Here is a 111,524-nt window from a genome sequence, read left to right as displayed (position 1 = left end):
GGAAGGGTGAGCCGGTTGCGGACCAAAGCAACGCCGGCGGGCGCGCGGAAGGGGGCAGCCTGGGCAGTTGCAGGGGTGGCGGCCAGTGCGGCAGCGAGGACGGAACCTTTGACGATGGTACGGCGGGAAATGTCAGTCATGGTGCCAGCCTCCCGGCCCCCGGCGCACAGACTGTTTCCCTTCGATGAACGGGCGGTGAGCCAGGGCTGAACAGCTGGACGGGGCACGTCCGCCCGCCCCTCCGGCTCCGGACCTATGGCACCGCGAACTCCCCGATCCGGCCCTCCCGCAGGGCTGCCCCCACAGCGTAGATGGCGCCGTAGTCCGGAAGCAGCACCGACTGCCCGGCGATAAAGCCGTTGCCGGCCGTAGGCAGCGTCATCGTACCGATGGCGTTCACGTCCAGGTTCCGGAGGCTGTATGCGAGGATGGCGGCCTGCACAGGGTCAAAGCCCTTGTTCACCGTCAGGCAGCAGGATGCGAAATCCACCAGGCTCCGGACGGCCGTCACGTCGTTCAGGGCGCCGCCGGCAGTGAGGCGGGCGAGGACGGCGCGGAGCAGGATCTGCTGGTTGCGCACGCGCTGGAAGTCGCCGTCCACGAACGCGTACCGCTCCCGGACAAACTCCAGCGCCGCCTGGCCGTCCAGGTGGTTCACACCCGGCCCGAAGACGTGCCCGGTATCGTGCGTGGACTGGAACGGGACGGGAACGTTCACGTCGATGCCGCCCAGCCCGTCCACCATCAGTTTGAAGCCACCGAAGTCCAGCATCAGGGTGTGGTCGATGGTGATCCCCAACAGCTGCTGCACCGTCCGGGTGGCCATGTCGATCCCGCCGTACTGGAGGCCCGCGTTGATCTTCCCTCCGCCGAAGCCGGGGATATCCACCCACATGTCCCTGTTCATGGACACGATGTACAGGGTCCGGCGGTCGGCCGGGACGTGGACCAGCATCAGGACATCGGCACGTTGGTCCATGGGCTGGCCGGTTGCCTCGGTATGGGCTGCCGCGTCCTTCGCGATGCCCCGCATGTCGCTGCCGATCACCAGGACGTTCATGGCAACGGCAGGGTGTTCCGGAATAGGCGGCGGAGGAGGCGGGGCCGGCGGCGGGGTTTCGGAAGGTGTTGCAGTTGGGGTGGGTGAGGGGATTTCGCTTTGCGTTGCAGCCGGTTGTGCCTCAGCGCCCGTGCGGTTGAGGCTGACGACGGCGACGACGGCAACCGCCACGAGCGCCAGCGCCAGCAGTGCAGCAATCCACCGGCGCCGCCCGAGCGAAGCCAGGACAGGGCCGCGTGGCCGGGGGCTGGAGGGGCTGGTGCCGGGTTCAGAACCGCCAGGCGAACTCATTGTGCCTCACCTCATTGTGGGGATGGTGGGATCAGTGTCCGCCCGACGAGGCCTCCCTGGCTACAGACGTGTCCAAACTGTCATCTCAGGGAAAGGCGACAGGGTTGCCCGAACGCTACAAGGTCCCGGCACGCGTCCCGGGAACGGGAGCGTTAAGGCGTGCATGGCGAAGGATGGACACGATGGCCGGAGCGAGTTCGTCTTCCATCTGCCGGTACACCTCCGGCGCGCGGCGGTAGGGGTCGATGATGTCGTTCTCTGAGGGGTCCGCAGGCAGCGACAGGTGCCGCACGGCCGCTGCGCTCGCCGGCAAGCCCCGCCAGAAGGCATGGTTGACGGCCAGCAGGTCTCCATCGTCGGACAATCCTGCCTGAGGTTCCTTGTCCCCCGAGGCAGCGGCCCGCCCGTCCAGGACGTCAAGCATCCGGGCGAACTCGCGGATGGTGAAGGTCCGTTTAAGGAGGGACGCGTCCAGTTGCAGGACCTCGCCGCGGTGCCCGGAGGTCATGGTCAGCACCAGGTCCACGCCGCGCAGGATCCTGGGCGTCAGTTGGCGGGCAGCGAAGTTGTCAGGGTCGCCGCCGAAGGTGCGCACGATGTCAGCGGAGATGGGCTGCATGGGGTCGCCCACCATGGCCCGGGTCCCGGCGCTGGCAACCTCGAAACCGCCCGGCAGCACCTGGTTGAGCCCTGCCTGCAGCAGCCGTTCGGCCACGGGGGACCGGCAGATGTTGCCCGTGCAGACGGTCAGGATTCTTACTGGTGCGGGTGAGTCCAAGGGAGATTTCTCTTTCCAGCCGGTGCGTCCGTGCTTTTCAACTTACACGCAACCGCCCGACGCCGGCCGCACCTCCCCGCACGCCCTCTCACTTAACACAGGTTTTCCCGGGATCCTCTTCCACACAACGCAGGTTTTCCCGGGATACTCTCTCACTTATCGCACGGTTTCCCTGGATCCTCTCTCACTTTCCTGCAATAGGCACGATGATATGAGTGTGGAAAGCGCTATCGAACGGGACTGCGTCATCGCCGGCGGCGGCCCGGCCGGGATGGTCCTCGGCTACCTGCTCGCCCGCAACGGCCTGCGCGTAACCGTCCTGGAGAAACACGGGGACTTCCTGCGCGACTTCCGCGGCGACACGGTCCATCCCTCCACCGTGACACTGCTCGGCGAAATCGGGCTGCGCGAAAAGTTCCTGGAACTGCCGCTGACGCGTTTGTCCACCCTGGACGCGGTTATCGACGGCCAGCGCATCACCATCGTCGACTTCAGCACCCTGCCGCGTCCGGACAACTTCCTCGTCTTCGCCCCGCAATGGGACTTCCTGAACTTCCTTGCCCGGGAGGCGGCAGCCTTCCCCAACTTCGAACTGCGCATGTCCACCGAAGCCACCGGCCTCATCATTGAGAACGGCCAGGTTTGCGGTGTCCAGGTGGGAACGGCCGACGGCGGACTGGACATCCGTGCGACGCTTACCGTCGCTGCGGACGGCCGTGCTTCGGTTCTGCGCGCCGCTGCCGGGCTCGCTCCCGATGGATACGGCGTGCCCATCGACGTGCTGTGGTTCAACCTGCCAAAACCGCCCAAGCCACCGCCGGCCACCCTTGGATACGTATCCGCCCAGGGAATGGTCCTCACTATCGACCGCGGCGACAGGTACCAGTCTGGGATGGTCATCCCGAAGGGCGGCTTCGACGAACTTCGCGCCGGAGGAATCGACGCCCTTCAGGCACGGATAACCGCTGCTGCTCCTGTTCTTCAGCCCGTGGTGGGCACCCTCTTGGGCTGGGACCAGGTCAAACTCCTGTCAGTCCAGATCAACCGGCTCCGGCGCTGGTACCGGCCAGGATTCATCGCCATCGGCGATGCCGCCCATGCCATGTCCCCGATGTTCGGAGTCGGCGTCAACTTCGCCATCCAGGATGCCGTCGCCCTATTCAACGCCGTCGCGGAGGACCTAGCAAACGGGGCGGCTCCTGAAGAAAAGCTTGCGGGCGTGCAGCGAAGGCGGGAAATACCCGTAAAGATCATGCAAAGGCTGCAGCGGAATGGCCACAAGGCGCTGGCAAGGGCAACTGCCGGCCGCCGCATCGCACCCCGCTGGCTGGTGGTCCTGATCCGGACCGCTTCGCCGCTGCTGCGTCCGGTCACAGCCCGCTTCGTCGGAATAGGAATCCGCCCCGAACACGTCAAGAGCCGCAGTACCTGAAACTTCAGGCGCTAGCTGCACGCAAAGGCCGCGCTCGATCACCTTCGGGCGGCGGGGGAGGCCCCGGCCTATCCGCCGCGCCGCTTCTTGGCCATAATGAAGAACACAGGCAACGACGCCTGCGCCCGCTGGGTGGGGCTGACAATTTAACCGGAGGTGGCTCTGTGGCTGAGCTGAGCGGCCCCTACACGTACTCGAGCGCGTTGGGAGGCAACGAGTGCGCGGCGGGCACCTTCCACGTAGACGTGGAGGGCTGGAAAATTCAATGGTCGGACGGCATGTACCAACTGCACGGGTATGAGCGCGGCGAAGTGGTCCCCACGGTGGAGCTGCTGTTCTCGCACAAGCACCCTGATGACAGGCCCAAGTGTGAAGACATCGTGGCACAGGTTATTAAGACCGGAGGCTACTTTTGCATGTATCACCGGATTATCGACTCCCGCGGAAGGACCCGGCGCGTCCTCACATCCGGGGAAGCCATGATGGGTGAGGCAGGGAAAGTCACCGCCATGGAAGGGGTCATGATCGACCTCACCTCCACCCTCCAGCGTGAAACCGAGGAAAAAACCCGCGAAGCCGTAGCGGGGGCAACCTCCACCCGCAGCGTCATCGACCAGGCGCGGGGAATCCTGATGGGCCAGCTGAAGTTGGGCTCTGACGATGCCTTCCAGGTGCTGGTGAGCACCAGCAGCCACCGCAACGTCAAACTGGTGGTGGTGGCAGCCGAACTGGTCCAGCTGGCAAACTCGGCGGCTACAGGCGGGTACCTCGACGCCGCAGTGAAGGCCATCGCCCATGACAGCAGGTGGCCGGGAAGCGCCGCGCGCCGGGCCGGCTAAAAGTGTCATAGTGCAAAACTTGGAGTGGGAACCGAGCCTCGCTCTGTAGAATGGACCGAAGGTGCGCCGGGAAGTCTGGTCGGCAATAAAATTGCCGAGCCCGGATATAAGGACGCTTTATGAGCCAAATGCCCCCGCCCAACCCCGCCCGCTCCACTATTTTTGGGCGCGGCAGTTATGCCGAATCCCTACGGATTGGGGAGATCCTTCGCAAAGAGACCGTGGGCGGAGCCCTGCTGGTTGCGGCAGCAATCATTGCTCTGGTTTGGGCCAACTCGCCCGCCGCCGACAGCTACTTCGCCCTGCGGGATTACAAAGTAGGGTACGAACCGTGGCACCTTGACCTCAGCCTCGGCGCTTGGGCGGCAGACGGGCTGCTGGCAATCTTCTTCTTCCTGGTGGGACTGGAACTCAAGCGGGAGTTCGTTGCGGGGGACCTGCGGCAAATCAACAAATCGATTGTTCCGGTGGCTGCCGCAGTAGGCGGTGTAGTGGTCCCCGCGTTGATCTACGTCGCATTCAACGTTGCCAGCCCCGAAACCATCCGCGGCTGGGCCATCCCCACGGCCACGGATATCGCATTCGCGGTGGCCGTCCTGGCCATCATCGGATCGCATCTGCCCAGCGCGCTGCGGATTTTCCTCCTGACCCTGGCCGTAGTAGATGACCTGATCGCCATCAGCATCATCGCTTTCTTTTACACCAGCGACCTGCACGTCATGCCGCTGCTCCTGGCCCTCATTCCGCTGGCGCTCTATGCCTTCCTGGCGCACAGATTCCGGTACTTCTTCGGCATGAAGGCGCCCGCGGCCTGGGTCATCCTGCTGCCGCTCGGGGTGGTCACGTGGGCGCTTGTCCATGCCTCCGGCATCCATGCCACGGTGGCCGGAGTACTGCTCGGTTTCGCCGTACCCGTGATCCGCTCACAGGCTGCCGGCGGGCCCGAAGCAGGACCGGGGCTGGCAGAAATTTTCGAACACCGTTTCCGGCCCATCTCCGCAGGCATCGCCGTGCCGATCTTCGCGTTCTTCTCGGCCGGTGTGGCCGTGGGCGGCTGGGAAGGACTGGGCTCGGCGTTGGTTGATCCCGTGGCCGTCGGCATCATCGCGGGCTTGGTTCTCGGAAAGCCGATCGGGATTATGGGCACCACCTGGCTGCTGACCAAAACCAGCCGGGCTGAGCTGGACAAGTCCTTCAAATGGATTGACGTCTTTGGCGTGTCCCTCCTGGCCGGCATTGGGTTCACTGTGTCCCTGCTGGTGGCCGAACTCAGTTTCGGCCAGGGCAGCCTGCACGACGACCACGCCAAAGTAGGGATCCTCACCGCCTCACTGTTGGCGGCGCTGCTGGCCACGGCCGTGCTGCGGACCAGGAACCGCCAGTACCGCGAAGCTGAGGAAGCCGAAAAGGTGGACGCGGACCAGGACGGCATCCCCGACGTGTACCAGGACCGGGCGTAGGGAGCCCAAGCCAGCGGCCGGGCGTCGGGCTGTCACCGCAGCCGGCCGGGAGCACTTAATTGCAACAGGCCCCGGGAAATCCCGGGGCCTGTTGCATGACGTTACGTCGTCCGGCTGCCCACTTTGAATGGGCGCTTAGGCGGTTTTAGCGCCGCACTGAATTCCGGCGGCCTGTGACCGCCTCGGCGGTGCCGATGAGGAGCACCGCGGCGATGACAGCCACGATAAAGCCCAGGAAGTTCAGTTCGAAAATGTCCCCCGTGCCCAGCAGGGACGCCACAACTCCGCCAATAACCGACCCAACGAGGCCCAGCAGGAGAGTGGCAAGCAGGCCAAGGTTCTGCTTGCCCGGCTTAATGAGGCGGGCCAACGCGCCGATGATCAGGCCGGCAACAATGAATCCAATCACGGTGTGCTCCTTCATGGTGGTCACCGGGCTCGGCCCGGACTGCCGCAGGGTGCCGCAATGGCTCTATTGTAAGCATGCTTATTGTTGTCCCGGGAACTAACGCCCTCAGGCCGTAACAACCGGCGCGACCGGTGCCTCGACGTGCCGGATCTCCAGCGCCTCCGGATCCAGCAGCTTCCTCGTGCCGGTCCTGGCGTCCAGGATCCAGAACAGTTCCAGGGCGGGTACGACGTCGGTCACCCGCCCCCGGTGGAAGAGCTTGCCGTTGTGCCACGCCTCGATCTGGTCGCCGATGCGAAGCTGGTCCGTCAGTACTTTGTGTGCCTCCATGAGAGCCTCCTGCTGTTGTATCCCCGTACGCACAGCTTGCCGTGCCCAGATTGCTGGGATGTTTCAACAGCGTGATTTTCCTGGGTCAAGAACGAGCCGCCGGGCTCAGGATGCAGCCTCCCGCCGGGCTGCCGCCACCGCTTCCTCGATGCCGCCAGTCCAGGGTTGGCCGTGCCCGGGAAGAACCAGGGAGGCGCCGGTCCGGGCGAGCTGTGTGAGGGTGTCCAGGTTCTGCCGGCTGTCCATGGTGGCAGCCCCGGCCACGATGCGCGGCCCTGTCCGGCCCGAATAGGGATCAAGGGTCACCAGGGCATCCCCGCTGAACAGCACGTCCCGGTCCCGCAGATATAGCCCGCAGTGCCCGGCGGTGTGGCCAGGGGAGAACACCACCTCAGGGGACCCCGGCACGGGCAGCGTACCGTTCCCGGCGGGAAACAGGGTGAGTTCGTCCACACCCTTCACCCGCAGGGCACCGGCCTTGGTCATGCTGGCCAGGACGGGCAGGCCGCGGGGATGGGAGAGCGAGAAGACGAAGCGGGACTTTTCGTGCTGGTACCTGTAGGGGTGGCGGGCGATGAAGGAGTCGCCGCCGTGAACCCAGACCGGGACCTCGAAACCGGTGTGCAGCCGGTGTGCGAGGCCCAGGTGGTCGAAGTGGGCGTGGGTGAGCACCACGGCCTTAATGTCGCCCACCCCGTGCCCCAGTTCCCGGACCAATTCCTCCAGCGTCTTCCACATCGCAGGCAGCCCGGAGTCCACCAGGGTCAGTCCGTCAGGGCTCTCCACCAGGTAGAAGTTGACGAAGGCTTCTGAGACACAGTGCACGCCGTCCGCCACCGTGGTGAATGAAGCCTTCCCCGAGGTGGCCTGTGTCATTTCCGGCCTGCCCGCACGATCGCACGCACAGCAGCGACGCCACCCAGGCCGGCGAGCACCCAAGGCCCGCCAACCAGGATCGGATCGATCCATTGGTGGTTCACGTCCGCCCGTTTTTTGCCGAAGCGGGAGCTCAGGCCGTGGCGGGAGAACTCGCTGAGCACTCCTGTCTCGGTCACCGGGTTGTCCGGGCGCGGCGTGGCCAACGAGCGCAGGTGGTGCTCCCACGCGTCCACCCGGTCCGCGGCAATGAGCAGCAGCCAGTGCGCCGCCCGGCCCTCACTGAACCGGGCATAGGCGTATTTACGAATGGCCCCGGACGCGCCGGCAGGCGGGGTGGAGGTGCCAAAAACAGGCGTGACAAAGGCATGCTCGATGGATCTCTCTCGCGGCCACTCCTCCTGCTGGCGTTCGGGAAAGTCCCAGTGCGCTCCGGTTTCAATCCCGGGCTGTTCCCGGGGGAACGAAGGCCGGTCGGCGGGATCGAGGTCTGCTCCCCACCCTGGAATGCGCGCCCGCAGGTCCTGCGCGGATTCCTTCAGGCCGGGCTTTCCGGCGGTGTAAGGCGTTGGTATTTCAGCCATGGTGCCGTTCCTTTCAGGCCGGGGTGGAAACGATCAGGGGCTTGATGCAGTCATCGAGCTTGCCGGAGAAGATGTGGTAGCCCTCTGCGATGTGTTCCAGCGGGATGCGGTGGGTGACGATGTCACTGGGCTTGAGGTAGCCGTTCCGGATGTGCTCGAACAACCGGGGCCATTGCCGCTTGACCGGGCATTGGTTCATCCGCAGCGTCAGGCCCTTGTTGACGGCGTCCCCGAACTTCACGGCGCTGAAGATGGGGCCGTACGCGCCCACCACGGACACCGTCCCGCCCTTGCGCACCGCGTCGATGGCCCAGTTCAGCGCCACCGGCGAGCCGCCCTGCAACTTGAACTTGGAGGCGGTGACGTGCTGGAGGAAGTTGCCGTCCGCTTCGGCCCCTACGGCATCGATCACGACGTCGGCGCCCAGGTAGTCGGTCGCTTTCTTCAGGTGCACCACAATGTCGTCGTACTCAACAAAGTTGTACGTTTCGGCGTGGGCGAAGGTGCGTGCTTTTTCCAGTCTGTACTCCAGGTGGTCGATAACGATCACGCGCCCAGCCCCCATCAGCCAGGAGGACTTGGCCGCAAACAAGCCGACGGGCCCGGCTCCGAACACCACCACGGTGTCGCCTTCAACGATGTCGCCCAGCTGCGCACCGAAGTATCCGGTGGGAAGTGCGTCGGTGAGCAGGACGGCGTCCTCCTCGTCCATCCAGTCCGGAATCTTTGAAGGCCCCACGTCCGCGAAGGGAACGCGCACGAATTCTGCCTGGCCGCCGTCGTACCCTCCGCACGTGTGGGAGTAGCCGTAGATGCCGCCCACCGCCGTCGCGTTCGGGTTCACGTTGTGGCAGTTCGAAAACAGGCCGCGGGAGCAGAAATAGCACGATCCGCAGTACACATTGAACGGGACCATCACCCGGTCCCCGACAGCCAGGTTCTGCACCGAGGAGCCCACCTCATGCACCACGCCCACAAACTCGTGCCCGAACGTCATCCCCACCCGGGTATCCGGCATCATGCCGTGATAGAGGTGCAGGTCCGAGCCGCAGATGGCGCCGGTGGTCACGCGGATGATGGCATCATTGGGGTGCTCGATCTTGGGAATGTCTTTTTCTTCGACCCGGATTTTGTACGGGCCGCGATAAACCATTGCTCGCATGTGTGCCGCCTTGGTTGTTGGCTGGCAGTGCGGTTCCGTCTCGTGCAGGAACCACCCCGCTCCTTGAGGCGCACCGCCTGCCCTACGTTTCCACCTCGGGCAGGAGATGGTCAAGGGCCGGAGCGCAGGCACATAAGGGGGAGCACAGAATGCTTAGAGCGTCCGACGGCGGGTAGGGGACAGGGTGACAGGTGCACCGATCAAAGGGGGAGCGGAAGAATGTCACGGGAAACCCGGACCACGCCGGCGAAGGCGGCCGGAGCGCCGGCCAAAGCCCCTGCGATCCTGTTCGGCATGGGCATTGGCGGATTCGTGGACGGCATCGTCCTGCACCAGCTGCTGCAATGGCACCACATGCTCAGCCACACCGAAAGCGGCAACACGAAAACCGTTCCAGGCCTGGAGCTGAACACGTTGGCGGACGGCCTGTTCCACAGTGCCATGTGGGTGCTGGTGGTGGCCGCGGCAGCCCTGACAATCCGCGCCCGGCAGCAGGGGACTCTCTCAGCCCGCTGGAACTTCCACACCGGCCTGGTCCTCGTCGGCTGGGGCGTCTTCAACATCATCGAAGGCCTGATCAACCACCAGGTGCTGCAAATCCACCACGTCCGGGATGATCTGGGCGGACCGCTGGTATGGGACCTCGGATTCCTGGCGGTCAGCGTGCTGTTGGTCCTGGGCGGCTGGCTTCTGTTCAGGGGTAGCCCAGCGTCTGGAAAAACCGGCGGATCTAGCGCAGGATAGTAAGCATGCTGAGTAAATCGGCTGCCGGAACCAGCACGGTTCCAAATACCCGAATGTGAGCTCGAGAGGACATACTCATGGTTTTCTTTCACAAGCAGGAACTTCAATACAAGGCAACCCCGGACAAGCCGGACGCCGTCTACGCCCGTAAGCTCCAGGAGGTGCTGGGCGGCCAATACGGCGAAATCACCGTTGCCATGCAGTACTCGTTCCAGGCTTGGAACGCCCACATGCCTGGTAAATACCGGGACATGCTCTTCGGGATCGGCGCGGAGGAATTCGGCCACGTGGAGATGCTGGCCACCATGATCGCCCAGCTGCTCGAAAAAGCGCCCCTCGGAATCACCGAGGACGCGGTCCAGTCAGACCCCACTGTCGCTGCCATCGTGGGCGGAACCGATGTCCAGTCTGCCATCGTAGCCGGGGCGGGCGTCCGGCCGGTGGACAGCAATGGCAACCCCTGGCAGGGCAGCTATGTCACCGCCAGCGGCAACATGCTCGCTGACTTCTGGGCGAACGCCAACGCGGAGATGCAGGGCCGGCTCCAGGTGGCCCGGCTCTACCACATGACCGATGACCACGGCATCCGGGATATGTTGTCCTTCCTGCTGGCCCGGGACACCATGCACCAAAACCAGTGGATTGCTGCAGCACGCGAGCTGCAGGAGGAAGGCAACGAGAACTTCCCCGTGCCCAGCAACTTCCCCATCAAAAAGGAGATGCGGGACGTCGCCTACCAGTACCGGAACTTCTCCGACGGCCAGGCAGCCGCGGAAGGTTCATGGGCCAAGGGTCCTTCGCCGGACGGCCTCGGTGAGTTCAGCTACGTGGCAGAGCCCCCGGCCGGTGTCCCCATGCCGCCGCCCACGCACCCGGACTCGCGCTTCTACGGCACCACCGAGCTGCCGAACATCATGGAAAAGGCAGCGGGAACCATTCAGGACAAACTCAACAAGGAGTAACCGGCAGCGGAAAGCCCCCTGCCGCCGGCCCCTGAAAAAGGGCCGCGGCAGGGGGCTTCGTTATGGAACGGCTACGTATTGGGGTCCGGGCTCTTGACGTCGCTCGGGCCGATGTCCGCAGCGCCCAGGACGTCGGCAATCGGGTTGTCAGCAGGCGCGTGCTCCCGCACGCTGAGCTCGGGGTGGTGCAGGTCCAGTGCCGGGCGCTCGGACCGGATCCGGGGCAACGAGGTGAAGTTGTGCCGCGGCGGCGGGCAGGACGTGGCCCACTCAAGTGATGCTCCGAAGCCCCAGGGATCGTCTACCGTGACCTTCTTGCCGTGCCGCCAGGTGATGTAGACGTTCCACCAGAAGGGAATCAGGGACGCACCCAGGAGGAAGGAACCCAGGGTGGAAAACTGGTTCATCCAGGTGAAGTTGTCCTCCGGCATGTAGTCGGCGTACCTGCGGGGCATACCCTCCACGCCGAGCCAGTGCTGGATGAGGAAGGTGGCGTGGAAGCCCAGGAAGAGGAGCCAGAAGTGGATCTTGCCCAGGCGCTCGTTCAGCATGGTGCCGGTGAACTTGGGCCACCAGAAGTAGAATCCTGCGAACATCGCAAACACCACGGTGCCGAACACCACGTAGTGGAAATGGGCCACCACGAAATAGGTGTCGGAGACGTGGAAGTCCAGCGGCGGGGACGCCAGGATGATGCCGGTGAGGCCGCCGAAGAGGAACGTGATCAGGAACCCGATGCTCCACAACATGGGGGTTTCGAACGTCAGCGAACCGCCCCACATGGTGCCGATCCAGTTGAAGAACTTCACACCGGTGGGAACCGCGATGAGCATGGTCATGAACGCGAAGAACGGCAGCAGCACCGCGCCGGTGACGTACATGTGGTGGGCCCACACCGTTACGGAGAGGGCCGCGATGGCGATGGTGGCATACACAATGCCCTTGTAGCCGAACAGGGGTTTCCGGCTGAATACCGGGAAGATCTCGGAGACAATGCCGAAGAACGGCAGCGCGATGATGTACACCTCGGGGTGGCCGAAGAACCAGAACAGGTGCTGCCAAAGGATGGCGCCACCGTTGGCGGGGTCGAAGATGTGGGCGCCGAACTTCCTGTCCGCTCCTAAAGCAAACAGGGCCGAGGCCAGCGGCGGGAATGCCATAAGCACCAGGATGGACGTCACCAGGGCGTTCCAGGTGAAGATCGGCATCCGCCACATCGTGAGGCCCGGGGCCCGCATGCAGATGATGGTGGTGATGAAGTTGACCGCACCAAGGATCGTGCCGAAACCTGACAACGCCAGGCCGAAGACCCAGAGATCACCGCCGATGCCCGGGCTGAAGGTGGTGTTGGACAGCGGCGCGTAGGCGAACCACCCGAAGGAGGCAGCCCCCTGCGGGGTGATGAAGCCCGATGTTGCAATCGTGGAGCCGAACAGGAAGAACCAGAAAGCCAGCGCGTTCAACCGGGGAAAGGCAACGTCCGGCGCACCAATCTGCAGCGGCATGATTACGTTCGTAAACCCGGCAAACAGCGGAGTGGCAAACATCAGCAGCATTACGGTGCCGTGCATGGTGAAGAGCTGGTTGTACTGCTCCTTGGTCTGCAGGATCTGCATCCCGGGTTCAAACAATTCGGCACGGATCAACAGCGCCATCACGCCGCCAAGGAGGAAGAAAATAAAGGACGCGATCAGGTACATATACCCGATGGTCTTGTGGTCCGTGGAAGTGATCCAACTGACCACCATGCTGCCCTTGGGGCGTTTGACCACCGAGGGTGCGGCAGTATCCGTTGTAATGCCCGTGTTCTGGCCGATGGCGGTCATTACGGTTCCGTCCTTTGCTGTGCCTGTTCCAGGGCCGGTTGTGCCGGATTCTTGTCATATTTGTCGCCGAGGATGCCGGTGTTGCCCTTTGCCCGGAGATCCGAGATGTGGCTGTTGTATTCCTGCTCGGTCACCACCCGAACCTTAAAGAGCATTTCGGAATGGTATTCACCGCAAAGCTCGGCACACTTGCCGGTGAACTCCCCGGTGCGGTTGGGAATGATGTCGATAAACCTGTTGAACTGGTTTTCGCCCGGGTACATGTCCCGTTTCTGGAGGAACTCCACCACAAAGAAGGAGTGCTGAACATCCCGGGAGTTCAGCTGCAGCTCAACCTTCTTACCCACTGGAAGGTACAGGGTGGGCAGCCTGTCAGGAGCGCCGTACTTACCGTCCAGGTGGGCCTGCACGCCGGGATCCTCGTGGACGTCTTCCTTGACGTAGTTGAAGTCCCAGGACCATTGCTTTCCGCGGACGTCGATGATGACATCCGGGTCCTCGAAGCGGTCGTCTATGGCACGCTGGTCGCGGTCGGTGAACACGAACAGGACCCCAACAATCATCAGCGGCACCGACAGGTAGAAGACTTCCAGCGGGAGGTTGTAGCTCATCTGGCGTGGAAACCCAACGGTGTCCTTCCTGCGGCGGTAGGCGATGATGCACCACAGAATGAGCCCCCACGTGATCACACCAATAATCAGTGCAGCGATCCAGGAGTTAACCCACAGGTCCGTGATCAGAGGCGTGTGGTCCGTGGTGTCCCGCTCGCCGGGCAACCAGCCGCGCTGGACCTCCGCAGAGCAGGAGGTCAAAGCCATCAGGGCCGGAATCGAAAGTAACGCGGCACTCCGCCGCCATTTGAAGGTGTTTCTTCCAGTGCTCACCGCGGTTCCCTCCGGACAGACCCAGAGGCCCAACTTCATGAGCCCAATTACCCATGGCGCTGGCCAGTGGTTTTGTGCCCACACTAGCTTGGGTAGGAGCGCGATGGGAAGAGGCCGCGCTCTTCCTTGACCTCCGCGGCCAAACCCCGGGATCACCAACAACCACGCCGAAGCGGGCGGCCCGGCACCCCGCAGGATGTGACGCCCGACGGCGGGACGAAACTATCGGCGTCGGGCGTCACTTCAGCTTGCCCCGCCGCCGGCCGCATCGGGTGCTTCGCTGATGATTTCCCTGGCCGCCATGGCCAGCAGTTCACGCTGGAGGGCCGGCAGGGAGATCAGTCCCTCCGTGTAGGCCTGGACCTCATACTCGCCGGCAACGCCGCTCATGCTGAAGTACCGGAGCCAGAGCTCGGAGACGCTGATGTCGGCCTCCTGCAGGGCGGCATTGAGTTCGTGGCGTTGCTCCGGTTCGTGCGGTTCAAATCCCATCGCTGTCCCCCAATAGCGTTGTTGCCGTAGGCCTGTGTTGCTGCCTTAGGCGACGTCTGGGTAACTGCGGAGGATGTAATCGGCTGCGGCCGCTCCGGTCATGTGCAATTGGGAGCGGTTGACGTCCACGCCGCAGCGCAACATGCCAGCGCGGAAGGCCTGGTCCGGTTTGGCCCGGAAGCCATGCAGCGAAGCCCAGCTGACATAGAGGCCGTAGAGGCAGTCGGGCCCCAACGGGTGCTCGGCCTCAGGGTCCGGGATTGTGGCCTCATCAAGGAACTGCTGGAAGTACGAGGACGGCATGATGGCTCTATCCGATTCTGCAACAATGCGCCACCGGGTGGCTTCAGCAGCTGCTCGCCCGGCCGATGCAGGAGTGCCGGGGAGGACGGGTACGCCCGTCACGCTTCTGAATCTACTCGCGGGGCAGGGGGGAAGTACAGGGGAAGTACAGCCGTCCGCCGAACCGGCAGAGCACGTCCGGGGCAGCACCAGCACACAGCCGTAACAAAAGACAAGTCTTCCCAACAATTCATAAGCGTGCTTATTATGTTCTTCTTTCGACGGCATGCAGAGCCCGTCAGCACATCTTCCCTGGTGGGCTCCCCGGGAAACAGCTGAAAGGCTTCCATGCATCTGATCCGTTCCGAGTACTCCAACCCCAACCATGTGCTGGTCCACGTGAGCGACCCTCATTTTGTGGAAGAGGGGCTGCTGTACGGCGAGCTGGATCCCCAGACGGGGCTGGTGGAAGTCCTTGATGCCATAGAGGCCAGCGGCCTGAAACCGGAAGCGATCATCTTTTCCGGCGATCTCACGGACAAGGGCAGTGTGGAGGCCTACCGGCGCCTGCGGACCACGTGCCAGGGGTACGCCGGGCGCATGGGGGCTCAGCTTATATGGGCCATGGGCAACCACGACGAACGCAGGAATTTCCAGAAGGTGCTCCTTGACGAGGCGCCGGACACGCTTCCCATCGACCGTACCTATTACTTGGGCAATCTGCGGGTGCTGGTCCTTGATTCCTCCACTCCCGGCCACCACCACGGGGAAATCAGCGCCCATCAGCTGCGTTGGCTGGCCGCGGAACTGGAAACAAGGGCCGACGACGGCACCCTCCTGGTGATCCACCACCCGCCTGTTCCCCCCGTACAGGAACTCGCGGTGCTTTCGGAGCTGCGGAACCAGGACAGCCTGGCGCAGGTACTGGAAGGCAGTGACGTCATAGGCATCCTGTCCGGCCACACACACCACAGCGTGTTTTCCACGTTCGCCAACATCCCCGTTTCGGTGGCCTCCTCCACCAGCTACAACCAGGACCTGGCATTGCCGTCAGGGGCCATGCAGGGCCTGGACGGCGCCCGTTCCTTCAACCTCATCCGCATCCACAACCGGACCTTTGTTTCTGCGGTGGTCCCGGTGGGCGAGTACCCCCGGATGAGTTCCTACGTCACTGCCGAGGAAACCCGCCAGCGGCTCCAGGCCGCGGCCGTCACCATCCCCTCCGCCACCGAGAACGCAGGAGGCACCCCCATCGGCCGCCGCTAGGCCGCCAATCCCCAAGAAAGGACCAGCCATGAATCAGAAACCACCCTCTCCAACCGGCACCCGCCGCCGCAACGTGGCGGTCATCCTGGCCGGAGGCATCGGCGCCCGCATGGGCCTGGACATACCCAAGCAGTTTGTTCCGATCGCCGGCCGCACCAGCCTTGAGCACACGGTGGAGCTGTTCCAGCACTGTGGGCTGGTTGACGAGATCATTGTCATGATGGCCCCCGGGTACCTGCCGCGGGCCGAGGAACTGCTTTTGGGCAACAGGCCCGGGGCCACATCGGATGCGAAAGCAGCCAAGAAATTCGGCAAGCTCACTTCCATCCTGACCGGCGGCGCGGACCGCAGCGAAACCTCACGCCTGGCGCTGGACGCCATCGCGGACAAGGACGCCAACGTCATCTTCCACGACGCCGTCCGGCCCCTGCTCGACGGCGACATCATCATCGCCTGCATCCGCGCACTCGACGTCTATGCCGCAGTGGACACCGCCATCCCCTCAGCGGACACCATCATCGAAGTGGATGATGAGAACTTCATTCGTGCCGTTCCGCCGCGGGCCAAGCTGCGAAGGGGCCAGACGCCGCAGGCGTTCCACATGCCCGTCATCGCAAAGGCGTACGAAAGGGCCGGCCAGGACCCGGACTTTTCCGCCACGGACGACTGTTCCGTTGTCCTTAAGTACTGCCCCGATGTCCCCATTTTTGTGGTGGACGGGGACGAAGCAAACATCAAGATCACCCAGCCCATCGACATCCACCTTGCGGACAAACTCTTCCAGCTCAGGCACAAAACCATGCTCCCCGGCGGTAATACGGACGGGCTCCGCGGTTCCACCGTTCTGGTGTTCGGTGCGAGTTCGGGGATCGGCCTGGAACTTGTCCAGCAACTTGAGGCTGAAGGCGCCCTCGTTGTGGGGCAGAGCCGCACCGGTAACGGAACCTACGTGGAGGACCGCAAGTGCGTAGCGGAGGCGCTCGCCTCAGCTGCTGCCACCCACGGCCGCCTGGACCACGTCATCCTCACAGCCGGCGTCCTCAGTGTGGGGCCGCTTTCCCAGCTGACCGATGAGCAACTGCACCACGACGTTGACGTGAACCTCACGGCGGCTTTTATTGTGGCCCAGGAGTCGCAGAAGTACCTGGCTGAAAGCAAGGGATCATTGACGCTTTTCGCCTCCAGTTCCTACACCCGGGGCCGGGCGAACTACACGGTTTACTCCGCCACCAAGGCCGCGATCGTGAATCTCACCCAGGCGCTCGCGGACGAGTGGAGCGCGGACGGCATCCGGGTGAACTGCATCAGCCCCAGCCGGACCGCCACGCCCATGCGGACCAGGGCTTTTGGGGCAGAGGAGGAAGGATCCCTGCTCCCCGCGGCAGCTGTGGCCTGGGCGAGCGTCCAGGTCCTGGCGTCGGCCATGACCGGGCAGGTGGTGGATGTCCGGCTTCCGTACACGGACCCGTCCAAAGATTCGGAACTGGTGGCGCAGCCATGAGCCAGGACGTCGAGACCCGGGACGACCCGCTGGCTCCCGGGGCTCTGGCTGTTCAGGTGCCGGCCGGGAGCGGCAGCTACAGCCACAGCCTCTGGGCGGACAGGGTGTCACTTACCCTGACAGGACCGCCCATCCCGGCGGGCACAACCCTGTCCATCCGGCTGGGCGACAGGCCCATCTGGAGCGTCCATACGGGCGAGGCTGCCAGGGCCGGTGCCGGCGGCTGCACCATCGACTGGCCGCCGGCCCTGGCCGTCCGCCTGTCCGGCTGGGCGCAGCTCGCGGTGCTGCAAGACGGAAAGCCGTTGTGTCCGACGGCGACGGTCATCTTTGATGACTCACCCCACCAGTTCTCGCTGGAGGAGCCGGGCACCGGGGTGCCCCAGATTATCAACAAGTGGGGGCGGATCGCGCGGAACTTCGAAGGCCAGCGGGCCTACCTGATTGATGAGGCGTTGGACGAGGCCTGCACGCTGGTTGAGTTGCTGCGGAACCGCGGCCACGAATTGTTCGTCACAGGCGGCACGCTCCTGGGGCCTGTCCGGGACGGGCACGTCATGCCCGGTGACGACGACGTGGACCTTGCCTACCTCAGCAGGTACGAAAACCCCTCGGACATCGCTTTGGAGGGCTTCGAGCTGGAACGGGCCCTGCACGCCCAGGGTTACGAAACCGTCCGGCATTCCGCAGGGCACCTGCAGCTGCTCTTTCCCGGAGCGGACGGGACGGACAGGTTTTACCTGGACATCTTCACGTACTTCAACGTGGGCGGCTGGTTCCACGGAACCTTCCATGCCCGCGAGCGCGCCGAGGAAGTAACCATCTTCCCGTTGCGGAACCTCACCATCAACGGCAGGGAACTGCCAATGCCGGCCGAGCCGGAGCAGATGCTTGAGGCGATCTACGGTCCCGGCTGGCACACCCCCGATCCGGCGTTCCGTTTCGTCACGCCACCGCCGGCACGCCGCCGTTATGACACCTGGCTGGGCGGCCTGGACTGGGACCGGGAGAACTGGGAGGACCACCACCGGGCGCTGCTTCAGCGGACAGCCGGGCACGATGCCGGCCAGACACCCTCGGCCTGGGCAGCGGAGCTGGCCCGCGGACTGCCCCCGGGGTCACGCATCCTGGAGCTGGGCTGCGGACTCGGCGCGGACGCGAAGCATTTCGCGGAACAGGGGCACCACGTAGTGGCCGTTGACTACAGCAGGCCGGCGCTCCAATACCTGCAAACGCAGCCGTGCGGGTCCGGGACACTGGAGGCCCGGCGGGTCAACCTCAACTCGCTCCGGCAAACTGCACCACTGGCCAGACTGACCAATGACGGTGCTGGTCCGCTGCATGTGTACTCGCGCCTTTTGCTGAATTCGCTGGACTGGCAGGGCCGGGAGAACACGTTGGGGCTGATCCGGCAGCTTCTGCGGAACCAGGGCCAAACTGCGGCAGCGTTCCTGGAAGTACAGGTGGCGGAGCCGCGGCCGGCCTTCCCGGATTGCCGCTTCTACGGGCCCATCGATGTTGACGACCTGAAAGGCAGCCTCGCTGAACTGGGGCTGCAGGCAGAGGATGTTCCACCAAAACCAGGGGGCCTGGACGATGGCGCCCTTCCCACCCGACGAGTGAAAGTGAGGGCCTTGCCATGAATGATCCACTGATTGACGCCATCCACGAGCACGAGCCCCTGGCCGACCCGCTGGAAGAGGTAAATTTGCGGCTGGCCATCGCCGCAACAGATATTGCTGAGCTGCGCGCCGAGGTTCTCCGGCTGGACCGGGACCTTGACGAGTCCCGGCGGTTAAACCGAAGGGCTGCGGAGCTGCTGGACCTCGTCTACGAGCACCTGGCCGCCAACCCTGGCCGCCCCGCCGCTGGGGCCGGTACCTTTGACCGCGCCGGCACCCGGCCGGGCGGCGCGCAGGCTCCTGCTTTCCAAGGCGAAGGCGCCGGTTTATGAGCGCACTCGAAATTATCGGCGCCTTTGAAAGTACGTACCTCCCGCGCCATGACAAGGACATCTTCGAGTCCACTGCCCACGACGTCCAGTGGAAGCAGGACCTCGAACTGCTGGCCAGCTGCGGAGTTCAAAGGCTGCGGTATCCGGTGCGCTGGCACCGGGTGGAAGCCGAGGAAGGCGTCTTCAGCTGGCAGGACACGGACAGGGTGCTGCACTATCTGCGCGACCACGGTTTCCAGCCCATCGTGGACCTGGTGCACCACACCAGCTATCCCCGGTGGATGGAAGGGGGCTTTGCGGATCCCCGCTTCCATTCCGCCTACCTGCGGTACACGGAGGAGTTTGCCCGGCGCTACCCTTGGGTGGAGGAATACACACTCTTCAATGAGCCCTTCTCCACCCTGTTCCTCACCGGGCATGAGGGCATCTGGCCGCCCTACCAGAAGGGCATGGACAACTTCGTGAGCCAGATCCTCAACGTGCTGCCGGCCGTGGCAGAAGCGAGCCGCGCGTATGCGGACCTGCTGCCCGGCGCCAAGCATGTATGGGTGGACACCTGTGAACACCACACAGGTGAGGGCTCCGGCGGAAGCGCCTACGCTGCCATGGCCAACGAACGCCGGTTCCTGGTGCTGGACAGTTTCCTCGGCAAGGGCTACGACCCGGACGGCCCCGTGGCGGACCTGCTAAGCGAAGCCGGGGGAGAGAGGCTGCAGGACCTGGAGCCGGGACGGGTCGATGTATTGGGGCTGGACTATTACGCGCACTGCCAGTGGCACTTCGATGACATCGGCGGCTCGCCCAACACTCCGCATCCCCTGCCGCTCGCCCAGCAGATCTACCTGTACTGGGACCGCTACCGGCTGCCGTGCCTGCTGACAGAGACCAACATCCGCGGCCGCACATCTGATCGTGCCACCTGGTTCAAGTACGTGCTGGAGCAGTGCGAACGGGCGCAGCAGATGGGAGTTCCCCTTGAAGGCCTGTGCTGGTTCCCGGTGATCGACTCCACGGACTGGAACACGCTCCTGTACCGCAGCGACGGCTCCATCGACCCTGTGGGCGTGTATTGGCTGGACGATGAGCTGGCCCGCCAGCCGTCAGCCATGTCGGAGTCATACGCGAAAGCCGCCGCCGGCACGCCGTCAAGTGAGCTCCCGGCCTTCACGCTGGGCGAACCCGTCGCCACATGGCTGCGCGGTTACGAGCAACAAATGTCGCACTGGAACTGGACAGCTGCCCCTGATGCGGATCAGGGAAACAGCCTGCCCAATACGCAGACCAAGATGGAATTGAGGATAGTCAATGCAGAGTGAACTGATCGTCTTGTCGCATCTTCGCTGGGACTGGGTATGGCAGCGTCCCCAGCACCTCGTGTCCCGGCTGGGCTCCCGCTGTTCCACCTGGTACGTGGAGGAGCCGCTCACGCCCGCGCCCGATTTCGGCGGGCCCAACCGCATGAACCACACGAAAGTGGACGGGCTGAACCGCGCCTGGCTGGAGATTCCGGAGCAGGGCCACCACGTGGGCTTTTTCGACGACGTCCTCCCGGACTACATCGAGCAGTTGCCCGGGCTGGTGGGCCCGCCAGCCGGCGAGCGTGTGGTGTGGATGTACACCCCGCTGTCGCTGGAACTGGCCCTCGCGCTTAACCCCACCACGCTCGTGTATGACGTCATGGACGATCTCGCCGCCTTCAAGGATGCCCCGCCGGAGCTGGTAGTGAGGCAGCGGCAGGCGCTCCGCAGGGCCGACGTCGTCTTTGCCGGCGGCCGCTCGCTGCACAGGTCGATGGTGCGGCAGGGCCGCGCGGACACACTGCTCTTTCCCAGCGGCGTGGAGCCGGAGCACTACCGGACCCCGACGGCGGCACCCCGGGTTCCCGGGCAGCGTCCGGTGGCGGGGTACGTGGGAGTGCTGGACGAACGGCTGGACCTGGACCTCATCGCCGACCTCGCCCGGGCACTGCCGGAATGGGACATCAGGATGTACGGGCCAGTGGCCAAGATCGACCCGGCCACCCTGCCGCAGGCGCCCAACATCAGCTATGAGGGGTACACCAGCTATGCGGACCTGCCGGCAGCGATGGCCGGCCTCGATGTGGCCCTGATGCCGTTCGCGTCGAACGAGGCCACACGCTCCATCAGTCCCACCAAAACTTTGGAGTACCTCGCGGCCGGACTCCCGGTGGTTTCCACGCGGGTTCCGGACGTGGTGGCAGACTTCCCCGGCGTGGTGCACCTGCGCAACGACGGCGCCGGCTTTGCTGCCCTGTGCCGGACGCTCGGCCAGCGGGACCCCTCCCGCGGACCCAAGCCCAACACCCGTGAGCTGCTGAAGAAGTACCACTGGAACGCGATTGCCGCCCGGATGGCGGAGTCCGTTTTTGCCGCAGGACTGCAGGAACCGGAACCGGTTGACGCCGAGGCCACAGCCTGATTGTCTTCTGCCAACCCCCACAAGTTGCCCTGTAAGAGAAGGAGCTGAACAACGATGAACGAAGTACCCCTGCACAGGGAACTGCCGCTGCCGGACTACGACCACCTGCCGGTGGGAACTCTGCCGTCGCGCATCTCCGGCCTGGAAGAGGCGCAAGTGGCGCAGCTGATCACCTACGAGGAGGCCCACGGGAACCGCCTGCCCATCATGCAGATCCTCGAAAAAAGGCTTCATGACCTGCAGGGCGGTACGGTGCCCCGCGGCCCGCAGTCGCCCAGCACCCCGGAGGTCAACACCGGCACGCCGGACACGCCGCAGACCGCCAGTGTTCCCGGACCGCCCATCAATCCGCCGTCGCAAGGTGATCCCACCAACCCTGCCCAGCCCCGGTGAGCCGTGGAGCAGCATCACGGAGTCGAGGACCACGACGGTCCCGACCACGACGGCCCGGAGCGCCCCGCCCCGGATGATGCCGGCGGGGATAACGGCGGCCCGGAAAACCAAAGCGGCGAGGACCTTCACGCGTTCGTCAGGTCCCGCCGGGCCGAGTTGGAGGGCCAGTTGGCTGAGTGGGTGCGCGTGCCCGGCGTGCTGGGTGACCCCGGGCACGTGCAGGACCTGCTCCGCTCCGCCAACTGGCTCGCCGGCGAGTTCCGTCACGTCGGCTTCCCGGTGGTGGAGGTTTTCCCCACCGGGGAGTCCCACGCCGTGTACGCAGAATGGTGTGAGGCACCCGGCGCACCCACGGTCCTGGTTTACAGCCATCACGATGTACGGGTGGCCAAGCCCGGGCAGTGGGACCAGACTGCCCCGTTCGAGCCGGTGGTTCGCGACGGCAGGCTGTACGGGCGGGGCAGTTCGGATGCCAAGGGCCAGGTTCTGGCCCACCTGTGGGGGCTGCGCGCGCACCTGCACCAGCAGTCCACACGCTCTCCCACTTATGACCCCCAAAACCCGGACGCTCTCTCACTTAACGCACCCCAAACCCCAACGCTCCTGCAGTCCCCGGCGCCGGCCCTTAACCTGAAGTTCCTTGTCGAGGGGGAGGAGGAGGGCGGCTCGCCGCACCTGGCTGAGCTGCTCGAGGAGCAGGCGGACCGGTTCAAGGCGGACCTTGTGGTGTTCTCGGACACCTTGCTCTTCCGGGAGGATTATCCGGCGCTGTGCCTGAGCCTGCGCGGGATGCTCAGCGCACATCTGGAAATCACCGGTCCTGAGGTGGACGTGCACAGCGGCGCCGTTTCCGGTGCCGTCCCCAATCCGGCTTTCGAACTGAGCCGGCTCCTTGCCGCCTTCCATGACAAGGATGGCCGGATTGCCATCCCGGGGTTCTACGACGACGTGGCGCCGGTGCCGGAGGAGTACCGGGAAGCGCTCGCACGCCTGCCGTTCACGGACGAGGACTGGCTTGAGCGTTCAAAGATGGGGAGCGTCACGGGCGAAGCGGGTTACTCGGTACCGGAACGCTTGTGGCTCCGCCCGGCGGTGGAGATCACGGCAATGATCGCAGGTGATCCGGCCGGAATTTCCAGCGCCGCCGTCCCGTCTGTGGCGTCCGTGGACCTGAGCCTGCGGACAGTACAGGGCCAGCGGGTGGAGAAGGTGGCTGAGCAGCTCCGGCAATGGGTCCAGGACACGGTGGGGGACAACTACGGCCACACGCTGAGCGTTGACCTGGCGACAGCCCAGGAACCGTACTGGACGCCCGAGCACCCCGCTGTCCCGGCGCTGGAGCGGGCCATGGCTGCAGGCTTCCGCTCATCAGAGGTGGGCAGGATGGGAAACGCCGGCGGCGGACCGGCCACACTGTTGAGCAGGTTATTGGACGCTCCGGTGGTGTTCTTCGGGACCGGCCTGGTGGAGGACCATTGGCACGACAGTGATGAAAGCGCCAACCTTGAGGTCCTGGTGAACGGCGCGGTGACGCTGGCCTGCTTCTGGGATGAGCTGGCGGGCATGGAACTGACAAAGGACGACGGCGATGGACACCTCAGGCATTAACGGCACCCCAGCGGGGGCGGCCGGCGCGAACGGCCGGGGCCCCGGCACGCGGACATTCGGGGTGGAGGAGGAGCTGCTCCTGGTGGACCCCGGCAGCGGGGATGCGGTTCCGGTAGCGGGCGCCCTTCTGGACCTGTACGTCCGCCCGCTGGAGTCCCGCAACGGTCCTGTCCTCACGGCCGAGTTCCAGCAGGAGATGATCGAGGTGGTCACCCCGCCCCAATCGACGTTGGCTGCCCTGGAAGCGGACATTGTTGCCGGGCGGGCCATCGCGCACCAGGCGGCTGAGGACGTGGGGGTCAGGGTGGCAGCGCTGGCCACCTCGCCACTTCCGGCAGATCCCCATCCCGTGCAGCTCCGGCGGTTCAAAGCCATGGCGAAGGAGTATGGGCTGACCGCCCGTGAGCAGCTCACGTGCGGCTGCCACATCCATGTCTCCGTGGAGTCGGCGGAGGAGGGCGTGGCGGTGCTAGACCGGATCCGGAACTGGCTGCCGGTGCTGATCGCCCTGAGCGCCAACTCCCCGTTCTGGCACGGCGAAGACACCGGCTACGCCAGTTACCGCTCCCAAGTGTGGAACCGGTGGCCGTCCGCCGGTCCGCTTGAAGTCCTCCGTACCCCGGAGGCCTACTATCAGCTGGTGCAGGACATGGTGGGCACCGGCGTCGCGCTGGACGAGGGGATGATTTATTTTGACGCCCGGCTTTCCCGGCACTACCCCACCGTGGAGCTACGGCTTGCGGATGTCTGCCTCCGGCCGGAGAACACCGTGCTGCTGGCCGGCATCGCCCGCGGACTGGTGGAGACGGCGGCGCGGGAGTGGCGGCAGGGCGTCGAGCCGGCGGTGGTTCCCACTGCGCTGCTGCGGCTGGCGGGCTGGAAGGCGAGCAGGTGGGGGCTGCGCGGAGAGCTCCTCGATCCGGTGACAAGCCGGCCGGCGCCCGCTCTCGCCGTCGTCAATGCCCTGATGAACCACGTACGCAAGGCCCTGGAAGACATCGGGGACCTGGAACGGGTGGAGGAGCTGATGGACGATCTGCTCAACGCCGGCACGGGCGCAGCCCGGCAGCTTGAGGTCCTGCACCGCACCGGGGACCTGGAGGACGTTGTACGGGACGCGGCCGACTGCACTGTCCGGGTCCCAGCCAAGGAGGACTAGAGAGCAGTGTTGCGCGGGGCGAACATGATCACGGCGACTCCGAGCAGGCAGATGGCGGAACCTGCGATGTCCCATTTGTCCGGCCGGAAGCCGTCAAAGACGATGCCCCAGACAAGGGAGCCCGCCACGAACACGCCCCCGTAGGCGGCGAGGATCCGGCCGAAGTGTGCATCAGGCTGCAGGGTAGCAGCGAAACCGTAGATGCCCAGTGCGATAACGCCCAGGCCGGCCCACCACCACTCCTTGCCTTCCCTGACCGACTGCCAGACCAGCCAGGCGCCGCCGATTTCAGCGGCGGCGGCAAGGATAAACAGCAGAATTGTTTTCGCGATGGTCACAGGGCTATTTTCGCAGCTCTATCCGGCTGCTCAGGGCGGCCACGGTGCGCAGGGCCCCAGTGCCGCCGATTCAGGAGCTGGCTTCGTCGGCCCCGTGCGGCAGGACCACGCGGTCCGCAGCTTGTGCCGCGAGGGGGAACAGGAGGAGCAGTAGGCCCACACCCGCTGCCGCGCCGATGAGCTGGGCGATGATGAAAGCAGGTACCGATGCCGGTGCGATGCCGGCGAACGTGTCGCTGAAGATGCGGCCGATGGTTACTGCCGGGTTGGCGAACGACGTCGAGGACGTGAACCAGTACGCGGCCCCGATATAGGCGCCTACCGCCGGTGCGGCAAGGGCGCCCCGCTGGGTGGCGGCAAGGGCGAAGATCAGCAGGATAAGGCCGGCGGTGGCCACAACTTCGCTGAGCAGATGGCCGCCGGTGGCGCGGTCCTTCCCGGAAAGGGAAGTCCCTACCTCGAACATGGCGTTCGCGATCACGCTGCCGCTGACCGCGCCGAGTGTTTGGGCCGCAACATAGGTGCCCACCTCCGGCAGGGTGAGGCCCGTCCCGCTGCGCCGCCCCAGGAGCCAGTCCACGAGGGAGACCACCGGGTTGAAGTGCGCTCCGCTGACGGGCCCGAACAGAAGGATCAGGACGGTCAGGCCCAGCACCGTCGCGGTGCTGTTCTGCAACAGCTGCAGGCCGACGTCGTTGGGTGAGAGCTGCTGGGCCATAATCCCGGAACCGACAACGATCATGACGAGCAGGCTGGTGCCCAGAAGCTCAGCGACGGCGCGGCGCCACAGCGGTGGCTGGTTGGTAGTCATGGCTTCAAGCTTGACCCACGAAATTATCTCAGTCAAAATTGAGGCAATGAAAACTGAGCTTGCTGACACTTTCCACTTGCGGGTGGCCAAGCATGCTGCCCTCGCTGACCCTGCGCGGTTGCGGATCGTTGATCTGCTCACCCTCGGGGACTTTTCCCCCACGGAACTGCAGGCCGAACTCGGGATGCCGTCCAACCTGCTGTCCCATCACCTGCGCGCCCTGGAAGGAGCGGGGCTGGCAACCCGGCACCGCTCCGAGGCCGATAAGCGCCGCAGCTACATCCGCCTGGCTGCCGGGGCACTCGAAGGGCTGGCGCCCGGCGCTGAACACGGCGCCGCCCGCGTTTTATTTGTCTGCACGCGCAACAGCGCCCGTTCCCAACTGGCGGCCGCCCTCTGGCAGCAGGCCAGCGACATCCCTTCAACCTCTGCCGGCACGCACCCGGCGGACCGTATCGCGCAAGGAGCCATCGACGTCGCCCGCCGCCACGGCGTGGATCTTCCGGAGGTCCGGCCCAGGAAGCTGGGACCGGTGACCGGCGGCGACTTTGTCATCACGGTATGCGATAACGCCCATGAGGAGCTTTCCGGCCTCGGCGGCGTCCACTGGTCGGTTCCGGATCCCCTTCGGACCAACACGGTGGAAGCCTTTGAATACGCCTTCAACGATCTGTCCCACCGCATCAGCGACCTCGCGCCGCGGATGCTCGCGGCCTGAACGTTTGCCGCACCATATTGACAACCATCAATGCACTGTCCCATACTTCCTGCATCGATCAACTTCAATATATGATGCGGGAGGTGCGGTCGCGGCGATAAACCCAGCGTCCCCTAACCCCCAGGAGCAAACTATGAGTACCGAAACCGCCAAGAAGCCCTCCGTCCTGTTTGTCTGCGTCCACAACGCCGGGCGCTCCCAGATGGCCGCCGCCTTCCTCACCAGCCTCGGCAAGGGCGAGATTGAAGTCCGCTCCGCCGGGTCCCAGCCGGCGGAGCAGATCAACCCCGCCGCCGTCGAAGCGATGGCAGAACTGGGCATCGACATGTCCGCCGAGGTGCCGAAGGTCCTGACCACCGAGGCCGTGAAGGAGTCGGACGTCGTCATCACTATGGGCTGCGGCGACGAGTGCCCGTACTTCCCGAGCAAGCGCTACGAGGACTGGGTTCTGGAAGACCCGGCAGGCAAGGGCGTCGACTCCGTCCGGCCCATCCGTGACCAGATCAAAACCCGCATCGAGGGCCTGATCGAGTCCCTTATCCCCGCCGCCAAATAGCCCGTTCCGGACACCAGGAGAGACATCCATGAGCAGCAACAACGTCACAAGCGGACCGGCCAAGGCCGAGCAGCTGATCATTATCGGTTCCGGGCCCGCCGGGTACACGGCCGCAATCTATGCCGCGCGCGCCGGCCTTGAGCCGCTGGTGCTGGCCGGGTCCGTCACTGCGGGCGGTGCATTGATGAACACCACGGAGGTGGAGAACTTCCCCGGTTTCCCGGGCGGTATCCAGGGGCCGGAGCTGATGGACGGGCTGCAGGAGCAGGCGGAGAAGTTCGGCGCGAAGGTGGTGTTCGACGACGTCACTGATGTTGCGCTGAAGGGTCACCTCAAGCGCGTGGTCACCGGCGGCGGCGAGGCTTATGAGGCTCCGGCGGTCATCCTGGCTACCGGTTCGGCCTATAAGGAGCTCGGGCTTCCGGAGGAGAAGAAGTTCAGCGGCCATGGTGTTTCCTGGTGCGCCACCTGCGACGGGTTCTTCTTCCGCGAGCAGGACATCATCGTGGTCGGCGGCGGGGATTCGGCGATGGAAGAGGCCATGTTCCTGACCCGGTTCGGCAAGTCCGTGACCGTCGTCGTCCGCAAGGGCGAGCTGCGCGCCTCCCGGATTATGGCGCAGCGGGCCAAGGACAACCCGAAGATCACCTTCGCGTGGAACTCTGCCGTCACGGCGATCCACGGGGACGGGAAGGTCTCCGGTGTGACGCTGACTGATACGCGCACGGGGGAGTCCCGCCACCAGGACGCCACCGGGATCTTCGTGGCCATCGGGCATGTGCCGCGGACGGAGCTGCTCACTGGACAGGTGGAGCTGGACGAGGACGGCTACATCAAGGTGGACTCACCCACCACCGTCACCAACCTCTCCGGCGTTTTCGCCTGCGGTGACGCCGTGGACCACCGTTACCGCCAGGCGATCACGGCTGCCGGTACCGGATGCGCTGCCGCCCTCGACGCCGAACGCTACCTCGCTGCTTTAGAGGACGCGGACAGCATTGCCACCGCACTCGTCGAGGAACCAACCCACGCCTAAATCCTGACCAGGGGAGGAGGTGAGCGGAATGACGACAGGATGCTGCGGTGACTCCGGTTGCTGCGACGATCAGGACTGTTGCTGACCCCTTCCGCCCGGCCAGGCAGCAGGGCTTCAGGCCTCATAGGGACACTTCACGCTGCCTGGCTGGGCGCCCACCGCCTAAGTAATGAAAGAAGAGGACAGCATGGATGCGACCGCGAGCGGCCTGCCCGTTGCCGTGATCGGCGCCGGGCCCGTCGGGCTGGCCGCCGCGGCCCACTTGCTGGAGCGCGGCCTGGTGCCGGTGGTCTTCGAGTCGGGCACGACGGCGGGTGCCGCTATCGAGCAGTGGCGTCACATCCGGCTGTTCTCACCTTGGCGGTTCAACCTCGACGCCGCTGCCGTGCGTTTGCTCGAGGCTGCCGGCTGGCAATCACCCCGCCCCACCGCACTTCCGTACGGCGGTGAACTTATCGACAACTACCTCGCACCGCTGGCCGCGCTGCCGCAGATCGCCGCCCGGCTGCACACCGGCGCCCACGTTGTGGCCGTCAGCAGGCAGGGCATGGATAAAACCCACACCAGGAACCGGGGGACCACGCCGTTTTTGGTGAGGGTGCAGCACACGGACGGCGAAACCCGCGACCACGTTGTAGCGGCAGTGATCGACGCCTCCGGCACGTGGTCCCGGCGAAACCCGCTTGGTGCTTCCGGGCTGCCTGCCATTGGCGAGGACACCGCGGCGGACCGGATCTCCGCGCCCCTGCCCGACGTCGTCGGCCGGGACCGGGCGGCCTTTGCCGGCCGCCGTGTGCTGGTGGTGGGCGCCGGCCACTCCGCCGCCAACACCCTGATCAGCCTTACTGACCTCGCCAAAGAGGAAGCGGGCACCCGCACCCTCTGGGCCGTCCGCGGTCCTTCCGCCGAGAAGGCCTACGGCGGCGGGGACGCGGACGGACTGCCGGCACGGGGCCAGCTCGGCGGCCGTGTCCGGCGGCTCGTGGAGACCGGAAAAATCGAACTCCACACCGGATTCGGCATCAATTCACTGACGTCCCTCGGCGCGCACGTGACCGTTAAGGCGGTCGATGGCCGCAGCCTCGAGGCCGACGTCGTCATTCCCTGCACCGGCTTCCGCCCGGACCTGGGCATCCTGCGCGAAATCCGGCTCAACCTGGACCCTGCCGTTGAGGCGCCGGTGGAGCTGGGCCCCCTGATTGATCCTGAGTTCCACTCCTGCGGTACCGTCCGGCCCCACGGTGCCAGGTTGCTGGCACACTCGGACAAGGACTTCTACATTGTGGGTATGAAGTCATATGGCCGGGCGCCGACCTTCCTGCTGGCCACCGGCTACGAACAGGTCCGTTCCGTCGCTGCTGCCCTGGCAGGTGACAGGGAGGCCGCGGAGACCGTGCAGCTGGAGCTCCCCAGGACGGGCGTCTGCTCCACCGGCGCAGAACCGGTGCTGGTCGGCATCCCCACCGGCCTGGCCCACGGCCGCTCCGGCTCTTAACTGACCTCTTATTGAAGGGAACATCGGAGGACATGGGGCAGGGGCCACGGAAGAAGCCACAGCGCGGGCTGCGTCGGGCCGGCATCGCGGTGCTCATTGTGCTGGGACTGATACTTGTGTCCACGGTGGTCAACCTGATCATGGAGTCAACAGAGAAGTCGAGCATCACTGCCTACGGCCAGCGCGTCGCCGTGAGCAGCGGCGCGCTGAACGTGTACCGGAACGGGCAGGGGACCGGCCCACCGATCGTTCTTCTCAGCGGCCTGGGAACTCCGGCGCCCGGCCTCGACTTCGCGCCTCTGGTCCGCGAGCTGCACGGCTTCGACGCGATCGTCGTCGAGGGGTTCGGTTACGGCTACAGCGATCTGGAGGCCCCTCCGCGGACCAACGAGAACATCAGCACCGAACTTCACGGCGTACTGGCAAAGCTTGAGGTTCGGCAGCCCTACATCCTGGCCGGTCACTCCATCGCCGGTTTCTACATGCTCGACTACGCCAACCGGTATCCCGCCGAGGTGGCCGCCGTCGTCGGAATCGATGCAACAGTACCCAAACCGGGAGACGGGCCAGTGCCAGGGCCGGAGTCGGGCCTCAACTGGCAGAAGGCCTTGGCCGTTACCGGCATAGTGCGCGCTGTGTCCGCCGCCGCCCCCGACTTTGTCGATCCCGCCAGTGATGCCTACACCGATGACGAGCTGCAGCGCATGCGGATGATGACCAGCTGGAACTACGGCAACCCGGCAGTAACCGATGAAACGGCCCGGATAGCGAACAACGCGGCGGCCCTGAGGGGAATGACCTATCCCGCTGACCTGCCGGTGCTGGCCCTCCTTGCCGATGACGGGTCCGGCTCAACACCCAGGAAAACGACCGCCGCCGAAAACTTGCTGAACAACGTTACACGCCACAAGATCGTCACTTTGGAAGGCCCTCACTACCTGCACTGGACCCAGTCGAGGCGTATTGCGGAGGAGATCCGGGCCTTTGTGAGCAGCAACGCGGGCTGACCCAGTCAGGCTTGGAGCTGCAGCGGCTACAGCGGGTCGGGACGCACGCGCACGGCAGCCAGCGAACGGACAAGCGCGACGGCGGTGATGGCGCCGGCCGCCATGATGGACGCCAGGACCACCACCTGGAACCGTCCGGCCTCCAGGGGGGAGGCGCCGCCGAAGATTGCCCCCACGAACGCGCCCGGCAGGGTCACCAGGCCGGTGGTTTTGGTCTGGTCCGTCGAGGGGATCAGGGCGGCATGAACAGAGTAGCGGGCCTGAGTGAGAGTGGCGCGCCGTGCCGTGGCGCCGAGGGCGAGCCAGCCTTCCACCTGGTCCCACTGCTCGTGGACCGCCTCTTGGAAGCGGTGTCCGGCAAGCACCGCGATGGTCATGCAGTTGCCGATCACTATCCCGCCTACCGCAAGGACGTAGCGCGGCTCGAGGGCCACGGCGCCTGTAGCAAAGACGACGGCGAGAGTTACCAAAATGCCGATGGCCATGGTTGCTGACACCATGGCAAAGCGCCGCCATGACCAGGCCAACCGCCGCGTTGCCGTCACAGCAGCCACGGAGAACATCACCAGCAGCGCCGCCGCCACCCAGAGCGGATCGCTGATGATGCCACCCAGAACCACACTGATGAGCGCCAACTGGGCGGCTCCCCGCAGAATGGCAACGGCCGGTGCAAGGAACGAGGGCGTCCGCGCGCCCCGGAGCACCGCGACGGTTATCAGCATCAGGATGGACACGGCCGCGAAGGTGGGTGCCAAGGCAGCGAGGGAGTCCATCAGTTCAGCCTAGCCGTGAAGCAGGGCGTCTTCAGCGGGGGAGATGCAGTCAGGACTTTGTGGCTGATACCGCGGCGGTTGGCAAGGGGAATTAGACCAGGCTCGGCTGGCTCGAGAGGATGTAATCCACGGCTGCCGGGCCCTTCATGGCCAGTCCGGGCCATTCGTGCCGACCGGTGTTGCACTCCAGCTTCGAATGTCCGTGCTGGTGCATGGCGGTCCATAAGGACTTGGTAGGGCCCGGCCGCTCGGCGTTGAGCAGGCACCAGCTGATGTAGAGCCCGTAAATATCATCCTCCCGAAGGGCAGGCTGCTTTTCTGAGTCCTGCACAAAGCATTCGGAAAGGAAGCGGGTGTAGTTCGGGATGCTCATGAATGGCGTTCCTTCGGGTCGTGGAGCGTGACGAGCGTGTGAGTGGTGCATGTCCAGCCGAAGTGCTTCGGAGCCACGTGCGCGAAGGATGGGTCGGATACCGAAAAAGTTTTAAGCGTGGAAGGGTGCCTCACCCTGCCGGATAGGGGGCCTGGGTGAGTACGCGGGCCAGGTGCACGGCGTTGCGGGCGGCTCCCGCCGTTGCCGCAGCAGTTTTTTCGGGGACGCTGTCGAGGTCCTTGTAGTCCACCGTCTGCATGGCCTCTCCCACCCAGTAGGTGGCGCCTTGGGCAGGGACGGTGAAGCCGACGTCGTTCAGTGCCTGCTGCGTGTCCGCCACGGTCTTGTGGGCGCCGTCTTCGTTGCCCACCACGGCCACAATCGCAACTTTTCCGTACATGATTGGCCGCCCGGCCTCATCCGTTTCGGCCAGCTCGGCATCGAGGCGTTCAATGACCCGCTGGGCGATGCTGCTCGGGTGCCCCATCCAGATGGGGGTGGCGAGGACCAGGATGTCGGCCGCGAGGATCCTCGCGCGAATCCCGGGCCACTCGTCGCCGTCGCCCATGTCGGTTTGGACGCCGGGCATCACGTTGTGATCGACAACCCGCAGTGAGGCTCCTCCCACCCCATGGCCTGCAAGTTCATCCAGCACGTGGCGGGCCAGGAGTTCGCTGCTGGACGGGGCGGGCGAAGGTGTAAGGGAGCAGATAAGGGCAAATGCGCTGAGGTCGGCCATGGTTCATCCTTCTGTCATCGAGTCTTCCTTGGTGCCAGTCTAGGGTTCGTGGCGAACGGGAGGACGGATGGCCCGAAATGCCCTTCCGGCCAGGACGCCTTGCGCGAAAGATAACAAGTGTGCTTAGTATTTAGTTAGTAACCTTACTTACTAATTCACCAGGCTGGCTTTGAAAGTCCAGCTGCCAACCAATGGAAGCGAGTGATGATGACGGAAAACCAGTGGCCTGAGGCTTCTGCCCGAAGCGATCTCGACCAGTACGGAAACGCAGCACCAACGGATCCATCGGCAGAGCCCGAAACCTACGTCACCAAGAAGGATGCAGCCAAGGGAGAGACGTCGAAGATCGCCGGGCAGGCGGCCGGTGCGGCCCACAATGTGGCGCAGACCGCCAAGCTTGAGGCTGGAAACGTCGCGTCCGAGGCAAAGTCCAGCGCAAAGGGGCTCCTGCACGAGGCGAAGTCGGGATTGGGGAACCAGGCCGGAGCGCAGCAGCAGAAGGCCGCGGACGGGATCCGGACCATCTCCAGCCAGCTCCAGGCCATGGCTGATGCACCCGATCAACAGGGCATCGCCAGCGACCTGATCCGGCAGGCTGCCGACCGGGCCACCTCCGTTGCATCGTGGGTGGAAAACAAGGAACCCGGAGCGCTGCTTGAGGACGTTCAATCCTTCGCCCGCCGCAAGCCCGGGGTGTTCCTGCTCCTGGCTGCCGGCGCAGGCGTCCTCGCGGGCCGCCTGGTACGGGGGCTGCAGCCCGCCCCGGCGCCGGAACCTGCCATCCCGCCGCAGCCTGCACAGGCACCCGCGGCAGCAACCGGAACTGCTGCCTGGGGCGAAGAGTCGGTTTACCAGAACCATACAACGGCCCCGGCGACGTACGGCGAAACCATCTACGGCGAACCAGCGCGTCCGGCCTACTCCGGCACCGAAGCAGGCGGAGTTCCGCTCAGGGACCTGGATGATCCGTACAGCGAAATCCGTGGCGCAGAGCGCCAGCCCTAAACGTTCAAAGTCACCGCAAGACAACGGATCCACCAACCAAAGGACCAGTGCCATGAAAAAACTGCTCATCGCTTTTCTGCCCGGCATCATCAGCCGGGTCCTGAACGCCCGCAAGGCAAAGCAGCTTCGCGCAGGCCAGACCCGGCCGCCGCGGAACCGCTTCTAACCGTTGCCAGGCCGGGCAGCCCGGCTCGGTTTTTTAAGCAAAGCCTCGGGGGGTGTGAAAGCTCCCGGAGGCTTTGCGCTGTGCGGCGACCGGGGCCACCCTCAGATCCATGCAGCACACCGCCGCCGCCTCAGGAGGTCAGCCACTTCATCGCCTCATCCCTTGAGGTGAAGTAACGGGTGAGGTGTGCCGGTTTGTGCCGGGCCATGTAGAAGCTGGCAATGGCTTCGTCTACCGGGGATGAGCCAACAATTGCTGCACGGGTGAGCGGCCAGGGTGCCGAGAAGGCATCTTGGGCCCGCTGGCCAATCCACGTCATGCCGGTCATTTCCACCAGCAGCGGAAGGGTGCGCCCTGCACTGAGGACAGCGGCCTGTTCCATGAGCGCTTTCGCATCGCGTTCCGTGACCACGGCGCCGGGAGCCCACCTTAGACAGAGGACCTGCCCGCACAGCTCCACAGTGCCGGTGGTTCCTTCACTTCCTTGCTCTTCCACAGCGCCTCCTGCGTCCTGATTTTACTAAAGGCGCTTGATAACAAGGAGGGTGAGGTCATCCGTCGGGTGCAGTGGCGCGTTAATCAGTGCTCTTACGGCCCCCTTCGTGTCGGCGCCGGGGGCGGTGAGGGCAAGTAGCTCCGTCTGCAGCTGTTCGACGTCGTCATTGGCGAGTTCCAGGATGCCATCGCTGGGGATGATCAGGGAGTCGCCTGGCTCGAGGCGGCGGGTTTCTGTGCCCCAGCGGCAACCGGGAATGATTCCGAGGGGAGGGCCACCAGCCGTAAGTTGGGAGACCTTCCCCTCGGCCGTCGTGTGGTGGGCGATGCCGTGCCCGGCGTCGGAATAGCGGACAATTCCTGTTTCGAAGTCGAGGTCGGCATGAAACGCGGTAACGAACACGTCATCGAGAGCCAGTTCGTCGTGCAGCTGGTTTGAAACCGCGGTCAGGGCCTCGCCTGGCTCGACAGGGCCGGTGGAACGCAACCGGGATTGGACGGTGGCAGCCAAAATGGCAGGGCCGGTTCCCTTGCCCATCACGTCCGCTACAGTGACCCGCAGCAGGTTATCTTCGAGCTGCCAGTCATAAAAGTCACCGGATAAGTCTCCGGCGGCACGGGTGTGGGCGTAAACCTCATAGCCGGGAACACTGGGCGGAGTGGCAGGCCGGTGTGCCCGCTGAATCTTGGCAGCACCCGTCATGTCGGTGCGGACATTGATCTCGCGCTGAACAATAGCTGCGAGATCACGAAGTATCTGCTCTTGCTCTGGAGTAAAAGTCCGTGGCTCCTGGTCGATGAGGCACAGCGTTCCGATGTTCCAGCCGCCGGGTCCCTGCAGCGGCTGCCCGGCGTAAAAGCGGATGTTGGGCTGGCCCAGAACCAGCGGGTTGCTCCGGAACCGATCGTCCTGGCGTGCATCTTCGATAACCAGGGTATTGGGGGTCTTGATGGTGTGGGTACAAAATGCATCTGCCCGGGGGATTACCCGTTCCAGGCTCCCGGCCAGGGATTTGAGATACTGGCGGTCATCCGCAACAAGGGCGACAGTTGCTGTGCTAACTCCAAAAAGTTGCTGGGCCAGCCGGGTGATCCGGTCGAAGCCCTCTTCAGCAGGACTGTCGAGAAGTTCTGTCGCCGCCAACGACGCCAGCCGGTTCTCCTCCTCTTCCGCTGCTGCTTCTGAAGTCTGCTCACCCATTGGCTATCTGCCTCCTTTTGCCGGATACCGACATACCCAACTATGTCATCCTAAATTGCATGAGCCGGACGACGCCTAACTGGCGGTAAAGCTTTCGCTGACAGCGTGGCCGCATGGCTGCCGCCACCCAGGAACCGGAGTCAGTCCCCAATAGGAGCCGGTTTGGGTGCGGCCGGTACCGTCTCTCCAACCCGGGGCCGCCTTCTGATGATGACGTTATTGGTGCAGTGGACTGAAGTGGAAGAGCTGCTTTCCACCATGTTTCGCGGAATCCAATACCCGTCCACAACTTCGAATCGGGACGACAGGGGGTAGAAAGGGTGATCGGGTGTCAGATGCATCTAACTTCCTAATTTGCGGGTGCGCTTTGCCGTAAGACGTTCGTAGTGCTCGCAAGAAAGTATGGGTGCTGCGTTTGGACACTGATTACCCGGCAGGGGAATCTGCAGTCCACTGCCGGGCAATTGGTTGTTTGGTATGGGTGCTGACGCTGTTACTGCCGTGCCGCCAGCGCGTTTTTCAGTGCCTGCGCTGACGAGCTGCTGCTGTTGATGCGCCAGTCCGCTTCCTTGTTGAAATGGAACCAGGTGATGGCGGTGACGTCACCCTGGGCCGCCAGGTAGCTGATCAACGAGGTGTTCCAGTCGGCTTTGGAGCCGCCCTGCTCCGCGGAAGATGTTTCAGCGATCAGAATTTCCTTGCCCGGCGCCAGGGAACGGAGCTCGGAGATGCCCTGGCCGAAGAGCTGTGAGGGCGTCTGCCAGGCGCTCCATGTTGCCGATGTGCCCCAGTTGTAGCCGTCAAGGGCGACGGCGTCCACGTAGGCGGCGCCGGGGTACAGCCCGGCCAGCGGCGTGGATCCCCAGTAGGGGACATTGGGGTTCCATACCCAGGTGATGTTCGCAGCACCGGTGGATTCGACGACGTCGTGGACGTGACGCCAGGCCGCCACGTAATCGCCGGTGGTGTTGCCGTTGATGCCTTCGGCCCAGGGGTACCAGTCGCCGTTCATCTCGTGCCCGAACCGCAGCATGACCGGGTGCCCCCAGGCAGTTAGGGACTGTCCCCAGCTCAGAAGGTGGGTATCAAAATCACCGGCTGCGATCCGGTCCAGGGAGTAGGCGGGCTGGTCCGTGCCGCCGCCCCAGGCCCAGGGTTCCCAGGTTAGCAGCGTTATTGCTCCCCGGGCCCTGACTGCTTCGAGTTCGGTAAGCGGCGGGGCCTGGTTGAAGTCTTTGTAGGAGAGGATGATGGACGGCGCTTCGCCGGCCAGGGCAGCGACTTCGTCCAGCTCCGCGCCCGCCAGCGGGCCGCCGGGGACACCGGCCCCGAAGCGCAGGAGCGCCCTGGTAGGGGCTTCGGCTGCCGGTGCAGGTACCGGAGCGGGAGCTTCCTGGCTGTCTTCCGTTGTGGTGGACGGTGAGCTGTACGTGACGGTGAAGCTGGCCGCGGCTGTGGTCCTGCCCGAGGCTGCCTGGATTACGACGGCGGGATCGTTCGTCACCGGGATCACCAGGTCAACCTTAAAGTAGCCCGACGCGCTGGCCGTAAAAGCAACGGCGGCCGTGCCGCCGGTGACTGTTCCTGCGGCCTTTTTCGGAAAGCCGGTCCCGGTGACCGTCACCGAAGTTCCCGCTGGCCCAGACGTAGGGCTGAGACTGATTGAGGCACCTGCGGCCTGCACGGCCGGGGCCGTACCCGTCACTGTCCAGGCCACAAGCGCCAGGACGCATGCCACAAAACGTAGCGTTTTCATTCCACTCCAAAAACAGTTCCGTCCCCGAACGGAGTCAGGGAGCATGAGGGCACGATCCACCCCCTTCCCTTCAAGTTTTAGGCATTCCGCGCCCTCAGCCCCGCCGTATCAGCGCAGGATTTGCAGAGGATTCTGCAAGCCCGGCTGGCCCCTTGAAGGCACGTCAGACGGACCAATTCCAGGCGCGCGGCTTGCATGACGGATAGGAAGTGTGCTTACTATTTAGGTAGAAAGCATGCTTACTAATGCTTCCAGTTTTGTCCTCACGCAGCATCAAGTTAGTACCAAGAAGGAGATACACATGATCAGCACTGAGAACCTTTCTGCACTGACCACTGCCGGCGGACACGTCGTAGGTTCCGATGGAAGCAAGATCGGCTCCATCGGCCAGATTTACGTGGATGACCAGACTGCCGAGCCCACCTGGGTCACGGTCAAGACCGGGCTTTTTGGCACGCACGAGTCCTTCGCCCCGCTGGAGGCCGCTACGCAGGACGGCAACGATATCGTCCTCGCCCACACCAAGGACAAGGTCAAGGACGCCCCCCGGGTCGCCCCGGACGGGCACCTGGAACCGGCCGAGGAAGACCAGCTCTACACCTACTATGGCCTGGGCACCGGTCAGGGGTTCACGGGCAACGGATACGCCGCCGGCACCGCAGAGGACACCGTGGGCCGCGGAACCGTTGGCCACGACACCTCCGGTCCCACCACCGATGAGGCGATGACCCGCTCGGAGGAACAGCTCCACGTCGGCACGCGCAAGGAAGAAGCCGGCCGGGCACGGCTGCGCAAGTACGTGGTCACCGAGAACGTCACCACCACGGTCCCGGTCCAGCGTGAAGAGGTCCGGATCGAACGCGAACCGATCACCGACGCCAACCGCGGCGACGCCCTGGACGGCCCGGCCATCAGCGAGGAAGAGCACGAAGTCATCCTGCACGAGGAACGCCCGGTAGTGGAGAAGGAAACCGTCCCGGTCGAGCGCGTGCGCCTGGACAAGGAAACGGTCACCAGCGAGCACACCGTCACCGAGGAAGTCCGCAAGGAAAACATCGAACTCGACGACGACGGCATCACCCGCCGCTAAACCACACCGGAATCCTCATCCGATTCCCCACGCACGGCCCGTCCTCCCCCGAGGACGGGCCGTGCTTTTTCTGTGTGCCGGACACTTGTTCCCGGTCCTGCGGGGGCACAGAATAGTAGCTGTTCCCACGTCAGCGGCTCAGCGCTTCTGAGGCACGCGGCGGCAAGCGCTGCGGTGCCTTTCCTCACCGGACACTCTAGACGGCGGTCAAGCTGATGAAATCGCCTGGTTCCGCTGGCTCTGTCCTGTCGCTCACCAAACGGCACCCGGTGGCGGCCTTCGTGGTCATTGCCATCGCGCTGTCATGGACCGTCCAGATCCTTTCCCTCCTGCTGCTGGGAAACATCCTGCCGGGAATCCTTGCCGAACTCCTGATCCTGCTGGGAACGGCAGTCCTCGTAACGGCGGCGGCGGACGGCCGGCCCGCCGTCCGCGAGCTCTTCCGCAGGGCATTCCGCTGGAGGGTGGGGGCGGGGTGGTACGTGGCAGCGCTGCTGGCACTTCCTGCACTGACGGCGCTCATCGCTGCGGTCACCGGGACGATCCACCCGCCGGCCGACGGCTGGTGGCCGTTGACGGGCAATTACCTGCTGAACACTGTGATTATTGGTGCCCTCCTGGGCAACATCTGGGAGGAGCTCGCCTGGACCGGGGTGGTGCAGCACCGGCTTATGGAGCGGCATGGACCCGTAGTTGCTGCCTTGCTGACGGCCATCCCGTTCGCACTCATCCATCTGCCGTTCGCCTTCGCCGAGCGGGGCTTCACCGGCACTCCATGGTCCGACGTCGCGGTCTCCTGGGCAGTCCTTTTCCTTTTCGCACCGTTCTTCCGCCTACTCATGGGGATCGCCTACCTGGGAACGGGCTACAGCCTGCTCATAGTGGGGCTGCTGCACGCCTCCTTCAACGCCTCTGCCTCCACGAAGCTGGACGTGTTCGACGGCGAGTGGCAGCAGATTGCCGCTGTGATCGTCCTGCTGGGAGTGGTGGCCGCCGCCTCCCGGGCTTGGCGCCTGCGGGCTGCACCGGCTGAAGGAGGCCAGGACGCCCGCACAGTCCGGCGCCCCACAAAGGGCTCAAGCGCCAACACCACCGGCGACAGCGACGGACCGCGTTACGCCCGTTGATCGAAAAGAGAAAAGCCGATGGTTCCTCAATTTCGTTCAACCCCCTGGCCTGATACTCCGGAGCGGACAGGCGCCGGGACCGGCCGGCTCCGCCACTGGACAGCCCGTCATGGGTTGCTGGCCTATACGGTGATGGCGTATGGGATTGCCTGGCCTTTGTTGGTCGGAGGATTCTTCGGAACTGAGGCCGGCACCTTGGACCCCGAAGGCGGGCTGGTTGCCGTCATGAACCAGGTGGCCTCCGCGGCCCCGTTGCTTGCTGCCGTGGTGGTCCTGGCCCTCAGCCAGGGTAGGCGTGGCCTGGCCTGGCTGGCGGGGAGCCTCGTCCGGTGGCGGGTCCATCCCTTGTGGTACGCGTTCGTTTTTCTCGCTGTCCCGCTTCTCGGGGTAGCCGCCACCTGGGCGTTCCACCCGGGGGCAACAGTTGCAGCCCTGGGGCAGAACTGGCCGCTGCTCTACACGCAGTTGCCATTGGGTATTTTGAGCATTGCCGTTTTCACCGGTCTGGCTGAGGAACCTGGATGGCGCGGCTACGCCCAGCCAGCTGCCAATCGGCGTTTCCATCCCTTGCTTGCCGCGCTGGTCGTGTCAGTGATCTGGGCACTCTGGCACCTTCCAAACGCCTTGTTTGTGCAAAACCCGGCCGAGACCCTCGCCCATCTGCTGGCCACAGTGGTCAACGGCTTCGTCCTGGCCTGGGCTTACAACTCCACCAGCGGCAGCGTCCTCATCGTGATGCTTCTCCACGGAGCCCAGAATGCTACAGGGGGACTGGTAATTCGACTGTTCGACGGATCCGGGGACGGGCCGACAGCCACCATGTACTACCTGATCTCGGCGTTGGCGTTCGGTGTTTTGATGGCGGTCGTGACGGTCCTGACCCGGGGGCGATTGGGCCTCTCTTTTCCAGGAGGCATGATTCAGGCTGAAACTGGCTCCCGGGGCCAAGCCTGAGAATTCCTGCAACCACCCGCCGTGCTCAAGGCGTGGAGATGGGTTCCTCGAGAAGCCAGTGCAAAGCCTCGGTCCTGTTCGTGAAGAACCGGGTGGGACACGGATGGCTGCCAGGACCGCGAAAGCCGGCAATCACGCGGTCCACCGGATTGGAGCCGAGCAGCGCAATGCGCGAAGCCGCACTGGGAGTTGAGAAAGCGGCACGGGCTGCGTGGCTGACTGTTTCGACGCTGGTCATCTCCACCAGCAGGGGGCGGCTCTTGCCATGGCAGACGTCATTAACCTCCGCCATGGCAGCGTTAATATCCGCTTCTCCCAGGATGGCTTTGGGGGACCAAACCAAGTGGAGGACCCCCTCCGGGCCGAGCGCCAAAGTCCCCTTCCCGCCGTCGATCATTTTCGTCTCCATGACGCACCCCTCCAGTCGGCGCTCGTGCGAAGCTTGCTACCGCCCATCACGGTCAAAGCGTACTTCCAACAACCTGCAGGCCTCTGGCCGACTTCCGTACTTGCCGGCTACAGGGCAGCCAGCAGGTCCTTCATCTCCTGAATTTCGGCTTCCTGCGAGCTGGCGATGTCCTTGCTGAGCTGGACCGCGTCGCTGTTCTTGCCGTCGGTGGTTTCGGTCCTGGCCATCGTGACGGCACCTTCATGGTGGGCGATCATCTGGGTCAGGAACAGCCTGGCCGCCTCGGTGCCCTGGGCGGCCTCGAGCTTTGCCATGTCATCCTCGCCCATCATCCCCGACATGCTGTGCCCGGATGCCTTATGCGTGGGCATCTGGGTGGGCTGGCCCCAGCTTTGAAGCCAACCGGTCATCTTCTCGATCTCGGGGCCCTGGGCGGCCTTGATCCTGGTGGCCAGGTCCGTCACCGGCGCCGGAATGCCTTCCTTGGCAAGGATAAGATCGCTCATCTCCACCGCCTGGGCGTGGTGCGGGATCATCATCTGCGCGAACATGGTGTCCGCATCATTGATCCCGGCCGCCGCTGCGGGGGCCTCGCTTGATGCCGGGGCCGAACCGGATGGTCCTCCGGAGCTGCCGTGGTGCATTCCCGGCATGCTGGTGGTGTCCGAACCGCCCGCCCCGGAACCGGCGGAGCAACCGGCAAGGGCGATTGCTCCGGCGATGGCAACAGTTGAAATCGTCAGTGTCTTCTTCATGGTGATCAAGGTCCTTCCGGTTCTCTCTGCCTCCCGCAGGGGCAAATGGTTATCAGGGTACCGGCGCGTTGGCCTGCCGGTTCACGCTGCCGGGTCACTGCACCTGGGCGGGATTGAGCTTGACCCGCCGCAGCAGTTGGGCGTTCAGTGCCACCACAATCGTGGACGCAGACATCAGCACGGCCCCGGCAGCTGGTGACAGAACCACCCCGGCGAAGGCCAGGACGCCCGCTGCCAGGGGAACTGCCAGGACGTTGTACCCGGTGGCCCAAACGAGGTTTTGCCACATCTTCCGGTAGCTGGCGCGGGACAGGTCCACCATGGACAGGACGGCCCGTGGATCGTTCCCGGCCAGGACAACGCCGGCGGATTCCATGGCCACATCCGTACCGGCACCGATGGCGATGCCAACCTCGGCGCGGGCCAGCGCGGGCGAGTCGTTGACGCCGTCGCCCACCATGGCCACTTTCATGCCGCGGGCCTGCAGTTCGGCAACTTTCTTGTCCTTGTCCGCGGGCAGGACCTCGGCGAACACCTCGTCGATGCCAAGGTCCTCGGCGATCGTCTTGGCCACCTGGCGGGCGTCACCGGTGATCATGGCCACCTTGACGCCGCGGTTCTGCAGTGCGGCTACTGCCTGCCGCGACTCGGGCCGCACTGCATCCTCCAGGCTGACCGCACCCAGGGTGCGTCCGCCGTCGAGCACGTGCAGGACAGCCGCGCCGCGCTCCATCCACCCGCGGGTCGCCTTGGCCAGGGTGGGAGGTTCGACGACGGCGAGCTCGCGCAGGAGCGCGGGCCCGCCTACGTGCAGGGTGCGTCCGTCCACGCTGGCACGGACGCCGCGTCCCGTCAGCGCGGAGAACGAGGTGGCAGCGGGCACCGCAAGATTCCGCTCCTGCGCAGCGCGGAGGATGGCCCGGGCCACGGGATGCTCGCTGTCGGACTCCACCGCGGCAGCAAGTGCCAGCAGCGCGTCGGGGTCCCCGCCGGGCACGGTGGCGATGTCCTTGACCTGCGGTTCGCCCGTGGTGAGCGTGCCGGTCTTGTCGAAAAGGACAACATCAATGGTGCGCATGCGTTCCAGGGCCATCCGGTTCTTGATCAGCACCCCGGCGCGGGCGGCCTGCTCGGTGGAGATGGCGATGACCAGCGGGATGGCCAGGCCCAGGGCGTGCGGGCAGGCGATCACCAGCACTGTGACGGTCCGGGTGACCGCCTCGGGGACGCTGCCGAGCAGGGTCCATGCGATGAGTGTGATGACGCCCGCGCCGGCGGCGAAGTAGAACAGGAAGGCCGCTGCCCGGTCCGCCAATGCCTGGGCTTTGGAAGAGGACGCCTGCGCTTCAGCCACCAGGCGCTGAATCCCGGCCAGGGCAGTGTCGTCACCCACCGCGGTGATCTGGACGCGGACGCTGTTGTCAGTGGCGACGGTCCCGGCCACCACGGGGTCCCCGGGGCCGCGGGGAACGGTTTTGGATTCACCGGTGATCATGGATTCGTCGAATTCCGCCTGCCCCGTGACCACTGTCCCGTCCGCTGGCATCCTGCCGCCGGAGCGGACCAGGACGGTGTCACCTGCGCGCAGCTGGGAAATTGGGACGGTTTCGGTGCCGGTGGCGGTGATGCGTTCGGCCTCGTCGGGGAGGAGCGCGGCGAGGGCATCCAGTGCGCCCTGTGCCGAGCCGAGGGCCCGCATCTCAATCCAGTGGCCCAGCAGCATGATGGCCACCAGCAGCGCGAGTTCCCACCAGAAGTCCAGGTCGAAGCCCCCGATGCCCAGGGTGGTGATCCAGGACGCGGCGAACGCCACCGTGATGGCCATGGATATCAGCAGCATCATCCCGGGCCTGCGGGTTTTCAGTTCCCGCCATCCGCCCTTGAGGAACGGCTGGCCGCCGTACAGGAAGATCACGCTGCCCAGGATGGGCGGGATCCAGGCCGAGCCCGGGAAGGCCGGGGCCGTGTAGCCCAGGATGTGCCCCACCATGGGGCTGAAGTAGACCACCGGCAGGGACAGGGCCAGGCTCAGCCAGAACCTGTTCTTGAACATCGCTGTGCTGTGGCCTGCGTGCTGGCCGGCTGTGTGCACGGCGTGGTCATCGTCGTGGAGGCGGCTGTGTCCGTGGCCTGCGGGGGAGACGGTCACGTGGCCGGAGAGCGCGGCGGCGGGGGACCTTTGCGGTGTGGTGGCAGTCCCGCCTGCATGCACATTTTGGTGGTGCTGGGTCTGGTGTTCCATGTCAGTTTCCATTTCCACTAAGAGGTGATGGGCGCTGGGGTTGAACGGCTGTGAAGGCCGGTTGAACGCACGGCCGGGACATACCACTTCACTGACAACACTTCGAAATATACCCCCCAGGGGTATAAGCGTCAAGAGATTGTGTCAGCCAGGAACTAAAAGTCGCCGTCCACAATGCCCGTCTCGGTCGCCGGTGCGATGGAGCTCGCTGTACCGCTGGTGCCGGTTACGGACGACGTCGGTGTCCACACCATGGCTGCAGGGGTAGCGGAGGTCCGGATGCTGGCAGTCCCGCTCGCCACGCTGCCAAGGGTCACGGTCACCACTGTCCTCGGCACACCCGCTGTGGTAACCGTGGTGGCCGTCATCGTGGCGTTGAACGTGACGGTTTTGCGGTTCTTCACGAAGTTGCCCCGGGTGTTCACACTTCCCAGGTTCACCGTGCTGCCCGGCCGCTGGATGTCCAGCGTGTCTCCGCTGTTGCCCGTGCCGAGGCCCTGGACGTTGCCGTCGCGCAGGCGGACGGTTACGGGGAGGGGAGCGCCGGTCCACCCCGGGGTGACCGACGGAAGGCTTACCTGCTGGCTGTAGGTGAAGCTCACGGTGTCGCCAGCGTCCGGCCTGGCCGCCGCTCCGGTGCCGTTAACCGCCTGGACGTCAGCGCCGCGCAGGGGACTGTTGTCCACACGCCGTCCCGCAACGGTGGCGGAAATGGTTTCCCTGTTGGCGCCGTCAATGAGGATGGCGCGGAAATCGTACAACCCGTCGGGCACCTGCCGGGTGTCCCAAGTGCATGAGTACGGAGCCGCAGCCAGGGTGCAGCGCGTGGTCCAGGTGGACGTCCCTGCCGGTGCCGTTTGGATCCTGATGCTGCCGACGCCGGCTGTCGAGTTGGCTGCGGCGGTGAGGGTTGCGGTACCGGTCAGGTAAGCCCCCGGATCCTCCACCGACACGGAGGCCACGGTATTGTCCACCACCCTGTTGGTGACCGCGGCCGACGTCGTACTGACGCCTGCTGCGTCCGTGGCAATGGCACGGAAACTGTAGGAGGCGTTTGCCAGGACGGTGGTGTCGAACCGGCAGGAATAGGGCGGCTCGGTGACTGTGCAAAGCGATGACCAGGTATTGGTGCCCGTGCGGGCGTACTGGATCTGCACCTGTTCAACGCCGGAGTGTGCATCTGCGGCGGAGGCGGCAAACGTCCTGACGCCCCGCAGCGGTGTGCCCGGATCGGTCATCGTCGCTGTGGGCGCCGCGTTGTCCGCCAGGACATCCGGAATGGTCTCCGAATAGGTGGACGTGGATCCCGAGACGGCGACGGCCCGGAGGTCGTAGAACTCGTTGGCAAACGTGCCAGTGGCCCAGCTGCAGTTGTACGGGGCGAGCAGGTTCAGGCACAGGGTGTTCCACCTGTTGGCCCCCGCAACGGAATACTCGACGCGGACGGTGTAGGCCGTGTTGCCCGGGCTGTGAAGGGTGGTGGAGAGGTTCACGGTGCCGGTCACCACTTCGCCGGGATTGTTCAGGACCACCGAGAATGTATTCGCCACCGTGGTCTGGACGGTGGGCGAGGTGCTGGTGAGCCCGGCATTGTCCGTGGCCACGGCCCGCAGGCCATAAGCGCCATCGGGCGAGTCTTGCGTGTTCCACGGGCACGAATAGGGTGTTGCCGCCGCCGTGCACAGCGTGGTCCAGGCCCCGTTGGGAGGCAGCAGCTGGATGGCCACGTTGCGGATGCCGGTCTCAGCGTCGCTCGCTTCGGCAGTGAGTGTGACCGTGCCCCGTACCGTGGCTCCCGGGCTGGCCATGCTGACCGACGGCGGCGTCCAGTCGGCTGCCGTACCGAACGTGTTGGCGGTGCTCGCGGTGGTAGCGGTGAACGCAGCGGAGGAGAAGGCGGTGGACGTCGCCGTCACCAGCACAGCGAGGGCGGCCATTATCCCGACGGCGGCGCTTGCCTTCCGGCGCCGCGACCGGGCAGCTGGGGGAGCCGGGGCGGGCGGGGGAGTGCCGCCGTCGTCCCTGCCCCTGTCCTCGTGGTCCTCCTCGTCCCATGCCCTGGTGCCGAACACGGCAAGAGCGATGGCGAGCAGTGTCAAAACACTCCACCATGCCAGGGCCGGGAGGTTGCCGCTCTTCAGCCAGAGACCGGGAAGCCCCACCGAGGGGATCAGGAGCCGGGCCTGGCCGGTGATCTGGCCGCGGTCCAACGGCGTGCTGTCCGCCTCGGCATTGGCGTCTCCGGCCGTCACGAAGGTGCCGTCCCTGTTCTCTGCCACGATCCGGTGGAGACGAATTTTCTCTACTCCACCGGGCTCGGCGGAGGCAGGGCTGGTGAACTCCACCACGCCGCCCACCGGCACCTTCTGCTCGGCGCCGAACGGGGCCGCGATGACTGCGTCGCCGGCGCTGATGTGCGGCTCCATGGACCCGCTCTGAACCACAGTGCCATGCCAGCCCAGCAGGACGGGCAGCGCCGCAATCAGGGCAAGGCTCAACAGCACGCCCAGATACAGCCGCGAGAGCGTGGACGCCACCAAAAGCGTCCAGCCGTCAGCTGAAAACAGGGGCCCCCACCAGGAGGGTACCCGGGCGGACCCGGGTTCCTCCCGGTTCACGAGGTCAGGTTTGCCGCTGCCTTCCGGCTACGGCTGCGTGGGGGACTCGTCCGACTGCAGCTCCCAGACCAGGTCGATGCCCACGCGGGCACCCTGCAGTGCGTTGACGTCCTCCTGGCTCATGCCGGTGGTGTCAAAACGCCAGGTTCCGCGGTAGCTCTGCGTTTCGCCGGGGGTTCCGGCGGTCTGCCACGGTGCACCGCCGGTGGCGAAATCGCGGTTGACCGAGGCCAGTGTGGAGAGGGGCAGTTCGGGGACGGTGTTGGCAACGGGAGTGAATCCGGTGCAGTCATTGAACGAACCGCCCGTGCCCTGCTCGAGGTCAAAGTAGATCCGGTTTTCCAGGCCCTTGGAGGTAATGAGGTTCTGGGTGTAGGCCCTGACCTCGCCCGGGACGTTGGAGTTGGACGTGACTACAATGCACTTTTGGCCCGTCTGTCCGGGGACGATGTTTTCCACGGTGAAGGCGGCGGCGCCGAGATCGTCGTCGGTGAGCGTCACATTGCCGGTGCTCCATGAGCTGCCGGAGTTCCTGGTAGATGCCGTGAAGGCGGCCTGGGATCCTTGCCAGACCATGCCGCCGGCAATGAGGACGGCCAGGGGGGCAGCGCCGAACACGGCGATTTTACGGGCGCGAGCAGAGGGATTTTTCATGACTGAGACCTTGTCCTGGAACCGATGAATTGGGTTTATGCCTGGTTAACCAGGCGGACCCTCCCAGGTGTCCGCAAGCCCCCCAAGCGCTGTCAACTTCAATGTACGGGAATTTAATGCTACTTGACAGTAGTTGTCACGAGCTTGTTGCAGGACGGAAGAGAGGTGCTACCTAGGGCTTTCCCAACTTCGCCGACCCCTTCTGTTTTCACCGCGGTTTCAGGAGTAGCTGCGCCCTTGCGGCAACTTTCCGTTGTTTACAGCAGAGGTTGGCCGATTTACAGCCCGGGTACAGGCCCAGCGAACCAAGTAACGGGCGGAAATAGCCCAAGTAAGAAGCGAGTACCCACCACTGTGGTTCACCAAATGTCCCGTCGCTTCAATGGGAACCATTGCACCACCGAACTGCTTTTGGGGGAACCTCTCGTGATTACTTTGGAACTGGCAAATGACACCGGCCATGAAGGCCTTGTGCTTGAAGTCCTGCCGCAGACGCCGGCTCTTCAGATTTCCGTTTTCGGCCCGCTGACCATTCGCCGCGGCGACGTGGAGCTCAGCGCCAACCACCTGGGCGGACCCAAACCCCGCCAGGTGCTGGAAATTCTCCTGATGAACTTCGGCTCTGCGGTCTCCAAGACCCGGCTGATGGACCTGCTGTGGGGCGGCAACCACCCCGCCGCCGCGCTGCCCACACTGGAAAGCTACGTCAGCGTGCTCCGGCGCCACCTGCAGCCCGGAAGTGGTCGGACAGGTCCCTTGAAAACAGTCACCGGCGGCTATGCCATCGACCGGTCCCTGGTGGAACTGGATCTGGACCGGTTCGAGACGCTGACCAAAATGGCCGGCCAGGCGGAGCCGCGCGTGGCGCTCTCCATGCTGACAGGGGCACTTGACCTCGCGTCCGAGCCGCTGCTCGGGGATGAGCTGCTGCCGGCCTGGGCAGAGGAGGAGCGGGCTGCCCACGCAGCGCAAGTTGGCCTTGCCCGGGTCATGGCCGCAGAAACCGCCCTCTCCGTGGGCGAAGCAGGAAAGGCCATCGCCTGGAGCAGTGCCGCCGTCAAGGAAGATCCCCTCAACGAACGGGCCTGGACAGCGCTGATCCAGGGGCTCGAACAGAACGGCGAAACTACTGAAGCTCTGCGGGCCTACGACCGTTGCCGCAGGATCATCGATGAGGAACTGGGCTGCGCCCTGGGGCCGGCGCTCCGGGAAGCGCAGGCACGGCTCCTCAAAAGCACGGCGGCAACATCAGCGCCGTCAGGCATCCGTGGCACCCTTTCGGTGGTCGCCGGCAGCCGGCCCCAGGCCCCTGCGGTGCTTGAACGAAATACGGATCGCCTGCGGATCCTGATTGTTGATGACCACACCACGTTCTCAGACCTGCTGGCCGGGGCGCTGGACCGCGAGCCGGACCTGGAAAGCGTGGGAGCGACGAAGTCCGTGGCAACAGCGGTGACCATGTTCCGGGACCTCGCGCCCGACGTCGTCATCATGGACCTTCACCTTTCTGACGGCAGCGGGCTCACAGCTGCCCAGCGCATCCTCGCGGAGGCGCCGGAAACCCGCATCGTCATGCTGACGGGCAATCCGTCGCAGGAAGCGCTGTGTGAGGCCGCCCGCATCGGGATCTGCGGCTTCCTCCCGAAAGACGGCGCACTGGGAGTCATGCTAGACACACTGAGGCACGCCCACGTTGGAAACATGATCGTGAGTCCGGCGCTGGTGGCTACGTGGGGCGCCGCGGCCTGATCCTTGCCGCGGGCGGATGGTTTGCGGACGACGGCGGCTGGTGCTTGGCTGCCAAGCCGCCCCTACGCGCGGCGCAGTTTAGCCTTCGTTGAGGTCCAGCCCTCACGGTGGAGCCTGTCGAAGCCCTCCAGGAGCAGGTCCAGGGCGAACTCAAACTCGAACTGGTCATCGCACCCGTGGCCCACTACGGAGTCGGGGTCGTGTGGAGTGGCGGTGGCGACGGTCACGATGTTGGGGTACCGCTGCGCCATTTGTGCAAACATCTCCGCCTGCACTTCAGGGGCGGGCTGCGGCGCCGACTCGGTTTTCTCGGCCGCTGAGGAGTCAAACAGTTCCTGGGTGAATCCCCACATCCGACCGCCGAGGGCATGCATGGCATGGTGGGTGAGGTCAGGGGACAAACCGCCGGCGAGGAACAGTCCGGCGAAGGACTCCTGGTAGTCAAGGACAGCCGTAGTGGGTTTGGTGCGGGTCTCGATCGCCGGCCTCGCCCATGCGTGCCGCTGGAGCGTTCGGCGGGCGGACAGTACCCGGTTCCGGATCGCGGTCTTCCAGTCCGCGTGGGTTTCGGGCGGGTCAATTTCACCGATGATGACCTCCACCATCCCGTCCAGAAGGTCTTCCTTGTCCGAGACGTGCTTGTACAGGGCCATGGGAACGACGTGAAGCTCCTGGGCGAGTCTGCGCATGCTGAGCGCCTCGACTCCAATGACGTCCGCGAGTGCTACGGCGGCGAGCAGAACCCGCTCACGGTTCAACCGCACGCGCTCAGCTGTTTTCGCCTGCGTCATCGGGCTCCTTCCGCGGAGTTTGAGGATAAGCCGTTGACAAGTGTACGCGGTACACCTAAAGTCGCAATCAATAGAAGTGTACGCCGTACACCTCAACAGTAAGGGAGACGCATCATGGCCAGTTCGGAACCGGGCACAAAGCTCCGTCCTATGGTTTCTCACCGGAAGACCTCGCTGGCTGCCGGCGTGCTTTACCTCCTCACGTTCGTGTCTATCCCCACCCTATTCCTCTATGGCGAGGTGAAAACCGATCCCGGATACATCGCCGGTCCCGGTCCCGACACCCTTGTTATTGTCGGCGGGCTCCTGGAGGTGGTTGTTGCCCTGGCCTGCATCGGGACCGGTGTGGCGCTGTATCCGGTGGTGAAGCGACAGAATGAAGGGCTCGCGCTCGGGTTCGTGGCTGCGCGGATTCTGGAGGCCGGGGCCATTTTCGCCGGCGTTGTGGCGCTGATGTCCATCGTCACCCTGCGCCAGGCCGGCGTTGGAGAGGACGGGCTCATCACCGGTCAGGCGCTGCTGGCCCAGCATGTCTGGACCACGCTGCTCGGCCAGGGCCTGATGCCCGCGTTCAACGCACTGCTGCTCGGTTCGCTCATGTACAAGTCCCGGTTGCTGCCACGGGTGCTGCCGGTGTTCGGGTTGATCGGGGCGCCGCTGCTGATTGCGGGAGCAGTGGGCACGCTCTTCGGCTTCTGGGGCCCTGTGTCGCCGCTGGCCGGACTCGGTGCGCTGTGCCTGACCGTCTGGGAGTTTGGAATGGGCATCCGTCTGGTCGTGAAGGGCTTCAACCCCGACGCCGTGGCGAAGCTCGCCACAGCCGATGCCTAAGACGCGTGGGTCGAGGCCGGCGGTGAGTGCTGCCGGCATCACCGGCTAAGCACGGGCTCGTTGCTTTATCCAGCCCCCTAGGGCCGTGGCGGCGAACAGCAGCAGGCCGATGAAGGCCAGCCACAGCAGGCCCTCGATAATGAGGCCCAGGATTGACAGGACGAACCAAATAACAAGCAGTGTGATGAGCAGTCCCATGACCGAATACCTGCTTCGGGTCAGACCATCTGCTAGTTACTGTCGGAAACCGCTGAGCTGACGGCAGTTGGGCTGTCGTACTCCTGGTCCGGGATCGCTTCAAGGGCCTGGATGACATTGCTGTCAGCGCCAGAGTCCTTTGCTTTGGACAACAAGGCGTCGCGGTTGGCGGGATATTCCACGCCGCCGAGGAACTTCTGAATCTGGATGGGGTTGGGGGTCTCGGCCATCGTGCCAGTTTCCTTTCTGCTGTCCGGATCTTGTCTCTGCGCTAACTGCCCGGGAAAGAGAGGCCGGGCAGATGTTCATCGTAGGCCGGTACGTCTTAGAAAAGAAGACTGCTTTCCTGCCCTGCGCCGGTAGAGATCGTGCCCCAACCCATGCGGCAGGAAGTGTAGGCAACCTCTTCTCCGGACATGTGGTGACGCGCGGGGCCTGCCACTCGGGAAACTGCCGCGTCGGTTTTCAACCATGTTTGGACGAGGAAGTCCCGGTTTAGTGACAGGGAGACCGGTCAGGACATCCACGAAAGCCCCGTTGCGGCTATAGGCCAGCACGGCAACGTCCGAGGGAGCGGAACCGGAATTACTCTGCCCCACCTGCCGGTATTGCCCCTCATCACCCGCGGGGCTACCTTGTCGCCATGGAACGCATGGCCGTACCCGAGGACATTGATGCCATCTGCAGGGGCCTGCCGGAAGTTGAACTCGGGACTTCCTGGGGTGACCGCCCAACGTACAAAGTTCCACGCGGACCGAAAGGACGAGGTTTCGTGCTGTACCGGGCCCCACATAAAACCGCCGTGGACCCGGAAACCGGCGAGCTATACCAAGACCTGCTCGTCATCGTCGTCCCGGATGACGCCGCCAAGGCAGCACTGGTCGAGGACCCGTCCGTTCCTTTCTTCACCATTCCGCACTTCGACGGCTACAACGCAGTCCTGGTGCAGGAGTCGCGGCTGGGCGAGATCGCGCGCGACGAACTGGCCGAGATCATCGTCGAAGCCTGGGCCGCCCGCGCGCCCAAAAGACTGGTGGCTGCGTTCTTCGCCGGCCGCTGAGCGCGTTAAGTGAGCGAGCGTTGGAGGAAAGGCGGCATTAAGTGAGAGACCGTCCCAATAAAACGGGCATCAAGTGAGAGAGCGTCCGGGAAAAGCGTGCGTTAAGTGAGAGAGCGTCCTGGGGGAGGTGCGTGCTTGACGGTCCGGAGCGCTTTTGGATATCCTGAACGAACGGTCGGTAAATAATTCCGCACGTCCCAGAAGGTCTTTGCATAGGAGCAACCATGGCAGCGCAGAACCTGCAGTCAGTGCCAGCCGAGCTATCCCCGGAGGAGCAGGCGGCCCAGGAGGCGGAAGCCCAGGCCCACTTCGACCGCGTCATGGCTGAGGACTCCCGCATCGAGCCCAAGGACTGGATGCCGGCGGCCTACCGCAAGACCCTGCTGCGCCAGATTTCCCAGCACGCCCACTCCGAAATCATCGGCATGCAGCCCGAAGCAAACTGGATTTCCCGTGCCCCCAGCCTGAAGCGCAAGGCCATCCTCATGGCCAAGGTTCAGGACGAGGCCGGCCACGGGCTTTACCTCTACAGCGCCGCCGAAACCCTTGGCCAAACCAGGGACAAGATGATGGACGACCTCATCGCCGGCAAGGCCCGCTACTCGTCCATCTTCAACTACCCGGCCCTCACCTGGGCGGACATGGGCGCCATCGGCTGGCTGGTGGACGGCGCCGCCATCTGCAACCAGGTCCCGCTGTGCCGCGCCTCCTACGGCCCCTACGGCCGGGCCATGGTCCGGATCTGCAAGGAAGAATCGTTCCACCAACGCCAGGGCTTCGAGATCCTCCTCGAACTCTCCAACGGCACTCCGGAGCAGAAGCAGATGGCCCAGGACGCCGTCAACCGCTGGTACGCCCCGGCCTTGATGATGTTCGGCCCGCCGGATGACGATTCGCCCAACTCCAAGCAGTCCATGGCCTGGAACATCAAGCGCTTCAGCAACGACGAACTCCGCAGCCGCTTCGTGGGCATGATGGTGGAACAGGTCCGGGTCCTCGGCCTCACCCTCCCGGATGACCAGATCCGCTTCAACGAGGACTCCAAAAAGTGGGAGCACGGCCCGCTGGACTGGCACGAGTTCCAGGAAGTCCTCGCCGGCCGCGGCCCCTGCAACGCGCAGCGTTTGGAGCGCCGGAGGGAAGCGCACGACGACGGCGCCTGGGTCCGCGAGGCAGCTGCCGCTTACGCAGTAAAGCAGCAGGTTAGGGAGTCGATGAAGACGAAGGAATACGCAGCATGAGCCCCCACGGCAACCCGGAAGTTCCCGCCAGTTCGGCCGCAGACATCAACACCGACGCGGCGAAGGTCCCGGCCGGCCCGGACACCACGGTCAACACCGCGGCATCGGCTCCGGCGCCTACAGCACCGGTACCGGTATCGGCCACCGAACGGGAATATGCTGCCGCAGCCACGGGCCGCGGCGCCTGGGGTCTGTGGGAGGTTTTCGTCCGGTCCAGCCGCGGTCTCAGCCATGTCCACGCCGGGTCCCTGCACGCTCCGGATGCCGCCATGGCACTGCGCAACGCCCGTGATCTTTACACCCGCCGCAACGAAGGCGTCTCCATCTGGGTTGTCCCGGCTGAAGCCATTGCCGCGAGCGATCCGGATGCCAAGGGTTCGTTCTTTGAGTCGCCGCAGGGCAAGGACTACCGGCACGCCACGTACTACACCAAGAGCGAAGGGGTAAAGCACCTGTGAACACCCCCGCATCGAACACCCAGGAAACATCAGGCCACGGCGACATCTCCACTGGCGTCCAGGCCCCGTCGGGAAGCGGCGACAGCAATGCCAGCGCCACCAGAATCACCCCCGGCAATGCCCTGCGCCCGGAGGACATTGCCCTCGAGGTCCGTACCGGCCTGGCCAAGCCGTCAGAGGATGTTGCCGAGTACGCCCTGCGGCTCGGCGATGACGCGCTGATCCTCGCCCAGCGTTTGGGCCACTGGATTTCCCGTGCCCCGGAGCTGGAGGAGGACGTGGCCCTGGGCAACATCGCCCTGGACCAGCTGGGCCACGCCCGGAGTTTCCTCAGCTACGCCGGCGGTGCACTGTCCAACGAAGACGGCACGGCCAAGTCCGAGGACGATCTTGCGTACTTCCGCCGGGAGCACGAGTTCCGCAGCGTCCAGTTGTTCGAGCAGCCCAACGGCGACTTCGCGGTGACCATCGCCCGCCAGTTCATCGTGAGCTACTACCAGTTCGAGCTCTACCGCCGGCTCACGGAATCAACGGACGCCACCCTGGCCGCCATCGCAGCCAAGGCTGTGAAGGAAGTGGACTACCACCGGGACCACAGTGCCCAGTGGGTCCTCCGCCTGGCTGGCGGCACCGAGGAGTCGCGCCGCAGGATGATTCACGGCCTGCGCCTGATGTGGGCGTACGTCAACGAACTGTTCCAAGACGATGAGCTGACGCAGCGGCTCGCCGAGGCGGGTGCCGCCGTCGCGCCTTCCACCCTGCGGGAGGACTTTGACCGGCTCACCGGTGAGGTCCTTGCAGAAGCAGAGCTCGAGGTGCCGGACGTCCCGGCTGCCCCGGGCGGCGGCCGGCACGGCAGGCACTCGGAGCACCTGGGCTACCTCCTCGCGGAGATGCAGGTCCTCGCCCGCGAGTACCCCGGAGCGAAGTGGTGACCACCCAGGCCATGTACATCTCGGACTTCGAAAGCCGGACGCGCACGCCGCGGCAGAAGGCGTGGGACATCGCCGCCACCGTGTGTGATCCGGAGATCCCCGTGCTCACCATCGAGGACCTGGGCATCCTGCGGAACGTACAGGTGGCAGCCAACAACAGAGTGACCGTCACCATTACCCCCACCTATTCCGGCTGCCCAGCCATGGACGCCATCCGCGATGACCTGCAGGCTGCGTTCACAAAGGAGGGCTACACGGACATCCATGTGGACCTGGTGCTCGCCCCCGCCTGGACCACGGACTGGATGACCGAGGCAGGAAAACAAAAGCTGCAGGAGTACGGCATCGCCCCGCCGTCGGGCATGTCCAACCCAGCAAGGCAAGCCGGCCCCATCCGCCTCCAAATGGCCGTCAAGTGCCCGCAGTGCGCCAGCCTGCACACCAAGGAACTCACCCGCTTCGGCTCCACCTCCTGCAAAGCGCTGTACGTGTGCCAGGACTGCAAGGAACCGTTCGACTACTTCAAAGTGCTGTAAGGAAGCCCCATGCCTGTTGTCCGCCAGACCGCCGCAGAGACGGCGCAGGCCACCGGCCGCCGTCGTCCGTCCTTCCACACCCTGGCCGTGAAGGAGGTGCGCCGGCTCACCGAGGATGCCATCGAGGTGGCCTTCCATGTCCCAGCGGAGCTCGCCGGCCAGTTCGACTACCTGCCCGGCCAGTACGTGGCCCTGCGCACCAAGCTCCCGGACGAGACCGGCGAGCTGCACGAGGTGCGCCGCAGCTACTCCATCTGCGCCGAGCCGCGCAGCTTCGCGGACGGCAGCAGCGAGATCCGGGTGGCGGTGAAGAAGGACCTGGGCGGGCTGTTCTCCACGTGGGCCAACGCCGAACTGAAGGCTGGGGACACCCTGGATGTGATGAGCCCCATGGGCGCGTTTGTGTCCCGGCACGGCCGCGACGGCAAGGCCGTGGAGCAGAACCGGATGAACTCCATGAACAACCCGGAGGAGCTGGCGGGGGACGTCGCCGCCCACGGGGAGGCGAGCTTCGTGGCCATCGCCGCGGGCAGCGGCATCACCCCGGTGATCGCGATCGCCCGGACGCTGCTGGCCAAGAACCCGGAGTCGCGGTTCGACCTGATCTACGCCAACAAGGCTGCGATGGACGTGATGTTCCTGGAGGAGCTGGCGGACCTGAAGGACAAGTACCCGCAGCGTCTGGCCATCCACCACGTGCTGTCCCGCGAGCAGCGGATCGCGCCGCTGCTGTCCGGCAGGATTGACGCCGAGAAGCTCCAGCAGCTGCTGGGCACGGCCATCCACGCGGACGATGTGGACGAGTGGTTCCTGTGCGGGCCGTTCGAGCTGGTGCAGCTGTGCCGGGACACCCTGGCCGAGCGCGGGGTGAAGCCGGAGAACGTCCGGTTCGAGCTGTTCACCTCGGGCAAGCCGGACCGGCCGGAGGGGCACGCCGGCCGGCCAGTGGTGGTGGACGAGTCCAAGGAGACGTACAAGATCACGTTCAAGCTCGACGGCCTGCAGGGCGAGGTGGCCAGTCCCACCCACGCCCGCGAGTCCATCCTGAACGCCGCGCTGCGGGTCCGTCCGGATGTGCCGTTCGCGTGCGCCGGGGGAGTGTGCGGCACGTGCCGGGCCAAGGTCGTCACCGGCAGTGTGACCATGGACGAGAACTACGCGCTGGAGCAGGATGAGCTGGACAAAGGGTACGTGCTGACCTGCCAAAGCCACCCCACCAGCAAGGAAGTCACCGTCGACTTCGACGTCTAAGTCTCTTCAACTTCAAGGAGTTCCATGATTTCCCACTCCATCAACAACGGCGTCGCCGAGGTCGTCCTGGACGCACCGCACAAGCTGAACTCGCTGGATGAGCAGGCGCTCGCGGATTTAACCCGGGCGTACGACGACGCTGCTGCCGCCGCCTCCGGCGGTGAGGTGCGGGCGCTGCTGCTGAGGGGAGAGGGCCGCGCCTTTTGCGCGGGCCGGGACATCCAGAACGTGACGCCGGAAAACGACGACGCCGCCGCGTATCTGGGCGGGCTGGTGGAGCCGCTGCTGAAGAAGATGAGCGCGTTCCCGGCGCCCACGTTCGCTGCGGCCCAAGGCGCTTGCCTCGGTGTGGGGCTGGGGCTGCTGCTGGCCACGGACGTGGTGTACGTGGCGGAGAATGCGAAGTTCGGCTCGCCGTTCGCCAAGCTGGGCGCCACGCTGGATTCGGGCGGGCACTGGTACTTCACTGAGCGGCTGGGCATGCACCGGACGCTTGACCTGATTTATACGGCTGAGCTGATCAGCGGCAGTGAGGCCGTGGCGCAGGGGATGTTCAGCCGTGCTATGCCGGCGGACGAGCTGCTGGAGACCACGCGGGGGATTGTCTTGAAGGTCGCCACAGGGGCGACGGGCGCTTTTGTGGCCAGCAAGGAGCTGGTGGCGCACATCCGCGACCAGCGACTGGGCCTGTGGGAAGCCATGACCGAGGAGAACACCGAACAGGCACGGCTCTGCAAAACCGACGACTACGCCGAGGGTTTCCGGGCGTTCCAGGAGAAGCGCGAACCCCGGTTTATGGGCAGCTGAGGGTCAGGACGGTACGGGTTCTGCGTACGGATCAAGGCCCTCTGAGCTGTTATCTGTGGAAGCTGGCAGATCCGGCACCGTGAGAGGCTGGAACAGCTCACGCAACTGGTTTCCCACCATGTGCGCTTCCATTAGGTGCTCGCTCATGTCACTGGAGCCGAGGACGCCTGCGGCGTAGTCCCTCAGCTCGTTCTGCAGCTCAAGGAGTTCGGCGTGAAGATCGTTGTTGGTCCGCACCCAGCCGCAGTCCTGGGACGCCGCCCTCGTCAAGCCACTCATGACCTGGGCAGCCCGGTTGATTTTCTGTGCCATCTCGGACGTCAGTTCCATAAGCAAGCCCCCCGGGCTGGTCGATGCAGGCGCCACTGAGGCCTACGCCACAATGAAGGATGAATGAATCATATCCGTTTTAGGTCTCCTGCGCCCTACTTTCTTGAGGAAACCTTGAGCTTCAGGATGCCGGAGAATTGCCATGGGTAGTTGCTGATTTGTAAGGTTCAGCTATGACTAAGGGGAAAGCTATAACCAAAGCCGTGATTCCTGCTGCCGGATTGGGAACTCGCTTCCTGCCCGCCACCAAGGCAATGCCGAAGGAAATGTTGCCGGTGGTTGACCGTCCGGCCATCCAGTACGTGGTGGAAGAGGCCGTCAAGTCCGGCCTCGACGACATCCTGATGATCACGGGCCGCAGCAAGCGTGCGCTGGAGGACCACTTCGACCGTGCACCGGGCCTGGAGCGCGTGCTGGAGGAAAAGGGCGACAAGGACCGGCTGGAAGCCATCCACTACGCTTCAGAACTCGGTCCCATCCACTACGTCCGCCAGGGCGAGGCCAAGGGCCTGGGCCACGCGGTGCTGTGCGCCAAGCAGCACGTGGGCAATGAGCCGTTCGCCGTCCTCCTGGGTGACGACCTTATTGATGAGGCGGAGACTCTGCTTGAGACCATGATGGAGGTGCAGCAGAAGACCGGCGGTTCCGTGATTGCCTTGATCGAGGTGGACCCGTCCCAGATCAGTGCTTACGGTTGCGCGGACATCACCCCTGTGGACGGCGAGGATTACGTCCGCGTCAACAGCCTGGTTGAGAAGCCGGCTGTGGCTGAGGCTCCGTCAAACCTGGCCGTGATAGGTCGCTACGTGCTGCACCCGACCGTGTTCGGCGTCCTGGAAAACACTGCTCCGGGCCGCGGCAACGAGATCCAGCTGACTGATGCGCTGCAGACCTTGGCTGCTGGTGAGGGCGAAGGCTCCGGCGTGTACGGCGTAGTGTTCAAGGGCCGCCGCTTCGACACCGGTGACAAGCTCAGCTACCTCAAGGCTGTCATCACCTTGGCGTCTGAGCGCGTGGAGTTCGGCGAGGACCTGAAGACGTGGCTGAAAGGCTTCGTAGGCTAGATTGCCCTGTACTAACTTTTTTAGAGGTCCGCTGCCGGGAGGCGGCGGGCCTCTAGTTTTTTTAGCGCAAGCGCGGCGAGTAGGGCGCCTATGACGGCGCCTGACAAGTTTGTCACAAGGTCCGTTGGGCTTGCAAAGCGATTGTGTAGAAACAGGAGCTGGCCCAGTTCCATGCTGCAGGAGATGAGTAGACCGAATATTCCTATTTGCCACCAACGCTTTTTGGCAAAAGCAAGCTTGCTTATAATTCCGATGGGGATAAAAAGAGCGACGTTCGCGGATGCTTCAATAAACTTGTAATTGATCCGGCGGGGCAGGCCATGGCTGTGAAGGAATTTCAGGATGGCTGCGAGTTGGCCTTGTACGGGCTGGTCTATGGGGCTCGGCCAAAATGCGATCAATGCCAGGGGAACCAGCATGGCAATCAGGACCAATCGCCACAGCCGATAGTTCTTGAGCTGTTTCACGCAGTCCTCAGGCGGTCCGCAGAAGGGCTGGCGCTGCGGCGGCCAGGGCAGCGACGGCTAGCAGGGCCAGCAGAACGTAGGGAAACGCTTGGCGTCCGGGGAGGGGTACTTCCGCGGTGTGCGCTGCCAATGTCTCCCCATAGGTCTATAGATACCACAACCCTTACGGCGGCTTGACCGGTCCGTATGCTGAATCATTAGACGAAGAAGGCGGGTGTTCTCCGTTCCGGAGTACACCCGCCTTTTCGTGGTTATCGTGTCATGCTGTTATGCAGCGACCTCAGACTTGGCGCGGCGGCGAACAACAACTACTGACGTTGCACCTGCAGCCAGGGCGCCTGCACCAACCAGGGTCCAGAGGACCAGACCGGAGTCAGCGCCGGTGTTGGCCAGGCCTGTTCCGGTGCCCGTGTTGGCCAAGGGAGCACCTGCGGTGTTGCCGCCGGTGCTGGCCAGAGAAGCTGCAACGGTAACCGTAACGGGACCGACGGTAACGCCTGATTCCTGACCGGTTGCAGTGATGGAGTAGGTGCCTGCCTCGCTGATAGTGATGGGGAGGGAAACTGCACCCTGGGCGTCAGCGGTTGCCTGCAGGGTCTGTGCCTCGGCAACAACGTTGATGCGTGCGGCCACCGAGCGGCCTCCGGCGATGTTGGCGCCATTAGAAGCGGGAGCCTGTCCCGGGGTTACGCGAATAATAAGAGGTTCGCCGGCGCGGAAGCCCTGGCCGCGGAAGACGAAGGTTTCGCCCGGGCCGACCACACCGTCGGAAACTGCAGCCTGAGGTGGAAGCGCGGGATATGTAATAGTGGTGGCCATGGCAGGAGCTGAGCCGATTAGAGCGATGGAGCCAGCAAGCGCGAGTGCTGCAAGAGTTTTCTTCATGAGTGTCCCCCCGGAGACGTTTAAGTTTTGATGTACCCGATCTTGGGGAGTATTCCCCTCCGCACGAGACCCTGTGCAGACTTACGGATAATTATCCCAAGAAAGACGGTACCACCTGTTTTCCACGGTGAGCAATCTCTATCCACTCGGTTTACATAGTGTTAACGTGACGTCCGCCTTCCGCTAGTCACATTTAGCGTTTTCTGTGGGCAGAGTCACATCCTTGACGGCCTGTACGGTTGGTGTGACATTGACGTTAGGTTCGGAATGCTGAACAATTTTTCCAAACGTAAATTCAACAGTTTGGCTCTCTCCGGGCGCTAGCCGGATGGCCATTACCCCTACGGGCCTGTTGCTGTGGATATGCGGTGCAAAATCTGTCTTGTGCCCGTCTAGCTTCGCGATTTCCACATGTGCCTGAGCGGGACCATAAGCGACGATGTTGGTCTGTACGGATCCTGGCGGGACACCAAAGCTCCCTCCGCCCGTGACATAGGCCGGTAGGGAAGTAGCCGCGTCTGCGGGTGCATTGTTTGTGCTGGTGACTCGGAGAGTGGCCAGCTCATAGCCGTCCTTGGGGCACTGGCGGACTAACTGAACTGTGCGTTTGACGTAGTAGTCCATCTTCGCTCCAGTTCCGTCGTTGAAGTAAACACCAAACTGAGCCGGGGCGACGCTTGGTCCTGATATGGACCCGCTGATGGGATATTGCGCAAGCATGGCTTGCTCACTTGCGACACCGGACCAGATGAGAACGCGGCCTTCCCGACTCCCGCGAGTGATACCTTCGAAAAGAGCCGTGGTATCCGCGGTACCCGCTGACAGAGCCGCGAAGATCTTCTGTGCTACACCAGCAAAATACGCGTCCTGAAGCTCCGGCTGCTTTATCTCTTTGTACGCCTTGGACAACAAGGTCTCAACAACATTCCCTCCATTGAGCTCGCGAGGAAGTCCAGTTCCGGCTAGGAAGTCCGAATCCATACTGTCGATTCGCACTGGACCAGTGGCATCCAATATGTAGCCGAGCGCAACTGGATCGATGGAAATGACTCCTGCAACTCGCTGTCCCGTTTTTTGCTCCCACATCGATTGCGCCGTCTTGGCTGCAGTGGGGAAATCTGGCGTGAGGTTCACATCTTGCATGAACTTGCCAAGTCGACTCGAATAGATGTTTTTTTGTTCGGCATCGACATTAACGTTGGGTGATGCTGGACCTAGTTTGGTGGCACTGCTTTGTGATGTCAGAGTGAGAGTACCTGCTGACGCATCGAGGACAGCTAACGCACCAGGAATTCCGCCCGAAGCACGCGATTCAGCGTTGTTTTGGATCATCAAGAGGTACTGCCGGGGCGCCTTCGACCCGAGCATATCGGGAATCAGCTGCGATGCAGCGGCAGCCGCATCCAGGGTACCGGTTACGCTTCGCAGCTGCTCCCTAGATTCGGCCAACGGTTCCCGTACTGCCGGCAAGAGGACCGTGGCATCGATCTGATCGAGACGATCGGCGGATGCCCGGACAGCGTGGGCGGCGGCTGTGACACTGGGAGCCGCGTCTTCTAAAGGAACCAAATTAGTTCCCGTGCTGCTTGGAAGTAGGTCATCCCAATTGAGCGAGTCATAAACTCTAGCGAGCGGCGACAACCCAAGATTTGTCACGTCGTCGGCGGAACGAGCAATTTCAGCAACGGCACTGAGGTTTGCGCCCAGCCAAGGAATGGTTGAAGCAATAGTCCATATTGGTTCGCCCGCGGCTTCCTTAGCTGCTGACGTGTGAGCTTTGAGTTGCGCTACCGTAGCGGCCGCTTCTTCTGGATCGTCATTAGAAATAGCTGCTCGGAGTGTCGGGACCAGGGCATTCGCTGCGCTTAATTCATCTCTAATGAGCGTAGCCTTTGCGCTGAGCCAGACGAGCCCAGTGCCTAGTAGCAACACCAAGGACATTCCCCAAATCAGGGCAGGTGCGGCCCGTTTTTGACGAGGAACCCGCTGCCTTTGGCGCGTTTGCTCTTGAGCATAGTTTGCCTGCTGCATACCTACGGACGCCCCAGTCCGCGGAATGTCCAACCAGCCGCCCGCCACTTAGCGGAATCCAGGACATTGCGTCCATCCAGGATGCGGGGGGATGACACTGTGTTGGACAGCTCGTAGGGGTCTAGGTCTCGGTACTCTTGCCATTCCGTAAGCAACAGTAGAGCGTCAGCCTTCTGCATGGCCTCCTGTGAGTTGGCTTCGTAATGCAATTCGGGGAATCGCCTTGCAGCATTCGCCAGCGCCTTAGGGTCGGTGACCGTTACCACAGCGCCTTGGAGTTGAAGTTGAGCGGCGATGCTCAAAGCGGGCGAGTCCCTGACGTCATCGCTTTCCGGTTTGAACGCTGCGCCGAGAACAGTAATCCGCTTACCCAGCAATGAGTCGCTACAAAGTTCCCGAGTTAGCTCGACTACGCGGGTCCTGCGCCGCATATTGATAGCGTCCACCTCACGCAAGAATGTCAGGGCCTGGTCAGCACCCAGTTCCCCAGCCCTGGCCATGAACGCCCGAATGTCCTTTGGCAGGCAACCTCCTCCGAATCCGATACCGGCGTTGAGAAATTTGCGGCCAATACGATCGTCCATCCCGATGGCATCGGCTAGTCGCGTTACGTCAGCACCAGCAGACTCACAAAGTTCAGCCATAGCGTTAATGAAAGAAATCTTCGTTGCCAAGAACGAGTTAGCGGCAGTTTTTACGAGTTCTGCCGTTTGGTGATCCATTACAAGACGCGGTGTACCCCTTGAAAGAGAGATGGCATATACCTCGTCGAGAAGTACTACAGCCGGATGATCTTCAGAGCCGTCCACGACACCGTAGACGAATCTGTCCGGGTGAAGCGTGTCCGAAACTGCATGCCCTTCACGCAGGAACTCCGGGTTCCACACTAGATGAACCTCCGGTTGTTCGGCCTGGACCAGGTCATTGAGTCGAGATGCTGTCCCCACGGGAACTGTGGACTTGCCTACTACTACATCGCCAGCTGAAAGGTAGGGAAGGAGTCCGCCGATAGCAGCGTCAACGTGTGTCATGTCGGCGCCGTTCTCTCCCTTTTTTTGGGGGGTACCAACACAGACAAAATGTACTGCGCTTCCGCTTGCGGCCGCCATATCCGTTGTGAACGACAGTCGTCCGGTGTCCTGGACTTCTTTCAACAAGTCCTCGAGACCAGGTTCGTAGAACGGTGCCCGTGCTGCGGACAATTCCTCCACTTTCCGTTCATCCACGTCGATACCAACAACTTCATGACCCAGTTTGGCCATGCATGCAGCGTGTACGGCCCCCAAGTAACCGCAGCCAATAACTGAAATGCGCATTGTGTTTTTCCTTCCCCCGGAGGGCAATTGTGCAGTACTGAAATTCAGTAGGCGCCTGTACTGCGGAAGACAGCCCTAACAGTCCGAAGCAGAATGACGAGGTCACCCGTAAGCGACCAGTTTTCTACGTAGTACAGGTCAAGCCGCACAGAATCTTGCCACGAGAGGTTAGATCGGCCGCTAACCTGCCAGAGGCCAGTTAGACCGGGCCTAACCAATAACCGGCGCCGTACGTCGTGCTCATATGCGGCCACCTCTGTTGGAAGGGGTGGCCTCGGCCCAACGAGGCTCATCGAGCCTTCAAAAATATTGAAAAGCTGCGGAAGCTCGTCAATACTGTACTTTCGTAAGACGCGACCGATCCGAGTTACACGTGGATCGTCCTTCATCTTGAAGAGAACGCCACTGCCCTCATTGCTGGCCGCGAGCTCGTGAAGTTGGTGCTCGGCGTCGACGACCATCGACCTGAACTTCAGCATGCGAAAAGTCGTCCCTTCTATGCCTACTCGTTCTTGACGAAAAAGAATTGGTCCTTTGCTGTCCAGTCGAACTGATAGAGCAACGAACAGCAGGATGGGGGCGACGAATACGATGAGTAGGCCGGAAATGACAACGTCGAAAAGACGCTTTGCTACGCGCTGTCCTCCCTCCAGCGTGGGAGTCGTGACGTGAATCAAAGGGAGCCCGGCCACTTGTTGCGTATGAATTCTGGGCCCTGCAACATCTGTTAGTGCCGGAGCCATGATGAGGCCAATATTTCTCGACGCAAGCTCCCAGCCTAGGTGTCTGAGCGACTGAGGGTGCAACTGCACGCCTGCGGAAACAGCAACGGCGTCAGCATCACATTCCTCTATTGCCTGAAGTATGTGCTTTGGATCGGCGCTGTGTCCTAGCACGGGAAGCCCCGACAGAGGTTCTACAGGGGGGTGCTCCTGAGATCCCGGGGAATAGGCAGCCACGGGCATGTAGCCCGCTTGTTTTGAGCGGGACAGCGACTCTGCCAAGTGTGCTACAGCACCAGGCCCGCCAAGAATTAGTAGTTTGTGCATACTGCGGCCTCGTTGACGGTCGACACTGAGGTGTTGCCGCACTAGCCAGCGGGCAAGCAGGAGCCCCCCGAGACCGACGGGGAGAGCTACGCCAACGTATCCTCGTGCGGTATCTATCCGGAATACGTACGAAAAGATGGCGATTGCACCAAATAGCCAGAGTGAAGCAGCCGCGACCCTCTTGTATTCGTCGGCGCCACTTCCGAGTATCCGATACTGTCTGCTGGACCACGCACCAAGCATTAGCCACCATACGACCACCAAACCAGCGGAAATCCAGCCATACGCCGCGTCTTGTCCGGCATCGACGCTTGGATCCATACCGAAACGGAACACAAATGCCCCGACGACTGCCCAAACAACAACAACGGCATCTATAACGCCCAGCAAACGGGATGTGCGTATCCGCCAATCCGCCTCATGACCCAAGGTGGTCCCCCATTTTTAGTTCTGGCTGAGGCAAGTTTTACGGGTACGGCATCCCCAAGTTGAGCGCCCTCGCCGCATGGATAAGTCACATAAACTAGGCTCGAGCGCCCGACCGTCCGACGACAGATACTGTCTCGCTCCGCCTATCGTCGCCGATATGACCTTCGAGCGCAAATGTGTCCACTGCCCCCACTACTAACACAACTTTCTGTGAGAATAGAAACTTCGTCTGGTCACGTAGGCAGAGTGCGACTCATGCTTAGCCTGCAGTTAGCATGTTGTTTCATGACTGGATAATATTGGTCCTATGTGCCTGCGAGCCGAAATTGACTAGTCCTATCCCTTCCGTGATCCATGTCACTGAGAGTTTTGGTGGTGGTGTTGCCGCTGCGATCCGCGATTACTGCCGTAATTCTCCGGACGCTGAGCATCATCTAGTCTTTGCACCGCGAGATGATGCTCCTGTTGATCCCAGCGATATGGGAAGGCTTGCATCCGTTACTGAACTGCGGGCAGGGCATTTTCGCCGCATGCGTGACCTTCGACGATATGTGCGGAAGCACCCCAACGCCGTGATTCATGCCCACTCGAGCTTCGCTGGTGCGTACGTTCGCGCAGCCATCATGAAGAGCGAAAGTCGACCAATAATCTACACTCCACACTGCTACGGATTTGAGCGAAGAGACGTTGGCGCGTCGAAGCGTGCGTTGTTTTGGCTCCTCGAATGGATCTTTTCGTTCAATACCTCAGCATTCGCAGCCTGTTCAAAGCGTGAGCAGAAAATTTCAAACTGGCCTCTGGCGCCCGCTCGCAGTGTTCATGTGCCAAATGTTGTGTCTGGTGATGTTGTAAGCACAAGCAGGCTGATTGAAATAGGTCGTGTACGAAACGTAGTAGGTGCTGGTCGTTTGGGGCCGCAAAAGGACCCCCTGTTCTTTCGCGACTGCATTCTTGCACTACGCGATGCTGGATATGAGGTCGAGGCCACGTGGATTGGCGGAGGCGACCCCGATACCGAGCTCATGCTCGCTAAAGCCGGTATTAATATTACTGGCTGGCTATCGAGACGGGAAGTGCTGAAAAGGCTTAAGGCTGCCGATGTCTACATCCACTCCGCCAAATGGGAGGGATTTCCGATCGCAGTCCTTGAGGCCTCACTGATGGGAATTCCCATCGTTGCTCGTGATATTGCGGCGTTCACTGGGATCCAGATGCCTCTCCTAATTGATACCCCCGAGGAGCTTGCGGAATCTTGGCCAGCCCTGGAATCGGCAGAAGTAAGGCGCCATATGGTTAACTCCGCATCGAAAGCTTTGGCAGATTGCAATGACGCCGCCCAAGCGGAAGCACTACGGAACATATATCAGCTTGATGTAAACCGAGCTAAGCAGAAAGCCATATACGAGCGGTAGATGCTGGCCGGGTATGCTCCTGTTGACGCAGCTCGCTTCGTCTAGCAACCCAGGCGCAGGTCCTAGCAAGCAGGCTAATGGATTACCGGTCCGATTTGTGCTGGCATTTCAACAAGCACCGGCGAGTTACAGCAGAAGCTATGACGACGCCGGGAAAGAAAACGGCTTTATGGTGAGAAGGCCTCACATCGCGCACAAGCCAGAGCGGTCCCGGGCAGTGGCACCCAGGACCGCTCCAAAACTCTAGCTAAAATGTGCAGATTGCACGGTCAAAGTCGTCGCGACGTTCGTAATGAGGTCTACTTACGCTCAAACTGGTTGTCCGAGCTGCCAAAGACGAGCTCATCGAATTCGCCAGACGATGAGGATTCCCTTGCAGGCTGGCCCCCCCGAAGGCCTTTCTTTGGGTTGGGCTGGGCGCTCTCGTAGGAGGTATATGTGTAGGTGTAGGCATCCTGGCCTTTGGAAGGCAATTTGTTGAGTACCACGCCAAGTAAAGCAGCATCGACCATCTCAAGTGCAGACAGCGATTTTTCCACGTCGGCTGTTTTAACTGCTTGGCTGCCGACGACCAATACAACTCCGGATACTCGCTGTGCTAGAACAGCAGCGTCAGTAACAGGAAGAAGTGGGGGCGCGTCGATGACCACGGCGTCAAATTGCCGTTCAAGTTCCTCGATAAGCTCCGCCATGGTCTGGGAGCCCAACAGTTCGCTTGGATTGGGAGGAACCTGCCCGGATGTAAGCACGTATAGCTGATCCTTGCCCCAGGGGTGAAGCAGTTCTTCAGCGGAAGAACTGCCGATAAGCACAGTGGTCAAACCGGCATTACGATCCAGGCCAAGGTACTCGCCTACCATTGGCCGGCGAAGATCGGCATCGACTAGTGCAACAGATTTACCTGCTTGAGCCAGTGCGAGCGCCATGTTGACCGCAGTTGTGGTTTTGCCCTCGCCGGGGAGGGATGAAGTGATGAGAACGGTCTTGGATTTGTGTGCCACTTGCGCAAACTGAAGGTTAGTACGAATCTGCCGGAAGGCCTCGGCTCTGGCGCTTTGCGGGGCAAACTGCGTGAGTAGGGGCTTTTTAGCGGCATCGGAGTCGTAGGCGATTCCACCCAAGATAGGGGCATCTGTAATTCTGCGGAGATCAACCTCGCCCTTAACCTTCGTATTCAAAACATTCCTAAGCACGACTGCTCCCAAGCCAACGACGAACCCGAGGAGCGCCCCAATGACGAGATTAAGTCGTGTATTGGGAGCCGAAGGAGTACTTGGAGCCGTTGCAGGAGTAACGACGGAAAGCCGCACTGGAGGAGTTCCACCGGCCGAGGGACTTTCAAGCTGATCGATCACCTTTATGAGACTTTCACTCACAGCTTGTGCTATGGCAGCCGCCTGAACCGGAGAAGGATTGGTTGCCCGGATCGTCAATAGGACAGTGTTCACCCCAGCGTTGGCCGTTATTCTGCCGGCCAACTGGCCAGGAGATGTCTCCAAGCCGAGACTCTCGATCGCTGGCTGAAGTACTGCCGGCGTGGTGACGATCTGTGCATATGACTGAACCCGGTCCTGGCCAAAGTTGTTGACTTGTTGTAGTTCCTGCACGGACCCAGAGTTCTGTGTCGCCAAAAACAGTTTCGTTTCAGCGGTATAAGTAGGTTGTATGGCAAGGGAAATAGCTCCCCCAGTAAGCAGTCCGGCCAAGGTTATCGAAACCAGCAGTATCCAACCGCGCCGAAGAATTCTTAGGTAGTCAGTCAGCTCCAAGTGATTATCTCTCCGGTGTTAATTAGGGTTGATGTGTAACAGTCAGTAAGCCGACAGTGTCCGTCGAGCAGAGTCCATCTGACGGTAGCCCTAAGCATAACTGGTCCGTTGACACATCGATCTGCGCCTGTTTCGACATATACGTCATGACTAGGCGCCTTGCAGACAATGTGTACGCCTCATCAGGAACCGGCTATGGCTGTGGCCGTGCGTCGCTGGCTTTTCAGTACTGGTAGGGTAACCGTCACATTTCGACTCGCAAGATGTCACACAGTCCGTCTGTGACCCGCCCAAATTGGGCCACCTTCAGTGTGGCGGCGGGGTGCTGCCGCATCTACTGGATTGGAACAGCGTCAAAAACATCTGTACTCTAAGCCTCAGTAAGGCGCAGTTGGCGCCGGCCCAATGGTGTGGCAAGCAAAATCGCACTGCTGTTGTCGCGCACTGAATTGGAGCGCATATTCGAACTGTGGCATCAAAGGAACCGGTCGACTGGGGGACGCGTAGCCTCCAAGAGCCGTCCTTATTCGGGCGACAGCTCCTTGTCAACCCGAATAGTTAGGATCGGTCCATGCGCCAGGTTTCAAGGCTGAGGCTGGGAGGACTTCCGGGGCAAGTCCATCGCTCACTTTTTTGCAGTGCAAAAGCGATCACGGCATCACACGGTCAGGTGCGCGGTGGAATATGTCCGACGTCATCGTTGATAGTCGGCTCGGGGGAACGGCAGATGTCGAAAGCTGTCTTTACCCTGACTAGGTTGTTCGCAGTGCTAGATGCGAATGGGGATATCCCGGTCGAATCGATAAGTCGGGTAATGCAAATAAGAGCTGTAAATTTCCCATGCAGTTCTCAACTGCTAGAAAGTGGCGTCTAACGATGACGAGAGTCTTAGTTTCAGGGCGAGTGATCGACAAACAGGTTGGTGGTAACACACGCTATGCAAGAAAGATCTATGAAGATATTTCGACATACGGCATCACTCATCAGATTGCACGCCCTGCTAGCCAAAGCCCTCGCTACCGGTCAGCGAAGTATGCCGTAACGGAAAGTGTCACTATGCCGCTTTTCGGTTGCCGGGACTTCGATGTCCTCCACTTCCCTGCTGACACGGGAGCGGTATCGACAGGGCGCCGTCCGATTGTAGGCACAATTCACGGTCTCGCTACTCTTCATGTACCTAACGTTCGAAAGGGACTTCAGGATAAATTGTGGAGGACCCGTGTCGGGCGTCTGGCGGACGTCAGCTCACGGATCATTACGGTGTCAGAGTCATCAGCACGGGACATAGCTACACTTTTCCCTGGCACTTCCTCGAAGATCGTCCCGATCCTGCATGGAATAGATCACGCAAAATTCAATGTCCACGCTGGCCGCGATCAGGACGCCGAAGCGCTCGCGGAACTTGGAGTCGTCGGTCCCTACTTTCTTTACTTGGGAAACTTGGACCCGCGAAAGAACATCATCGAACTCGTTCGCGCAGCGGCCAAGGTCTTCGAACAGACGGGCATTCCTCTTCTCATTGCCGGCGGTCGTGCCTGGGACAGCGATCCTATCCTTAGCTGCATCGAGGAATCGCCTGGCGTCATCTACGTCGGTCGAGTTGAGGAGCGGTTCCTTGTGCCTCTCATGCGTCAGGCCATGGCATTTTGCTTCCCTTCCAAGTATGAAGGCTTCGGTTTTCCAGTTTTAGAAGCCATGGCCTGCGGGACGCCGGTCATTTGTAGCAATCGCGGTTCGTTGGCAGAGGTCGCGGGTGATGCTGCTGTGATCCTAAAAAACATTGACCATCAGTCCATCAAGGGCGCGATGCTGGAGATGGCGACTAATTCTAGTCTTAGGGATGACCTACGTACTCGCGGGCTAACTAACTGTCTACGATTCAACTGGACTAATTCTGTCGAACAGCATGCTCAAGTCTTTCACGAGGTGGCAAATTGAAAGCATTAATCATTCACGCCTATAGTTCGACGAACTCAGGTGATGGATTGTTGGTGGATGAGGCTCTGAACATCCTTGAGGCATCATTCCCAAACGTGTCGGTGTCGCTAGTTGCGCTCGATCCGGAGAGTTTTCACTCTCGTGAATTCGAGTCAATTCTGCATCCGCTGTCGGGTGGCTTCCACAGCATCAGCAAAATCGAGACCGTCAAGTTGGGGCTAATCAGACTCATCCGTCGCGACCGACCTGACGCCATCGAGCGGCTCGTAACCGAAGCCGATCTGGTCGTTGGAGTGGGCGGCGGCTATCTTCGGGCAAAGGGCTCGATTGAGGCCCTCAAGATGGCCCTAACAAATTTCGTACAGCTTCCCTATTCAGGTGAAGCCACGCCCTTCGTGTACTTGCCTCAGAGTATCGGTCCTTTCTCGTTTGGGGTCGGAGGTTTGACATCTCGTCGCTTGGCCCACGCTACCGCTGTAATGGGCCGCGATGACCGCACAATCGCTCAACTAGGTAGCCCTGTTGACGCCATTCGGCTTCCGGACATGGCCATTCTTGGCCTTCCGGAGGTTTGGCAGGGGGCGGTCTCTGTTGCCCCTGAGAATCGGGGGAGGGTCGGGCTGGTTGCGCGTGAACTGGGAAGAGGACGCAGAGCAGCAGCCTATAGGAGGAATCTCCTGGACCTTCAGGAACGGACTGATGGCGAGTGGCTAACTCAGGCCAGCGCGAGGGGCAACAACGATCCTGACTTTTACCGTGCGCTGGGCCACTCGGGCGCACTTCGCACCCTCAAGGACGTAGTAGAAGGTGAACAGGCCGTTCCACCTGTTATCGTCTCGGTACGGCTCCACGGAGCCATTCAAGCCATTCGGGCCGGTGTTCCTAGCGTCCATCTAAGCTATGAACGTAAGGGCTGGGGGGCGTACGAAGACCTGGGCTTGAGTGCCTATGTGCACAATGCTTTTGATTTCGATGTGGACCTAGTCGTGCGCCAAGCTCGGGACTTGGCGAATGACGCAGGCGATTATTGGTTGGCGGTGGAGAACGCAATGCCTGATATCAAAGCAAAGCGGCAGCGTCTGGTGGATTATCTTCGGTCTGCCGTAGCGGTAAGTCGAGTATGACCATGTGGGACGTTGTATTCGCTAGCCACACTGCTCAGACTGGTGTCTTTCGGGTCGGAAGCCACCACTATGCTCGAGAACTCGCTGAAGCCGGGTGCGACGTGACCCATGTCTCGACAGGGCTCACACCTCTTCATCTTTCGAAGATTCGCGGTACAGATGTACGAAGTCGGCTGCAGATGGCGCTAAATTCCCCGGTGACAGACGCCCAAGGCGTAAAGCACGTTGTTCCGCTTCTCGGTTTCCCGACAGGTCGCTTACCAGAGTCGGCGGCGCATGCCGTGATGCGCCTTCCTATGCGGTCTTGGTCCGCAGCGTTGGGAAGAGATCGCAACAAATCTCCAGATTTTCTGATCGTCGATCAACCACTTCTCGGAGGGCTGATAGAAATATTGAAGCCAAAGCGGATCATTTATCGACCGACAGATGCTCATTTTGATACCCGCACACGCCAAGCGGAAATGCGCGTGGTAGCCATGGCGAATGGCGTCGTGGCGACGTCTAAGAGCGTCTTGGATGAGGTGCTTGCAGGGGCACCACGGGCCATACCAACGGAAGTCCTTGAGAATGGCGTCGAGTTTGAACGCTTCAGCGAAGCGCCGAAATCTGGACCACGAGCAGGAGCCGTCTATGTCGGTGCATTGGACAAGCGTTTTGACTGGCGGGCTCTACAGATACTCGCGCAGGCCTTCCCAATGGAGCCATTTAGCGTCGCCGGCCCTGTACCCTCTTCGAAGCCGCTTGAGCTTCCCTCAAACGTGCGCTTTCTCGGGCCGGTGCCCTACGCGGAGATACCGCAGCTATTGAAAGCAGCCAAAGTCGGCCTGTTGCCGATGAGCAATGATCCGTCTAATAATGGGCGAAGCCCCATGAAGTACTACGAGTATCTCGCGGCGGGGCTGAACATTGTTGCTACGCGAACGGAGACATTGGCCGAGCGTTCAGGGCCCGGCGTCTACCTGTACGAGCGCTACAGCGATCCAGTGCCTGCCATGCTTTCTGCTTTGTCAAGTTACAACGGCAACAACTCTGGGATAGCTTACGCAAGTGAATATTCATGGAGAAAAAGAAGTCAGCGCCTTATGAAGTTCATGCAGGAGACCGGTGACTAAGGGAACAGCAGCTCCGACCGCTAACTTCGAGATTGACAAGGAACCAGGCCCGCGAGGGATTACTTTTGCATGGCCTTGGTGGATGCATCCGGGCTCGGCCCTGCTCATTCTCGCTGGCACAACTGCTACATTCTCCGTCCTGCTTCCGGCAGAGGCTTATGCCACATGGAGGGTGCTGAAGTACCTCGATCTTGAACAGTCGTCACTTCTTGTTATCGGGATGGTCGCCATGCTTGCCGGCATAGCCGCCTCTTCACTGCGGGCCTGGCAGAGTGGCCCCGTCGAAATTCATTTTGACGATGACCAACTGCATTTTCTACGTCGATCCTACAAGGTCTTGTTGACGCTAACTCTACTGGGATACGCATTTTGGATGATCAGCGCCGCGCAGCAAGGGGTTGGCCTAACAGATTTGGCGAGAGTATTGCAGCGCGAAACAAGCGCGATTGGTGAGCTAAAGAGCAATAGCCGCCCGGTGGCCGGGCTTACAACGCTCACGCAATTTGGTCCGGTTGCCGTTACCGTCGCCGTTTTACTCAAGCGGATGGGCGATCGCAATGTCAGCTTTTTAGTTGTCATTGCCTTAGCAGCATTTAGGGCGTATTTTTACGCGGAGCGACTAGCAATTATCGAAGTTCTTATACCTACGCTGGTAATTTACGCCGTGACGGTAACTCCTCGGTCACCCCTTAAGTGGGTTGTCCGATGGGGTCCGCTCTTAGGAGCGCCAGCCGTGTGGGCAATTTTTGCAGTATCGGAATATTCACGAAGTTGGGTCTACTATCAGCAAGTCGTGCAGGTGTCCTTCCCAGAGTGGGTTACTACACGGCTTCTCGGTTATTATGTAACGTCTTACAATAACAGCGCGCTATTCAATCTAGCGTGGCCTGATAGTGGGGCGGTGCCGTACTATTCGGTTGTTGGATTCTGGAGTGCTCCAATTGTGGAAAACATTCTCAAGCATCCAGGTGTAGATGGTGTCCCAATTACTACTTGGTGGTCATCCGTACTCATCCGCCAAGCTAACTATGATTTCACAAACAGCGGCTCCTTTCTGCTCACTAACGCCGAATTTGGAACTACGGGGATGATCCTTGTCTGGATTGCGTTTGGAGTTATCTTGGGGTCGATTTATTCCTCCTTGCGTAGAGGACACCTTCCTGCATTAATAGCGTATTCATCCGTTTTTGTAGGAATTTTGGAGATACCTCGTTTTATCTATTGGACGAACGGACGCTCATTTCCTATCCTAGTAGCAGTTATTGCTATCGCCATGCTCTACCCAAAGAAGGAAGTTGTAAGAGAATTTTCTTCCGCAGCAGTAGCGAGTTCGTCGCGGCGACTTAGTGGCCATTCGCACGCGAGAAAGCCGAGCCGGTGAAGTTATCGACTGGTGTAGGAAGTGCGGCTTCACGTAAGCGCATCGTAGGAAGTGCTACTTGGGCCACTTTGCAGCAGATTGTTAGCATGGCTGCGACAGCGGCTAGTGGCGTCATTCTGGCGCGAGTTCTGGGTGTGGTTGAATTTGGCGTATTTAGTTACGCGACAAATTTGGCTAACATTGGCATGTCGATTGTGACCGCTGGCTTGGCGGGTTTGGCTATCAAGTCTTTGGTCGAGCGTCCAGAACATCAGCGGATGACAATGACATCCCTCATCGTCATCAGGGAGTTCTTTGCCCTGCTCGCGTATGCACTGTTGTTGTCTGTGTCTTTGAGCGCCGGGCAATCCGCCGTCTTTGAGGCGACGATGATTTCACTCTTGGTCTTGGTATCTCGGGGCTTTGATGCAACCGAGTACTGGTTTCAGGCTCGGGTCGAAAGTCGCAAGAGCGCTTTAGTACGAATTTCCATAGTCCTAGTTTTCCTTGCCGCACGCGTAGGAGCTGGGTTCATCGGGGTGGATTTATGGTTCTTCCTATGGATGTACGTTGCGGAGTCGGTGTTGATTTCCGGTGGGTTGCTCCTGCGCTTCTATATGGACAAGCAGGCTGTTGGTTTAGGGCGGATAAGATTTTCTAGCATACGTCAGCTCTTAGGCAAGTCTTGGGTCCTCCTACTGTCCGGGATCGCTCAGCAGATCAACAGCCGCGGGGACATCCTTATCATCCAAGCCTTGGTTGGAAGTGCTGGTGTTGGCATCTATGCCGCAGCGGCAAGATTCTCGGAAATGTTCTACTTCTTGCCGGTTGTGTTCATGACTGCTACGTTCCCAGGTCTGATTCGCATACGAAAAAAGTACGGGGGCACAAGCCACGAGTACCGAAGATCTCTCCAGCGTTCTTATGATCTGGCCTGCTGGACCGGAGTTGCCATCGCCACGGCTGCATACTTGCTTGGGCCCACTCTCCTCACGCTGTTGTATGGGGAGGAATATGCCGTATCGGGACAGGTTCTGCAGATTCATGTCTTGGCGCTACCTTTCGTATTCATGGGTGCTGTCTTCAGCAAGTGGATCATCGTCGAAGACCTGCTGTTCGCCTCGCTGATCCGCCACTTCCTTGGAGCTGCCCTCAACATCGGTCTCAATTTTCTACTGATCCCAAATATGGGTTTGGCGGGAGCAGCCCTGTCGACCTTAATCTCTTATGTCGTTGCATCCTTTTTGTCGTGCTTCATCGGAGCTTCAACCAGGCCCGCAGGCCTCCAGATGGCGCTTGCCTTAGTGGCGCCAGTAAGATATCTCATTGCTTTTATGGGCGGAAAAGGAGTGAAAATGAAACTTTCACCAGACGTAAGGAAGTCGTTAGGCCGTCGCCGGCAAAAACTTATTCAGAGCTTGCGTAGCGGAAGCAGGATCCATCGGCTGGTTTATTATTCCTTAATTAGCGATGCATTCAAGCGCGAAGAGTTTGTTGTATCGAAGGGCCATCAGGCATTTTCGAAAAAATATGCAGACGGGAAACAGGAATTCCTGCTGCGGCGCAATATTCACATGTTGGAGAAGGGGCTAACAATGGTCCCACGTCGAGAGACATTTGGGGTCGACTACATAGCTGAGACCATCACCCTGTTGCGGTCGGCCGCTGAACACCATCCCGGGTTCATCAGCGACGAGGTACTCGACTGGGCGCGTGAAGTTTTGCGCCGGTACTTTGACGCTACGAAATCAAGCCACAGCCCCGTCATCCGTCGGGCGCAGTCAGCCTTCGAGTCTCTAGAATGGGAATCCGATGGCAGTCCTGAAACCGGGCCGCATGCTCCGTACACTGATGAGCCTCCTGTTGACATCGAAACGCTGACGCAGTTGGCAGTACGCCGGAAGTCTGTGCGATGGTTCGAAGCTCGACCAGTTCCCCGTGAAGTCGTTGATCGCGCCATGAATGTCGCACGCGAGGCTCCTTCTGCTTGCAATCGCCAGCCCTTTAGCTTCCGAATTTTCGATGATCCGGAAATGATCCGTCAGGTTGCCGCTGTGCCTATGGGTACTGCTGGATATGGGCATGCGTTGCCAGGGTTGGCAGTTATTGTTGGAGATCTATCGGCCTTTTCCGATGAGCGCGACCGGCATCTTATTTACACCGACGGTTGCTTGGCAGCTATGTCCTTTATTCTTGGCTTAGAGGCGCAAAACGTTGCCTCTGTGTGCATAAACTGGCCGGACATTTTAGAACGGGACAAACGAATGAGCAAGCTCTTGGGACTCAACAGTCACGAACGGGTGGTAATGCTCATCGGCTTTGGCTTTGCGGACTCATCTAGCCTGACTCCATATTCTGCCAAGCGAGACCTTGATTCCCTTAGGAGCTACAACTCATTATGACAATTGATTTGCGGGGAGTGAATACCCACAATAAGGGTGCGGAGTTAATGATGTATGCCGTCGCTGACCGCCTGGAAGGAAAGTTTCCTGTCGCCGTTTCACCAAACGGGGCTGCATATGATGTTCGTGCGCGCTTAGGGATGCGTCAGACGCTGCTGATGAACCAGGCACCGTTCGTGACCGGTTTGGTCGGTTCCGTGGTGCCACCGAAACTCAGGGATGCCTTCGGGCTCACGAGTGAAGGTGACGTTAGAGGCGTGCTGGATGCCGCAGGTTTTGCCTACAGTGATAGCTTTTCCGCCGTGCGGAGCAAGCGAGAAGCGCTAGTGGCAAACCGTAGAAAGAAGCGGGGTATTCCCACCATCTTTCTTCCTCAGGCTTTTGGTCCCTTCAAGAATGAAGAGCAGCGAAGATGGTCGAAGCAGCTTTTGATTGATGCAGAACTCGTTTTTGCTCGGGATGCAGTAAGTTTGGCACACGTTCGAGAGTTGGACTCTTCAATCAATGTCAAACTGTCGCCCGACTTTACTATCGGGCTGAAAGCGCCGCGCGATTTACAGTTCAGTGGCGACTATGCCGCCTTAGTTCCTAACGTCAAAATGATCACACACGCCCGTCTGGGTGTGGAGACATATGCCGCTTCTTTTGTAACAGCGGGTCAGGTGCTTCGTGCAGCGGGAATTGAGCCAGTGTTGGTTGTGCACGAATTCAACGATGACGACCTCGCCCGTCGTATTGCAGCGCAGCTTGATTGCCAGGTGTTCCGGGATGAAAACCCTTTAGTGCTGAAGGGGGTGATTGGAAACGCTCGCGTCGCCATCGCAAGTCGTTTTCACGCTATAGTGGGCGCCCTATCGCAAAACACGCCCGTACTTGCTTTTGGGTGGTCACATAAATACGAGCAGTTGTTGAGGGACTACGGCGTTGAGCACTGGCTGTTTTCGCCTGATGAAGACATAAAGTCGTCCGTTGAGAAATTGATCATGGACGAGGAAGGTTTAGCCAGCATTAAGGAAATGCAGCCGGAACTACTTGCTGAGAATGACCGGATGTGGGCCGAAGTAATCGGACTTTTGAAGACCGCTTCCGTGTAGCAGAAAAGAGGTAACGGAACCCTCGCTTGGAGACTGGAGCACATCCAAGCGAGGGTTTAGCGGTGACAATGCCATGCGTTCTAAATTCTTTTGACGCGCCTCCGGGAGCGGCTAAGCGAATGCATGACCCTAACGGTGGCTACCTACCGGGTTACATAAGGGCGGCACCGCGGAGACTGGCACGGCGAATTCGATCCCCTCAAGCACAAGGGGGGTCTAGTGTACGCCGCTGACCGCGCAGCTGCTGCACGCCGTCGGCGTAGCCGCTGCGCGGCGAGGACACCGTGGCGCTGGCCGTGTGCGGTGACGGCTGCACCAGCGAAGGCGCCTTGCATGCGGCCCTGAACCTCGACGCCGTCTTCCACCTGCCCGTCATCTTCTTCGTCCAGAACAACGGCTACGCCATCTCGGTGCCGCTGGCACACCAGTCCGTGGCCCCGTCGCTCGGGCACAATCCTGTGGGCTACGGCATGGTGAGCTTCCGCAGGTGTTCCCCTTCACCTTCAATGAGTTACCTCCTGCCTGGGAATTTGCTCTTGAAAGGAAAGGTTACTCCGCTGACCAGCCCCTGGGGACGTCCGTAACAATCAGCATGACTTGATCGAACCTTGAGGGTGTGTGTTGGAGAATCTCGGTAAGGGTAGATACTGAGGCACTCGAGCCTTTCCGATCCTCGCGGCGGGAGCTGAGGCACCGGAAATAAGGGTACTTTCCTATCTCTGCTGACTGCCTTGGCCGGTGTGACGGTGGCCGTCGTACTGTTGGCTCTGGGTAGGTAGCTTCGGCAGGCGGTGGGCCCACTGGTGACGCGACTTGTCATTGCACCTGTCACGTGGTTAGGTCGGGGGTGATTGGGGGATCACTGTGACCGATGGAGGCTGTTATGGCTATATCCGAGTATGCCTTTGCGCTGAGCGCTCTGCTGGGCACCCTGCTGGTTCCTTTCTGTGTTTTGTACCAGATGCTCCGGCACAAGCGCCGAGCCATCCGCGTGATCGCTCCCACGCAACCACGAGGTAACCGCCGCTAGCGATGCCATACGTCGACATAAATCCTCACAAAACCCGCCCCAAATGGCAGGCCTACGCCGTCCTGGTAGTCCTCCTGGTCCTCACTGCAGGCGTGGTAGGCGCAGCTCTAGTACGCATTTGACCCGGGCGATCTTCTAAACCTCCTAGACTTACTGTTTGAACGAGTGCAGCAAGACAGTTAGCCGAACGTCCTGGGGGGACATAAATGCCCGATCCCGCGGATCAGAACGCACGCGCCAATGCAGACAATGCAGGGCAGCCGCAGCTACGCCGTCGCCGTGATAATCGTCGCGACGATGGTGACCTCACGAATGCCCGGACAGGAACCATGCCAGCCGTAACGCCCAACCCTTCCAGCCAGCCCGACGCCGGCAAGCCGCTCACTCGTCGAACCTCCTGGGCGGAGGCTGCTGCCGCAGCTGACGCGGTAAAGCCTGCCGAGCGCGTCCCGGCGCTCACCAGGGCGGCAACTTCAGGGCCTCTGCAGCCTTCTGCATCGAACTCCAGCAATTCCATCCCTGGTTACGCTAGCACCGGGGCCGAGCCTGCACCGTCGGACGCTCCTTCCGTGACAGCCGCTTTCCGGCGGACCCGGCCCACTGTGGCTGACACCATCGCTGAAAAACCCATGCCCGATTTCACCAGCTCGCCCGGCCAGTTTGTGAAGGAACAAAAGCCCCGTCCGGTGGGCGGTGTCCGCGGTGCCATCTTCAAGATGACCGGCGGGGCCTGGAACATGGGCCCCGGAGAAAAGCAGCGCCAGGAAGAAGAACTGGGCCGGCGCATCTCCCGGCAGTTGCAGGGCAGCTACAACACCGCCGTACTGAGCCTCAAGGGCGGCATCGGCAAGACCTCCACCACAGTGGGTGTAGGCCTGACCCTGGCCGAGTACCGCGGCGATGCCCCCTGTGCCATCGACGCGAATCCCGACTCCGGCGACCTCGTGGAGCGCGCCCTGGGAGAGGGCATCTACCAGCAGTCCAGCCCCCGCACCATCACGGACCTGCTCCGGAACATCGACACCGTCGATTCACTCACCGCACTGGCCCGATACATGCACCACGCCGGCCGGCTGCACCTCATCGCGGGGGAGCAGGACCCCGAGGTCTCCGATTCACTGACTGCGGAGGAGTACCTGCGCATCCGCAAGCTCATCGCCGCCTACTACTCCGTGGCCTTGACGGACTGCGGTACCGGCGTCACCCACAATGCCATGAGCGGGATCCTGCAGTCCGCGGACAATTTGGTGATCGCCGCCGGCTATGCGGTGAGCGGCGCCAAGCGCGCCCGGAGCACCCTGCAGTGGCTGGCCAGCCATGGGTACGAGGACCTGGCCCGCAACGCGGTCGTGGTGATTACGGACAAGGACGAGGTGTCCTCCCGGGTGGACAAGGACGCCATTGAGGAACACCTCGCCGGCATCTGCCGCCAGCTGATCGCCGTACCGCATGACCGCGGCGTGGCCGACGGTGACCTTGTAACCTTGGACGTTCTCAAGCCTGAAACCCGGCGCGCGTACAAGGAAATTGCCGCTGCCATCGTGGACGGGTACCGGTAGGCAGGCAGATCCGTTCCTTCCTACGTACATTTCGGTCATGATGCCGTAGCCGAATCTTGACCTGATCTGGCGGGCGATTTCTCGCCAAGTCCTCAACCTCTCGAATAGTTTGGGCCCAAGAGGCAGGACCAGGGGATACGGAGGGATCGGAACATGACAATCACCGACTACGTTGCGGCTCTTAGCGGGATGCTGGCTTCCCTGGGAGCGGCCGGCCTTCTTGCCGCTGGTCTGATTAGAGCGAAGAGCCGCCACTAGGTGCCGCAGCCTCTTCAGTCCTAGGCGCGTAACAGTTCCGTTAGCTTGATCGTTTCTTGAGGGTCACTTTTATAACCTCGCGGCATGGGAAAACATGGTGCTGGCTATTACCGGAAGTACTCCCGCCGAGAGCGGCGGCAGGCCCGCATGCGGCTGTTGTCCTACCTGGTGCTAGCTGCTCTGGCCTTGGCGACCATACCGGTGGTGCTGATGGCTCTCAACAAGTGAGGCAATAACGCTGCGGAGTACCAGGGTTACCGCAAGCTCAAACCGCGGGTTTGACTTGTTGTAGTTCAGCCCGGGCTTTGCCAAGAAGGTCTTGGCTACGGGCAACCAGCGCAGTAACCGATCGGTCAAGGGAATGCGCAGCAGCACGCGTGTCCTGTGGCGGGTTGGAGCGAATAAGGGCCTCAAGGGCGCGGCACTCGCGCTCCGTTTCCTCTGCCCCTGCCATGGCGGATGTGACTCTCAGGCTCAAAAGCGCGTCTATGGTTGCTTCGCGGTCCTTCTCATTGAGATGTGTGTTGATCCTCGCCATCCTTCCCGGGAGCATGCGGAGATAGTCGCGCAAGAAGTTCAAAGCACAGGTGGGGTCTCCTATATCCTTCGCCAAGGTCATGAGCGGTGCCGGTTCCAGCAGCGTCAGGCCGCGCTCAGCCAAGGTCTCCCAGTATCTTCGCAACGGGCTCTTGCCAGCGTGTGTGGCCCCGTTTCCGCCGGAAGTCTGCAGGTTCGAGCGCGCAGGCAGGTTCAGCAACGTCGTTAGCTTGGGCTGCGGGCAGCGCGTGTTGAAGTACGAGAATCATGGATCAGGTCCTTGGGGGGGTGAAACGAACACCTGGGAAGCGTTCGGTAGAAAGCTCGCCAACAATCGGTGGTCCATCTACGCAGCTGGCTGAAGCGACTTTGCCGGGTAAGAATCAAGAATTCCTGCAGATGGCAGTCAAGAAAGACTCAAGAACTTTCTACGGGCTCTGCAAAAATGTGCCACAAGCCACATTGCAATTCGCTTGAGCTGTTCTTGATAAAGGTTTGCACGTTCCTTGACAGGTTACATGCAGTTCTTTTGCGTTTTCGTTGGAAGGCTCGGTTTCAATAAGCCGCTGACGAAAAGGGACTCATGAAAGAGCTATGCGCATTGCTGGTGCCTTGCTGGGCGCTTGTTAAGGCTAATAAATCGCTAGCGGTGAGTCCGTGATTACCGTCCTAATTCCGGCACATAATGAAGAAGCCGAAATAGCAGGAACGCTGGGCTCACTGTATGACCAGACCCTTGTCCCGGACAGGGTGATCGTGGTGGCTGACAACTGCACCGATGCCACGGAGCAAATCGCCGCGCGTTCCGGAGCAGAGGTGATCCGGACGGTTGGCAACACTGACAAGAAGGCCGGCGCGCTGAACTTCGTCCTCGCCGACTTGCTGCCAACATCGGCACCGGAAGATCTGATACTCGTGCAGGACGCTGATTCCCAGTTGTCCAGGGACTTCATTGAGCGGTCAGCCGCCCACCTGCGAAAAGACCCGAGGCTTGGTGCTGTAGGAGGAGTGTTCCAGGGCGGCCCCGGTGGTGGCTTCGTTGGCCACCTTCAGCGAAACGAATATGCCCGTTATGTCCGGGACGTGCAGCGCCTCCACGGAAAATGCCTGGTGGTAACCGGTACGGCGGCGCTCTTCCGGGCCCGAACTCTACGGGACATCGTGGCCGCCCGGCTCGACGGCACCCTGCCTGCCGGCGACGGGCGCGGGGGCGTTTACGACACATCCGTCCTGACGGAGGACAACGAACTGTCGTTCGCCCTGCTGACTCTTAAGTACCGCATCCGCTCTCCTACAGATTGCACCCTCGTCACCGAAGTAATGCCCACCTGGCGGCAATTGTGGGCGCAGCGGCTGAGGTGGAAGCGAGGCGCACTGGAAAACTGTATGCAGTACGGCTGGACGGCAGTGACGCGTCCGTACTGGGGCAGGCAGCTGCTTTCCGCCATAGGCGTGATGGTGACGTTTGCCTATGTGGGCACGGTGGCGTTTGCACTGGTCACGGGGGCAGCAATGCATATCCAGCCATTCTGGCTTGCCGTGACCGGTGTCTTCGTGATCGAGCGGGTAGTGACGGTGAGACTGCGGGGATGGAGGTACATGCTCGCCGCCGCCACTATGTACGAAATAATGATTGACCTGTTTCTGCAGGCGGTCCACGCGAAGGCGTATACAGATGCAATTCTCAAAAGGAAGAAAGTGTGGTAACCCATGTATAATAATGCAGCTATTCCCGCCGCCGCCGGCGCGGGCTCAGGAACTCTCGCCATGACCGGAGCAGGCGATATTTTCTGGTTCGCTCTCGCCGCCTTTGCGCTCCTCGCCCTTGGCCTGGCCATCAAGCGGATAGTTCCGGTCCGCGGCCAGTAGGTCCATCAACATTGGCTAATAAGCAAATGTGATGCAAAAGCAAACACAGGCGCGAGGTGAGCACCGGATGCGCACCTCGCGCCTGTGGCCATTCTTTACGATGTAATGCTGATGGTATTTGAGCACCTTGCGGTATCGCAGAGTTTATAAGTCGTGGTACTTCCCAGCCTCACGGAACTTGTAAAGCTCCCGGTATTAGCAATGGTTTTTTTCACGCCGTTCGTCCACAGCGTTACGCTGGCTCCAGTGGCGCCGGACCATTTCAAGGTTGTGGTGGCGCCTTTTTTCGTAGCGGTGCTGGTTGCGCTTAGTTTGATTTCCGGGGCGGGTAGCGGGGGAGTGCTGATCGCCGATGCCACGAAGGAAAAATCCCGAACAACTACTTGTTCGGGCTTGACGTGCGCCGGATCGCCCCCGCCCCCGCCGGTGACCCACAGGTTGAAGTGGACTCGTTCCTTCGCCGGTACCGGCACTGTTGCACCTTCCAGTACCGTGCGCTTGAGCAGAGGCCCGGTGTAGCCTTCGCCGGCGAAGGTCTCATAGGTGACCCGGCCCGGCTCCCAGACCATCCGATGGGTAGTAATGGGGCTGTTCGTGACGTTAAACGTGACGGTGTTGTTGCCCGTTCCCGGCGGCTTGGTGGCATCAAACCAGTAGCCGTGGCCCTGGCTCACCGGCCAGGACTCCCCATAGGCAGCCCCGCCTCCCCAGGCTGACGCCTCACAGAGGTCGATCTCGTTGTACCCCGGGGCAGCCGCGGGATCATAGGTGAACAAGCATCCCCACACCACTTCCTTTTGCAGTGCGCTGAGATCCTTTTCCACGACAGTGCTGTATGTTCCGTACCCGAACCCCTCCCGGGTGGACTGGAATTCAGCTCCGACGGGTGCTTCCCCGGTAGGGTTTGTGATCTTCAGGGAGACGTACCCGTTGGCGTCGGGACCGCTCACGTTGGCGGGGTCGTATGCCTGGTTGTACTGGGGTGCGCCACCCCAAAAGCGCTTTTCCCAGTTGAAACCCTTCCAGCTGAAGCTGCCCGATGGGCCGGGATTTGGATCCAGCGGGGTTGTATCAGCAGCATTTGCGCCAGGCAGTCCCGCCAATGCTGTCACCCCCGCGACCACCAAGATAGCGAGCGGTTTCCCGCGGCGCGCGAAAGGTGAGGCAAAACAGTTTCCAGCGGTCATGCAAAGTCCCCTCCATCATTGCTCCCAGCAAGCTGTGCATGCACCACGATGTGCACCAATTCATCCTCACTGCCTTATCCGGCCAAAACAATAGAACAAAAGTGGATTTATCGGACTTCAGCTCAAGGGAAACGAAGGATTTTGCCCTTAGCGCAGGAATTGCGCAGGACTCGCGAAAGTTGCTGCTTCTTTGGCCGCCGGCGCTAAATCCGGTAACACGTGTGCAATTCGTTCAAGACGAGGACCATTGCGGAAACTTGAAGAATCAGCAGAGGGCCTGGAAGGCTACGCCGTGGCTGAAATGCAGGTCACTTTGTTGCTGTTGTTGCCCTGTTCGATCTGTACCACTGCGGTGGCGGTGATCTGCGTTTGGTCGGCGTAGGCGGCTGTTACCCGAACAGTAAGGTGCGAAGTAGTCCGGTTGGCGGCAATTATTGGCGAGGTTATGTTCAGTGCCACCGTGCTGCTGGTGCCAAGCATCACCGCGTCGGAGTAGGAGGGTCCGTAGGCGCCGCTGGGCTGGAGAGCGTCGTACGTCAGGGACGCGGGAACCTTCGGGCCGGTGGCGGTCAAGACGGCGTTCGTTCTGTTGTTGTCATTGGTGCAGGTGAACCCGGAAAAGGTTGGTGCGGGCCAGGTAGGCGCGGCTGTGACGGTCATGGTGGCCGTTGCGCTTTGCTGCCACAGTGCGGACGCCGCCGTTCCGCCGAGTCCGAGCATGAGGGTGAGGACGAAGGCGGCAGCAGCGGGTGCGGCGCCTGGAATATCCCGGAAGCAGGGCATCTAGGCCGCCTGGGCGGGCGTCTTGCTGGCCCGGGACCGGCGGACGGATTTGTAGACGGTGATGGCGCCATAGCCGATCAGCGCTACGGCGGCTATCTTGGTCCACAGTTGGCGATCGGAATTCCCCAGGGCGTTGGCTACGTAGCCGACGTACGGCACCGCATAAAAGAGTTTGCCTTTGACTTGGATTTCACGAACGGGTTCGGGGTCGTTGGCGCCGTTGTTGTCACCCCTGGTGATCAGTGTCTTTTCACCCTGCTGGGTGGCGCCATAACCAACAATGCGGTGGGTTTCGACATCCGGGCGGCCGGAGTACTGCTGGAACGTGATCACATCGCCGTACTTGAGCTCACTGAACGCTACGGGCTTCATCACCATGAACGTCCCCGGGGGGAACTTTTGGACCATGGACTTGGTGAGGATGGTGTAGGTCTGGGATCCGGTTGCTACCGGAATCACGATCAACACCATCGCTGCGAGCAAGGCGATGAGCATCGCGGACATGCTGGCCATGCGAGCAATGGTGCTCCACGCCCCGCCGTCGACGTCCCTGGTGTCCTTGGTTTTCGACGGCGACGCTGCCGCCTGGTTGTCCGTTCGCGGCACGCGGGCCTGGGGAGCCGGACGTGCTGTCAGGTCAGCAGCCACCGGGCACCCCGCAGGTCTGGCGGGCGGTGAGCGTCAGGGGAATGTTCACTGCTTGTCCTTTGGCAGTTGCAGGGGCTGAGGAGTTGAGGGTGACCTGGAAGCAAAAGACCGTGGACCCGCCCTTAGCCACTGCCGGTGATGCAAACCCCGTTGCTCCCAGGGCGGTGTAGCCGGTGGTGGTGTTGCAGTCCGCCGGGAGGGAAACAATCTTGGTGTTGACGGTGACGTTCTGCGCCAGGCTTCCGTCTCCCGTGCCTGTCAAGGGTCCTCTGGCGACAGTGATAACGGTGTCGAACGAACCACCGGCGTTGGTGTTGTTGGCCACTGCAACCCCGCCGTAGACAGATCCGCCCGGCAACAGTGTGGCGGTTGGAGTGATAGCCAAGGTGGCGGGGGTACCGTCGGCCAGGGTCATGGTGGTTGCCTGGCCGGACGGAACCGAGGTGAGGCCCACAATGAACGAGGCCGAGGATACCGTCCCGACTGCTGTGCTGGTAGTGGCGTTCCAGAGGGCGTAGGTGCCTTGTACGGTCAGGAGGCCCAGGACCACTGCGACGGCGATCAAAGCCGCCGCCTGCAGTAAGCGCTTGATGCGCATTGGCCCCTCCCGGCTCTGCTTCTGGATCATCAGCGGTGTGGGGGGCTGTAAAGCCCCCCACCGGCATCAGGTTACTGGGTTGCGGCCTGACCGGTACCGGCAACCACCTGCTGAAGGGTGAATTTGATGTTGCCGAAGCTGTAGGACTTCGAGACGTCAGCGCGGCCTGATGTGGTTGAAAGGAATTCGAAGGTGATGGTGGCGGTGACCTTTTGGATACCGGTGGACGCGGTGAGGTTGTTCGGAACGGGCTGGCCGTCGATCGTCAGGCTCGGGGCGCTGACCGCGACGTTGGCAGGGGTGAAACCGTTGGTTGGCTCAGCGCCGAGGGCCACGATGGTGGCAGCCATCTTGTCCCCGGTGAGGGTGACGTCAACGTCCTGGGTGAAGGTGAGCTTGTCGCCCGGGACCACCTTGTAGGCGCTGATGTCGGGGATGGTGGTTCCGGCGCGGTCCTTCCAGACGCCGTTGGTGCTCTTTACGACGTTGAGGTCACCGGCAACGATGGTTCCGGGCGCTGCGCTGGCTTCTGCGTTCCACGCGGCGAGGGTTCCGCCGCCGCCCAGCAGCAGTGCTGCGCCAACGGCGATGGCTGCGGTGCCCTTGACCAGAGTGCTGTTCTTCATGATGTGTCCCCTTTAGTTTTTTGTGTGCCGTGGTTTAGCTGGAAACCACATTGCCGGGGCAACCTCAAAAACTGGGGGGTCAAAGGGTCAACAAAAGCTCAAGGTATTTGAAAGTTAAACTATCGGCCAGGGGGCAGAATTACCGCGTATCAACATCCTCAAACACCAAAAACGTCTGCGTGTCCAGCACCCCGGGCATGGACTGCAATTGGTCGAAGATAACCCGGCGCAGGTCGATGTTGTCCACCGCACGGACCAGTAGGATCACGTCGAAGTCGCCGCCCACCAAGGCCACGTGGTGCACCTCCGGTATGGCGGCCAGCAGGTCCCGGAGTTCGCGCCAGGAATCCTGCTTCAGCTTCAGGGTCACGTAGGCGGACGAGCGGAGCCCGGCTTTGATCGGGTCCACCAGCGCCGTGAACTTGGACAACACCCCTTCACTGGTGAGCCTGCTAATCCGCGTGTACGCGTGCGCCCGCGAGATGTGGACGTTCTCCGCCACCTGCGTCACGGACATCCGGCCGTCCCGCGTCAGCTCCGAGATGATGCTGCGGTCGATGTCGTCCAGCGGCACTGGTTCCGTCCCCGCATCCTTGGCTGCCAATTCGTCCACGCACTCCGTCAGTAATCTGTCTCACACTTACAATTCGTCTCCCAGTGTAGGCAGAACCGTGCAGCTTCTCCACGATTCCTGTAGGTGCTGGATACGGAACCTTCCCCGGGCGGATACTGGGGAGGAATAGTGGCAACAGAAGGACGGAACCGATGACGATCTCCGCGAACCACACCGCACCGGGCACCAGCAACGCAGTCCAGGCCAGTGCCGCGCCCGCCGAGGACGCCCTCACCGAGGCGGTCAAAAAGTTCGGCATCACGGCCGAGGACTACATGCTTCCGGCCCGGCACCAGATCGAGATGGTGGACCCGGCCGGCCGGCTCAAGCCCGGAGGTGAGCAGGGCACCGAACCCGGCCACGAGTACCCTTTGCCCGGCGATGAGGAACTGCTGGCAGCGTACGAGCAGCTCGTCGTCGGCCGCCGCGTCAATGACCAGAACTCGGCACTTGTCCGGCAGGGCCGCATGGCCGTGTACCCGTCCAGCCACGGCCAGGAAGCCTGCCAGGTGGCGGCCGCGCTGTGCCTGTCCGAGGGTGACTGGATGTTCCCCACCTACCGGGACGCCGTGGCCGTAATGACCCGCGGCGTGAACCCCGTGCAGGTGATGACCATTTTCCGCGGCGACTGGCACGGCGGGTTCGATCCGCTCAAGCACAAGGTGGGGATCCAGTGCACGCCGCTGACCACCCAGCTGCTGCACGCCGTCGGCGTCGCCCACGCCGCCAAGCTGCGCGGCGAGGACACCGTGGTGCTGGCCATGTGCGGTGACGGAGCCACCAGCGAAGGCGACTTCCACGAGGCCCTGAACTTCGCCGCCGTCTTCCACCTGCCCGTCATCTTCTTCGTCCAAAACAACAAGTACGCCATCTCCGTGCCGCTGGCACACCAGTCCGTGGCGCCGTCGCTCGCCCACAAGGCCGTGGGCTACGGCATGGCCGGCGAGCGTGTGGACGGCAACGACGTCGTCGCCCTCCTCGCCGTCCTGGACCGGGCCGTGAAACTGGCCCGGGAAGGCTTCGGTCCCCTGCTGGTGGAAGCCAACACCTACCGCATGCAGGCCCACACCAACGCCGACGACGACACCCGCTACCGCGAAAGCGCCGAAGTTGCCGAGTGGCGGGCCAAGGACCCCGTCAACCGGATGCGGACCTACCTGACCGACCGCGGCCTGCTGGACGACGCCGTTGAAACGCGGATCAATGAGCACGCCGAAGCCGTGGCGGCCCAGCTGCGCGAAGGACTCAGCGAGGACGTGCCGGTGGACCCTCAGGAACTCTTCCGCCACGTTTTCTCCACGCCCACACCGCAGATGAAGGAACAGGCTGCCCTGCTCGCCGACGAACTCGCCCGCGACGCAGCAGCATCATCGCAGAATTCAGCATCAAAGGAGGCCGGCAAGTGAGCCCCACCATCACCACCTCGTCCGAGGCCAACGGCAACGTCAGCGCCGCCACCGCCCGGGCGGCCGCCTCCGCCGCTGCTACCGCTGAAGCCGCCGGTCCGCAGCCGGTCACCATGGCCAAGGCTTTGAATACTGCTTTGTTTGATGCCATGCAGGCTGATTCCTCCGTCCTGGTGTTCGGCGAGGACGTGGGAATGCTCGGCGGGGTCTTCCGCATCACCGACGGGCTCACCGCCACCTTTGGCGAGCAGCGCTGCTTCGACACCCCGCTGGCCGAGTCCGGCATCGTGGGCATGGCCGTGGGCATGGCCATCAACGGGATGCGCCCGGTGATCGAGATGCAGTTCGACGCGTTCGCCTACCCGGCGTTCGAGCAGATCATCAGCCACGTGGCCAAGATGCACAACCGCACTCGCGGGGCGGTCAAGCTGCCCCTGGTGATCCGGGTGCCGTACGGCGGCGGCATCGGGGGAGTGGAGCACCACTGCGACTCCTCCGAGTCCTACTACGCCCACACCGCCGGCCTGAAGGTCTACACCCCAGCCACCGTGGCCGACGGGTACCGGATGCTCCGCGAAGCCATCGACTCGGACGATCCCGTGGTGTTTATGGAACCGAAGAAGCTCTACTGGTCCAAGGACCTGGTGGACCTTGCGTCGCTGCGGTCCGCCCATGAGCAAGGCACGACGGCGGGGCGCACCTCCGAAGGCCGTGCCGCCGTCGCGCGTCCCGGCACTGACGCGACGCTGATCGCCTACGGCCCGTCCGTCCCCACCGCGTTGGCTGCTGCCGAGGCCGCCGCGCTGGAGGGGCGCTCGCTGGAAGTCATCGACGTGCGGACGCTGGTGCCGTTTGATGATGCGACGGTGTGTGAGTCAGTGCGGAAGACCGGCCGGGCCGTGGTGATCGCTGAAGCGCACGGGTTCGCGTCCGTGTCCTCGGAGATTGTGGCCCGGGTGCAGGAGCGCTGCTTCCACTACCTGGCCGCGCCCATCCGCCGTGTCACCGGGTTCGACATCCCGTACCCGGCGCCGAAGCTTGAGAAGTACTACCTGCCCGGTGTGGACCGCATCCTCGACGCCGTCGATGATCTTCAGTGGGAGAACTGACCATGAGTGAAACACGCGTATTTTTGTTGCCGGACCTGGGCGAGGGCCTCACTGAAGCCGAGCTGGTGTCCTGGCACGTTTCTGTTGGCGACACGATCTCCGTGGACCAGCCGATCGCCGAGGTGGAGACCGCGAAGTCCACCGTTGAGGTGCCTTCTCCCTATGCCGGCATTGTTGCTGAGCTTCACGGACAGCCGGGCGAAACGCTGGACGTTGGGAAGCCGCTGATCTCGGTGACGCCATTGGTTACCGGGATCGCCGCGGATGATGCCGCCCCCGCCCCTTCGCCGGACGGCAATGCTGCAAGCAGCATGCCGTCCGGCTCCGACAGGCCCGATGCCACTCCCGGGGCGGCATCACCCGCGGCGGCAGTCGTTGAGGCGGCAGCGGAGACCTACCGGGAGGAGGAAAAGGCCGGCTCAGGCAACGTCCTGATCGGGTACGGAACTCCAGGCGGTCACGGTGTGGCACGGCGGACGCGGGCACGCAGGTCAGCAGCAACCGCCGTGACCACCCTTCCCTTGGAAAACGAGGCCCTCCCGTTGGAGGATGGGGCGGGCGACGGCGGACCGGCGGCGGACGCCGGCGTGGACCTTTCGCTCCTGCGCACCCGCGTTCCCGGCAAGCTCGGCGCGGTAATTTCCCCGCTGGTCCGGCGCATGGCACGGGAGCACGGCGTGGACCTTGGGGAACTTCCGGGCTCCGGCGAGGGTGGACTGATTATGCGCCGGGATGTTGAGGCTGCCATCCTCCCCACCCACCCCCTAACCTCGCAAGCTCGGCCAGGGAACCCTGCGGGCGTGGCCCCACCTCCAACCGACACTGCGGAAACGACACTGAATGAACCTGCCGTAGCCCATGATGTTGACGCCCGGACCGGCCTGCCCATCTCTTCCCGCACACCTGTCCGCGGAGTACGCAAGGCCGTTGCCGCTAACATGTCGCGCAGCCGTGCGGAGATCCCCGAAGCTACCGTGTGGGTGGATGTCGACGCCACTGGACTGCTTGAGCTCCGCGAGGGACTGAAAGTGAACGGCGTGGAGGTGCCGGGCCTGCTCGCGTTCATAGCCCGATTTGTCACAGCTGGGCTAAAAAAATACCCGGAGCTGAACACGCGCATCGAAACCGCGGCCGACGGGTCCCAGGAGATCGTCTCGTTCGACGGAATCAACCTCGGCATCGCTGCCCAGACCGACCGCGGCCTCGTGGTCCCCTCGGTCCGGGCGGCAGAAAAGCTGAGCGCCCGTGAGCTGGACGGGGAGATCCGGCGACTCACCGACGTCGCCCGCCAAGGCAAGGCAACCCCCACCGAACTGGGCAGTGGCACGTTCACACTGAACAACTACGGCGTCTTCGGCGTGGACGGGTCGGCGGCGATCATCAACCACCCTGAGGTGGCCATCCTCGGCGTCGGCCGGATCATTGAAAAACCGTGGGTGGTGAACGGCGAGCTGGCCGTCCGCAAAGTTACCGAGCTGACACTCACCTTCGACCACCGGGTCTGCGACGGCGGCACCGCCGCCGGCTTCCTCCGCTTCGTGGCCGACGCCATCGAAAACCCAACCAGCCTCCTCGCCGACCTCTGACCCGCCCCCCACCGGCCCTCGCGCAGTTCATGTGGGTTTCCCACCGACCCTTGTGCAGTTGATGTGGGTTTTCGACCGACCCTCTCGCAGTAGATGCTGAAGAGCAGGGAAGTTGAACGTACGACGGCGGTTGCGTGCCGCCGTCGTACCCTGCACCAAGGCGTCAATGCTGGAAGGCGGCAATTCCCGCTTCGCGGACAACCGCCCGAGCGTATCCCTTGGCGTACCCGGTCTCATTCGGATGGAAGCTGGCGGGGCTGCCGTCGAAGACGAACCAGGATGCGGGTGAGCCGATCCCGTGTCCGTAGAACTCGTCGGTGACATCCACATACTCGGTTCCGGGGACCTGCTTGGCCGCGTTCCTGATGACCTTGTTCAACCTGTCGGTGCCCCTGTTGAAGACCTTGGCGGCTTCGTCGGTGATGTAGGGCTGGTCGCCGAATTCAGGGGAGAACAGGTGGGGGTATCCTAGGGCAACGATGGTGGCATGGGGCGCCTTGGCGCGGATGGCCGCGTACGCAGTGGCCAAGGCCGGGAGGACCTTTTCCCTGGCGTTGGCTTCGCCGAGTTTGACCGACGTCTTGCAGTCGTTGAGGGAACTGGGGACCATGCATGCCCGGAGCACGTCCGCGTAACCGACGTCGTTACCGCCGACGGTAACGGTGACCAGATCTGTTCCTGCATTCAGCAGCCCGGCGGCTGATGCCACTTCCACCTGGAGGGGCACCATGGCGGCGGTCCAGCCCGAGCAGGCGGCGTTGGCCTGAAGTTGGACGTCATCCCGGGCGTCCAACACATCCACATATCCCGGCGATGCCTGGTAGCACGCCTTGTCAGCAGGGACGGCAGGGTAGAGCGGTGAGACTTTCACGTTCGGTGCACCGATGCCGGCGGTGTAGGAATCCCCGAAAGCGACGTAGTCCAGCGGTCTGTAGTCATGCGCCGTAGCCGGGACGGTCGGGCCAACCAGCAAGGCAGCCGCCATGACGGCCAGCGCGCTGAGGCGCCTCGTGAAGCGGACAGAGGCGGGACTTGGCGCTGGGCCGACCTGTGCGATTGGTGTGCCTCGAAGCAGTGGCTTCTTCATGGTTCTTTTCCTTCAATTTCTGCCGGCTTCCCGGCGGACTACTGGCTGACTGCGGAGCGACTGGCTGACTGCGGAGCGACGCTGCCAGAACTAGCAACAAAGGCGTTACTGCAGCGTTACAGCCGGGCACCATCGGGTCATTACGACGGCGGCCGCGCGCCGCCGTCGTAACTGCCCTGCCTTCGGGGTTTCGCCAGGCTCAACCGCCGTCCCCGTGGGTACAATCGACGACTAAACGAACGAACACTGCTTTGCCGGAGGTACGGAGAAACAATGTCGGAATGGCTTGAAGTCGGCGCGAACAACTACGTGCTGGTCACCGAAGGATCGCTGCTGAACACCGGACTGATCGTGGGCTCCGAACGGGCCATGGTGATCGATACCGGGTGCGGCCCCCGGCAGGGGCGGGAAATCCTGGATGCGGTGCGGGCGAAGACCCAGCTGCCACTGGTTGTCGTCAACACGCACGCCCACTACGACCATTTCTTCGGCAACGCCGTATTCGCGGAGGCAGGAGTCACCGAATTCTGGGCACACCAGAACTGTGCCACCGAAATTGAGGAACACGGGGACCTGCAGCGCCGCTTCGTGGGCACGATGGAACCGGAGATGTCCACGGGCGAGGGCCCGAACGTGGAGCTCGTGGTTCCCAATGCCATCGTGAAGGACCAGCCAGTGCTGGTTGACCTCGGCGGGCTGACCGCAACCCTCTTCTACCTGGGCCGCGGCCACACCGACGGCGACCTGCTGGTGGGTACTCCCACCACGCTTTACGTCGGTGACCTGGTGGAGCAGGGCGCGCACCCGTCCTTCGAAGACTCGTACCCGGAGGATTGGGCCGACGCGCTTCGGAACATCTCGGCCCTCCGCCACCGCTACGAGTTCCTGATCCCGGGCCATGGCAAGCCGTGCAGCGACCAATTCGTCAAGACCATGGCGAGAACCATGATCACAGCAGTCCGCCAGGCACAGCGCTCCATCCGGGAAGCTCCCACAGATGCCACCAAAGCCATTCCCGTCCTGCCTTACGGGCCGGAGCAGTCGCGCTGGTTCATCAAGCGCCTGCAGGCGACCCGCCGGGAGCACTAGCTCTGCGGGGTTGACGACGGCGGTGCCACAAGGCTGGAGATAGCGTTAGTTGCCGCCTTGATTCCGTCCGTGCGGAAATACGGCGCAGGTAAGATGTGCCGGGAGACGACAACCGGGGGCCGGAGCATGACCAAAAATGAGTGGATCAAGTACGGTGCACTTTTTGTGCTGGCAGTGGCCGCCTTCGGAGTGGCCGCCATCGCCCTGATGGGTCCACGCGGCACGGAGGAATCCGCCGCCTTCCCTGTCAGCCCGCCGGCAACCACTGCGACAGCTACTGCGCCGCCGGCCTCCACAGTCACACCTTCAGCGACCTCAATGGCTGAACAGCCCGGTATCGAGCTGCCCGCCGAGCCAGTCCTCCTTATTCTGGGCGATTCCTACACTGCCGGTGTTGGTGCAGATCAGCCGGACCAAGGGTGGGCGTCTGTCGTTGCACGGGAACTTGGTTACCCCACCAACATCGACGGCGTGCCTGGTACCGGCTTCGCGTGGGGCGGCGGGAGCCAGGACCAACTGCGCGGCGAGTACGAAGTCAGGTTGCGGGACATCGCTGCGGACCCCGCCTTCGTGCCCAACCTGCTGGTACTTCAGGGCGGCCAGAACGATTCGCTGGTCCCAGACGCTGATGAAGTTGAAGCTGCCACGGTGCAGACCATCGAGGCGGCCCGCAGGCTCTGGCCCGGAGTCCAGGTGGTGGTGCTGGGGCCTTCGGCACCCCAGCCTGCGGCGGAGGAACTGCGCAGCGCGAACAGCGCCGTCCGCGCTGGGGCCGCAACTGCCGGCGCTCCCTTTATTGACGCCGTCGAGGGCGGTTGGTTCACGAGTGCCAACAGTCCGGGTTTCAACTTCGACAACGCACATCCCAACAGCGCCGGCCATGCGTACATTGCTGAGCGGTTCCTGGAGTCCTGGGCCAGTTTGATTCAATGAGTCGCTGCCACTGCAGTTTGCGAAGATGAAGATATAGGGGCGGAGGGGACGTCATTGTCCCCTCCGCGGCTGCCGCCGCACCAGGAGCCCCCACTCCAGTGATATCCCTTTCCCCTGGTGCGGCGTCCTCTCCCATGGGGGAAGAGGAGGCCCTCAACTTTGACGGATAGACGTTTCCGTCAATTGGACAGTTCGAGTGTGTTGCCTACTGAAGGGTAGGTCAAGGGATTTTCGATACCCAGGAGTTTTCGGGACAGCAAGGAGACAGGCAGGCCTTCAGCTGTGGCATCGAGGTTGAGGCGTCGGCGTCAGCCGTGGTGCCGTTCGGAACCGCTCCGGAGTTCGTTTTGGGCCGCTTCCAGGACAGTGGAATCCCCGGTACGGGCTGTCATGAGGAGACGCCCGGCAGCTTCCTCCGTGGTGCAACCGGTTCGGGCAGCTATCGCCCGGCAGGCGTCTACGATCACCGAACGCGATACGAGTAGTCCTTTCAGGGCCGAGAACTGCTCGTCCCAGGGAGCGCTTGATGCCAGATCCTGCTCAATGGTGCCCGGACCAAAGGAACCAAGTGCGGCCGCTGTCCGCGCGTGAAGTACGGATTGGGCAGCGGTCAACAGGTGGGTGGCTTCGGGGTATGCCAGCCGATAGACAAGGCGTCCGCCGGACCGCAGGCACCGGATCAGGTCCTGCCCCCGCATCTGGGTGAGGTGCCGGGACAGGTGCGTTGCCTTCACCCCCGTACCCTCACACAACTCCGGGATGGTGGCCTCCCCTTGGGAAAGCAGCGCTAAAACCTGCGCCCGCACCGGATGGGCAAGGGCCTTGAAAAGCTCCGCCGCAGCAAACATTGACTGTTTACGGCCGTCAGCGCGAATCGGCCCACCCGCCAGAGTCTGGTGGCCGTCCATGCCTGCCTCCCTTGGCTGCTTCGCTTCCTTTGGGTATGAACGCCATTATCCTCCGCCGGCTCGAGGAGCATGATCGATTGCCGCCGTCGTTCGAAGTTTTCTTCTCGAACCCCTTTACGGAGTTGGAGTTCATTGACTAAGGTCTTTTTTGTCAAAGTCCGGATGGGCGCTAGGGGGCGTCCGGGAAGGGGGAGTGCATCACCGCTGACCTATACCAGAAGACAATTGACCACTACGCAGAAAGCCCCTCCTAGGAGGGGCTTTCCCTTGCCCGGGCGTAACTTGGTTGCCCGTAATTCAGCTCGTTTCTCAGCTGTTGCCGATGTGCACGATGCTTTCGCGGTCCTGCTCGCTTGCCGGTGCGTCAGCGAGGCCGGCGGGTGTGAGGTCGAGGTCCTCCAGGCTTGCCACGTGGGCAGGTGCCTCGTCGGGAGTAGGGGAGTTGCTGGGGATGGTCATCTGGTTATACCTCCGGTCGATTGGGGGGTCTTGAAGAGCCTGGGAAGGGCAGCGACGTGGTCCGCGGTGGTGTCCACCACCCGGGAGGAGCTGCACTGCGAACAGTGGAGGGCGACGGCGACTGTACCGTTTCGCCTGCCCCTCACCGCCGGAAATTCAACAACCAGGTGGACATCCGTATCGCAGGCACCGCACCAGGGGTGTTTTCCGCGAGGCTGAAGGACGTCCCAGGGGACGTACGTGTCTAATGCCGTGGTCAAGTTACTTAGACCCCAGCAGGTCTTGGTACGTGGCTCGGGTAGGGAATTGGTCGAACTGTGACTGCGCCATGTCGGCTCTTCTCAGCAGGGTGCGGTAATCCGCCGTTGGGCTACAGCAGCCAAGCTCGATGCCCTGCACGTGACAACAAGCGAACTGCCAGCTTACCAGTGCCTCCAAGTGCTTCCGGACCAAAAGCAACCTTGGACCCGCCAGGAAATTTCAAGGTGCAGCCGCAGGGTTCCCCCAGCGTCCACTCCGTAGCCTCCAACCATGATCACTCCCACCAGCTCACTAAACCCGGTGAGTGGCCCCGCGCCCGGCGTTCCCTCACCCTGGATAAGAGACAAGGCGTCCCACGGGCCGCTCCTTAACCATGACGTGTTGGACAAACTGCGCGAGGACCTCAATGAGTACGACGTGTGGCGCGTATTTGTACAGAATTTCATTAACGCCCTGCCCTTGCGGATTGAAAAGTTGCGCGCGGCATTAACCACCGGGGACGAAGTTGGTGCCAGGGACGCCGTCCTCAGCCTCAAGACGGCCAGCCAAATGGTAGGCGCCGAGCGCCTCGCTGCCCTGGCCATGGACCTCGAAGCGGCCCAGCGGAAAGCTGCCCGGGTTGCTGATCCGAGTGCTGCCCTGCCCGGGCTCGCAGTGAGCTACCTTAGCCGGATCAGGCAACGTGCCGAACAAACGTCGGACGCCCTCCAGGCGCATCTGGCCGCGGCCAGGCCGCCCCGGATGATCAACAGCCAGGTTTAGGCAACCTCCTGATCGGCCGATGTTTTCAGTTCATACCGCAGGAGGACGTTGGAGGACGATTCGAACGCCGTTGACTCCAGGAGGGTGAAGGCGGCCGGATGGACGAACAGAGGGGTGCCCTCCACCAGCGCGTGCGGACTGACCATCAGGTGGAGTTCGTCAATCAGCCCGATTTCGAGGAGGCTGTTCCACAAGACCCGGCTTGCGAAAATCAGGATGTCGCCGTCGCCCTCCTGCCGCCGCGCGCGGATCCAATCAGGTAGGTTCCGGCCTGTGATTACGGTGGTGGTGTCCCGCCAGGCGTTGTCGGCGGGCATTGAGAAAGTGTTCGAAACCACCACTTTGGGCAGGAAGTTGTAAGCCCTGCTGGTCCGGCGGTTGTCCTCGCTGACCGCACGATTCCCTGGATCATCAGGGGCGGCAGCTATTCCTGGCCAATACGAGCTGAAGCCCTCAAAGGACTTGCGGCCCAGAAGCACCATGTCCGCCGCTTCGATCCGGGTACGGTTGTACGCGTCGAACGCTGCATCCATGTTCAGGACGAGCGGGTTACCGTCACTGGCAGCGAAGAAGCCGTCAACGGATGCGATGTTGGAGACAATAACGCTGCGCATCATGAAATCCTTCCAGTCCGGGTGACTCAGGCCACGAACCTAGTCCCCGGCACGCCGCTCGGCAGGTTCTTGAGAATCCCCTCCGCCACTTCCCGCACCCGCATGCCCCGCCGGGTTGAAGCGCCGGCAAGCATTCTGAATGCTTCCGGATAGGAACAGCGGTTCTTGCCCATGATCACACCGCACGCCACGTCAATGGAGGTGCGGCTTTCCAGGACAGCCTGCAGGTTGTCCCCGGCCGCCCGGACGCTACGGACCTCCAAGGCAAGCCGCAAACTCTTCCCCGCCACGTCCGCGAACCAGGCGGCATGGCTGACCGCCTCGGGCGCGAACCGGACCTTCCGCGGCGCGAAAAGAGCCAGCGCGCAGGACATCCCGCCGTCCAGCCGGACCGGTGCCACGAGGGCCTCGCCGTAGCCGGCGTCGAGGAACCGCCGCCGGTAAGATTCCCACCGCTGGGGCGGGGCGCCGTCGCCCTCCACCACTATGGGACTGCCTGCATCTATGGCCGAGGCCAGCGGACCGTCCTCGAGATCCTTGTCCAACGCGGCAAGGGCAGCCGCCCGGCGGGTGGTGGCAGCCTGCGTTGGCGGGGCCGGCGGCGAGGTAAGCGTTGCGGCGCAGTCGATCTGGACCCCGGCAGAATCGCTGAGGGCCTGCGCGGCAGCCTCAGCGACCCTGCGCAGGGAGTCGACGTCGGACCCTGAGTCCGTCACCAGGTCCAGCAGGAACCCGGACGGTTCCGGCCATGGCTCCAGGGCGGAGGAACCCGCCCCTGCCAGCCTTCCGCCGTCGGCCTTCAGAACCCTGTTCCTGATATCCGCCTCATGAAATGCCATCGTTATGCCCCCGTTCGAACCCGCCCGCGCAGCGTCAACCGCGGACTTCCCTCCGAATTTAGGCGGCGCCCCAAGGGAGGGCACGAGTAGCCGGTACTCGAATTTCCCGAGCCCCCCGGTGGGCTACTTGTTTTGCTGCGTTTCCAGCCATTCCTGGAACGTCTGGCGTCCGACGGCGGCACCCGCCTTGGGAATCAGCTTCCCCTTGCGCATTGCCTTGCCCATGGAGCCGGGAGCATTCACCTGCACCACCCGCTTCCGCTTGCCCGTCCTCTGCAAGTAGGCGCGGACCAGGTCCGCGAGCCTTTCGGCCCGGGGACCGCCGAGATCCGGGAGGCGCCCCTTCGGCCCTGCCTCAGCGGCGTTGACCAAAGCTTCAGCCACTTCCCGGGCCGCCACCGGCTGGGTGAACATCTTCGGGACCAAAACCAGCGGGCCGACCGAAGCAACTCGTACCGTCATGGGCACAAACTCATGGAACTGGGTGGACCGCAGGAGGGACCAGGGAATGCCGCCGTGCCGAACTTCGTCCTCCTGCACCAGTTTTCCCGCGTACAGCCCCGAGGTGGCTTTGTCGATCCCCACCACGGAAAGCGCCACGTGGTGCCGCACGCCGGCCGTCTTCTCCGCCGCCAGCAGGTTCTGCGTGGCGTTGGTGAAGAAGTCAACCGCCTTTTTGGTGGATATCGTCTCGATGCCGGAAACGTCGATGACCGCCTCAACGCCCTGGAGCGCCCGGTTCAGGCCGCGGCCATTCAACAGGTCCACGCCCTCCGAACGGCTCAGGCTGACCACACTGTGGCCGCGCTCTCTGGCTACCTCGACGACGTGGCGCCCAACGGTACCGGTTCCCCCTGCAACGGCAATCCTCATAAGAAAATTTTAGAAGCACTCCAGGACAAAGTGGTTCCCGACGCCAATGACAGTTTCAGGACGTGTAATTTTCGCCTTCCCGGTGGCGGGGTAGCCTTGGCATGAAGTGATAAGTAGGCTTAGTAATATGTTTTGCTGCAACTGCGAAAGCTTCGGTCTCACGATGCGCGACCTGGTTGGAGGTGAACGGCATGGATGAAGAGGTGGAGCGGCGGCGTGACCTCGCCACAGCAATCGGAGTAGACCCCCGGAAACTTTTGCCAGCCACATCAGGGCAGTCCCGGTGGTCAAAGTTCGAGTTGGATGCCTACCTCCATGGTGCAACGGCCTGGACCACGCGCGAAAGCGGCCACCGGACAGATAAGACGGGAAGCCCGGGAAAGGCTCGGGAGCATGCGTTCTCGGCGCTGGGAGCCGCGGGCCGTTCCCTGCTTACTCCTGAGCGGGCCGAGGCTGAACGCCTGAGGTCCTTGCGCGAGACGGACCTGCTGCACAGCGGAACAGAGGAAACCTTTGACCGCATCGTGGCTGCCACCAGGAAGTTTTTCAACGTAGGTGCTGCGTCAATGTCCCTTATTGCCGAGGACGTCCAGTACTTCAAATCCGTCTTCGGGCCGCTCCGCGATGAGACCCCACGGCAGATTGCGCTCTGTACGGCAACGGTGGAACGCAACTCCATGCTGATCATCAACGACACCTTTACCGATGAGCGTTTCGCGTCCAATCCACTCGTGGTGGGGGAGCCGCACATCCGCTTTTACGCCGGCTATCCCTTGCACGGGCCGCGCGGCTGGAACATCGGCACGTTGTGCATCATCGACCAACAACCCCGCGCCTTCCCGCCGTCCGAGCAGCAGGTACTCCGGACGGTCGCTGCGATCGTCCAGGGCCACGTCGACGCTCGAACCTAGCAACCTGCACCGGCTGCCCCGCCTCCTAGGGATTTCCTTGGCGGCGGATGGGCGCGGCTCCACAGGATTTCCGCAAGGCAGAGCCGTCAAGGTGTAGGTATCTGGCCGGAAAGCGAAGCCCCCATCGCTCATTCCGGTCAGTGCCGGGCCTGGCGTCGCATCCCAGAAGCGATTCCAGGCCCGGATGCCAGGTCTCCCGCTCCAGGACGTGAATAGCCCACCCGCGCCACGCGTCGTTGAAGCGCGTCACGGATTGGATGCGGAAATGCCCATCACCAGCAACGTCGCTTGGGACGAACGACTCGAGGCCTACAAGGGCAGGGACACAGCCCGATTCGTCGAGACTGTCAAGGCCTCGGCCAGCCGCTGCGCCGCTTGCCTGCTGCCTTTTGGCCCCGGCGCAGCCCTGTCCCTGATGGTTTTCATCACCGAAAGCAGGAATGTGGAAGGCAATTCGTTGCTGGACTTCGATCCTGTGGTGTGTCACCTGCAATGCCAGGAACCGGGATTGAGCGTGCGTGCAGCACTTGGAGGGGTGGACGGCGTTATCTCGATTGGTGCACGGCTGGTCCTTGGCGGGGGCAGTTCGGGGACGGCTGCGGTTCCTGTGCTGGCCTACACCCTGGTACCGAACGTCGTCATTGGGGAACCGGGCGGGGAGATGACCTCTGCGCTGGTCTCGGTCCTGCTCAATCACGGATTCAAAGTGTCTGCCAGTGCCAGTTTCGGTGACATCCTGCAACGGGCTGTTCCTGCCCGGGACACCTGCAGCTGCACCCTGGCCAGGAGAGGGGAGGTCCAGCTGCATGTCGACGGGCTCCTGATGTGTTCCCAGCAACTGGACCAAAGAAACCGTCACGACGCCGCCTGGCTCCAGGCCGCACGGGAAGGGCGCGTCCTGGTAATCAGCGGCGATAACCTGACGCTTGCCGATACTGGCCTGGAACTAACCACGGCGGCCCGCCTGGGCACGCTGGTCACCGGCTTCGTTTCGGCGTCATAGTCAGCGGGGGATACGGCGTCCCCTGAACCTGTTGAGGAGCAAAAGGACGATGGCCACCACCAGCAGCACCGGAGCCACGCCCAGAAAAAAGCCCAGGGTTTCGACGGCCAGTCCCACAATGAGAAGGACCAGGGCAACGGCGACAATGGCCACGACTAACGCTTTCACCAGATACACCTTTCAGTCTTCGAAGTGGGTCACTGTTTCCTTGGTGCCGGACAGCCGGCGGATGATCTGTTCGGCCACTGTATGGAGTTTCATGTTGCGGTGGTTGGAGGCCCGGAGGAGGAACTGGTACGCCTCCTCCTGGGTACATCGGTTCTGGGTCATGATCATGCCGCAGGCGATATCTATGTCCGTCCTGCTCCTCATCGCGGCTTTGAGGTCTTCGGCCAGCAGTTCCGCAGTGATGATGCGCAGGGCCAGCCGCAAGGCCTGCCCCGCGGTGTGCGTGAAGACGGTTGCGTCGCAAAGGGCTTCCGCCGTGAACAGTCCGCCCGCGGGGGCGAAGAAATTCAGGGAGGCGGCTGCGTTTTCGCCCAGGTCGACGGGCACCCCCAGCACTGTGCTGTAGCCTGCCGCGTCCAATCCCCGGGAGTACAGGGGCCAGCGCTGGTCATTCCGGGTGTCGGCCAACACAACAGTCGTGAAAGTGCGGACTGCTTCCAAGCAAGGCCCGGATCCCAGGTCCTGTTCGATGCGGTCCAGGGCTACCGCTGTCTCATTGCTGCCGGAGACAGTAACTGTGCGTTTGTTCCGGTGCAGGGTGATGGTGCAGGCAACAGCCGCGCCGGTGGTCCTGCTGAGGGTTGAAGCAGCATGCTGGACCATGCCGTTGAGGAAGTCCTGGATGTCCTTGCTTTCGGCAATAAGCTGGTGGAGTTGCTGGAAGTCCTCGTACTGCCTGTCTGTGTCCACAACCTCAATGCTAGAAGCATGATTTGTGGAACAACAGGGGACACTGGAATGCCTGCTCCTAGTGTGCGCCCCGCTCGCCTTCGTCTGCCTGGGGTTGGATTGCCTGGCTGTAGCTGGCACGGAGCCCGTCGACGCCAAGGGTGTTGAGCGTTTCGTTGAGCGCGTGTGCCAGGATATCGCGTTCAATTGGCGGAAAGCTGAGGGCACCGTAAACATACGCCTGGACCTCGGTCAGCCCGGCCTTTCCTCCAATTCCAAAGTATTTAATCCAAATCTGCTCGAGAGTCAGGGGTGCAGCCTCGAATGCTAACCGGAAGCCCTGGCGTTGTTCGTCCTCGTCCCCAGGGACGGCCATAGTTCACCCCCGGTCAAGATCGAGTCCCGGCGTGGACTCGATGATCATTTCTGCCACTTCCTGCAGCGGACAATTTTCCTTGATGGCTCTGGACATCAGGTGGAGCATCGCGTCGTGGTTGCCCAGGCCGCGGCTGGCCATGACGATGCCCTTGGCGGTGTTGATGATGTCGCGCTGCATCAGTGTCGACTTGAGTTGCTCGCTCAGCATTTTGCCCCGCTCCCGGGCCTGGATGTTGGCCAGGAAGATTGAAGCCTGGGCTGCAAACAATTCCAGCAGCCGGATCAGCCTGTGCGACGCTGCCTTGGGGTTTGCCCAGTAGATCTTGATGGCCCCGAATGCCAGGTCGCCGGCAAGGAGTGGAACGCTTATGCACGACCGCAACCCCAGTTCGCCCGCTGCCAGGCCCCATTCCGGCCAACGGAGATCTGTGCGCACATCCGCAATATCCACCGGGTGTCCGGAGGCCCAGGCACTAAGGCAGGGGCCCTGCTCAAGCTCGTACTGGAGGGTGTCCGCCTGTGCCACCAGCTGGCTCGTGGAAGCCGCGCTGCTGCGGCGGCCGCCGGAATCGATCAGGGAAACGCCGGCGCCGGCGGCGTCCCCAACGGCCAGGACTGCTGCCTCGGTGATGAGCTTGAGGGCAGCGTCCACTGTTTCCTCGGTAAGGAGCACGTTGGAAAACCGCGCATAGACGGCAGCCAGTTCGTCAGCCAGCGGCAATTCCGTGTCCATGACCGCTCCATTCCAAGCGCTTTGGCCTTTGGTGAACCAACTGCTCTCCCCCCCTCATCAGAGCACACATAGTCTCCACAATCTACTCATCGCCGGGTTCAGGTGGTATTGAGAAGCCGCGGCCGGGGCCGGGTTCTCCAACTGTTCCGTGGGTACGTTCGACGGCGTCCATCACCACGGCGGCGAGGCTCTGGCTGCTGATCATCGCTTCGCACTGCCGGTGGGAAGCCGGTGCCGAAGGCTTGGCCTGAATTTTGGCTCCACCTTTTACAATGGTGGTCAGATTGCAGTCATGCTGGGGGGTTAGTGCGAATGCCGAAAGACATCAGCAAAGACGAGGGCCGGAAGGGCCCGTCGGGGACACGCCGCGTCTTCGTCCTTGTAGGGCTCGCCGCCGTGATTGCGGCAGGTATCGGTGCCGCCGGGATTTACGGTGGCCTTGCCGACGGCCGGGACAAGCAAACCCAAATTACAGAACCAGAGCCGACGACACGCGTCTGTCAGGTTCAGGACCGGGCATCGCTGGTGCCGGCAAGTGGTGCCCTGTTCGGCGTCAACCTTGACTGGCAAACGAAATCCCTGGAACGTTATGCATTCGACCTGGGACACAAACCCGCCGTCAGTGTCCACTTCAGCCCGTTCCCCTACACTGCGGACGAAAAGACTGACTTGGAGCGCGCCGTCGTGCAGATCCGCGCCAACGGGCAAATGCTGCTGCTGACCCTGGAACCATCCGATGGACTGGCCGGGGTCACCCCCGAATCCGCCGAGGCGCTCGCGAAGGACCTTGCCGGGTTCAATAACGACGGCGTCCCTGTCCTTCTGCGGTTTGGCCACGAAATGAACGGCTCCTGGTACCCCTGGGCCCAGCAGCCGGGGCGTTACATCGAGGCGTTTCGGACGCTTGCCGCCGCGGTCCACACCCATGCTCCCGGTTCAGCGATGATGTGGTCACCAAGTTACGGCGGGGGATACCCGTTCGCCGGCGGCCAATACGAAGCCAAAGCCGGGTCGCCGGACTTCGCCGCCCTGGACACGGATGCGGACGGTGCCCTGACCGTGAACGACGACTCGTATGCCCCCTACTACCCTGGCGATGACGCCGTCGACTGGGTGGGCATGTCCCTCTATCACTGGGGAGGCGAGTTCCCATGGGGCGAAAACGAATTGCCGGAGCCGAACAAGTTCGCAAATCAGCTCACCGGCAACTACTCCGGGGCCAACGGTGATGACAGCACGCTGCCGGATTTCTACCAGGTATACGGGGAAGCGCACGGCAAGCCCGTGGCCGTTACGGAAACTGCCGCGCTTTTCAATCCCGCAACCGGCGGGGAGGCGGAGTTGGCCATCAAGCAGTCCTGGTGGAGCCAACTCTTCGATCCGGCAACGGCGGCACGGTTCCCACAACTGAAAATGATCAACTGGTTTGAGTGGGACAGGGACGAGGAAGAGGTCAAGGGCCGGGTGGACTGGACGGTGACCAATACCCCGGCGGTACGCGACGCCTTTGTTGCAGCTCTGCCTGACTGGCTACGCTACGGCCCGCAGGAGTCCTGCCGCCCCCGCAGCTAAACCCTTCCGGGCGATCTCAGCAGGTGCCTACTCAAGAAATAACTTGTCTGCTGGGCACATTGCCTGATCCTTATCAGATGGAGTGCTGCGATCCGGGGCAGGACAACCCCCGGTTCCCCCTCACTGGGTGCGAACCGCAGTTCCCCTTCCAGGTCCAGCGCGAGGCCCGCGAGACGTTCCGCGCCCACCATTTGGCTAGAGGTTTTCAGGCCGAGCACAGCGTCCTTGGCGGTGACGGCATCACCGGTGGTCAAGGCCAGCCGGAGCCTTTCCGTCCTCGCCGGCAGATGCGCCACAAAATCCTGGATGAAGACCTTCCACACGCTTTCGTCGTAGTCCAGTTCAGAGCGCAACCTGTCCAGTACTGAGCTGTCGAGCAGGGGCAAAGTGTGGCCGTCGTACTGGGTCACGGCTGTCCTTTTTGCCAACGGGTACACCGCCTAGGACTTGAAGTGCGTGGTGGGAGTTCCGCCGGGCAGGTCACTGAGGATGGTTTCGGCCACCACCCGCGCCTTAACGTTTCTGTGGCTGGAGGCCTTGGCGAGGATTTTGAATGCTTCCTGGTAGGAGCACCGGTTTTGGCCCATGATGACTCCGCACGCAACGTCGATGGAGGTTCTGCCCTGCATTGCGCTGCGTAGGTGCTCCGCCGTTGCCTGTGCTGCCCTCAGGTCCCTGGCCAACATGTAACTGCTGGCCGCCACCACACTGAAGGCTGTGATCCGCGAGATGGCTTGAGGAGTGAAGACGTCATCCCTGTCCGCCAGGAGTGTCAAGGCTGCGAAATTGCCTGGTTCGAGGGGTAATGGCACCGATACCAGGGAACGATAGCCCGCCTCAGCCAAGTGTTGCCAGTAGGCGGGCCAGCGGGGGGTTTTTGAGTAGCTGTTGAGGATAACCGCTGATTCCCCGGTGAGGGCCTGGGAGACAGGACCCTCACCATTCTCCTGGTCAGCACGGGCGAGGCTGACGGCGTGGTCTGTGGTGCCGGACGTCAGGATGGCTTGCCGGGGTTGCGGAAGGGACACCACGCAGTCCAGTTGGCATCCGGCGTCGGCAAGCACCGCCGCACCGGCAACGGCAAGCAGGTCCAGGGATTCCCGGTCATTTTCCGCCCGGAAATCCAGGAGTGGTGCGGACGTCGTAGGGACCGATGACTCTTTGCGGAACCACGCTGTCCCGCCGCCTCCGTCATCGGCCCCGGTCTGATGGTGCAGCTTCCGCACCCCAAGATTGATCCCCATGATCTGTCCCCCCTGAACAGTGAAACCGTCGAAGAAGTCTTCTGCAACGTCTTCAGGACGTTACGGGGCGGGGGTAGGGAGTACACGAGTAGTGAGTACTCGCTTTTAAATAACGACTACTTGGTTTCGGCCGGCCCGCCGGGTGCGGCGCCGGAAAAATCATCGCGAGTGGTCTGCTTGGCGGTGCCGGCTTCTCAACACCGCCAAGCGCTAAGGCCTCTGCTGAGCCGCCAAAAAGACCTTGGCTACTGGACCCAGATCCCAGTTACTGCTGTGCGCTTCGGCCCTTACGAGGACTACTGTGCACCGCTTGGCTCAAGGGCCCCGGCAGATGGGCTCAAGGATGACTCAAGGTTGGCTCAAGTTTTGCTGCGGGGCGCAACTCTGCTGCCGGGAAATCATCCAGCCTCCTAGGTATCCCCTAGGACGCCCCGGAAGACTGCCGGTATGGCATCAACAGCACTGCCGAAGCGAGCCGCGTCAGGAGTAAAGCGCCCCGGCAGGCGGCGGCTGGCGGGCCGCTCCCTGCTGCCCTTGCCAGGCAAGGGCCTGGTTCAAGGCCGCTGGCCCCGCCATCTGGTGATGGTGCTGGTTCCTGCCCTGGCTGTCCTTGCCGTACGCGCGTGGGTGCTGGAACCTTTCACCGTGTCCTCGGACAGCATGGAACCCACCATTCCTTCGGGCTCTGTAGTGCTCCTGTACAAGCCCGCTGCCGCTTCAGGGTTGATCCAGAACGGCGTAGTGGTCGCTTTCACCAACCCCATGGACGGCCATCCGGCCATCAAGCGGGTGGTGGCGAAAGAGGGGCAAACCGTTGCCATCCTCGACTCGGAGCTGTACGTGGACGACGTCGCCGTTCCTGAACCGTTCATTGACCACAGCCGCATCGACGCAACGTACTTTGGACCGGAAGTGGTGCCCGCCGGAAGCGTCTTTGTGCTCGGGGACAACCGTGGCGTGTCCATAGATTCCAGGGACTTTGGGGCCGTCCCGTTGACGGCGATCCAAGGCACCCTGCTCACGGGGCAAAAGTAGTTCAACCGGGTTGTTGCCGCGCGTGGACGCCGGCGCTGCCTGCACCCTCTTCCCGCCGGCGCTGCCTGCCCCTCTTCCCGCCGGCGCTGCCTGCACCCTCTTCCCGCAGGCGCTGCCTGCCCCCTCTTCCCGCCAGCCTCCCATGGACTCTTCCAGGTTTGCCTGTGCCGGTCTTGTCTTGTGCCTTGAGTAGTGGGATGAACAGGAACGCCGGTGGCGCTTAGCACCAGTGGGGGCGCACTGCAGCGTGACTTGTGGAGGCACCGCAGGCAAGAAGTTGAATCAGCACTGCATGTCTAACGGCTAACCAATTCCAACCTCTGTGTTCCAAGGGGAGCTTGCCGGGACCAAAGCCAAAGGGTGGCCTGCCCCTGACTGGGGTAGGCCACCCTTTGGATTTGGTGGTAAGCCTGTGGAGTACGCCGGTTACTTAGCCCCGGTGAGTTCCTTGGCTGCTGCGCTCCTGGCGTTGGCCCGGGAGCGGTACAGCTTGTACGCCAGGAGGGCGCAGGCTGCCAGCAGGCCCCCCGTGGTGACTGCCAGGGTGGCAGTGCCTGGATCCGTCACCAGGTACTCGGCCAGCGCCGCCAGGGAAATGGCTGCGGCGGTACCGAGGGCGCCACCGAACGGTGCTACTCCGGGTACCTGTGCCGGCTGTTCCGTGCCGGGCCCTGCGCTGAACGGGTTCGGGAGGCCTTGATCAAAGATGCCGCGTTCCTTCTCTGTTGTACCGGGAACAACAACTTCGCTCAGGTCGGAGAACTTTGGAGCGCTGCTGCCGTCGGCCGGGGCAACCTGGAACCGGTAAGCGGCACCGTTCTCCAGGTCCCGGACCACGATGCGTGTGGCACCTGGCTCGGCAGTCAGGATTTCTCCCACCTGGGTGCCCTGGGAATCAACGGTCCTGAGCAGGAATCCTCCGCTGAAATCCGTCGTATCCACGGGTGCCTGGTTTACGGGTGCGGTGTCGGACGGTGTCTGGTTTACCGGCGCGACGGGTGCGGTGTCGACGGGTGCGGTGTCGACCGGTCCCTGGTCCACAGGTGCCGGGTCGACGGGGGTCTGGTCCACCGGGCCCTGGTCCACAGGTGCCGGGTCCACAGGTGCTGGATCGACCGGTGCGGTTCCGGGCGCGGGCCCGGTCCCCGGTGCCGGCGTGACAATCACAACCACCTCGCCATCACCGGGGATGACGCCGATCCCGTCATTGATCCCACCGTCGGTGCCTTCGCCGGCTCCTTCGTCCACCTCGTCCTCGGTGCCTTCGCCAGCACCGTCGTCGGCTCCTTCATCCACCTCATCGGCGCCATCCTCCACCTCGTTCTCCCCATCGTCATCCACTCCGTCGGTTCCATCACCGAAGAGCAGTTGTTCGATGTTGTGAAGGGTGTCCGTGCCGTGCTCACCGCTGTTGTGCTGCACAGTGGTGACCGAGCCAGGGGAGCCCAGGGTGCCGTCACCACCGGTTGTGGTGATGGTGTAGTTGGCCGCGAAGTCGGAGAAGAAAGCCGTGTCGGTTCCTTCCGCGGAGGTGAGGAGCTCCCGGACAACAATGATGTTGGCGGGGTCCACGGTCCCGGCAAACACGGCCTGCTGGAGCGTCGGGCCGGTCAGGGTACCGTCGGCACTGCGCTGGTATTGGGCGTTCATTCCGGTGGCGCTGCCAACTTCACTGGCCGCGTTGTTGGCGTCAGTGCGGACGCTGAGCCGGACGCTGAGGTAACGGTCGCCGTCGAGAATGTCATCGGCGCCGCGGCCCTCAAGGAGGTCGCTGCCGCCGCCGCCCAGGAGGATGTTGCCTTCGCCCCAGACATGCGATCCGGTAAGCACAGGGCACTCCTTGGAGGCGGATGCGTTGATGACGTCGGCGAGGGGAGTGGGCAGGGAGGGAATCAGTTGGTTGAGTCCGTTGATGCGGTCCACGCCGGCCTGGTCCAGTGCGTCACAGCCGATGAAGCCTGCGCCGCCCATGGTCTTCGGGATCCGGTCATCGCCCCGGAGTTTGTCGTCGAGGGGACCGCCGGAAAGGGCTTCCACCTCGTTGTACCTGTCCCGGACGCCTACCTGGAGGATGTCCAGCGGTTCGATGGGGAGGTCAAGGTCACCGTCCTGCGGCTGCGGATCGTAGAGGCCGGTTTCCCAGTCGTAGCCGGAGGCGCCGGCCACCTTTTCCACGCCGGGTCCGGCGATGCCGATGTCGTCCCCGCCTTCCATGTCGTAGTCGTCGTCGCCGCCCTGGCCGATCAGGACATCGTTGCCGGGCTTTTGCGAGTCGTCCAGGAAGAAGAGGTTGCTGGAGTCCCCGATCAGCAGGTCGGGTCCGTCGCCGCCTTCCGCCCAGTCGTTCCCGCCTCCGCCGAACACTGCGTCCAGGCCTTCCCCGGCGATCACAAAGTCGTCGTCTTCACCGGAGAAGGTCTCGTTTGAGTTCGCTCCGCCGTTGATGAAGTCCTTTCCGTCCCCGCCGAGCAGCAGGTCCAGGCCGGGGCCGCCGTCGATCGCGTCGTTGTCCGGCCCGCCCTTCAGGATGTCGTCGCCGGCGAGGTCGGTAATGATGTCGTTTCCGTCGCCGCCCAGAACGGTGTCAGCGCCGTCGCCTCCTTCGATGACGTCGTTGCCCTGGCCGCCCCACATGGTGTCATTGTCCACGCCGCCGTAAATGCGGTCAGTATTGGCGGAGCCGTTGTAGACGGCCTGGCCGTTGATGCCGGCCGGATCCACGGAGTTGGAGGCCCGGTACTTGATGGTGCCGTCCGGCATCCTGATCAGCAGTGCGGATTCGTTGCACTCCGAGGCCGGGTCATCCGCGACGGCGTTGCCGGCGGCCTTGAAGCCCTCGGCTGTTCCGTTGAGGTTCTTCAGCTCAAACTTGCAGTCAGCCGTGGCGAATGCGTCCGCCTTCAGTGCCTGTGCGTTGGTGTTGCGCATCATCATCTCAGCGAAGGAGTTTCCTTCAAGCTGCGCCATCAGGTTCATGCCAGGGGTGCGTGCCAGGTAGTACAGCCGGTCACCGTTCTGCAGATCGGTCATCTGGCTCTCGAAGACGTAGTTGAAGGTGCTGCCGAGGAGGCCGCCGAACAGGTTGGTCCGTTCTGCCAGGCCGCCCATCCACAGGTCCACGTCATCGAGTCCGGTGATCGATGAGTTTCCGTTGTTGGCCCAGGCGTCCGTGCTGTTCATGAAGGCAACTGCGTCATCGGGGGCCACCTCGCCGGCCAGGGCGTCAGGGCTGACGATCAGCCGTGCTGCGGTGCGCTTGGCCTCCAGGGTGGTTGCACTGACGATCGAGGGGTGCTTGCCGTAGGCGGCCACGAAATTGACCAGCGACTTCGGGTGCTTGATGTTTTCGCCGAAGTCGATCCAGTTGGTGTACGGCTTGAGCTGGCTGTCGTTGGTGGCGCCGTGAATCTCCCGGCGCAGCCCGTTCAGGGTGGGCAGCCCTTCTGACCGGGCGCGGGTCAGGTTGATCGCCGCGAGGTCCATGGGGAGCCCCAGCAGCTTGTTGCGGAGGGTATCTGTAACGAACTCGTCCAGTTCGCTGCCCACCTGGTCCGACATGCCCATGATGATGCTTCCGGCGGCTTCCTCGGAGGTGAGTGTGCCGGCGGGGCCGCCGTCAGTGTAGGCGGGCGGGTTCAGGAACCCCTCGAGCAGGGACAGGTCGTTCTGGGAGCCCCTGACGTCGTCGGAAGTGCCAAACATGTTGTCCGCTCCCGGGCTGTCCTCGTTGCGGCGGGAAATGGTCTCGGTGAGCATCGAGTGGCCGAAGCGGTACACCGCGTGTGCGAATTCTGCGCTGACGGCGGGATTGATGTCCGTCTGGGCAAAAGCGAAAGGCTCGAAGATGTTGATCGCCGGCTGGATCTTCCGGGCAAACTCTTCAAACACGAGGTGTTGGTATTCCATCTCCGTGATGAACCGCGCGGCTTGGAAAAGGCGCTCGCCGTTCCAGCCGTCTGCTCCTTCTGCCAGCTTCCACTCGGCCAGTGCGGCGACGCCCCGAGCCGAGGTGTCGTTGCCGAGGACCCGCTTGATGTCTGCCACCATGCGGTCGTGCTCGGAGTGGAAGACCTGGTGGATGGCGGTCAGCCCGATGTTCTCGTTGACCCTGCCGTCTCCGGCGATGAAGTGCACGTTCAGCATTTCGTCGTCGTAGGTGCCGGGGGCCTGGCTCATGAAATCGGCAGAAGCGGCGGCGTCGGCGTCCGGGGCGGGAGCAGTCCGGGGTGTGGCGGGGTTGTGGTCGACGTCCTGCGGTGACGGATCGGCGTTGTGGGCGATGTCCGTCAGGAAAGGAGTGTTGAAGTACAGCACGTCCTGGGGCACAAGGGTTCCCTGCCCCCCGTTTGCGGCGCGGTCTGCCTCCACCAGGCCGGACTTGGTGACGAACTGCGGAAGCCCGTTCTTGGGGCCGGGGATGAACTTTCCGTAGGCGTCCGCGGCGAGCATGGGAACGTTGAGGACGTCCTTGTCCAGCAGCTGTATGCCGAGCAGCTCCCGTGCCTGCTTCTTAGTGTCGGCCCAGGTGGCCATGCCCCCGGCGGTGGGCGTTCCTTCCGGACCACCCAGCATCGCGCCCGTTGACACAGGCCGGCCTGCGGGGTTGTTGGTGTACTCGCGCAGGAACACCTGGTGGGAGGAATGAGAGGAGTAGGTCTGGCTCTGGTCCACCCAGGGCGAATTGGTGTTCAGGGCATCCTGGACATCGTCCGCGGTGCCCAGCTTGCCATCCTCGCCCGGCTGGTTTTGGCCGCGGGTCAGGACCATAAAACGCATGCGCGGGTTGAGGTCGTCGGCGTTGCCAAACACGTGGTCCGGGCCTGCGATCAGCGGGTCATCCGCCTTCAGCGGTACGTAGACCGTGCCGCCGCCCTTAACCGTCTGATCGATGCCGTGGTCAAAGAACTGCCCAAAGAGGGTGAACAGGGAGTTGTAGGGCGGTGAAAGTCCGACGTCGGTAGTCACGTTGGGGATGAACAGCGTGTTGTGCGAGGGCACGCAGCCGTCCGGGGCGGCTGCCACGGGGGGAGTCGCCTCAGGGTTTGGGTCTGTGGTGCAGGGCACCACGCCCTCGTTGCCTTGGGTCCGGGCCGGGAAGCCCGCGGCGGCAACAGCTGCCGGGTTGGTGGACGTCTGGTCCGCAATCAGGTTGCTGATGGTGCGGGGGCGCGAATCGAAAACGTTGCCAGACTTCTGCGTGTAGCTCGTGGCTGCCGGGGGCCCGCCAAAAGAGCCGCTCTCGGCGGGCCCAAACGACTTGGACCCCAGCCGCGGGAACACCTGGTCCGATGCGCCATAGGTTTCTTGGCCCGGCTGAAGGTTGTTGCAGCTTCCGTCGACGGTGCGCAGGCCGTGGGACAGCAGGGGGCTGGCAAGCTGGTCGGGTCCGGTTCCCACCAGAGCCCCGCATGGCCCGGTCTCCGACGTGG

General features: G+C 62.6%; 110 protein-coding genes and 1 pseudogene (2 of these 111 cut by a window edge). 55 read left to right on the top strand and 56 right to left on the bottom strand.

The genetic code is table 11. The features are described 5' to 3' along the window. The 3 genes from AC5RT4_RS07045 to AC5RT4_RS07035 all read right to left on the bottom strand — a co-directional run. Positions 1-140, bottom strand: the start of a protein-coding gene (locus AC5RT4_RS07045) for an alkaline phosphatase D family protein (protein ID WP_494105291.1). It extends 1,537 nt beyond the left edge of the window; the window shows 140 of its 1,677 coding nt (coding positions 1-140); the start codon lies at positions 138-140; its stop codon lies off the left edge, out of view. 113 nt (positions 141-253) lie between these two features. After that, the gene (locus AC5RT4_RS07040) at positions 254-1,351 is read right to left on the bottom strand and encodes an LCP family protein (RefSeq protein WP_494105290.1); all 1,098 of its coding nucleotides are present in this window, start codon (positions 1,349-1,351) and stop codon (positions 254-256) included. A gap of 115 nt (positions 1,352-1,466) precedes the next feature. After that, positions 1,467-2,129, bottom strand: a complete 663-nt coding sequence (locus tag AC5RT4_RS07035; RefSeq protein WP_494105289.1) for an arsenate reductase/protein-tyrosine-phosphatase family protein — start codon at positions 2,127-2,129, stop codon at positions 1,467-1,469. 211 nt (positions 2,130-2,340) lie between these two features. Between AC5RT4_RS07035 and AC5RT4_RS07030 the strand changes: the two genes are divergently transcribed. The 3 genes from AC5RT4_RS07030 (at position 2,341) to nhaA (ending at position 5,860) form a co-directional block, all read left to right on the top strand. Then, complete coding sequence (locus AC5RT4_RS07030) at positions 2,341-3,561, top strand: FAD-dependent oxidoreductase (RefSeq protein ID WP_494105288.1); 1,221 nt, start codon at positions 2,341-2,343, stop codon at positions 3,559-3,561. 164 nt (positions 3,562-3,725) lie between these two features. Then, positions 3,726-4,400, top strand: coding sequence for a PAS and ANTAR domain-containing protein (locus tag AC5RT4_RS07025; protein WP_494105287.1), 675 nt, complete (start codon positions 3,726-3,728; stop codon positions 4,398-4,400). A gap of 119 nt (positions 4,401-4,519) precedes the next feature. Further along, the gene (gene nhaA / locus AC5RT4_RS07020) at positions 4,520-5,860 is read left to right on the top strand and encodes a Na+/H+ antiporter NhaA (RefSeq protein ID WP_494105286.1); all 1,341 of its coding nucleotides are present in this window, start codon (positions 4,520-4,522) and stop codon (positions 5,858-5,860) included. A 145-nt stretch (positions 5,861-6,005) separates the two neighbouring features. On the opposite strand, the gene AC5RT4_RS07015 is transcribed toward nhaA, so the two are convergent. The 5 genes from AC5RT4_RS07015 to AC5RT4_RS06995 all read right to left on the bottom strand — a co-directional run bounded on the left by AC5RT4_RS07015 (position 6,006) and on the right by AC5RT4_RS06995 (position 9,221). Continuing rightward, entirely contained in the window at positions 6,006-6,269 is a 264-nt protein-coding gene (locus AC5RT4_RS07015) for a GlsB/YeaQ/YmgE family stress response membrane protein (RefSeq protein WP_494105285.1), read from the bottom strand. A 105-nt stretch (positions 6,270-6,374) separates the two neighbouring features. Beyond that, the gene (locus tag AC5RT4_RS07010) at positions 6,375-6,599 is read right to left on the bottom strand and encodes a hypothetical protein (RefSeq protein ID WP_494105284.1); all 225 of its coding nucleotides are present in this window, start codon (positions 6,597-6,599) and stop codon (positions 6,375-6,377) included. 105 nt (positions 6,600-6,704) lie between these two features. Next, entirely contained in the window at positions 6,705-7,475 is a 771-nt protein-coding gene (locus AC5RT4_RS07005) for an MBL fold metallo-hydrolase (RefSeq protein ID WP_494105283.1), read from the bottom strand. After that, positions 7,472-8,059 (bottom strand): hypothetical protein, encoded by a 588-nt coding sequence (locus tag AC5RT4_RS07000; protein ID WP_494105282.1) that lies wholly within the window; start codon positions 8,057-8,059, stop codon positions 7,472-7,474. The genes AC5RT4_RS07005 and AC5RT4_RS07000 overlap by 4 nt, the downstream gene beginning before the upstream one ends. Positions 8,060-8,072: 13 nt before the next feature. Continuing rightward, entirely contained in the window at positions 8,073-9,221 is a 1,149-nt protein-coding gene (locus AC5RT4_RS06995; protein WP_494105281.1) for a zinc-dependent alcohol dehydrogenase, read from the bottom strand. A gap of 219 nt (positions 9,222-9,440) precedes the next feature. On the opposite strand from AC5RT4_RS06995, the gene AC5RT4_RS06990 reads away from it, so the two are divergent. Beyond that, a complete protein-coding gene (locus AC5RT4_RS06990) occupies positions 9,441-9,965 on the top strand; it encodes a DUF2243 domain-containing protein (protein ID WP_494105280.1) in 525 nt (174 codons plus the stop codon). Between the two features lie 77 nt (positions 9,966-10,042). Continuing rightward, positions 10,043-10,927, top strand: coding sequence for a manganese catalase (locus AC5RT4_RS06985; RefSeq protein ID WP_494105279.1), 885 nt, complete (start codon positions 10,043-10,045; stop codon positions 10,925-10,927). A gap of 71 nt (positions 10,928-10,998) precedes the next feature. On the opposite strand, the gene ctaD is transcribed toward AC5RT4_RS06985, so the two are convergent. From ctaD to AC5RT4_RS06965, 4 genes are all read right to left on the bottom strand, one after another. Continuing rightward, positions 10,999-12,753: an aa3-type cytochrome oxidase subunit I gene (ctaD, locus tag AC5RT4_RS06980; protein WP_494105278.1), complete on the bottom strand. Its 1,755-nt coding sequence runs from the start codon at positions 12,751-12,753 to the stop codon at positions 10,999-11,001. Beyond that, positions 12,753-13,571: an aa3-type cytochrome oxidase subunit II gene (gene ctaC, locus AC5RT4_RS06975; protein ID WP_494105380.1), complete on the bottom strand. Its 819-nt coding sequence runs from the start codon at positions 13,569-13,571 to the stop codon at positions 12,753-12,755. The genes ctaD and ctaC overlap by 1 nt, the downstream gene beginning before the upstream one ends. Positions 13,572-13,880: 309 nt before the next feature. Further along, positions 13,881-14,129: a hypothetical protein gene (locus AC5RT4_RS06970; RefSeq protein WP_494041568.1), complete on the bottom strand. Its 249-nt coding sequence runs from the start codon at positions 14,127-14,129 to the stop codon at positions 13,881-13,883. A 45-nt stretch (positions 14,130-14,174) separates the two neighbouring features. Continuing rightward, positions 14,175-14,534 carry a hypothetical protein gene (locus AC5RT4_RS06965; protein WP_494105277.1) on the bottom strand — a complete coding sequence of 120 codons (360 nt, stop codon included), beginning with the start codon at positions 14,532-14,534 and terminating at the stop codon, positions 14,175-14,177. Positions 14,535-14,759: 225 nt separating this feature from the next. Between AC5RT4_RS06965 and AC5RT4_RS06960 the strand changes: the two genes are divergently transcribed. From AC5RT4_RS06960 to AC5RT4_RS06920, 9 genes are read left to right on the top strand one after another with little or no spacing between them, the layout of a single operon-like run. Further along, complete coding sequence (locus AC5RT4_RS06960; RefSeq protein WP_494105276.1) at positions 14,760-15,677, top strand: metallophosphoesterase; 918 nt, start codon at positions 14,760-14,762, stop codon at positions 15,675-15,677. A 28-nt stretch (positions 15,678-15,705) separates the two neighbouring features. Continuing rightward, on the top strand, positions 15,706-17,178 hold the full coding sequence (locus AC5RT4_RS06955) for an SDR family NAD(P)-dependent oxidoreductase (RefSeq protein ID WP_494105275.1): 1,473 nt from the start codon (positions 15,706-15,708) through the stop codon (positions 17,176-17,178). After that, a complete protein-coding gene (locus AC5RT4_RS06950) occupies positions 17,175-18,821 on the top strand; it encodes a LicD family protein (protein WP_494105274.1) in 1,647 nt (548 codons plus the stop codon). Before AC5RT4_RS06955 ends, AC5RT4_RS06950 begins: the two co-directional genes overlap by 4 nt. Next, on the top strand, positions 18,818-19,132 hold the full coding sequence (locus AC5RT4_RS06945; RefSeq protein ID WP_494041573.1) for a DUF6752 domain-containing protein: 315 nt from the start codon (positions 18,818-18,820) through the stop codon (positions 19,130-19,132). The genes AC5RT4_RS06950 and AC5RT4_RS06945 overlap by 4 nt, the downstream gene beginning before the upstream one ends. Next, the gene (locus AC5RT4_RS06940; protein WP_494105273.1) at positions 19,129-20,448 is read left to right on the top strand and encodes a family 1 glycosylhydrolase; all 1,320 of its coding nucleotides are present in this window, start codon (positions 19,129-19,131) and stop codon (positions 20,446-20,448) included. Before AC5RT4_RS06945 ends, AC5RT4_RS06940 begins: the two co-directional genes overlap by 4 nt. Continuing rightward, complete coding sequence (locus tag AC5RT4_RS06935) at positions 20,438-21,571, top strand: glycosyltransferase (protein WP_494105272.1); 1,134 nt, start codon at positions 20,438-20,440, stop codon at positions 21,569-21,571. The genes AC5RT4_RS06940 and AC5RT4_RS06935 overlap by 11 nt, the downstream gene beginning before the upstream one ends. A 54-nt stretch (positions 21,572-21,625) precedes the next feature. Beyond that, positions 21,626-21,964 (top strand): DUF8129 domain-containing protein, encoded by a 339-nt coding sequence (locus AC5RT4_RS06930; protein WP_494105271.1) that lies wholly within the window; start codon positions 21,626-21,628, stop codon positions 21,962-21,964. A 3-nt stretch (positions 21,965-21,967) separates the two neighbouring features. Continuing rightward, entirely contained in the window at positions 21,968-23,572 is a 1,605-nt protein-coding gene (locus AC5RT4_RS06925; protein ID WP_494105270.1) for a M20/M25/M40 family metallo-hydrolase, read from the top strand. After that, complete coding sequence (locus AC5RT4_RS06920; protein WP_494041578.1) at positions 23,553-24,731, top strand: carboxylate-amine ligase; 1,179 nt, start codon at positions 23,553-23,555, stop codon at positions 24,729-24,731. The genes AC5RT4_RS06925 and AC5RT4_RS06920 overlap by 20 nt, the downstream gene beginning before the upstream one ends. Here the strand turns inward: AC5RT4_RS06920 and AC5RT4_RS06915 are convergent. Both AC5RT4_RS06915 and AC5RT4_RS06910 read right to left on the bottom strand, forming a co-directional pair. After that, positions 24,728-25,069: a YnfA family protein gene (locus tag AC5RT4_RS06915; protein WP_494041579.1), complete on the bottom strand. Its 342-nt coding sequence runs from the start codon at positions 25,067-25,069 to the stop codon at positions 24,728-24,730. The genes AC5RT4_RS06920 and AC5RT4_RS06915 overlap by 4 nt on opposite strands. Positions 25,070-25,139: 70 nt before the next feature. Next, a complete protein-coding gene (locus AC5RT4_RS06910; RefSeq protein WP_494105269.1) occupies positions 25,140-25,880 on the bottom strand; it encodes an aquaporin in 741 nt (246 codons plus the stop codon). A 46-nt stretch (positions 25,881-25,926) separates the two neighbouring features. Here AC5RT4_RS06910 and AC5RT4_RS06905 point away from each other — a divergent pair, with 46 nt between their 5' ends. The 5 genes from AC5RT4_RS06905 (at position 25,927) to AC5RT4_RS06885 (ending at position 30,692) form a co-directional block, all read left to right on the top strand. Continuing rightward, complete coding sequence (locus AC5RT4_RS06905; protein WP_494041581.1) at positions 25,927-26,598, top strand: arsenate reductase/protein-tyrosine-phosphatase family protein; 672 nt, start codon at positions 25,927-25,929, stop codon at positions 26,596-26,598. Positions 26,599-26,731: 133 nt separating this feature from the next. Further along, on the top strand, positions 26,732-27,154 hold the full coding sequence (locus tag AC5RT4_RS06900; protein ID WP_494041582.1) for an arsenate reductase ArsC: 423 nt from the start codon (positions 26,732-26,734) through the stop codon (positions 27,152-27,154). A 28-nt stretch (positions 27,155-27,182) separates the two neighbouring features. Next, on the top strand, positions 27,183-28,190 hold the full coding sequence (gene trxB / locus AC5RT4_RS06895; protein WP_494105268.1) for a thioredoxin-disulfide reductase: 1,008 nt from the start codon (positions 27,183-27,185) through the stop codon (positions 28,188-28,190). Between the two features lie 187 nt (positions 28,191-28,377). After that, the gene (locus AC5RT4_RS06890; RefSeq protein ID WP_494105267.1) at positions 28,378-29,685 is read left to right on the top strand and encodes an FAD-dependent oxidoreductase; all 1,308 of its coding nucleotides are present in this window, start codon (positions 28,378-28,380) and stop codon (positions 29,683-29,685) included. Between the two features lie 32 nt (positions 29,686-29,717). Beyond that, positions 29,718-30,692 (top strand): alpha/beta fold hydrolase, encoded by a 975-nt coding sequence (locus AC5RT4_RS06885; RefSeq protein WP_494105266.1) that lies wholly within the window; start codon positions 29,718-29,720, stop codon positions 30,690-30,692. Between the two features lie 26 nt (positions 30,693-30,718). Here the strand turns inward: AC5RT4_RS06885 and AC5RT4_RS06880 are convergent, their stop codons facing one another. The 3 genes from AC5RT4_RS06880 to AC5RT4_RS06870 all read right to left on the bottom strand — a co-directional run bounded on the left by AC5RT4_RS06880 (position 30,719) and on the right by AC5RT4_RS06870 (position 32,577). Beyond that, positions 30,719-31,465 (bottom strand): ABC transporter permease, encoded by a 747-nt coding sequence (locus AC5RT4_RS06880; protein ID WP_494041586.1) that lies wholly within the window; start codon positions 31,463-31,465, stop codon positions 30,719-30,721. A 91-nt stretch (positions 31,466-31,556) separates the two neighbouring features. After that, positions 31,557-31,838 (bottom strand): hypothetical protein, encoded by a 282-nt coding sequence (locus AC5RT4_RS06875; protein ID WP_494105265.1) that lies wholly within the window; start codon positions 31,836-31,838, stop codon positions 31,557-31,559. A gap of 130 nt (positions 31,839-31,968) precedes the next feature. Further along, positions 31,969-32,577 carry a flavodoxin family protein gene (locus AC5RT4_RS06870; RefSeq protein WP_494105264.1) on the bottom strand — a complete coding sequence of 203 codons (609 nt, stop codon included), beginning with the start codon at positions 32,575-32,577 and terminating at the stop codon, positions 31,969-31,971. A 204-nt stretch (positions 32,578-32,781) separates the two neighbouring features. Between AC5RT4_RS06870 and AC5RT4_RS06865 the strand changes: the two genes are divergently transcribed. Further along, positions 32,782-33,582 carry a hypothetical protein gene (locus tag AC5RT4_RS06865; protein WP_494105263.1) on the top strand — a complete coding sequence of 267 codons (801 nt, stop codon included), beginning with the start codon at positions 32,782-32,784 and terminating at the stop codon, positions 33,580-33,582. Positions 33,583-33,878: 296 nt separating this feature from the next. On the opposite strand, the gene AC5RT4_RS06860 is transcribed toward AC5RT4_RS06865, so the two are convergent. The 3 genes from AC5RT4_RS06860 to AC5RT4_RS06850 all read right to left on the bottom strand — a co-directional run bounded on the left by AC5RT4_RS06860 (position 33,879) and on the right by AC5RT4_RS06850 (position 37,200). Next, the gene (locus AC5RT4_RS06860; protein ID WP_494105262.1) at positions 33,879-34,244 is read right to left on the bottom strand and encodes a DUF7793 family protein; all 366 of its coding nucleotides are present in this window, start codon (positions 34,242-34,244) and stop codon (positions 33,879-33,881) included. A gap of 24 nt (positions 34,245-34,268) precedes the next feature. After that, a complete protein-coding gene (locus tag AC5RT4_RS06855; protein WP_494105261.1) occupies positions 34,269-35,444 on the bottom strand; it encodes a PP2C family protein-serine/threonine phosphatase in 1,176 nt (391 codons plus the stop codon). A 493-nt stretch (positions 35,445-35,937) separates the two neighbouring features. Continuing rightward, positions 35,938-37,200: a glycosyl hydrolase gene (locus AC5RT4_RS06850; protein ID WP_494105260.1), complete on the bottom strand. Its 1,263-nt coding sequence runs from the start codon at positions 37,198-37,200 to the stop codon at positions 35,938-35,940. 301 nt (positions 37,201-37,501) lie between these two features. On the opposite strand from AC5RT4_RS06850, the gene AC5RT4_RS06845 reads away from it, so the two are divergent. The 3 genes from AC5RT4_RS06845 to AC5RT4_RS06835 all read left to right on the top strand — a co-directional run bounded on the left by AC5RT4_RS06845 (position 37,502) and on the right by AC5RT4_RS06835 (position 40,371). Continuing rightward, positions 37,502-38,290 carry a YsnF/AvaK domain-containing protein gene (locus AC5RT4_RS06845; protein ID WP_494041593.1) on the top strand — a complete coding sequence of 263 codons (789 nt, stop codon included), beginning with the start codon at positions 37,502-37,504 and terminating at the stop codon, positions 38,288-38,290. Positions 38,291-38,505: 215 nt separating this feature from the next. Next, positions 38,506-39,417, top strand: coding sequence for a CPBP family intramembrane glutamic endopeptidase (locus AC5RT4_RS06840; protein ID WP_494105259.1), 912 nt, complete (start codon positions 38,506-38,508; stop codon positions 39,415-39,417). A gap of 18 nt (positions 39,418-39,435) precedes the next feature. Next, entirely contained in the window at positions 39,436-40,371 is a 936-nt protein-coding gene (locus AC5RT4_RS06835) for a CPBP family intramembrane glutamic endopeptidase (RefSeq protein WP_494105258.1), read from the top strand. A 25-nt stretch (positions 40,372-40,396) separates the two neighbouring features. Here the strand turns inward: AC5RT4_RS06835 and AC5RT4_RS06830 are convergent, their stop codons facing one another. The 5 genes from AC5RT4_RS06830 to AC5RT4_RS06810 all read right to left on the bottom strand — a co-directional run bounded on the left by AC5RT4_RS06830 (position 40,397) and on the right by AC5RT4_RS06810 (position 47,049). Next, the gene (locus AC5RT4_RS06830; RefSeq protein WP_494041596.1) at positions 40,397-40,780 is read right to left on the bottom strand and encodes a DUF7793 family protein; all 384 of its coding nucleotides are present in this window, start codon (positions 40,778-40,780) and stop codon (positions 40,397-40,399) included. A gap of 107 nt (positions 40,781-40,887) precedes the next feature. Then, positions 40,888-41,535: a DUF305 domain-containing protein gene (locus AC5RT4_RS06825; RefSeq protein WP_494105257.1), complete on the bottom strand. Its 648-nt coding sequence runs from the start codon at positions 41,533-41,535 to the stop codon at positions 40,888-40,890. 94 nt (positions 41,536-41,629) lie between these two features. Beyond that, complete coding sequence (locus tag AC5RT4_RS06820; protein ID WP_494105256.1) at positions 41,630-43,777, bottom strand: heavy metal translocating P-type ATPase; 2,148 nt, start codon at positions 43,775-43,777, stop codon at positions 41,630-41,632. 155 nt (positions 43,778-43,932) lie between these two features. After that, on the bottom strand, positions 43,933-46,395 hold the full coding sequence (locus AC5RT4_RS06815; protein WP_494041599.1) for an Ig-like domain-containing protein: 2,463 nt from the start codon (positions 46,393-46,395) through the stop codon (positions 43,933-43,935). Positions 46,396-46,422: 27 nt separating this feature from the next. Continuing rightward, entirely contained in the window at positions 46,423-47,049 is a 627-nt protein-coding gene (locus AC5RT4_RS06810) for a hypothetical protein (protein WP_494041600.1), read from the bottom strand. Positions 47,050-47,475: 426 nt separating this feature from the next. On the opposite strand from AC5RT4_RS06810, the gene AC5RT4_RS06805 reads away from it, so the two are divergent. Beyond that, a complete protein-coding gene (locus AC5RT4_RS06805) occupies positions 47,476-48,798 on the top strand; it encodes a BTAD domain-containing putative transcriptional regulator (RefSeq protein ID WP_494041601.1) in 1,323 nt (440 codons plus the stop codon). Between the two features lie 62 nt (positions 48,799-48,860). Here AC5RT4_RS06805 and AC5RT4_RS06800 read toward each other — a convergent pair whose 3' ends face one another. Continuing rightward, positions 48,861-49,589 (bottom strand): TetR/AcrR family transcriptional regulator, encoded by a 729-nt coding sequence (locus AC5RT4_RS06800; RefSeq protein WP_494105255.1) that lies wholly within the window; start codon positions 49,587-49,589, stop codon positions 48,861-48,863. Between the two features lie 150 nt (positions 49,590-49,739). Here AC5RT4_RS06800 and AC5RT4_RS06795 point away from each other — a divergent pair, with 150 nt between their 5' ends. After that, the gene (locus AC5RT4_RS06795; protein ID WP_494041603.1) at positions 49,740-50,420 is read left to right on the top strand and encodes a DUF4386 domain-containing protein; all 681 of its coding nucleotides are present in this window, start codon (positions 49,740-49,742) and stop codon (positions 50,418-50,420) included. Between the two features lie 45 nt (positions 50,421-50,465). On the opposite strand, the gene AC5RT4_RS06790 is transcribed toward AC5RT4_RS06795, so the two are convergent. Together AC5RT4_RS06790 and AC5RT4_RS06785 are read right to left on the bottom strand one after the other, a co-directional pair. After that, the gene (locus AC5RT4_RS06790) at positions 50,466-50,618 is read right to left on the bottom strand and encodes a hypothetical protein (RefSeq protein WP_494041604.1); all 153 of its coding nucleotides are present in this window, start codon (positions 50,616-50,618) and stop codon (positions 50,466-50,468) included. A gap of 32 nt (positions 50,619-50,650) precedes the next feature. After that, the gene (locus AC5RT4_RS06785) at positions 50,651-50,848 is read right to left on the bottom strand and encodes a DUF2795 domain-containing protein (protein WP_494041605.1); all 198 of its coding nucleotides are present in this window, start codon (positions 50,846-50,848) and stop codon (positions 50,651-50,653) included. A gap of 413 nt (positions 50,849-51,261) precedes the next feature. Here AC5RT4_RS06785 and AC5RT4_RS06780 point away from each other — a divergent pair, with 413 nt between their 5' ends. From AC5RT4_RS06780 to AC5RT4_RS06750, 7 genes are all read left to right on the top strand, one after another. Continuing rightward, on the top strand, positions 51,262-51,678 hold the full coding sequence (locus AC5RT4_RS06780; protein WP_494041606.1) for an MmcQ/YjbR family DNA-binding protein: 417 nt from the start codon (positions 51,262-51,264) through the stop codon (positions 51,676-51,678). Between the two features lie 224 nt (positions 51,679-51,902). Next, on the top strand, positions 51,903-52,919 hold the full coding sequence (gene paaA / locus AC5RT4_RS06775) for a 1,2-phenylacetyl-CoA epoxidase subunit PaaA (protein WP_494041607.1): 1,017 nt from the start codon (positions 51,903-51,905) through the stop codon (positions 52,917-52,919). Then, complete coding sequence (paaB, locus tag AC5RT4_RS06770; protein WP_494041608.1) at positions 52,916-53,377, top strand: 1,2-phenylacetyl-CoA epoxidase subunit PaaB; 462 nt, start codon at positions 52,916-52,918, stop codon at positions 53,375-53,377. Before paaA ends, paaB begins: the two co-directional genes overlap by 4 nt. Then, complete coding sequence (paaC, locus tag AC5RT4_RS06765) at positions 53,374-54,312, top strand: 1,2-phenylacetyl-CoA epoxidase subunit PaaC (RefSeq protein WP_494041609.1); 939 nt, start codon at positions 53,374-53,376, stop codon at positions 54,310-54,312. Before paaB ends, paaC begins: the two co-directional genes overlap by 4 nt. An 11-nt stretch (positions 54,313-54,323) precedes the next feature. Next, the gene (paaD, locus tag AC5RT4_RS06760) at positions 54,324-54,848 is read left to right on the top strand and encodes a 1,2-phenylacetyl-CoA epoxidase subunit PaaD (protein WP_494041748.1); all 525 of its coding nucleotides are present in this window, start codon (positions 54,324-54,326) and stop codon (positions 54,846-54,848) included. Between the two features lie 9 nt (positions 54,849-54,857). After that, a complete protein-coding gene (gene paaE, locus AC5RT4_RS06755; protein ID WP_494041610.1) occupies positions 54,858-56,099 on the top strand; it encodes a 1,2-phenylacetyl-CoA epoxidase subunit PaaE in 1,242 nt (413 codons plus the stop codon). A 24-nt stretch (positions 56,100-56,123) separates the two neighbouring features. Continuing rightward, on the top strand, positions 56,124-56,906 hold the full coding sequence (locus AC5RT4_RS06750; RefSeq protein WP_494041611.1) for an enoyl-CoA hydratase/isomerase family protein: 783 nt from the start codon (positions 56,124-56,126) through the stop codon (positions 56,904-56,906). Between the two features lie 3 nt (positions 56,907-56,909). On the opposite strand, the gene AC5RT4_RS06745 is transcribed toward AC5RT4_RS06750, so the two are convergent. Then, on the bottom strand, positions 56,910-57,218 hold the full coding sequence (locus AC5RT4_RS06745; protein ID WP_494041612.1) for a hypothetical protein: 309 nt from the start codon (positions 57,216-57,218) through the stop codon (positions 56,910-56,912). Between the two features lie 191 nt (positions 57,219-57,409). Between AC5RT4_RS06745 and galU the strand changes: the two genes are divergently transcribed. After that, entirely contained in the window at positions 57,410-58,300 is an 891-nt protein-coding gene (galU, locus tag AC5RT4_RS06740) for a UTP--glucose-1-phosphate uridylyltransferase GalU (protein ID WP_494041613.1), read from the top strand. A 20-nt stretch (positions 58,301-58,320) separates the two neighbouring features. Here the strand turns inward: galU and AC5RT4_RS06735 are convergent, their stop codons facing one another. The 5 genes from AC5RT4_RS06735 to AC5RT4_RS06715 all read right to left on the bottom strand — a co-directional run bounded on the left by AC5RT4_RS06735 (position 58,321) and on the right by AC5RT4_RS06715 (position 64,369). Beyond that, complete coding sequence (locus AC5RT4_RS06735) at positions 58,321-58,767, bottom strand: VanZ family protein (protein WP_494105254.1); 447 nt, start codon at positions 58,765-58,767, stop codon at positions 58,321-58,323. Between the two features lie 267 nt (positions 58,768-59,034). Beyond that, positions 59,035-59,652 carry an LPXTG cell wall anchor domain-containing protein gene (locus AC5RT4_RS06730; RefSeq protein ID WP_494105253.1) on the bottom strand — a complete coding sequence of 206 codons (618 nt, stop codon included), beginning with the start codon at positions 59,650-59,652 and terminating at the stop codon, positions 59,035-59,037. 183 nt (positions 59,653-59,835) lie between these two features. Next, a complete protein-coding gene (locus tag AC5RT4_RS06725; RefSeq protein ID WP_494105252.1) occupies positions 59,836-61,683 on the bottom strand; it encodes a DUF4012 domain-containing protein in 1,848 nt (615 codons plus the stop codon). Between the two features lie 2 nt (positions 61,684-61,685). Continuing rightward, the gene (locus AC5RT4_RS06720; RefSeq protein ID WP_494105251.1) at positions 61,686-62,999 is read right to left on the bottom strand and encodes a UDP-glucose dehydrogenase family protein; all 1,314 of its coding nucleotides are present in this window, start codon (positions 62,997-62,999) and stop codon (positions 61,686-61,688) included. A gap of 44 nt (positions 63,000-63,043) precedes the next feature. Beyond that, positions 63,044-64,369 carry a sugar transferase gene (locus AC5RT4_RS06715; RefSeq protein WP_494105250.1) on the bottom strand — a complete coding sequence of 442 codons (1,326 nt, stop codon included), beginning with the start codon at positions 64,367-64,369 and terminating at the stop codon, positions 63,044-63,046. A gap of 383 nt (positions 64,370-64,752) precedes the next feature. On the opposite strand from AC5RT4_RS06715, the gene AC5RT4_RS06710 reads away from it, so the two are divergent. Beyond that, the gene (locus AC5RT4_RS06710; RefSeq protein ID WP_494105249.1) at positions 64,753-65,889 is read left to right on the top strand and encodes a glycosyltransferase; all 1,137 of its coding nucleotides are present in this window, start codon (positions 64,753-64,755) and stop codon (positions 65,887-65,889) included. 299 nt (positions 65,890-66,188) lie between these two features. On the opposite strand, the gene AC5RT4_RS06705 is transcribed toward AC5RT4_RS06710, so the two are convergent. Then, a complete protein-coding gene (locus AC5RT4_RS06705) occupies positions 66,189-67,658 on the bottom strand; it encodes a tyrosine-protein kinase domain-containing protein (protein WP_494105248.1) in 1,470 nt (489 codons plus the stop codon). Positions 67,659-68,561: 903 nt separating this feature from the next. Here AC5RT4_RS06705 and AC5RT4_RS06700 point away from each other — a divergent pair. From AC5RT4_RS06700 to AC5RT4_RS06660, 9 genes and pseudogenes are all read left to right on the top strand, one after another. Beyond that, the gene (locus AC5RT4_RS06700; protein WP_494105247.1) at positions 68,562-69,596 is read left to right on the top strand and encodes a glycosyltransferase family 4 protein; all 1,035 of its coding nucleotides are present in this window, start codon (positions 68,562-68,564) and stop codon (positions 69,594-69,596) included. Beyond that, positions 69,593-70,720 carry a polysaccharide pyruvyl transferase family protein gene (locus tag AC5RT4_RS06695; RefSeq protein WP_494105246.1) on the top strand — a complete coding sequence of 376 codons (1,128 nt, stop codon included), beginning with the start codon at positions 69,593-69,595 and terminating at the stop codon, positions 70,718-70,720. The genes AC5RT4_RS06700 and AC5RT4_RS06695 overlap by 4 nt, the downstream gene beginning before the upstream one ends. A gap of 197 nt (positions 70,721-70,917) precedes the next feature. Further along, entirely contained in the window at positions 70,918-71,832 is a 915-nt protein-coding gene (locus tag AC5RT4_RS06690; protein ID WP_494105245.1) for a glycosyltransferase, read from the top strand. After that, a complete protein-coding gene (locus AC5RT4_RS06685; RefSeq protein ID WP_494105244.1) occupies positions 71,825-73,213 on the top strand; it encodes an O-antigen polymerase in 1,389 nt (462 codons plus the stop codon). Before AC5RT4_RS06690 ends, AC5RT4_RS06685 begins: the two co-directional genes overlap by 8 nt. After that, complete coding sequence (locus AC5RT4_RS06680; protein WP_494105243.1) at positions 73,210-75,594, top strand: nitroreductase family protein; 2,385 nt, start codon at positions 73,210-73,212, stop codon at positions 75,592-75,594. The genes AC5RT4_RS06685 and AC5RT4_RS06680 overlap by 4 nt, the downstream gene beginning before the upstream one ends. Continuing rightward, positions 75,591-76,688 carry a polysaccharide pyruvyl transferase family protein gene (locus AC5RT4_RS06675; protein ID WP_494105242.1) on the top strand — a complete coding sequence of 366 codons (1,098 nt, stop codon included), beginning with the start codon at positions 75,591-75,593 and terminating at the stop codon, positions 76,686-76,688. The genes AC5RT4_RS06680 and AC5RT4_RS06675 overlap by 4 nt, the downstream gene beginning before the upstream one ends. Before the next feature lie 168 nt (positions 76,689-76,856). Then, positions 76,857-77,173: pseudogene (locus tag AC5RT4_RS06670) on the top strand (thiamine pyrophosphate-dependent enzyme); the annotation flags it as partial. A gap of 874 nt (positions 77,174-78,047) precedes the next feature. Continuing rightward, positions 78,048-79,277: a MinD/ParA family ATP-binding protein gene (locus AC5RT4_RS06665; protein ID WP_494105241.1), complete on the top strand. Its 1,230-nt coding sequence runs from the start codon at positions 78,048-78,050 to the stop codon at positions 79,275-79,277. Positions 79,278-79,619: 342 nt separating this feature from the next. After that, positions 79,620-79,763 carry a hypothetical protein gene (locus AC5RT4_RS06660; protein WP_494105240.1) on the top strand — a complete coding sequence of 48 codons (144 nt, stop codon included), beginning with the start codon at positions 79,620-79,622 and terminating at the stop codon, positions 79,761-79,763. Between the two features lie 37 nt (positions 79,764-79,800). On the opposite strand, the gene AC5RT4_RS06655 is transcribed toward AC5RT4_RS06660, so the two are convergent. Further along, positions 79,801-80,154 (bottom strand): Hpt domain-containing protein, encoded by a 354-nt coding sequence (locus AC5RT4_RS06655; RefSeq protein ID WP_494105379.1) that lies wholly within the window; start codon positions 80,152-80,154, stop codon positions 79,801-79,803. Positions 80,155-80,729: 575 nt separating this feature from the next. On the opposite strand from AC5RT4_RS06655, the gene AC5RT4_RS06650 reads away from it, so the two are divergent. Together AC5RT4_RS06650 and AC5RT4_RS06645 are read left to right on the top strand one after the other, a co-directional pair. After that, entirely contained in the window at positions 80,730-81,779 is a 1,050-nt protein-coding gene (locus AC5RT4_RS06650) for a glycosyltransferase family 2 protein (RefSeq protein WP_494105239.1), read from the top strand. Between the two features lie 3 nt (positions 81,780-81,782). Next, a complete protein-coding gene (locus tag AC5RT4_RS06645) occupies positions 81,783-81,941 on the top strand; it encodes a hypothetical protein (RefSeq protein WP_494041627.1) in 159 nt (52 codons plus the stop codon). Between the two features lie 95 nt (positions 81,942-82,036). Here the strand turns inward: AC5RT4_RS06645 and AC5RT4_RS06640 are convergent, their stop codons facing one another. The 6 genes from AC5RT4_RS06640 to AC5RT4_RS06615 all read right to left on the bottom strand — a co-directional run bounded on the left by AC5RT4_RS06640 (position 82,037) and on the right by AC5RT4_RS06615 (position 86,387). Beyond that, positions 82,037-83,128 carry a LamG domain-containing protein gene (locus AC5RT4_RS06640; protein ID WP_494105238.1) on the bottom strand — a complete coding sequence of 364 codons (1,092 nt, stop codon included), beginning with the start codon at positions 83,126-83,128 and terminating at the stop codon, positions 82,037-82,039. Between the two features lie 285 nt (positions 83,129-83,413). Continuing rightward, positions 83,414-83,911, bottom strand: coding sequence for a hypothetical protein (locus AC5RT4_RS06635; RefSeq protein ID WP_494105237.1), 498 nt, complete (start codon positions 83,909-83,911; stop codon positions 83,414-83,416). Further along, the gene (locus AC5RT4_RS06630; RefSeq protein ID WP_494105236.1) at positions 83,912-84,559 is read right to left on the bottom strand and encodes a signal peptidase I; all 648 of its coding nucleotides are present in this window, start codon (positions 84,557-84,559) and stop codon (positions 83,912-83,914) included. Next, entirely contained in the window at positions 84,549-85,157 is a 609-nt protein-coding gene (locus tag AC5RT4_RS06625) for a hypothetical protein (RefSeq protein ID WP_494105235.1), read from the bottom strand. The genes AC5RT4_RS06630 and AC5RT4_RS06625 overlap by 11 nt, the downstream gene beginning before the upstream one ends. Positions 85,158-85,228: 71 nt before the next feature. Then, positions 85,229-85,783 carry an alternate-type signal peptide domain-containing protein gene (locus AC5RT4_RS06620; RefSeq protein WP_494105234.1) on the bottom strand — a complete coding sequence of 185 codons (555 nt, stop codon included), beginning with the start codon at positions 85,781-85,783 and terminating at the stop codon, positions 85,229-85,231. 139 nt (positions 85,784-85,922) lie between these two features. Continuing rightward, positions 85,923-86,387 carry an Lrp/AsnC family transcriptional regulator gene (locus tag AC5RT4_RS06615; protein WP_494041752.1) on the bottom strand — a complete coding sequence of 155 codons (465 nt, stop codon included), beginning with the start codon at positions 86,385-86,387 and terminating at the stop codon, positions 85,923-85,925. Between the two features lie 161 nt (positions 86,388-86,548). Between AC5RT4_RS06615 and pdhA the strand changes: the two genes are divergently transcribed. The 3 genes from pdhA to AC5RT4_RS06600 are packed head-to-tail and all read left to right on the top strand — an operon-like array spanning position 86,549 to position 90,497. Next, entirely contained in the window at positions 86,549-87,802 is a 1,254-nt protein-coding gene (gene pdhA, locus AC5RT4_RS06610) for a pyruvate dehydrogenase (acetyl-transferring) E1 component subunit alpha (RefSeq protein ID WP_494105233.1), read from the top strand. Further along, on the top strand, positions 87,799-88,911 hold the full coding sequence (locus AC5RT4_RS06605) for an alpha-ketoacid dehydrogenase subunit beta (protein WP_494105232.1): 1,113 nt from the start codon (positions 87,799-87,801) through the stop codon (positions 88,909-88,911). Before pdhA ends, AC5RT4_RS06605 begins: the two co-directional genes overlap by 4 nt. Positions 88,912-88,913: 2 nt before the next feature. Further along, positions 88,914-90,497: a dihydrolipoamide acetyltransferase family protein gene (locus AC5RT4_RS06600; RefSeq protein ID WP_494105231.1), complete on the top strand. Its 1,584-nt coding sequence runs from the start codon at positions 88,914-88,916 to the stop codon at positions 90,495-90,497. A 163-nt stretch (positions 90,498-90,660) separates the two neighbouring features. On the opposite strand, the gene AC5RT4_RS06595 is transcribed toward AC5RT4_RS06600, so the two are convergent. Next, a complete protein-coding gene (locus tag AC5RT4_RS06595) occupies positions 90,661-91,584 on the bottom strand; it encodes an SGNH/GDSL hydrolase family protein (RefSeq protein ID WP_494105230.1) in 924 nt (307 codons plus the stop codon). Positions 91,585-91,857: 273 nt separating this feature from the next. Here AC5RT4_RS06595 and AC5RT4_RS06590 point away from each other — a divergent pair, with 273 nt between their 5' ends. Beyond that, a complete protein-coding gene (locus AC5RT4_RS06590; RefSeq protein WP_494105229.1) occupies positions 91,858-92,673 on the top strand; it encodes an MBL fold metallo-hydrolase in 816 nt (271 codons plus the stop codon). Positions 92,674-92,799: 126 nt separating this feature from the next. Continuing rightward, positions 92,800-93,606, top strand: coding sequence for an SGNH/GDSL hydrolase family protein (locus tag AC5RT4_RS06585; protein ID WP_494105228.1), 807 nt, complete (start codon positions 92,800-92,802; stop codon positions 93,604-93,606). A gap of 308 nt (positions 93,607-93,914) precedes the next feature. Here AC5RT4_RS06585 and AC5RT4_RS06580 read toward each other — a convergent pair whose 3' ends face one another. Both AC5RT4_RS06580 and AC5RT4_RS06575 read right to left on the bottom strand, forming a co-directional pair. After that, on the bottom strand, positions 93,915-94,514 hold the full coding sequence (locus AC5RT4_RS06580; protein ID WP_494105227.1) for an ArsR/SmtB family transcription factor: 600 nt from the start codon (positions 94,512-94,514) through the stop codon (positions 93,915-93,917). Between the two features lie 309 nt (positions 94,515-94,823). After that, on the bottom strand, positions 94,824-94,973 hold the full coding sequence (locus AC5RT4_RS06575) for a hypothetical protein (RefSeq protein ID WP_494105226.1): 150 nt from the start codon (positions 94,971-94,973) through the stop codon (positions 94,824-94,826). Positions 94,974-95,504: 531 nt separating this feature from the next. Here AC5RT4_RS06575 and AC5RT4_RS06570 point away from each other — a divergent pair. After that, a complete protein-coding gene (locus AC5RT4_RS06570) occupies positions 95,505-95,996 on the top strand; it encodes an Hpt domain-containing protein (RefSeq protein WP_494105225.1) in 492 nt (163 codons plus the stop codon). Here AC5RT4_RS06570 and AC5RT4_RS06565 read toward each other — a convergent pair. The 3 genes from AC5RT4_RS06565 to AC5RT4_RS06555 form a co-directional block, all read right to left on the bottom strand. Then, positions 95,993-96,610, bottom strand: a complete 618-nt coding sequence (locus AC5RT4_RS06565; protein WP_494105224.1) for a dihydrofolate reductase family protein — start codon at positions 96,608-96,610, stop codon at positions 95,993-95,995. The genes AC5RT4_RS06570 and AC5RT4_RS06565 overlap by 4 nt on opposite strands. 26 nt (positions 96,611-96,636) lie before the next feature. Next, positions 96,637-97,449 carry an ANTAR domain-containing protein gene (locus AC5RT4_RS06560; protein ID WP_494105223.1) on the bottom strand — a complete coding sequence of 271 codons (813 nt, stop codon included), beginning with the start codon at positions 97,447-97,449 and terminating at the stop codon, positions 96,637-96,639. 123 nt (positions 97,450-97,572) lie between these two features. Beyond that, on the bottom strand, positions 97,573-98,322 hold the full coding sequence (locus AC5RT4_RS06555; RefSeq protein WP_494105222.1) for an SDR family oxidoreductase: 750 nt from the start codon (positions 98,320-98,322) through the stop codon (positions 97,573-97,575). Positions 98,323-98,513: 191 nt separating this feature from the next. Here AC5RT4_RS06555 and AC5RT4_RS06550 point away from each other — a divergent pair, with 191 nt between their 5' ends. Then, positions 98,514-99,233, top strand: coding sequence for a GAF domain-containing protein (locus AC5RT4_RS06550; protein ID WP_494105221.1), 720 nt, complete (start codon positions 98,514-98,516; stop codon positions 99,231-99,233). A gap of 265 nt (positions 99,234-99,498) precedes the next feature. Beyond that, entirely contained in the window at positions 99,499-100,236 is a 738-nt protein-coding gene (locus AC5RT4_RS06545) for a hypothetical protein (protein ID WP_494105220.1), read from the top strand. On the opposite strand, the gene AC5RT4_RS06540 is transcribed toward AC5RT4_RS06545, so the two are convergent. The 5 genes from AC5RT4_RS06540 to AC5RT4_RS06520 form a co-directional block, all read right to left on the bottom strand. Continuing rightward, complete coding sequence (locus AC5RT4_RS06540; protein WP_494105219.1) at positions 100,237-100,404, bottom strand: hypothetical protein; 168 nt, start codon at positions 100,402-100,404, stop codon at positions 100,237-100,239. A 12-nt stretch (positions 100,405-100,416) separates the two neighbouring features. Then, positions 100,417-101,154, bottom strand: a complete 738-nt coding sequence (locus tag AC5RT4_RS06535) for a GAF and ANTAR domain-containing protein (RefSeq protein ID WP_494105218.1) — start codon at positions 101,152-101,154, stop codon at positions 100,417-100,419. Positions 101,155-101,212: 58 nt separating this feature from the next. Then, complete coding sequence (locus AC5RT4_RS06530) at positions 101,213-101,509, bottom strand: hypothetical protein (protein WP_494105217.1); 297 nt, start codon at positions 101,507-101,509, stop codon at positions 101,213-101,215. A 3-nt stretch (positions 101,510-101,512) separates the two neighbouring features. Beyond that, a complete protein-coding gene (locus AC5RT4_RS06525) occupies positions 101,513-102,244 on the bottom strand; it encodes a GAF domain-containing protein (RefSeq protein ID WP_494105216.1) in 732 nt (243 codons plus the stop codon). Positions 102,245-102,326: 82 nt separating this feature from the next. Then, positions 102,327-102,449: a hypothetical protein gene (locus AC5RT4_RS06520; RefSeq protein ID WP_494105215.1), complete on the bottom strand. Its 123-nt coding sequence runs from the start codon at positions 102,447-102,449 to the stop codon at positions 102,327-102,329. A gap of 107 nt (positions 102,450-102,556) precedes the next feature. On the opposite strand from AC5RT4_RS06520, the gene AC5RT4_RS06515 reads away from it, so the two are divergent. Then, entirely contained in the window at positions 102,557-103,816 is a 1,260-nt protein-coding gene (locus AC5RT4_RS06515) for a glycoside hydrolase family 26 protein (protein ID WP_494105214.1), read from the top strand. Here the strand turns inward: AC5RT4_RS06515 and AC5RT4_RS06510 are convergent. Both AC5RT4_RS06510 and AC5RT4_RS06505 read right to left on the bottom strand, forming a co-directional pair. Further along, positions 103,813-104,226, bottom strand: a complete 414-nt coding sequence (locus AC5RT4_RS06510; protein WP_494105213.1) for an Hpt domain-containing protein — start codon at positions 104,224-104,226, stop codon at positions 103,813-103,815. The two genes, AC5RT4_RS06515 and AC5RT4_RS06510, sit on opposite strands and share 4 nt — an antisense overlap. 30 nt (positions 104,227-104,256) lie before the next feature. Beyond that, entirely contained in the window at positions 104,257-105,060 is an 804-nt protein-coding gene (locus tag AC5RT4_RS06505; protein ID WP_494105212.1) for a GAF and ANTAR domain-containing protein, read from the bottom strand. 447 nt (positions 105,061-105,507) lie between these two features. Here AC5RT4_RS06505 and lepB point away from each other — a divergent pair, with 447 nt between their 5' ends. Next, positions 105,508-106,095, top strand: a complete 588-nt coding sequence (lepB, locus tag AC5RT4_RS06500) for a signal peptidase I (protein ID WP_494105211.1) — start codon at positions 105,508-105,510, stop codon at positions 106,093-106,095. Positions 106,096-106,521: 426 nt separating this feature from the next. Here the strand turns inward: lepB and AC5RT4_RS06495 are convergent, their stop codons facing one another. After that, positions 106,522-111,524: the 3' portion of a peroxidase family protein gene (locus tag AC5RT4_RS06495; protein ID WP_494105210.1), read on the bottom strand. It continues 223 nt past the right edge of the window; only the last 5,003 of its 5,226 coding nucleotides appear in the window; the start codon falls outside the window, past its right edge; it ends in the stop codon at positions 106,522-106,524.

The sequence above is a fragment of the Arthrobacter sp. sptzw42 genome (assembly GCF_059089685.1).
Note: the sequence above shows the minus strand (reverse complement) of the source record. Positions and strands in the feature narration are given on the sequence as shown.

Excerpts from the sequence above, each read along its gene's own strand:
- AC5RT4_RS06595 (WP_494105230.1), bottom strand. The coding sequence starts at position 91,584 with ATGAAGAAGCCACTGCTTCGAGGCACACCAATCGCACAGGTCGGCCCA.
- AC5RT4_RS06940 (WP_494105273.1), top strand. The coding sequence starts at position 19,129 with ATGAGCGCACTCGAAATTATCGGCGCCTTTGAAAGTACGTACCTCCCG.
- AC5RT4_RS06945 (WP_494041573.1), top strand. The coding sequence starts at position 18,818 with ATGAATGATCCACTGATTGACGCCATCCACGAGCACGAGCCCCTGGCC.
- AC5RT4_RS06645 (WP_494041627.1), top strand. The coding sequence starts at position 81,783 with ATGTATAATAATGCAGCTATTCCCGCCGCCGCCGGCGCGGGCTCAGGA.
- AC5RT4_RS06990 (WP_494105280.1), top strand. The coding sequence starts at position 9,441 with ATGTCACGGGAAACCCGGACCACGCCGGCGAAGGCGGCCGGAGCGCCG.
- AC5RT4_RS06995 (WP_494105281.1), bottom strand. The coding sequence starts at position 9,221 with ATGCGAGCAATGGTTTATCGCGGCCCGTACAAAATCCGGGTCGAAGAA.
- AC5RT4_RS06550 (WP_494105221.1), top strand. The coding sequence starts at position 98,514 with ATGGATGAAGAGGTGGAGCGGCGGCGTGACCTCGCCACAGCAATCGGA.
- pdhA (WP_494105233.1), top strand. The coding sequence starts at position 86,549 with ATGACGATCTCCGCGAACCACACCGCACCGGGCACCAGCAACGCAGTC.
- AC5RT4_RS06795 (WP_494041603.1), top strand. The coding sequence starts at position 49,740 with ATGGTTTCTCACCGGAAGACCTCGCTGGCTGCCGGCGTGCTTTACCTC.
- AC5RT4_RS06845 (WP_494041593.1), top strand. The coding sequence starts at position 37,502 with ATGATCAGCACTGAGAACCTTTCTGCACTGACCACTGCCGGCGGACAC.
- AC5RT4_RS06800 (WP_494105255.1), bottom strand. The coding sequence starts at position 49,589 with ATGACGCAGGCGAAAACAGCTGAGCGCGTGCGGTTGAACCGTGAGCGG.
- AC5RT4_RS06750 (WP_494041611.1), top strand. The coding sequence starts at position 56,124 with ATGATTTCCCACTCCATCAACAACGGCGTCGCCGAGGTCGTCCTGGAC.
- AC5RT4_RS06665 (WP_494105241.1), top strand. The coding sequence starts at position 78,048 with ATGCCAGCCGTAACGCCCAACCCTTCCAGCCAGCCCGACGCCGGCAAG.
- AC5RT4_RS06730 (WP_494105253.1), bottom strand. The coding sequence starts at position 59,652 with ATGAAGAAAACTCTTGCAGCACTCGCGCTTGCTGGCTCCATCGCTCTA.
- AC5RT4_RS06785 (WP_494041605.1), bottom strand. The coding sequence starts at position 50,848 with ATGGCCGAGACCCCCAACCCCATCCAGATTCAGAAGTTCCTCGGCGGC.
- AC5RT4_RS07030 (WP_494105288.1), top strand. The coding sequence starts at position 2,341 with ATGAGTGTGGAAAGCGCTATCGAACGGGACTGCGTCATCGCCGGCGGC.
- AC5RT4_RS06875 (WP_494105265.1), bottom strand. The coding sequence starts at position 31,838 with ATGAGCATCCCGAACTACACCCGCTTCCTTTCCGAATGCTTTGTGCAG.
- AC5RT4_RS06710 (WP_494105249.1), top strand. The coding sequence starts at position 64,753 with ATGTTGTTTCATGACTGGATAATATTGGTCCTATGTGCCTGCGAGCCG.
- AC5RT4_RS06970 (WP_494041568.1), bottom strand. The coding sequence starts at position 14,129 with ATGGGATTTGAACCGCACGAACCGGAGCAACGCCACGAACTCAATGCC.
- AC5RT4_RS07000 (WP_494105282.1), bottom strand. The coding sequence starts at position 8,059 with ATGGCTGAAATACCAACGCCTTACACCGCCGGAAAGCCCGGCCTGAAG.
- AC5RT4_RS06515 (WP_494105214.1), top strand. The coding sequence starts at position 102,557 with ATGCCGAAAGACATCAGCAAAGACGAGGGCCGGAAGGGCCCGTCGGGG.
- AC5RT4_RS06575 (WP_494105226.1), bottom strand. The coding sequence starts at position 94,973 with ATGACCATCCCCAGCAACTCCCCTACTCCCGACGAGGCACCTGCCCAC.
- AC5RT4_RS06525 (WP_494105216.1), bottom strand. The coding sequence starts at position 102,244 with ATGGACACGGAATTGCCGCTGGCTGACGAACTGGCTGCCGTCTATGCG.
- paaE (WP_494041610.1), top strand. The coding sequence starts at position 54,858 with ATGCCTGTTGTCCGCCAGACCGCCGCAGAGACGGCGCAGGCCACCGGC.
- AC5RT4_RS06835 (WP_494105258.1), top strand. The coding sequence starts at position 39,436 with ATGGTTCCTCAATTTCGTTCAACCCCCTGGCCTGATACTCCGGAGCGG.
- AC5RT4_RS06930 (WP_494105271.1), top strand. The coding sequence starts at position 21,626 with ATGAACGAAGTACCCCTGCACAGGGAACTGCCGCTGCCGGACTACGAC.
- AC5RT4_RS06920 (WP_494041578.1), top strand. The coding sequence starts at position 23,553 with ATGGACACCTCAGGCATTAACGGCACCCCAGCGGGGGCGGCCGGCGCG.
- AC5RT4_RS06625 (WP_494105235.1), bottom strand. The coding sequence starts at position 85,157 with ATGCGCATCAAGCGCTTACTGCAGGCGGCGGCTTTGATCGCCGTCGCA.
- AC5RT4_RS06935 (WP_494105272.1), top strand. The coding sequence starts at position 20,438 with ATGCAGAGTGAACTGATCGTCTTGTCGCATCTTCGCTGGGACTGGGTA.
- AC5RT4_RS06505 (WP_494105212.1), bottom strand. The coding sequence starts at position 105,060 with ATGGGGATCAATCTTGGGGTGCGGAAGCTGCACCATCAGACCGGGGCC.
- AC5RT4_RS06840 (WP_494105259.1), top strand. The coding sequence starts at position 38,506 with ATGAAATCGCCTGGTTCCGCTGGCTCTGTCCTGTCGCTCACCAAACGG.
- AC5RT4_RS06560 (WP_494105223.1), bottom strand. The coding sequence starts at position 97,449 with ATGGCATTTCATGAGGCGGATATCAGGAACAGGGTTCTGAAGGCCGAC.
- AC5RT4_RS06985 (WP_494105279.1), top strand. The coding sequence starts at position 10,043 with ATGGTTTTCTTTCACAAGCAGGAACTTCAATACAAGGCAACCCCGGAC.
- AC5RT4_RS06790 (WP_494041604.1), bottom strand. The coding sequence starts at position 50,618 with ATGGGACTGCTCATCACACTGCTTGTTATTTGGTTCGTCCTGTCAATC.
- lepB (WP_494105211.1), top strand. The coding sequence starts at position 105,508 with ATGGCATCAACAGCACTGCCGAAGCGAGCCGCGTCAGGAGTAAAGCGC.
- AC5RT4_RS07005 (WP_494105283.1), bottom strand. The coding sequence starts at position 7,475 with ATGACACAGGCCACCTCGGGGAAGGCTTCATTCACCACGGTGGCGGAC.
- AC5RT4_RS06600 (WP_494105231.1), top strand. The coding sequence starts at position 88,914 with ATGAGTGAAACACGCGTATTTTTGTTGCCGGACCTGGGCGAGGGCCTC.
- AC5RT4_RS06530 (WP_494105217.1), bottom strand. The coding sequence starts at position 101,509 with ATGGCCGTCCCTGGGGACGAGGACGAACAACGCCAGGGCTTCCGGTTA.
- AC5RT4_RS06890 (WP_494105267.1), top strand. The coding sequence starts at position 28,378 with ATGGATGCGACCGCGAGCGGCCTGCCCGTTGCCGTGATCGGCGCCGGG.
- AC5RT4_RS06590 (WP_494105229.1), top strand. The coding sequence starts at position 91,858 with ATGTCGGAATGGCTTGAAGTCGGCGCGAACAACTACGTGCTGGTCACC.
- AC5RT4_RS06725 (WP_494105252.1), bottom strand. The coding sequence starts at position 61,683 with ATGCAGCAGGCAAACTATGCTCAAGAGCAAACGCGCCAAAGGCAGCGG.
- AC5RT4_RS07010 (WP_494105284.1), bottom strand. The coding sequence starts at position 6,599 with ATGGAGGCACACAAAGTACTGACGGACCAGCTTCGCATCGGCGACCAG.
- AC5RT4_RS06825 (WP_494105257.1), bottom strand. The coding sequence starts at position 41,535 with ATGAAGAAGACACTGACGATTTCAACTGTTGCCATCGCCGGAGCAATC.
- AC5RT4_RS06715 (WP_494105250.1), bottom strand. The coding sequence starts at position 64,369 with ATGGATCCAAGCGTCGATGCCGGACAAGACGCGGCGTATGGCTGGATT.
- AC5RT4_RS06545 (WP_494105220.1), top strand. The coding sequence starts at position 99,499 with ATGCCCATCACCAGCAACGTCGCTTGGGACGAACGACTCGAGGCCTAC.
- AC5RT4_RS06810 (WP_494041600.1), bottom strand. The coding sequence starts at position 47,049 with ATGAAAAATCCCTCTGCTCGCGCCCGTAAAATCGCCGTGTTCGGCGCT.
- paaD (WP_494041748.1), top strand. The coding sequence starts at position 54,324 with ATGTACATCTCGGACTTCGAAAGCCGGACGCGCACGCCGCGGCAGAAG.
- AC5RT4_RS06745 (WP_494041612.1), bottom strand. The coding sequence starts at position 57,218 with ATGGCACAGAAAATCAACCGGGCTGCCCAGGTCATGAGTGGCTTGACG.
- AC5RT4_RS06640 (WP_494105238.1), bottom strand. The coding sequence starts at position 83,128 with ATGACCGCTGGAAACTGTTTTGCCTCACCTTTCGCGCGCCGCGGGAAA.
- AC5RT4_RS06855 (WP_494105261.1), bottom strand. The coding sequence starts at position 35,444 with ATGGGTGAGCAGACTTCAGAAGCAGCAGCGGAAGAGGAGGAGAACCGG.
- AC5RT4_RS06865 (WP_494105263.1), top strand. The coding sequence starts at position 32,782 with ATGATGACGGAAAACCAGTGGCCTGAGGCTTCTGCCCGAAGCGATCTC.
- AC5RT4_RS06565 (WP_494105224.1), bottom strand. The coding sequence starts at position 96,610 with ATGCGCAGCGTTATTGTCTCCAACATCGCATCCGTTGACGGCTTCTTC.
- AC5RT4_RS06570 (WP_494105225.1), top strand. The coding sequence starts at position 95,505 with ATGATCACTCCCACCAGCTCACTAAACCCGGTGAGTGGCCCCGCGCCC.
- galU (WP_494041613.1), top strand. The coding sequence starts at position 57,410 with ATGACTAAGGGGAAAGCTATAACCAAAGCCGTGATTCCTGCTGCCGGA.
- AC5RT4_RS06905 (WP_494041581.1), top strand. The coding sequence starts at position 25,927 with ATGAAAACTGAGCTTGCTGACACTTTCCACTTGCGGGTGGCCAAGCAT.
- paaB (WP_494041608.1), top strand. The coding sequence starts at position 52,916 with ATGAGCCCCCACGGCAACCCGGAAGTTCCCGCCAGTTCGGCCGCAGAC.
- AC5RT4_RS07040 (WP_494105290.1), bottom strand. The coding sequence starts at position 1,351 with ATGAGTTCGCCTGGCGGTTCTGAACCCGGCACCAGCCCCTCCAGCCCC.
- AC5RT4_RS06885 (WP_494105266.1), top strand. The coding sequence starts at position 29,718 with ATGGGGCAGGGGCCACGGAAGAAGCCACAGCGCGGGCTGCGTCGGGCC.
- AC5RT4_RS06955 (WP_494105275.1), top strand. The coding sequence starts at position 15,706 with ATGAATCAGAAACCACCCTCTCCAACCGGCACCCGCCGCCGCAACGTG.
- AC5RT4_RS06585 (WP_494105228.1), top strand. The coding sequence starts at position 92,800 with ATGACCAAAAATGAGTGGATCAAGTACGGTGCACTTTTTGTGCTGGCA.
- AC5RT4_RS06830 (WP_494041596.1), bottom strand. The coding sequence starts at position 40,780 with ATGGAGACGAAAATGATCGACGGCGGGAAGGGGACTTTGGCGCTCGGC.
- AC5RT4_RS06555 (WP_494105222.1), bottom strand. The coding sequence starts at position 98,322 with ATGAGGATTGCCGTTGCAGGGGGAACCGGTACCGTTGGGCGCCACGTC.
- AC5RT4_RS06660 (WP_494105240.1), top strand. The coding sequence starts at position 79,620 with ATGGGAAAACATGGTGCTGGCTATTACCGGAAGTACTCCCGCCGAGAG.
- trxB (WP_494105268.1), top strand. The coding sequence starts at position 27,183 with ATGAGCAGCAACAACGTCACAAGCGGACCGGCCAAGGCCGAGCAGCTG.
- ctaD (WP_494105278.1), bottom strand. The coding sequence starts at position 12,753 with ATGACCGCCATCGGCCAGAACACGGGCATTACAACGGATACTGCCGCA.
- AC5RT4_RS06870 (WP_494105264.1), bottom strand. The coding sequence starts at position 32,577 with ATGGCCGACCTCAGCGCATTTGCCCTTATCTGCTCCCTTACACCTTCG.
- AC5RT4_RS06635 (WP_494105237.1), bottom strand. The coding sequence starts at position 83,911 with ATGCCCTGCTTCCGGGATATTCCAGGCGCCGCACCCGCTGCTGCCGCC.
- AC5RT4_RS06880 (WP_494041586.1), bottom strand. The coding sequence starts at position 31,465 with ATGGACTCCCTCGCTGCCTTGGCACCCACCTTCGCGGCCGTGTCCATC.
- ctaC (WP_494105380.1), bottom strand. The coding sequence starts at position 13,571 with ATGGCTTTGACCTCCTGCTCTGCGGAGGTCCAGCGCGGCTGGTTGCCC.
- AC5RT4_RS06520 (WP_494105215.1), bottom strand. The coding sequence starts at position 102,449 with ATGATCAGCAGCCAGAGCCTCGCCGCCGTGGTGATGGACGCCGTCGAA.
- AC5RT4_RS06850 (WP_494105260.1), bottom strand. The coding sequence starts at position 37,200 with ATGAAAACGCTACGTTTTGTGGCATGCGTCCTGGCGCTTGTGGCCTGG.
- AC5RT4_RS06655 (WP_494105379.1), bottom strand. The coding sequence starts at position 80,154 with ATGACCTTGGCGAAGGATATAGGAGACCCCACCTGTGCTTTGAACTTC.
- AC5RT4_RS06580 (WP_494105227.1), bottom strand. The coding sequence starts at position 94,514 with ATGGACGGCCACCAGACTCTGGCGGGTGGGCCGATTCGCGCTGACGGC.
- AC5RT4_RS06820 (WP_494105256.1), bottom strand. The coding sequence starts at position 43,777 with ATGGAACACCAGACCCAGCACCACCAAAATGTGCATGCAGGCGGGACT.
- AC5RT4_RS06720 (WP_494105251.1), bottom strand. The coding sequence starts at position 62,999 with ATGCGCATTTCAGTTATTGGCTGCGGTTACTTGGGGGCCGTACACGCT.
- AC5RT4_RS06620 (WP_494105234.1), bottom strand. The coding sequence starts at position 85,783 with ATGAAGAACAGCACTCTGGTCAAGGGCACCGCAGCCATCGCCGTTGGC.
- AC5RT4_RS06950 (WP_494105274.1), top strand. The coding sequence starts at position 17,175 with ATGAGCCAGGACGTCGAGACCCGGGACGACCCGCTGGCTCCCGGGGCT.
- AC5RT4_RS06960 (WP_494105276.1), top strand. The coding sequence starts at position 14,760 with ATGCATCTGATCCGTTCCGAGTACTCCAACCCCAACCATGTGCTGGTC.
- AC5RT4_RS06910 (WP_494105269.1), bottom strand. The coding sequence starts at position 25,880 with ATGACTACCAACCAGCCACCGCTGTGGCGCCGCGCCGTCGCTGAGCTT.
- nhaA (WP_494105286.1), top strand. The coding sequence starts at position 4,520 with ATGAGCCAAATGCCCCCGCCCAACCCCGCCCGCTCCACTATTTTTGGG.
- AC5RT4_RS06780 (WP_494041606.1), top strand. The coding sequence starts at position 51,262 with ATGGAACGCATGGCCGTACCCGAGGACATTGATGCCATCTGCAGGGGC.
- AC5RT4_RS06900 (WP_494041582.1), top strand. The coding sequence starts at position 26,732 with ATGAGTACCGAAACCGCCAAGAAGCCCTCCGTCCTGTTTGTCTGCGTC.
- paaA (WP_494041607.1), top strand. The coding sequence starts at position 51,903 with ATGGCAGCGCAGAACCTGCAGTCAGTGCCAGCCGAGCTATCCCCGGAG.
- AC5RT4_RS06675 (WP_494105242.1), top strand. The coding sequence starts at position 75,591 with ATGACAATTGATTTGCGGGGAGTGAATACCCACAATAAGGGTGCGGAG.